Source organism: Metaplanococcus flavidus (assembly GCF_042675885.1).
In the GTDB taxonomy this organism is placed as follows: domain Bacteria; phylum Bacillota; class Bacilli; order Bacillales_A; family Planococcaceae; genus Planococcus; species Planococcus flavidus.
Window position 1 is genome coordinate 1 of the sequence record NZ_JBHTKI010000006.1, and the last position, 115,343, is coordinate 115,343.

A 115,343-nucleotide genomic window follows, 5' to 3' on the forward strand; every position below is an offset into this window, starting at 1 on the left:
ACCCTAAGCCGGGGTGGCGGAACTGGCAGACGCACAGGACTTAAAATCCTGCGGTAGGTGACTACCGTACCGGTTCGATTCCGGTCCTCGGCACCATTTGTTTGATAAAAGCGAAACATCATCTTAACGATGCGCCCGTAGCTCAATTGGATAGAGTACTTGACTACGAATCAAGCGGTTAGAGGTTCGAGTCCTCTCGGGCGCGCCATATTTTTACATCCAGCATTGAAAGTCCGGGAAGTAGCTCAGCTTGGTAGAGCACTTGGTTTGGGACCAAGGGGTCGCAGGTTCGAATCCTGTCTTCCCGACCATTTTACGGGGCCTTAGCTCAGCTGGGAGAGCGCCTGCCTTGCACGCAGGAGGTCAGCGGTTCGATCCCGCTAGGCTCCACCAATTATATTTTTAAAGATCCAGGCGGCGTAGCTCAGCTGGCTAGAGCGTACGGTTCATACCCGTGAGGTCGGGGGTTCGATCCCCTCTGCCGCCACTTTTTAAGGACCTTTAGCTCAGTTGGTTAGAGCAGACGGCTCATAACCGTCCGGTCGCAGGTTCGAGTCCTGCAAGGTCCACCATCATATATTATCTCGGAGGAATACCCAAGTTTGGCTGAAGGGATCGGTCTTGAAAACCGACAGGGGAGTCAAATCCCGCGGGGGTTCGAATCCCTCTTCCTCCTCCATATTCTTAAAGATGTGCGTGGACAATTAATAAATATTATTATCGCAGGGTAGAGCAACGAGCCGTACGAAGACGGCGAAGTAACACCGAAGCAGCCAAAGGCGATGCAGGTGTCATCAGCGATAAGCAATGAGTATAAAAAATCTTCGTATATATTATTATCGCGGGGTAGAGCAGTTCGGTAGCTCGTCGGGCTCATAACCCGGAGGTCGCAGGTTCAAATCCTGCCCCCGCAACCAAATGGTCCCGTGGTGTAGCGGTTAACATGCCTGCCTGTCACGCAGGAGATCGCCGGTTCGATCCCGGTCGGGACCGCCATTTTTATAAAAATATTGTGGGTCAGTAGCTCAGTCGGTAGAGCATTAGATTGAAGCTCTAAGTGTCGGCGGTTCGATTCCGTCCTGACCCACCATTTTTTGCGGGTGTAGTTTAGTGGTAAAACCTCAGCCTTCCAAGCTGATGATGGGGGTTCGATTCCCCCCACCCGCTCCATTAAATTCTATTACTTAATGGGCCTATAGCTCAGCTGGTTAGAGCGCACGCCTGATAAGCGTGAGGTCGATGGTTCGAGTCCATTTAGGCCCACCATTCCGAAGTAGCTCAGTGGTAGAGCACCGCACTGTTAATGCGATGGTCGTAGGTTCGAGTCCTACCTTCGGAGCCATACTGGGGAAGTACTCAAGTGGCTGAAGAGGCGCCCCTGCTAAGGGTGTAGGTCGGGCAACCGGCGCGAGGGTTCAAATCCCTCCTTCTCCGCCAGTAAATGGCCCCTTGGTCAAGCGGTTAAGACACCGCCCTTTCACGGCGGTAACACGGGTTCGAATCCCGTAGGGGTCATCAGAAAATAAAGAAATGCCATGCATAAAAATGCATGGTGTTTTTTTATTTGTTCAATCATGTTTATATATAAGATCATCAAAACTTCAAAATGTTTTTTAAGTTTTGATTAGCTTAAGATAAATAGAAACAAAAATGAAAGTTCATAAACAGAATAGTAGGATAAATTTTGAGAAAAAAAGCACCTCTTAAAAAGAGATGCTGGTGTGATTTTAAATGATGTGGCCGATTAATAGGCCAATCGCCAATAAGAATGCAAATAGTGTATTTGTTATACCCGTATCTTTCATAGCAGGCATGACTTTTAATGGTTCGGTATGAGTCTTGAAGATCCGAATAATTTTAATTGGTTTGATGACACTGATGAAAACCAGCAGGGACCAGGGTGTAATCATTCCGGACACCACTAGAGCCATTACCCAAGCATAGGATAAAACAAAGAAGCTGAGAAGAATATTTACTGCTGCGGATCGACCGGCAAGGATTGCCAGAGTCTTTCTTCCGCTTGCAGCGTCGCCAACAATATCCCTGATATTGTTAGCCATCATGATAGCAGCTACTAAAAGAGTGCTTGGGACAGCAAGTAAAATTGAGTCTATTGTAATTGTTGCTGTTTGAATATAAAAAGCGATAATTACAATTAAGAAGCCCATGAACAGTCCGGAGAAAAGTTCACCAAATGGTGTGTAGGCAATGGGGAAAGGACCGCCAGTGTACAGATAGCCTATAATCATCGCTACACCACCAACCAAAAGGAGCCACCAACTGGTTTGCATACATATATATATTCCAAGGATTCCTGCGATTATATAAAGAAGGAAAGCAAGTCCGAGAACGGTTTTTGGTTTGACTCCATTGCGTACTATGGCGCCGCCAATTCCAACGGACTTTTCGTTATCAAGACCTCTGGCGAAGTCATAATACTCATTAAACATATTTGTCGCAGCTTGGATTAGAAGACTGGCGATGAGCATAGCAGTAAATAACAGCCAATCAATCTGGTTGTCCCTTATTGCAATCATCGTCCCCAGAAAAACGGGAGCGAAAGAGGCTGTTAAAGTATGGGGGCGGGTTAATTGCCACCAGACACGCCAACCGCTGTCTGCTTGTAAAGTTGTTGCCATGAATTATCTCTCCTCTATTTATTCCATATTATATTGTACTTCAAAATTGCACGAATTACAGCAAATGTTGTGCTGATTTTAGCAGAAAAGAGTATGATAGAGGATAGATGCTAAAAAGATTGATAACATGTTCCGAATTTAAGGAGCAACAATGTAAACGGAGGTAATTTGATGAATGAATCACAGTATTCATCTGCCGAAAAACAAGATAACTCGCGGTATATCGCATACCGTTTTTATACAGAAACCATTGAAGTTTCAAAAATGTCAGCGTTAGCGTTTTTTGAGGCTGGAGAAAAGGCATATCAAGGGAAGCGGTTTTATTGGCAAAATCCGGAAAAAACTTTCACGCTGGTAGGACTCGGGCATGCACATGTATTAACTATTTCTAATCATCAGGGCCGATTTGAAGAGGTCAAGAGGAATTGGCAGAGTCTTTGCAAGCAGATAGTGAATGAAGAACCCTCAGTTGAACCCATTCTATTTGGTGGTTTTTCTTTTGATCCGTTAAATAAAGCGAATACTTTATGGAACAAATTTCCGGAATCCTACTTTGCAGTGCCGACATTCCAGTTGGTAATTAAAAGTGACCGAGCATATGTCAGTATTCATCTGATTACTAAAGAGGAAGATACTTTCCAAGCATTTGAATCCCTGAGAAAAGAAAGAGATAAGCTGATCCACGCCGCACAAGTATCTGAACCTATAGCGTATAAGAAACCCGTAGTTACCGGCAGAGAAGAGTTAAAGAAAACTTCTTATCTCTCTTCTATAGAAAAAGTGACGAGCATAATTAAAGCAAAACAGGCTGATAAAGTGGTGATAGCCCGCGTATTGAGACTGGATTTTGATAAACCGCTATCTCATTCATCTGCTCTATATCAGGTTTCGAAAGAACAGCCCGAGAGCTTTTTATTCGGACTCGAAGCTGATGAGCAATTCTTTTTTGGTGCCACGCCGGAGCGTCTTGTGAAAGTTGAAGATCGACAGGCTTTATCCACATGCCTGGCCGGATCCATTCCACGGGGCAAGACCGTGGAGAAAGACACTGAACTTGGCAATGAACTTTTGAATGACCCAAAAAACCGATCGGAACACCAATATGTAGTGAATATGATCAGCAAGGTATTCGCTGCTCATTGCAGCGGACAATTTGTTCCTAAAAAGCCTATACTTATGAAGGTAAGGGATATACAACATCTTTATACACCTGTAGAAGGGGAATTAAAGCAAGGATCGAATTTAATCGATCTTGTTCGTGATCTTCATCCTACACCAGCGCTTGGAGGGGAGCCGAAACAATCGGCACTCAGTCTGATCAGACAGTACGAGCCTATGAACAGGGGCTTTTACGCCGCTCCCATCGGATGGATAGATGCAAAAGGCAATGGGGAATTTGCAGTTGCTATCCGTTCGGCTTTAATGGATGGAAAAAAAGCATATTTATATGCAGGGGGCGGAATAGTCGAAGATTCCACACCAGAGTCAGAGTACGCAGAAACTTGGGTGAAGTTCCGTCCGATGCTTCGTGCGTTGGGAGGTCAATTGAGTGACGAATCGTAAATATTTAACCGAATATGTTTCTGCGTTCACACATAGCCTCGTGAACCAGGGAGTAAAAAATGTGGTGATCAGTCCGGGTTCGAGATCGACACCATTGGCTTATGCATGTATGAGAGAAGAAGGATTAACCGTCTATCGACAGATTGATGAACGGTCAGCGGCTTATTTTGCGCTCGGCATGGCAAAGGCTTCTGGTGAACCGGTGATGCTCCTATGTACATCGGGGACTGCGGCGGCGAATTATTTCCCCGCTATTGTCGAGGCTTTTTATGCAAGAATTCCATTGATTGTCGTTACAGCAGACCGTCCGCATGAGCTTCGTGAAGTCGGTGCACCGCAGGCAATCAATCAAATTAACCTTTTTGGTTCGCATGTGAAATGGTCTGTGGATTTACCCATGCCCGAAGAAGAAAACAGGCTGGATTTTTTGGTGCGCCATCTGCACCGGTCAGTTAAGAATGCTATGTCCGAGCCAAGAGGTCCGGTACATTTGAATGTGCCGTTTCGAGAACCGTTGCTGCTTGATTTCGAGCAGCAGTATAAAAGTTCAGCTGACATAGAGCATTTGCAAGGTGAATCCAAACTGCCATCTCCAGTTGAAGAATTTTTAGTAGAAACCATTCAAACGGAAAAAGGGCTTCTCGTAATTGGAGAGATGACCGAGAAGATGCCAGCTGAGTTCTGGTCATTTATCCGGAAATTGAATTGGCCGGTGCTTGCAGATCCATTGTCAAATGTTCGTTCGAATATTGATGAAAGTTGCAAAGATCTTATCATCGACAGCTATGACGCCATTCTGAAAAGTAGCGGTTTTAAGAGTTCTATGGTCCCGGATGCAGTAATCCGTTTAGGGCCACAGCCGGTTTCCAAGCCTCTAACTCTTTTCCTGGCTTCGGTAAAACCCAAAATCTATGCTGTTTTTGACGAATCCCCGATGATGCGCGACGCACAATCAGTAGTAACCCACCATATTCAGGCATCAACTGAAGGATTGTGGGAACTGCCAATTCAAACAAAAGCGGATAATCTATATACGAAAAAATGGACAGCCGCTTCCGAATTATTCTGGCAGCTTGCAGAAGTTCATTGCAATGAAAAATTGGATGAAGGTGTGTTGGCGAAGGTTCTATTTGAGGAACTTGACCAATGTGACCTGATTGTCAGCAGCAGCATGCCGATCCGTGATACGGATACTTATTTCAAGTCGACAGCGTGCGACATCATGATTTATGCAAACCGCGGAGCAAATGGTATAGACGGTGTTGTGTCCACAGCATTCGGCGTGCAGTCTGTAAAAAAACGGCCAGCGTTCCTGTTTATCGGGGATCTGTCATTTCTCCATGATATGAACGGTTTGATCGCTTCAAAAATGCAGGAGACGGATTTGACGATCGTGGTAATGAATAATGATGGCGGCGGAATCTTTTCGTATTTGCCGCAGTCAAATGAAGAACGCTATTTCGAGGATTTATTTGGTACACCGACAGGTTTGAAGTTTGAGGACGCTGCCAGAATGTATGATGCAGATTATGCAGCTGTCGAGACGAAAGGGCAATTTCTTGAGGCGTTGCGCAAGGACAAACAAAAGCCTGTGAAAATTATCGAAGTGTTTACCGATCGGGAAACGAATGTGCGGGTTCACAGAGAATTGTGGAATCGGCTGGTTGAGGAGTTGGATGGACAATGAAGCTGGAAATCGAGGGCGTCGATTATCACATTGAAATTTTAAATGAAGATAAGGAACAGACGCTGGTTTTTCTTCACGGCTTCACCGGCAGCACCGCCACCTGGCACAATTTAGTTCCTCATTTTGCAGGTTATAAAATCGTTCTGATTGATTTGCTCGGACATGGATTAACTGACAGTCCAAAAGATCAGGAGCGATATGCTGTGGAATTGCAATTAAGAGATCTGGAGATGCTGTTTGAGCGAATGGGTCTGCAAAACTTTTCTCTTGCCGGTTATTCGATGGGAGGTCGCGTGGCACTCGCTTATGCCTGTGCATTTCCCGATAAGCTTTCGGCGTTAGTGCTGGAAAGTGCTTCGCCGGGATTGGAGACCGAACCGCAGCAGAATGACCGGAAAAAGAGTGATGGGGAACTCGCCAAAGACATAGTTTCTGAAGGAATCGCCGCGTTTGTTGATAGATGGGAAGAGGTACCGTTGTTTAAAACACAGGAAACCTTGCCGACATCGGTAAAAATGGCTGTCAGGGAAGAACGGCTCGCGCAGAACCCGATAGGTCTGGCAAACAGCCTGATCGGTATGGGAACAGGGGCGCAGGATTCTTATTGGCAAGCCATTCGTCAACTGGACCTGCCGGTTTTATTGCTTACCGGAAGTTTGGATGAAAAATTCACGGCGATTGCGGAAGAGATGGTTGGTATTATGCCAAAAGCTGTGCACAGGGAAGTTTTGGCGGGACATGCGTTACATGTGGAAAAACCTGCTGAATTTGCTACAATAGTAGTGGAGTATTTGAATATAAATTATTTAGGAGGAAAATCATGACACGTGAATGGGTAAGTGAACGTACATATGAAGATATTAAATATGAAACTTTTAAGGGGATCGCGAAGATTACAATCAACCGTCCGGAAGTGCGCAATGCGTTCCGTCCGAAAACGGTCCACGAATTGATCGATGCGTTTTCACGCGCACGCGATAATTCGGATGTAGGCGTTATTGTCCTGACTGGTGAAGGCGAAAAAGCTTTCTGCTCAGGCGGCGACCAATCAGTACGCGGCCATGGCGGTTATGTGGGAGAAGACGAAATACCGCGTTTGAACGTACTTGATCTTCAGCGTTTGATCCGCGTGATTCCGAAACCGGTTGTAGCGATGGTAGCAGGTTACGCAATTGGTGGCGGACATGTACTGCACGTCGTATGCGATTTGACAATTGCTGCAGATAATGCACGTTTCGGCCAGACAGGACCGCGCGTCGGTTCGTTTGATGCCGGTTATGGTTCCGGTTATTTGGCGCGTATCATCGGCCATAAGAAAGCACGTGAAATCTGGTACTTGTGCCGTCAATATGACGCACAGGAAGCGCTTGATATGGGCTTAGTCAACACAGTTGTCCCATTGGACCAGCTTGAAGACGAAACCGTTCAATGGTGCGAAGAAATGCTCGAAATGAGCCCGACTGCATTGCGTTTTGTTAAAGCGGCTATGAATGCTGATACGGACGGCCTTGCAGGACTTCAACAAATGGCCGGGGATGCAACTTTGCTTTACTATACAACTGATGAAGCGAAAGAGGGCCGCGACGCGTTCAAAGAAAAACGCAAGCCTGATTTCGGTCAATTCCCTCGTTTCCCTTGATCATTAATAATTGAAAGCTGTCCTTTCGGGGGCAGCTTTTTTGGCAATTAAATCTAAAAGATATTAAGATGATCAGCTGGAATTAGATTACGGACTTTGTGGAAAGGAATTTTGTGAAATGAGTTATCCGAACTGGCTAAGCCAACGTGCCCATTTGAGCGGCAGCCGCATGGCTTTAGCGTATGGCAGGGAAGAGTGGACATTCGAAGAAATCAATAAGATTGCCATTGAATATGCGGAGCGACTGGTTTCTATTGGCATCACTGATGAAACGAGAGTCGCAATTCTGGCGAAATCACATCCGGAATCCGTATTTATCATGTACGCATGTCTCCATACGGGTTGCGAGATGGTCATGTTGAATGAGCGGCTTTCAGCAGCTGAGTTGAAATATCAGTTGGCCGATTCAGGGGCAGATTTTTTATTGGTGGACGAAGATTTGCAGGAGAAGGTCGATTTCGACAATAAAATCCTTTTCGGTGAAATCAAAAATCGGAATCGGACTGAATTTATTCCAATAGCAGAATGGCGGGAAGACCGGACAATTTCAATCATGTATACGTCCGGCACGACTGGCTATCCGAAAGGGGTACGGCAAACAGCGCAAAACCATTTCTCGAGTGCGGTGTCGTCGGCATTGAATATCGGTATCTCGCCTGATGATGTATGGCTTTGTGTGATGCCGCTATTCCATATCAGCGGCTTTTCGATTTTGATGCGGTCGCTTATCTACGGCATGGGCGTGCAGCTTCATCCGAAATTCGATGCAGAATCGTGTGCCAGGGAATTGTGTGCCGGAACAGTGACCCATATGTCGGTCGTTGGAGTGACGCTTGAGCGGGTATTGAATCAGCTGGAAACAGAAAATCTGGAGGTTTCTCCGAATTTCAAATCAATGCTGGCAGGCGGCGGGCCGGTTCCGGTTTCGTATATTGAACGGGCGGAAAAATTCGGTATTTCTGTTTTGCAGACTTATGGCATGACAGAAACATCATCACAAACGACTACCTTGCAGCCGGCAGATGCGAAACGGAAAATTGGATCATCCGGAAAACCATTATTCTTGTATCAGATCAAAATCGGAACTGATGCAGCGGCTGGGGAAAAAGCAGAAATCCTGATTCGCGGGCCTCAGGTGACACCAGGATATATCGGCAAGTATGCGGAGCGTGAGGTTCAGAATGATGGCTGGTTCTCTACGGGGGATATTGGTTATTTGGATGAAGAAGGATTCCTGTTTGTCGTCGACCGGCGATCGGATCTGATTGTCTCCGGTGGCGAAAACATCTATCCGGCGGAAATCGAAAAAGTGCTGCTCGGGCATCCGGCAGTCCGTGAGGCGGGTGTGTGCGGCATGCCTGATGAAACTTGGGGCGAAGTGCCGGTGGCTTTTGTTGTATTGAATGAAGAAATTTCGACTGAAAGCTTGAAAGATTTTCTGACGGGCCGAATTGCGGGCTATAAAATTCCGAAAGCGATTAGGGAAGTGGAGGCTTTGCCGCGCAACGCTTCCAATAAAGTGCTGAGAAGAGAGTTGAAAACATGGGTTTGATAATAGAAGAAATCCAGTTTCACCGAATTCAAAAAGAATTGAATAAACCTTTTGTGACTTCATTGCAGACGGTAGCTGACCGTGAATCGATTATTGTGACGGTGAGGTCAGCTGGTGGCCTGGAAGGTTTTGGTGAATGTGTGGCATTCTCAACCCCCTGGTACTCGGAAGAGACTGTAGAAAGCTGCAGGTTTGTCATGGAGCAGGTATTGAAGCCGTTATTGGTGAAGAAAGTATTGAACGCACCGGGAGAAGTGGCGGAATTATTCGCGGGTGTTAAAGGCAATAATATGGCAAAAGCAGCGATTGAAATGGCTGTTTGGGATCTTTTTGCAAAATTCGAAGGAGTTTCCTTATGGCAGTATATTGGTGGAATTCAAAAGCAGATTTCGGCTGGTGTCGTTGTTGCTGCAGATTCTAGAAATCTGTTGAATGAAATCGAACAGGTCGCTGCAAAAGGATACAGCCGCATCAAAGTTAAAATATCATCCCAAACCGATGCGGAAGCTTTGAAAAGAGTAGTAGAGCGTTATCCTGAAATACTGTTTTTTGCGGATGCCAATGGAGGCTTCAGCGAAGAGACGTTTGAAAGGCTTCAAACATTCGATGATGTGGGTTTTGCGCTGATTGAGCAGCCGTTTGGTGAACGGCAGTGGAAGCTGCATGCAAGGGCAAATCGTGAGATGAAAACACCGATTTGCCTGGATGAAAGCATCACCGGCATCCATGATGTGGAGCGCATGATTGAGATGCAGGCCGGAAAAATAATCGTACTTAAAATGGGGAGGCTCGGCGGCTGGAATGAAACATTGAAGATTGTCGAGTTATGCCGTCGCCACAATGTTGGAATGTGGGTCGGAGGCATGATGGAGTTTGGTGTTTCCAAGGCGCATAATCTTGCGCTGGCTTCGCTGCCGGATATTGTATTGCCTGGTGACTTTTCGGATTCCCGCTATTTTTGGAAAGAAGATATTATTTTGCCGGAGATTGAAGTGATCAATGGGAAGATTACTTTGCAGGATAAAGCAGGAATTGGCTATGACGTTAATATCGATGAAGCCGGACTTTAAAAGTCCGGCTTTATTTTGTGTCTGAATTCAGGGAAATTTATGATAAAATAAAATTGGAACTTTCTGTATAGTATGTTATAAAAATTTATTTAGTACTTAACACCAAAAAAAGAGAAGGGGTGCTGCATGAGTCCGCGTATATTTTTTGGCATATTGCTGGTAATTATTTTAGGATGGGTTGCGGCGGGCACCTATGCCAGTTCACAGCAATTGGAACAGCCCGTTTTTCTGGATCATTATATTGATGAGTATGCACAGGATTCACTGCATATGCAGTTTTCTTATTTAATGAACACAGGTGATAAGAATACGATCAACATGGTCGAACTGGGGGATATAGCGGGAACGGCAGATGGCTTTCATGGCTTCTTTATGGAAGAAACTCCTTACGTGCAGCGTTTTGGCCCTCATGAATTAAGGACACTCAGTGTTACTTTTGATATCTATGAGATCAGAAGTTTAAAAGAAAAACTGATCTTCAATGAAATGACCATTCATATGTCTGACGGTCAGCATTTCGTGGTTGATATCGGGGAGGTAATCATTCATCCCCAGGTACAGAGCGATTTTAGATTGTCCCAGATGTCCACTGGAGATGACGAAATGGACGTTTCCTATCTTGAGGCTGAAGAACAAATGACTATTCTTGGTCTCAGCCCACACTTGCCGGATGAAGGATTATCGGCTTTGAAAATTCATATTCCTCAAAAGGATGAGCATTTTAATGAAACTAATTTCATTGAAAGGATTGGAGTAAGGCTCGATGAAAACGGTGGAGAAGATTTTCGGGATCTGGAATACCCAATTCATTTGGCGAAAGGGGAAGGTTTTGCCCTTTCACTTCAGAATAAAGACAATGTGAAATTCGTTTTGAAGTCCTGGATGATGATTGAAGGGCAAGATGAAAACGGCAGATTGCTGGAGGGACAGGTCTCTTTGTATCACAATCCCGAGTTAACCGGGAAAAAGGTGAAAGCCATTATTGAAGACAAAGGAGCGGGAGAGTAAATGAAAGGATCATTAAGCCAGATTTTATACGGGTATGTTTTCATTTTTCTCGCTATCCGGGTCGGAGTGGACATTTTAGCTGACCCCATAGGCTATTTTCTGATTGCTGCGGGATGTTACAAAATTGGAGAGTTCTTTTATGATGGCAGAACGGCTGCATATATCTCGATGGCTCTTATTTTTTTCTCGATTCCTTCTGTATTCATCGATTTTAATCTTGTTGAAAGTGGCCCCTGGTATTATTATTCCAATTTTTTATTCACAGGTGAACTTGTACTGACTTTCTATCTGTTCAGAATGCTGAAAAAGATAGCAGAGCGGAATGGCGAGCAAGGATTAGCGCAACGTACTCAGCGTTTATTCATGATTTATATTCCCGCAAACCTCGTTATGCTTGCACTAAGTGCTCTTCTGACAGTTATTGTATTTGAAAGTCTGCAGGGAGTGGCGATTGTGCTGGTAGTCCTGCTGTTGATCTTGAATATCGCTTTTCTTATTTTGCTTGGTGCATTCCGGAAAGCCGTAAGGGATGAAGAACCGCCGCTCATTTTAAATGAAGAAGAGAGGAGTAAATACATTTGAAGAAATTCTATATCGCTTCAAGTTTTGCGAATAAAGAGGCTGTCAGGACGGCTGCGAATTCGTTAATCGAAAAGGGATTTACCCAAACATTCGATTGGACAGCCAATTTAAGGGCTTCTACAATCGATGAGTTACAAATCTACGGTGAGCTGGAGCGGAATGCAGTGCTGGAAGCAGATTTTTTGGTGGTCATACTGCCAGCCGGCAAAGGCAGCCACATCGAAATGGGAATTGCCATTGGCCAACGGAAAACTGTTTATCTCGTTTCGGAAAGTCCTGAATTTTCCGAGTTTGATGTGACAAGCACGTTTTATCATTTGCCGGAAGTGAGTATCCATATTGGAACAATGGGAGAAAGTATTTCCAGGATATTTGAAAATGAAAGCACAGAAAAAAGCGTCCAATGATTTTCCATTGGGCGCTTTTATTTTTGGAAAATAGACCTTCAATTGCTGATAGGGATTATTTAAGAATCGTTTTCAGTACTTCCAGATTCTTCTCCATCAATGTGAAATAGGTTTCTCCATTGTCGATATCTTCCTGCGTCAACACACCGAGATTATGCATTTGGACTGCTTCCGCTCCAACTTCTTTCTGTACAACTTCTGTCAGGTTGGATGAAACGTTCTGCTCGAAAACGATATACTCAATGTTTTTCTCGCGGGCAAGATCGACGATTTCGGTCAACTCTTTTTGTGATGGTTCGTCCTGGCTGTTCAGCCCTGCAACTGCGACTTGTTCAAAACCGTACGGCTCGGACAAATAAGTGAAAGCGGCATGCGAGACAAAAAATGTATCCTTCGTAACGTGTTCGTGGAGCTGGCTGAATGAGTCGTCCAAACCTTCAAGTTCTTCAATCAGTTCGGCATGATTTGCTTCATACAGCTCTGTATTATCCGGATCTTTTGCAATCAGCGAATCCTTGATGGAATCCGCTAAATTCTGGCTGAGTTTCGGTGACATCCAGACATGCGGATCAGTTGAACCGTGGTCATGGCCTTCGTGACCACTTTCTTCAGCGTGTTCTTCATCTTCATCATGCGCATCGTCTTCCGCATGATCATCGTGATCGTCTTCACTTTCCTTCACACCGTCATGGGCCAGTGCCGCATCCAATTGCTCATCGGTGATGGAGTCAGCCAAAGCTGAGAATTCCACCGCTTCACCGTCGAGTGTATTTTTTGCACTTTCCATGAAGCCTTCCAGGCCAAGACCTACGTAAAGCATAAGGTCTGCTTCAGCTATCGCAATCATATCCTGCTGCGTCGGTTCGAAGGTATGCTCATTGGCACCAGCAGGATAAACGGAAGTTACATCCACTTGATCGCCGCCGATTCTTTCAGTGAAATAAGTCAGTGGATAAACAGTGGTAAAGATCTCTAATTTCTCATTGCCTGCAGCAGAATTTTCAGTGTCTGTTTCGTTTGTTTCTTCTGCTCCGCATGCTGCCAGGGCAAGCAGAACAAATAATATAATGAATAAAGCTGATTTTTTCATATTATTCCTCCAAAATGTAACGATTACGTTTTAATTCCATAATGTATCTTACCGTAAAAAAATTTTAAACACAAGAAAAACCTCCAAATTATTTCTTTGGAGGCCATTTTTCGGGTACAAAATCCACTCCGCCTTTATTGAAGGGGTGGCAGCTGAGAATCCGTTTGATTGCCAGATATCCGCCTTTCAGCGCTCCGTGCTTTTCGACAGCTTCGATCCCGTAATGGGAGCAGGTGGGATAAAACCGGCAGCTGGGCGGAGACAGGGGAGAGATGAATCGCTGGTAGAAACGGAATATTTTAAGCAGGACAGTTTTTATAGTAATCGCCTTCTTCTTTCCATAAGATTGGAAACTCTTATGTTTATTGTAGGGACTTTAAAGGTATTAATAAAGTAGAAGAACTTATTAATTTGAATGGAGAGTGGTTTTGGATGTCGAAAGAATTAAATCAGGAATTGAATGTACAGGTAGCATCATGGTCGGTGGTTTATACGAAGTTGCATAATTTCCACTGGTATGTTAAAGGTCATCAATTTTTCACCTTGCATGTGAAGTTTGAGGAATTATACAATGAAGCGACTTTGCATATGGATGAAATTGCGGAACGGTTGCTGGCACTTGGCGGCAAGCCCGTCGCTACAATGAAAGAGCAGTTGGAGCTGTCGGTTGTTCAGGAAGCGACAAGCAAAGAGGATTCGGATCACATGGTCGAGGCGGTTATTTCAGATTACGATAAGATCATGAAATCATTGAAAAAAGGAATGGAACTTGCGGCTGAAGACGGTGATGATATGACGGAAGATATGCTGAACGCTATTCATCAGTCTCTTGAGAAGCATTCATGGATGCTTTCTGCATTCCTTGGGGAAAAGAAGTAAAATAGAAGTACACAAGCGCACACGATTACATTTGTGTGCGCTTTTTTTATTTGTTCAGGAGTGATGGGGAATGGAATATACGGATTTGAATGGTTACCCGTGCAAACTGTCTTTTGAAAGAGGTGTGTTTCCTGTTGAAAGCCGGCACGTCTTAATCATAGCGAAGTTTGAAGATAAATGGCTTTTGACAGAGCATAGCGAACGGGGATTGGAGTTTCCGGGCGGTAAAGTCGAGACAGGCGAAAGTCTGATTGATGCGGCAAAGCGGGAAGTCTACGAGGAAACAGGCGGAAGGGTCGAGGGGCTGGAATGGTTTGCGGAATATCTTGTGCTTGGCAATCCGCCATTCTGCAAAACTGTATTCACAGGACATGTTTCTGCGATTGACCACATTACACGAATGGAAACGAATGGAGCGGTTTTGGTGGAACGATTGGAGCCGGACAATGCTTATAGTTTTCTGATGAAAGATGAAGGAATGAAAGAAATTATGGAACGGGTGATTAAGGATGGAAAATGGAAAGATTAGTTCAAAGCGGGCATATCCTTCACCGAATCCTCATGTGAAACTGACTGAAATTATCTATTGGTCGGAAGGATTGCGGGTAAAAGGGCTGCTTGCTGAACCGAAAAAACCGGGGAATTACAGCGGTATGCTATATTTGCGTGGTGGTATCCAGTCGATTGGCATGGTCCGGCCTGCACGCGCTGCGCAATATGCTTCCCAGGGCTTTGTCGTTTTTGCGCCTTATTACAGAGGCAACCGTGGTGGTGAAGGCAAGGATGAATTTGCGGGTGCTGATCGCTGGGACGCAGTGCATGCGGTGGATGTGCTGAAACAGTTCTGCAATGGCAATGTTCATCTGCTGGCATTTTCAAGAGGCGGCATTATGGCGCTTTGGACCGCCGTGCTGCGGGATGATATCACATCACTTGTCACATGGTCCGGCGTCACGGATACGGTACTGACTTATAAAGAACGTCCGGATATGCGGCGGATGATGAAGCGGATTTACGGCGGCACCCCTAATACAGCATTGACTGCTTATGAGGAAAGAAATCCGCTCATGCGATTGGATGAAGCAACCGCACCCATGCTTATAATACACGGGCTGCGAGACGAAAATGTGTTGCCGGCACAGGCGTATTTACTCGAAGAGGCTTTGAAGTTGAATGGCCAGCCGCACGAAACCTGGTATTTTCCGGACTATGATCATTTTTTCCCACCAGCGGAAAACCGGAAAACGGTTGCTGCTTTGGCACATTGGATGAAAGAAACAGAAAAACAGTAAAAAATAGCATCAAAAAAGCACATCCGGCGAAACTGCCGAATGTGCTTTTGCTCATTATTTTGTTAACGGGCCGCCCTGAGCGCTGATGTCAGCTGAAACGGAGCCGAATTTCTTGAAATTATCCTGGAATTTTTTAGCCAGCTCATTTGCTTTTGTATCGTAAGCTTCTTTATCGGCCCAGGCATCACGAGGATTTAGAACTTCCGTCGGCACTCCTTGAATTTCCTGTGGAATGCTGAGGCCGAATACGGCTTCCTGTTCTGTCTTGACGTTTTGCAACTCGCCTTTGATCGCTGCGCGAACCATTGTGCGGGTGTAAGATAGTTTCATGCGGCTTCCTGTTCCATACACTCCGCCGGTCCAACCTGTGTTGACAAGGAAGACTTCGACTTCGTGCTCGTCGATTTTATTGCCGAGCATTTCAGCATAGACCGTTGCATGCAGCGGCAGGAAAGGTGAGCCGAAGCAAGTCGAGAAAGTTGCTTCCGGAGAGGTGATGCCGCGTTCCGTGCCGGCTAATTTTGAAGTATAGCCGCTAAGGAAGTGGTACATTGCCTGCTCTTTTGTCAGTTTGCTGATTGGCGGCAATACGCCGAATGCATCAGCAGTCAGGAAGACGATCGTTTTTGGATGTCCAGCCATTGATGGATGGATGCTGTTGTCGATCGCATCAATCGGGTAAGCTGCGCGTGTATTTTCCGTCAGAGACCCATCATCGTAATCCGGAATGCGTGTTTCCGGATCTACGACAACATTTTCAAGAACCGAACCGAAACGGATTGCATCAAAAATCTGCGGTTCGTTTTCACGGGAAAGGTTGATCGTTTTTGCATAGCAGCCGCCTTCGATATTGAAAACACCGTTATCAGACCAGCCATGCTCGTCATCACCGATCAATTTACGGTCCTGGTCAGCAGACAATGTTGTTTTGCCTGTTCCCGACAGACCGAAGAACAATGCGACGTCTCCGTCCTGGCCAACGTTTGCCGAGCAGTGCATCGGGAGGATGCCTTTTTCAGGCAGGATATAGTTCATGATCGAGAAGATTGATTTTTTCATTTCGCCTGCGTATTCAGTGCCGCCGATCAAAATTACTTTCTTTTCCATGGAAACGATGATGAAAGTTTCGGAATCTGTGCCGTCAATAACTGGATTTGCCTGGAAAGTAGGAGCATAGACCACTGTGAATTCAGCATCATGGATTTTCAGTTCTTCAGCAGACGGACGGATGAATAATTGATGGGCAAACAGATTGTGCCACGCGTATTCATTGATCGTCTGGATGTGCAGACGCGACTCCGGGTCTGCACCGGCGAAGCCTTTGAAAACGAAAAGTTCATCTTTTTGCTTGAGGTGCGCAAGGACTTTAGCATACAGGTTCTCGAAAACTTCAGAAGAAATCGGACGATTTACAGTACCCCAGTCAATTTTGTCTTTCGAAATATCTTCTACTACCATATACTTGTCTTTAGGTGAACGACCCGTGTATTTTCCAGTTTCGGCTTTTACTGCACCTTCGCGGGTCAAAACTGCCTCGCCGCGTGAAGTTGCCGCCTCTACTAATTGTGGGACCGACCATTGTGTATTGACATTAGGGCCATTTAATAGGTCTTTTAAATCGCTGACGAAGTTAACTGAGTTCATATATGTACCTTCCTTTTCGGTTATTCCCAAGGCATTGGGGAAGAGTTATATTCGAACATTAGTATAACACATTAACCCGATTAGTCTATACTAATAAGCGGGTTGAATTGAAAATTCGTCGTTTGTGCATATTTAATACCCTTAATGTAATGATTTCATGCATTTATTGAGAATAAATATTAAAAACCGTTGACATCATATAATGGTTTCCGTATGATGAAAAATTGAACGGATACTCTTATTCCGAGCTGGTGGAGGGGGCAGGCCCTATGAAACCCGGCAACCTGCTGCATCGTGCAGCGCTGGTGCCAAACCTGAAGCAAGGCTCTTAGGCCTTGGACGATAAGAGTGAAAGGTGCTTATGATGATTTCTCCTTTCCTCATTTATATATGAGTGAGGGATTTTTTTATGCCATGCCCTTAATCCTCGTGTACAAAGGCCACAACGGCTTGAAGTTCAATCCAACTTGTTTGGAACGGGCTTGACATGGGAAAACGAGTACCGTATCAATTTCGAGAGCAATCTCGCAGGATATAAGGAGGAACATTTTTTGACAAACCGTCGATTATTCACATCAGAATCAGTAACAGAAGGACATCCGGATAAAATCTGTGATCAAATCTCAGATGCAATCCTGGACGCGATCCTCGCAGAAGACCCGAACGCACGGGTAGCGTGCGAAACAACCGTGACCACAGGCCTTGTTCTCGTGGCGGGCGAAATTACAACATCAACTTATGTAGACATACCGAAAGTCGTGCGCCAGACCGTTAAGGAAATTGGTTATACCCGCGCGAAATATGGCTTTGACTCTGAAACGAGTGCTGTCCTGACGGCGATCGATGAGCAATCACCGGATATTGCCGCCGGAGTGAACGTTGCTCTTGAGTCGCGTGAAGGCCAGATGACAGATAAAGAATTGGATGATATCGGAGCAGGAGACCAGGGTCTGATGTTCGGATACGCAACCAATGAAACAGAAGAATTGATGCCGTTGCCGATCAGCCTTGCCCATAAATTGGCAAGACGCCTTGCGGAAGTGAGAAAAGAGGAAATTCTTCCATATCTGCGTCCGGATGGCAAAACCCAGGTAACAGTTGAATACGATGAAAATGAAAAACCGGTTCGTGTGGATACAATTGTTATTTCCACTCAGCATCACCCGGAAGTAACACTTGAGCAAATCCAGCGCAATATTAAGGAATATGTAATCGATGAAGTTGTTCCTGCAAATTTGCTGGATGATGAAACAAAATACTTCATCAACCCGACCGGCCGCTTCGTAATTGGCGGACCTCAGGGAGATGCCGGTTTGACTGGCCGCAAAATCATCGTAGATACTTACGGTGGCTATGCACGTCATGGCGGCGGCGCATTCTCCGGTAAAGACGCGACGAAAGTTGACCGTTCCGGTGCTTATGCAGCCCGTTATGTAGCGAAGAACATTGTCGCTTCCGGCCTGGCGGAAAAATGTGAAGTGCAATTGGCTTATGCCATCGGTGTTGCACATCCGGTATCCATTTCAATCGATACGTTCGGAACAGGCAAAATCAGTGAATATCAATTCATCGATCTTGTCCGCGGCAATTTTGACCTGCGTCCGGCAGGCATCATCAAAATGCTTGACCTTCGCCGCCCGATTTACAAGCAAACGGCAGCTTATGGCCATTTCGGCCGTACAGATGTGGATCTGCCTTGGGAACGCACAGAAAAAGCAGATGCGTTGAAAGAACAATCCGGAATTTAATCGAAACAAAAAGCGCACGAGCCCTTAGGCTTGTGCGCTTTGTTATTATTGCAACGATTTATAATAAGCGGCTTTTTCTGCGTATTCACGGACGATGCGCTCCATGTCCGCGATGTCATCTTCATTGAGATTGCGGACCACTTTGGCAGGGCGGCCGAATGCCAGTTTTCCTGGCGGTATGACTTTCCCTTGTGGTACGAGGCTGCCGGCGCCGATAAATGCGCCTTCACCGATTTCAGCTCCGTCCAGGATGACCGATCCCATGCCGATCAACGCATTTTTGCGGATGATGCAACTGTGGAGGGTGACCTGGTGGCCGACGGTGACATTGTCTTCAAGGATCAATGGGTTGTTGGGGCTTTGGTGGAGCATGCACAGATCCTGGATATTGGTTTTATTGCCGATGACGGTCGGAGCAACATCACCACGCACGACTGTATTGAACCAGACAGAGGATTCTGCTCCTATTGTCACATCACCCGTAATGGTAGTGAAGTCGGCGATAAAAGCCGATGGGTCTATTTGCGGGTGTTTGCCTTTGTATGGGTAAATCATGGTAAAACTCCTTTAATAAAGATAAGATATCTTTAATGGTAGCAAAACCTTACGAAAGGTCAACTTTTAGCTGAAGTATGAGAAGCAGATAACCGGAAGGGGGACGCGGAATATGTGGAAATGGCAGGCTGAAGGACAGGCGAAAGCCGTGATCGTGCTTGTCCATAGTGCATATGAACATCATCTTCGATACGGCTGGCAAATCGAGCAATGGCGTTCAGCCGGATTTCATGTCGTTATGGGGGATTTGGCAGGGCATGGTAAAAGCCGGTCTTCCGACAAACCCCATATGGCCAGTTTCGCAACTTATGAAAAGGATATTGACGAAATGCTGGAAGCCGCGCTATTGGATGAATTGCCTGTCTTTATAATTGCCCATGGCTTTGGTGCCACGCTGGTGATGAGCTATTTGAGCAGCGTACAGCAGAACATTGCGGGAGTCGTATTCACCTCGCCTTGGCTGCATCTCATCAAGACCCCTTCGAAAATTTCCAGCGCCTTGTCAGGCTTGCATAAACTGGCGCCGAATTTAAAAATAAATCATGATTTGTCGATTGAAGATTTGACCCGCAATCCTGACATCATAGAAGTCGAACGTGATGATGAACTTTACCGGCCCATCGTGACGGTGAAATGGTATCGGGAATTGCAAGATTATATGAAGTCGATAGCTGGTGGTAAAGTGAAGTTCCCTGACATTCCAGTATTTATCCATACAGGGGAAAAAGATTTGGTGACGAATATAGAAGTTTCGAAAAATTGGCTGAAGCAGCAGGATTTGAAAGAATTCAGTTATAAAGAATGGAACGGCGCATTCCATGATCTTTTTCAGGAACCCGAGCGGGAAGATGTATTTATTACAACGCATTTATTTCTGAAAAATATTCTTCGGTCGTTGGGTTATGTAGTGAAGTAAGATGAAAGGAATGGATGGCTATGGAGTTGCGTTACAGCATCCTTGATCAATCGCCAGTTTCGGAAAACAGCAATCCCGCCGAAGCTTTACAGCAAACCGCCACATTGGCCCAATCTGCAGAGCAATGGGGCTATACCCGCTTTTGGGTGTCTGAACATCATGACGCCCAGACCTTGGCGGGTTCCTCCCCGGAAATTTTGATTTCCCACCTCGGTGCGGTGACCAAGACGATTCGCCTCGGCTCGGGTGGGGTGATGCTTCCACATTATTCATCTTTTAAAGTTGCGGAGAATTTCAAGCTGCTGGAAGCCCTTTACCCGGGAAGAATTGATGCGGGTGTCGGTCGAGCACCGGGTGGAATGCCGAGAGCTTCATTGGCGCTCAATGAAGGCCGGGCACGGAATATCGACCGCTTTCCGGATCAGATCGACGAATTGTCGATGTACCTGAACGATGCCATTCCTGAGGACCATCTGTATCATGGTATGAAGGCGACGCCGTTGACCCCCTACGCACCTCCGATATGGATCCTCGGCTCCAGCATGTCTTCGGCTTTATTGGCAGCTGACAAGGGCTTGCCTTATATGTTTGCGCATTTCATCAACGGGGAAGGGGGCCAGGATTATACCCGGACTTACAGGGAACGGTTTGTAAGTGCTGAAGGAAATGGCTCTTGGGTCGGATTTGCGATTTTTGTGGTCTGCCAGGAAACAGAGGAGCAGGCGGAGCGGATCGCTTCATCACTCGATCTTGCGCTGTCGATGGGCGGCCAAGGGATGCCTTCGAAAGGGACGCCATCACCTGAAAAGGCACAGGCGTATGAATATTCCAAGTTTGAAAAACTATTAGTGGAAGAGAACCGCAGGCGGATGGTCGTCGGAAATCCAAAGCAGGTTGCTGATCGGCTGGAAGACCTGGCGGAAGAGTATGGGGCGGACGAAGTAATGCTGGTATCGATCGCCTATGATTTTGAATCAAAACTGAAAACCTTCAGATTGGTTGCGGAACAATTAAAGAAGAGCAATCAGAAAAAATAAAGCATTGAATACAATAAAAATAACCCTGGAGGAATAGCAATTATTCCTCCAGGGTTATTTTTATTTGGAAGCATTATTCTTCAATTGCTTTTTCTCAATGGCAACCAGAAACGGCGGTGAATGCTGCTGGTTGATGAATTGATATTTCAGGACATCAAATTTTGTTTGCGGCAAGTGCTGCACGTAATCCAGCACCGCATCCCGTTCTTCGCTGCCGCCTTCGTGCCCTGAATAGATGACAATCACGACGAGACCGTTGTCCTTAAGCAACTGGATGCATTGGCGAATAGCTGACAATGTCGTCTCAGACTTGGTGATGATGCTGTGGTCACCTTTCGGCAAATAGCCCAGATTAAAGACGGCTGCGCCAATTTCTTCTTTGACGTATTGTTCGATTTTGGCATGGCTGTCGAGTATGACTTCGACATTGCTGAACTCTTTGACCCGGTTACGAGTAGCCTGGACAGCGTTTTCCTGGATGTCGAATGCATAGACCTTTCCGGCGTCGCCCACCATTTGCGCAAGAAATAATGTATCATGCCCATTGCCGGCAGTGGCGTCGATGACATTATCGCCTTCAGTGACAGTCTGCTCCAGCAGAAACTTGGTGAAAGGAAGAACTCGCATCAAGGTCATGCTTTTACCTTCCCTTCAAAAAATTTCCCCTGCCAGCTGCCCCGCAGTTCAAGTTCCGCGTCGATGCCGTTGAGCACGTCCCATTTATTGACGCTCCACATCGGGCCGATCATCAATTCGATCGGACCATCACCGGTAATGCGCTGGACGATCATTTCGGCAGGAATCACTTCCAGTTGATCAGCGACAAGTTTGATGTATTCCTCTTTTTCAAGGAATTCCACCATCCCTTTTTCATATTGCTTGACCATTGGCGTGCCTTTTAAGAGATGCAGCAAATGGATTTTAATTCCCTGGACATCGAGTTTTGCCACCTCACGGGCCGTTTCCATCATCATATCCCGGTTTTCGAGAGGCAAGCCATTGATGATATGGGTACAGACACGGATGCCGCGACTGCGCAACTTCTCGACTCCTTCTATATAAAGGTTAAAATCATGGGCACGGTTTACGAGGCGCGCCGTTTCTTCGTGAATGGTCTGCAGACCAAGCTCAATCCACAGGTACGTCCGTTCATTCAGCTCCGCCAAATAGTCAACTATATCATCAGGCAGACAATCGGGACGGGTGGCGATGCTCAAGCCGATGACATTTTCTTCCGCCAGAGCGGCTTCGAATTTTTCCTTGATGACCGGAAGCGGGGCGTGAGTATTGGTGTAAGCCTGAAAATAGGCGATGTATTTGCCTTCTTTCCACTTTTTGTGCATTTTCTCTTTGATCCCTTCGAACTGGACGGAAATCGGATCGACACGGTCACCGGCAAAGTCACCGGATCCTGCCACTGAGCAGAATGTACAGCCGCCGTAAGCCACAGTTCCATCGCGGTTTGGACAATCAAAACCGGCATCCAATGCAATTTTCATTACTTTATGGCCAAAATGGTCCCGCAAATGGCGGTTCCAAGTATAATAGCGTTTGCCGTCTGACGAAAAAGGCAGGTTCAATTCCATAACAACAACTCCTCTTTCGTGTATTGTAGCATGGCGCTATTTTGCGCCACAACGGCAGAAAATACTTGTTTCGGCGAAGTTGAAAAATTTTCTTGTCCGGTGGCAGAAAAAGGAATACAATGACTCTTGGAATTGAGATAAAAGGAGACAGAACAATGCCGAAACAAGTGTGGCTTTTAATCATCGGAATGCTCGTCAACGTAACGGGGAATTCCTTTCTGTGGCCATTGACGACGATTTATATGCATGATCATTTAGGCAAATCATTATCTCTCGCCGGCCTGGTGCTGATGGCGAATGCGGGAGCGGCAGTCATCGGGAATCTGCTCGGCGGCATACTCTTCGACCGGATCGGCGGATACAAGTCAATCATGGGCGGCATCATCATCACCATTTTCGCCCTGATTGGTTTGAACATCTGGCATGAGTTTGTACCATTTGTCGTTTTTTATACGATTATTGGTTTCAGCGGCGGAATCGTTTTTCCGAGTATGTATGCGATGGTGGGGACTGTCTGGCCGGAAGGCGGACGTAAAGCCTTCAATGCCATATATTTGGCGCAAAATGTTGGGGTTGCTGCGGGGCCGGCAATGGCAGGCGTACTGGCGGTCTATAGCTTTGACTATATTTTCATGGCTAACCTTGGCATGTATCTTGTGTTTTTCTTCATTGCCTTAATCGGTTTCCGGTCGATGTCCATTTCTGCAGTTTCACATACCAGTGTGTTCAATGAAGGGAAAAAAATCCGCAACCGGGCACCTTTTTATGCACTGCTTATTGTGTCGGCTGGTTACCTTCTGTGCTGGGTGGGATACGTTCAATGGCAGTCGACGATATCAGCATATACACAGGTAATCGGCATCACTTTGCCTCAATACAGCCTGTTGTGGACGTTGAACGGCACCTTGATCGTGCTCGGACAACCCTTTATCCGTCCGATCATCAAACGCATTGAAAATAATATCAAACAGCAATTGATCATCGGCATCATTATTATGATGGTATCGTATCTGGTGGTCGCTTTTGCACAGCAATTCAGTATGTTTGTCATTGCGATGGCCATTTTGACGATTGGTGAAATGTTCGTATGGCCGGCTGTGCCGACATTGGCCAGTCAATTGGCACCAAAAGGCCGTGAAGGATTCTATCAGGGAATCGTCAACAGCGTCGCAACGGGCGGCCGCATGATCGGCCCATTGATGGGTGGTTTGATGGTCGATTTCTACGGCATGCAGGCTTTGTTCATTCTCGTGACTTTGCTGCTAGTAGCCGCAATCGGGGCATCGCTGTTGTATGATATTCCGCTAAAACGGAAAGAAGCGGCAAAAGTGGAAGAAGTGATTGGTGAAAATGTGATATGAGCAGATCGTGTTCAGTGATAATAAGTTTAAAGAAGGAAGCCTGATTCATTCGGGCTTCCTTCTTCTGTTTGTTGCGTTTCAATAGAGAGTTTGTTTAAATTGAATATGAAAGCGTTTCAAAATAATCTAAATTCTATATACATATTGCAGAGGGGGCATAAAGAATGAAACCGATTTTTGGTTCTGCGAAAGAAGCAGTTGAACAGATACAGGACGGCGCAACGATCATGGTTGGCGGTTTCGGATTGGTCGGAATTCCGGAACAGCTGATACTGGCACTAGTGGATAAAGGGGTTACGGACTTGACAATTATTTCCAATAATTGTGGAGTTGACGAATGGGGCCTCGGCTTGCTGCTGAAGAACAAGCAAATCAAAAAAATGATCGGCTCTTATGTGGGGGAAAACAAAGAATTCGAACGCCAGGTGCTGTCAGGCGAAATTGAAGTGGAACTGACGCCTCAAGGCACCCTTGCCGAAAAGATGCGTGCAGGCGGAGCCGGCATTCCAGCATTCTTCACTCCTGCCGGCGTCGGCACGACCGTAGCTGAAGGCAAGGAAATCCGCGAATTCGATGGCAAGGAACATGTCCTCGAACATGCATTGAAAGCTGATTTTGCACTCGTCCGTGCTGCAAAAGCAGATAAGATGGGCAATCTTGTCTACAATAAAACCGCCCAAAACTTCAATCCGCTGGCAGCAGCTGCCGGGAAAGTCACCATAGCGGAAGTGGAAGAAATCGTTGAGACCGGCGATATCGACCCGAACCATGTACAGACACCGAGCATCTATGTTCAGGGATTATTACAGGCGAAACAGGAAAAACGCATCGAGCGTTTAACTACGAAACAGGCTTAGGAAGGAGTGGAAACCGATGGATAAACAAATGGTGAGAGAACGAATTGCAAGACGCGCGGAAAAAGAAATTCACGACGGCGACTACGTCAATCTGGGAATCGGCATGCCGACCCTGGTGGCAAACTTCATTTCGGACAATAAACAGGTTGTCCTGCAATCCGAAAACGGCTTGCTGGGCATCGGACCGTATCCGACGGAAGATGACGTGGATCCTGATCTGATCAATGCCGGCAAAGAAACGGTAACGACAATTCCGGGTTCCGCTTTCTTCACGAGTGCCGAATCGTTTGCCATGATTCGCGGAGGCCATATTGATGTGGCGATTCTCGGCGGCATGGAAGTTGCTGAAAACGGCGATCTTGCCAACTGGATGATACCTGGAAAAATGATTAAAGGCATGGGCGGCGCGATGGACCTGGTCCACGGTGCAAAAAAAGTCATCGTCATCATGGATCATGTATCAAAAGACGGGTCTGCGAAGATCAAGAAACAATGCGATCTTCCGCTGACTGGCAAAGCCGTTGTCAATAAAATCATCACCGAACGTGCAGTCATCGAAGTGACGGACAAAGGCCTTGTATTATCTGAAGTGTTCGAAGGCTTCTCTGTGCAGGACGTCGTTGACTCAACTGACGCACCGCTGAATACCGATAACGTCAAAGTATCCTGAGCTATTGCCAAAAAACGGCGGCTCAGCTAGAATAAGATGTAATAGCAAATGACTTTGATGAGGATCAGTAAACCGTATTTTATTCCCCCAGAGAGCCGGCGTTTGGTGCAAGCCGGTGGATAAAACGGTCGAACTCGCCTTTGAGTCCGTGTATGTGAATCGAGTAATGTGCACCGTTTTCCGCGTTAAGGAATCAAGTTGGGCGAGTAACTCGCTAATTTGGGTGGTACCGCGGGTGATTCCCGTCCCTTATTTTTATAAGGGGCGGGAATTTTTTATTTTGAGGAGGAAAAGACAATGACATTCAAACACAAGACGATTGAAAAGAAATGGCAGAAACATTGGGAACAGAATAATACGTTCAAGCTGGAGACGGATTTCAGCAAGCCGAAATTTTATGCGCTGGATATGTTCCCGTATCCATCGGGCGCCGGGCTTCACGTCGGCCATCCCGAAGGCTATACAGCGACAGATATTCTAAGCCGTGTGAAACGCATGCAGGGCTTTGACGTACTGCATCCGATGGGCTGGGACGCATTCGGTTTGCCTGCGGAGCAATATGCGCTTGATACAGGAAACGATCCGGCGGAATTCACGGCTAAAAATATCGCGACGTTCAAACGCCAGATCCAGGAACTAGGATTTTCCTATGACTGGGACCGCGAAATCAATACGACAGATCCGAAATATTATAAATGGACGCAGTGGATTTTCATCCAGCTGTACAATAAAGGCCTTGCATATGTGGATGAAGTCGCAGTCAACTGGTGTCCGGCTCTTGGCACAGTTTTGGCCAACGAAGAAGTGATTGACGGCTTGTCCGAACGTGGTGGCCACCCGGTTGAGCGCCGCCCGATGCGCCAATGGGTGTTGCGGATTACGGAATACGCGGACCGTTTGTTGGAAGATTTGAACGATCTTGATTGGCCGGATAGCCTGAAAGACATGCAGCGCAACTGGATCGGCAAGTCCGAAGGGGCAGAGCTTGAATTTCAGGTGGATGGCAATGGCCATTCCTTCCGCGCATTCACGACGCGTCCGGATACAATTTTCGGTGCTACATATGCAGTATTGGCACCGGAACATAAATTGGTGGCGGACGTAACAACTCCTGAACAAACGGAAGCAGTGGAGAAATACATTGATGAAGTGAAAACGAAAAGCGATTTGGAACGGACGGATTTGGCGAAATCAAAATCCGGTGTCTTCACAGGCGCTTATGCCATCAACCCGGCAAGCGGCGAAAAGATGCCGATCTGGATTGCGGATTACGTCTTGGCGACTTATGGAACAGGCGCCATCATGGCGGTTCCGGCACACGATGAACGCGATTATGAATTCGCGAAGCAATTCGACTTGCCGATTGTGGAAGTTGTGTCCGGCGGCAATATCGAAGAAGAAGCTTATGCAGGCGACGGGGAATTGATCAACTCCGACTTCTTGAATGGCATGAATAAAACCGAAGCCATTGCGACAGCAATCGACTGGCTTGTTGCAAAAGGCGTCGGCGAGAAGAAAATCACCTATCGCCTTCGCGACTGGCTGTTCAGCCGTCAGCGTTATTGGGGAGAGCCGATTCCAATCATACACTGGGAAGACGGCACAATGACACCGGTCGAAGACAAAGATCTGCCTGTCGTACTGCCCGTGACAACTGATATCAAACCAAGCGGCACGGGTGAATCACCGCTTGCCAACATTGAAGAGTGGCTGAATGTCGTGCATCCGGAAACGGGCATGAAGGGACGCCGCGAAACGAATACCATGCCGCAATGGGCGGGAAGCTGCTGGTATTACCTGCGTTATATCGATACAGAAAATGACGAAGCGATCGCCGACCCGGAATTGCTGAAACATTGGCTGCCGGTTGATGTCTACATCGGCGGGGCCGAGCACGCCGTGCTGCATTTATTGTATGCGCGCTTCTGGCATAAAGTTTTGTATGATATCGGTGTCGTTCCGACAAAAGAGCCATTCCAGAAATTGTTCAACCAGGGCATGATCCTGGGGGAAGGCAATGAAAAAATGTCGAAATCCAAAGGCAATGTCGTCAACCCGGACCAGATCATTGAAAGCCACGGAGCCGATACGCTGCGTCTTTACGAAATGTTCATGGGGCCGCTTGATGCTTCGATCGCCTGGTCGACAAACGGATTGGAAGGAGCGCGCCGCTTCCTAGACCGTGTGTGGCGTCTGTTCATCGAAGACGAGAAATTGAGCACGAAAATTGTCGGCAAAAACGATGGCAAACTGGAAAAAATCTATCACCAGACCGTCAAAAAAGTGACAGACGATTTCGAAGGGTTGCGTTTCAACACCGCGATTTCACAGATGATGGTATTTATCAATGAAGGTTATAAAGTTGACGCGATTCCAAAAGAATACGTCGAAGGTTTTGTGAAAATGCTTTCTCCGATTGCACCGCATGTTGCCGAAGAGCTGTGGGAGAAAATGGGCCACACGGAAACGATCACGTATGCACAATGGCCGACCTATGATGAATCGAAAATGATCGACGATGAAGTGGAAATCGTTGTCCAGGTCAACGGCAAAGTAAGAACGAAAATGGTAGTGGCGAAAGACATTACGAAAGAAGACCTGGAAGCGGCAGCGTTGGCGGATGAAAACATCCAAAAAGCAGCTGAAGGCAAACAGGTCCGCAAAGTGATCGCGATTCCGGGTAAATTGGTTAACGTGGTAATAGCTTAATAGGATGAAACCGGAGTTCCAGCTTGAGGGCTGGCCCTCCGGTTTTTTTATGGATAAAATTATTGGGTGAATTTGGAAGTTCAGGAGCGGGTTTGTCTCCGGATAGTAAATGGCTCCTTCCGGACAGTTTTTTTATTTTGCGGATAGTATACGATCTGTTCCGGACAGTATTTTAATTCTGAGGACAGTAAATCCTTAATTTGGAAATTAAATTTTTAGAAAATCATTTAACAAGCCATAAAAATAACCCTTCGCATACCAATGCGAAGGGTTTCTTCATTATTAAACTTGTTTAGCAAAATCAGCCGCGCTTCTTCCGGCAACATTGCCGGTAACAAGCGCAGATGTAATATTGTAGCCACCGGTATAGCCGTGGATATCGAGGATTTCACCGCAGAAATAAAGGCCGGGCTTTTTACGGGATGCCATTGTTTTCGGCTCGATTTCTTTAATGGAGACGCCGCCTCCGGTAACGAAAGCCTTTTCGATGGGCTGCGTGCCGGTGACGTCCATGGTAAATGCAGTAAGTTCCGTTGCCATGGCACGTACTCTATCATTGGCAAGTTCGGCGCCGGTGAGTGCTGGATCAATTCCCGCACGATTCAGCAGGAACAGCAGCCAGCGTTCCTGGCCCAGGCTTTTCCAAACATTTTTAACCGCTTTTTTCGGTTCCTCTTTCATCATTTTCATGAGAAGCTGGAATGCAGATTCCGTATTTTCTCCCGGCATCGAGTTGATACGCATTTCGACCGGTGCACCGCCGTTTTTTTTCATCTCTTTTACAACGTATTGACTGCAGCGCAAAATAGCGGGCCCGCTTAGACCGAAATGAGTGAAAAGCATGTCCATCTGGTGAGTCACCAGAACTTTTCCTTTTTTATTCAACACCGAAACAGCAACATCGCGAAGGGCCAGCCCCTGAAGGTCGCGGCTGACGATGAATGGTTCTTTGGACAGCAGAGGCACTTCGGTCGGATACAAATCGGTTACTAAATGGCCGGCTTTTTCTGCCCACGGGTAACCGTCGCCGGTGGATCCGGTTTGCGGAACGGCTTTGCCGCCGACTGCGACAACGATTGACTTGGCTGTATACTCTTCGCCGGTATGAAGGCGGACACCCGTCACTTTGTCATCAGTCATCAATAACTTCTTAACCGGAGAATCCAGCAGAATTTCGACGCCAAGACGGTCCATTTCGCGGAACATGGCATCAGCCACATCCTGTGCGCGATTGGATACCGGGAACATGCGGCCATGGTCTTCTTCTTTCAACGCCACGCCGAGTCCTTCAAAAAAAGAAATGATGTCTTCATTATTGAACACTGAAAACGGACTGTGAAGGAACCGTCCGTTGCCGGGTATATGTTTCACAATTTCGTCAAGAGACAAGCGGTTGGTGACATTGCAGCGTCCGCCGCCTGAGATGATTAACTTTTTGCCGAGCTTTTTGCCTTTTTCAATCAATAAAACTTTCTGGTTTCGTGAAGCAGCGGCGATGGAGGCCATCAGACCTGAGGGACCCCCGCCGATAATAATAACGTCATACATAATAGGAAGAACTCGCTTTCGTTTTTAGTTTGTTTATAAATAAGCGCTTTGGCTTTTATCTTGTCCAGACTCCAGTGCTTGTCGGGGCTAAACAGGCGATTCCGCTTTTATTTAGTATACACGATGCTTCAAAATCCGTTGAGTAATTCTGTTTATAAGTGTAAACTATCGTGTAGATTGTTTTTTTATCAAGACTTAGTCAGGAAGTGCAAAATGTCAACGTTAATCAAAGGAACCGCCATTTTGACCCTGGGCCTGTTTTTATCCAAAGTGCTTGGTGTCATTTATATTATCCCGTTTTACAGTTTGGTTGGATCAGATAATATCGGACTTTACCAATACGCCTATATTCCTTATAATTTGATGCTCGCAGTTGCTATATCCGGGGCGCCGATTGCTTTTTCAAAATTTGTTGCCAAATACAATAGTCTCGGTGATTACGAAACCGGCAGGAGGCTGCTTCGTTCAGGACTCCTGACAATGATGGTCACCGGTTTCGTGTCATTTTTAGCGCTATATCTGCTGGCTGATGTCATCGCTCAGATTACGATTGACCCGGAAGACAAATTTTTTACTGTCACGGATGTGGCGGATGTAATCCGCTGGGTCAGTTTTGCTTTGATCGTCGTGCCATTCATGAGCCTTTGGCGCGGGTTTTTTCAGGGCTATAATTACATGATGCCCACTGCTGTTTCACAATTGATCGAGCAGATTGTGCGGATTATCTTCCTGTTGGCTGGTGCGTTCGTCGTTATCAATCTTTTGGGCGGCACACCAAAAACAGCTGTCCAATTCGCTGTGTTGTCAGCGGCCGTTGGTGCTCTGGGCGGAGTACTCGTCCTTTTCTATTATTGGAAAAAGCGGAAGCCGGAATATGATGAACTCCGGGCCACTTCGGTTGAATCATACGATGTCGGACTTCGGGATATGTACAAGGAAATCATAGCCTATGCAATTCCGGTTGTGTTCCTTGGGGTGGCGAATCCATTGTTCCAATTTATCGATATGCTGACATTCAATATGGGGATGAGCAGCACGGATAATGTGGAAAACACCAGTCTTTATCTGGGAATCCTGAATTTGACAGCACATAAGCTGGTTATGATTCCAGTGATGCTCGCTACAGGTTTTTCAATGGCGCTGATTCCATTGATTACCAAATACTTTACTTTGAACGAACACAAAGCTTTGACCCGGACGCTTGACCAATCGTTCCAAATGATTGTCTTTCTTACCTTACCGGCAGTAGTCGGAATGACGTTATTATCTGACGAGCTCTACCATATATTCTATCAAAACAGTGAAATTGGCTCCGAGATTCTGTCGCATTATTTGCCGGTGGCCATCCTCTTTTCTTTATTCCCTGTAACAGCATCCATCCTGCAGGGAATCAATCAACAGAAATGGATTATCCTGAATTTATTGACAGGGCTGTTGCTGAAATTATCATTGAATATTCCATTGATCAGCATGTTTGAAACGGATGGTGCGATCGCTGCGACAATCATCGGCTATTCCGTTGCGATTGCGATGAATATTGGTGTCATTATAGTGACCATGCAATATCGATCATCACTGGTTATCCGCCGACTGTTCTTCATTATATTAATGAATGCGGTTATGGCAATAGTTGTATTGCTGACTTTGGCTGGCCTTGAGCTCTTTATTGGGATGGACAGCAAATTCCAGTCGATTGTTCGGATACTGATCGTAGGGGGAATTGGCGGTGCTGTTTACGGATTTATCGCTCTCCGCACAGGCATTGCGCAGAAATTATTCGGCGAACGCCTGACAAAATACACACGGAAATTCGGCTTTTAGGAGGCGCTATGCGGATAGATAAATATTTATCAAATATGGGTTTCGGTTCACGCAAAGATGTAAAAGTTCTTTTGAAATCGAAGGCAGTGGAAGTGAACGGCGAAATCGTGCGCGACGCAAAACAGCACGTGGACGAAGTGGCCGATCTGGTGACTGTGGCTGGTGAAGAAGTGGAATATGCGGAATTCATCTACTTGATGATGAATAAACCCCCGGGCGTTATTTCCGCCACTGAAGATAAATACGACGAGACTGTCATCGATCTTCTAGGTGACGGGGAACGTCATTTCGAGCCGTTTCCAGTCGGCCGTCTGGACAAGGACACTGAAGGTTTATTGCTTCTGACGAACGACGGCAAATTGGCACATGAATTGCTGTCCCCGAAAAAGCATGTGGCGAAGACATATTATGCACGGATTGACGGACGGGTGACAGAAGAAGACGGCGAGGCATTCCGGAAAGGTGTCATTTTGGATGATGGCTATCAAACAAAAGAGGCTTTCCTGAAAATTATCCAAAGCGGTGAAGAGTCGGAGATAGAATTGACGATTACCGAAGGGAAATTCCATCAGGTCAAGCGCATGTTTGAAAGTGTCGGCAAAACAGTCGTATACCTGAAACGCCTGTCGATGGGATCGCTTCAGTTGGATCCCGATCTCGAGCTGGGCGAATACCGTTATTTAACGGAAGATGAATTAACTGGATTGAAAGAGAAAAAATGACCGCGGGTGCGGTCATTTTTTTCAGCTTGTTGAGAAAGTAAAAATGAAAACCGATATTCCGCAAAACAGCTACGCTTGCCAAAACCCGTGCTCCTGCATCGCTGCGCTAGCTTCGTCGCAAAGACTCGGCCGAACTCCCTTCGGCCAACTCTTGGCTTGCGCTGAGCTAACTCGGTCTCGTTTCACTTCGCCCGAGTGGATCTCAGCACTTCGCTTGGTCCCCTGGGCGTCTTCGCTGTTTTGCTCCATATCTCAGATTGCTTTCTCTAAAAGCATATACTTTTAAGTCAATTTCAAGAAACATGCATTCCGATTTTACCTTGAACACGAGTGAAGCGTCCGTCTAAAACGAAATGATTTGAGAAGCGGACAGTTTCTCAACAGCCTCGAAAAAATGACCGCGGATGCGGTCATTTTTTTTGTTGTAGGACTATTTTTTTTGGCGTCCAGACTCCAGTGGCCCAGCTTTTCTGTCTTAAGATGTCATCTTCACTTTTTTCTGCGTCGTTGTCCATTTGCCCCGACTTGGACTTGTCACCAAATCGTTAAAGGCCAATACATTCAAATCTCTTTGAATTGTGCGAGGAGTGATGCCGAATTCATCGACTAAATCTTGCGTAGTTACAGTCCCGTTTTCGAGGATGTACTTATACATATCTTTAATTCGAATTAGCATGCGATCCGTAGTAGGTTTCATAAAAGAGAACCACTCCTTCATCTTTTTTCCCATTGGCAAAGACTAGCGGACGAGATGCCGGGGTTTACCCAGCCGGTTTTTGTGAGTGTTTAGACATCCCCCTAAAAATTATCTGCCAGTTCAATTTATCTGACAATTTAATTATATCGAAAATATGTTTTAATATCCATGTTTATAATTTAATTTACTTAAATTTACATATATTTTACAAAGTATGTGGCTGATAATTTATCAGAAAATAGCCGGTATTTCTTTAAAAAATTCTTAAAAGGTGTACAATAGTTGTAATATAAGAGGGGTGTATATATGGACTGGCAGCTGGAAGCGGAAAAAAGACAGGAAAATATGCTGAAGGAATTACAGGAACTTATTGCGATTCCAAGTGTGTTGAATACAGACGCAACACCGGATGCCCCTTTTGGCAAGGAAGTAAAAAGGGCATTGGACTGGTTTTTGGAGAAAGGCCGTGAAAGTGGCTACCAGGTAAAAAATGTGGATAATATCGCCGGACATCTGGAAATCGGTGAAGGCGATGAACTTCTTGGCATATTGGGCCATGTCGATGTGGTGCCGACCGGAGACGGTTGGACAAAAAACCCTTTTGGCGGTGTCATTGAAGACGGAAAATTATTCGGCCGAGGTGCAATTGATGATAAAGGGCCGACAATCGCTGCCTGGACGGCTTTGAACATGGTGAAAGATGCAGGCTTCAAATTCAATAAACGCGTAAGACTGATCATCGGCACCGATGAAGAAAGTGGTTTCCGTTGTGTCGAGAATTATTTTCAAAAAGAAGAAATGCCGACGATCGCTTTTGCGCCGGATGCAGATTTTCCGATCATTAATGCGGAAAAAGGCATAGCTGCTCTGGTATTTTCACAGTCATATACCGGCAGGGAAGATCAATTGCTCACTTTCAAATCAGGTGAGCGCACCAATATGGTCCCTGATTTCGCAGAAGCGGAACTTGAAGGACGTTTGGCAGACTGGAAAAATGAATTTGAAAAGTTCACCTCTAAATATAATGTAGGATTTTCTGCTGTCGAGGAAGATGGCCGGGTTAAATTAACCGTTCAGGGAAAAGCGGCTCATGCAATGGAACCGGATGACGGCATCAATGCAGGAGTGATGCTCTCTTTATTCCTCAAAGACCATCTGACGGGTGACGGACAGGTTTTCACGGAGTTTATTGCAGAGAAATTTTACGGAGATACGCGTGGCAAGTCGTTGAATCTGGCGTTTACGGACGAAGCTTCAGGGGACACGACTTTCAATGCCGGAATTATGCGTTTTGAAAAAGCTAAGGGCGGAACGGTCGAGGTCAGTATGCGCTATTCGATTTCGTGCCCTTTTGATGAAGTGATGGAAGAGATACAAGCGGAAGGCTTTTCCGTGAACGTACATTCCAATTCCAAACCTCATTATGTGGATGAAAACGATCCATTCATAAAGACGCTGCAGAATGCCTATGAAAAGCAGACCGGCGAAAAAGCGGAATTGCTGGCCATCGGCGGCGGCACGTATGCCAGGGTGATGGACAAAGGAGTTGCATTCGGCATGCTGTTCCCGGGCGAAAAGGATGTCGCCCACCAGCTTGATGAATTTGTGGACATTAAGAATCTGGTGAAGGCGACGGCGATTTATGCTGAAGCAATCAGTCAGTTGGCTTGCGATTAAAAAAATAAATAATTTATTTCATACAATGATGACTGAAAAACTATCAACTGGAGAGAAAGAAGGAATGGACATGGAATGGATTTTGCACAACGATGAGTTTATTCAGGAAGATAAGCTGACGATATCAAAAGAGGACCGTGGCTATCAATTCGGTGACGGGATTTACGAAGTGATCCGTGTTTATGGAGGAGATCTCTATACGGCGAAAGAGCATATCGACCGATTCTATGACAGTGCCGAAAAAGTGAAAATTGTCGTCCCTTATACCAAAGACGTGTTTCACAAATTGATGTACGACCTGGTAGAGAAAAATGAAATCAATAACGGCCAGGTATATGTCCAGATTACCCGCGGATCATATGTGCGTCAGCATCAATTTCCGGCAGACAGCACACCGGTCGTTGTCGGGTACACCAAAACGGTTGAGCGACCTCTGGAATTGATGCGTAACGGGGTGCGCGCGAAATTTATCGAAGATATGCGCTGGCTCAGGTGTGATATCAAAAGCCTCAACTTGTTGGGCAATGTAATGGCAAAACAGGAAGCGCATGAAAGTGGCTGTTTTGAGGCTGTGCTGCACCGCAGCGAAATGATAACGGAAGGTTCATCTTCCAATATGTATGGTATCAAAGAAAATGTGCTTTACACACATCCTGCCACAAACCTGATTTTGGATGGCATCACGAGAAGAACTATTTTGGAACTTTGTGCGGAACTGGGGATTAATGTCCAGCAAACACCGATGACCAAAGACCAGGCGCTCCAAATGGATGAGTTCTTCATGTCCTCGACGACAGCAGAAATTATTCCTCTTATTGATATTGATGGTTCCAAAATTGGGGATGGCACACGTGGTGCTCTGACTGAAAAACTTCAGAAAGCTTTCGAGGCAAGATTGAATTTGGGTGTACAAATTTAGTCTGCAAAGAATGAAAACAGTATTCGGCAAACGCTGAATGCTGTTTTTTTGCAAGATTAAAAATGGTAAACTGATTAAAGGTGATGACAATGGAGAATCATTATTTTATTGGAATAAAAGTCCCTTTGCAGACTTCGCGATCCCTGGCCGAACAGAGGAATTCCTGGGGTCTGTTGAGCCATAAACGCATTCCGGTTGCAGAAGATCTGCATATTACTTTGGTGTTCATCGGCGGGGACCCACAGGGAGAGATTGATGCTGCTGCAGATGCATTGGAGCAAGTGGAGCAAGCTCCCTTTGATGTGACAATAACCGGCACAGGTTATTTCGGTAAACCGGAGCGGCCGCGAGTGGTATATGCAGCAATCGAAGAAAATGTTTTATTGAATGAATTGCAAAAGAAGATCAAACAAGCGCTCAGCGGATTTCGTTGGAGCCCGGATAACAAACCTTTTGTGCCCCACATCACGCTCGCCAATAAATGGACAGCAAAAGAAGCATGGACCGAAATTCCGGCACTTGAACCTGAACGATTCGGGGTGACGGAATTCTGTTTGTTCCGGATTGAGCCTGGCAGTACCCCCCGTTATGTTGCAATAAAAACTTATAAGTTGAAGGATGGCGTATAATTGCGCCAATGGGCGAGGTCAGATGAGAACAATTTTTGTAATAAATCCGGTGGCCGGAAACGGCAATTCGATGAAGAAGTGGCAGAAGTTCAAAGAAACAATCCACTTTCCTTATGAACTGGCGGTCAGCCGTTATAGCGGACATGCCACTGAACTGGTGAGGGAATTGCATAATTCTCCCGATCCGGTGTTGGTAGTCGGCTTTGGTGGTGACGGCACGCTGCGGGAAGTGATTGACGGCGCTGCCGGTGCGCCGCAGTTAATTGTGGGCTCCATTGCGGCGGGATCCGGCAATGATTTTGGGCGGGGCTTCCATTCTTTTGCGGATGCCGGGGAAATTGCTACCTTTTTGGCAAACCCGGAAAGCACCAGAAAAGATTTGGGTGAATTTGTTGACGATAAGACCCATCATTTTGTCAGCAGCTCAGGCATCGGATTTGACGCAGAAATTTCGGTAATGGTCAATCGATCCAGGATCAAGCGATGGCTCAATAGGATCGGCATGGGCAAACTTGTGTATTTCTTATACGTGGTCATCACTTTGCTGAGGTTCCGTCTGTTTTGCCTTACTGTCGAGCTTGAGGGGGAAACGGTCCATTATGATAAAGTCTGGTTCGCCACTGTCAACAATCAACCGTATTTTGGCGGCGGCATGAAAATTTCGCCGCATTCAGTAGCGGACGACGGCATCCTTGAGCTGACGGTCGTCAACCGACTTTCCCGATTGAAACTGCTGCTTGTTTTTGGTACGGTATTCAGCGGGAAGCATTTGAGATTCAAAGAAGTCCACCAGCTCCAAGGCAAAAAGTTTTCATTGGCGGCAGACCGGGCTGTTTACCGCCATGTGGACGGTGACAGCGCCGGAAGAACTCCCGGAAATCGCAGTATCCCGTATTATGTCAGCAAGAACGAATGGTATTCTGTAAATAAATGATGGAAAGAGGAACAAGAAATGAGAGCAAGATATAAACCATGGGCAGCGGAACTGATCGAAGCCCATCCGGGAATTGTGATTCCCGAACCCGAGAAATTGAAAGGCAGATGGCAGGAGGAGTTCGGCAATGCCAATCCTCTGCACATCGAAGCGGGTTCCGGCAAAGGCCGGTTCATTACGGGAATGGCACAGGCCAATCCCGATATTAATTATATTGGCATTGAATTATTCGACAGTGTGATCATCACGGCACTTCAAACGGTACTGGAAACAGAAGGCGGCATTCCGAATCTCCGGCTCTTGCGCGTGAATGCACAGGAAATGGAAAGCTTTTTTGAAAAGAATGAAGTTGACCGCATGTACCTGAACTTTTCCGATCCGTGGCCGAAAACGCGTCACGCAAAACGCCGGCTGACGCACGAATCATTTTTAAGTTTGTATGAAACGGTGCTGCCGAAAAATGGGGAAATCCATTTCAAGACGGACAACCGCGGACTGTTCGAGTATTCACTGACGAGCATTTCCGATTACGGCATGCTGTTGAAAGACGTGTCCTTAGATCTGCATGCCAATGAACCGGAATGGAACATTATGACCGAGTACGAAGAGAAATTCATGAAAAAAGGACAGCCGATTTACCGGATGGAAGCGCAATATAATTCTTAAGCTACAGTAGAAGGGGATGGGATGATGGAGAAATTTGATTTTCACGAAATGACTTTGACCTGGCTCGACGGCGGCACAACGAATCTGGACGGGGGCACAATGTTTGGCGTTGTTCCAAAAGTGGTGTGGTCGAAAAAGTACGCGGTGGATGAAAAGAATAATATCGAATTGCCGACTCATCCGATCCTCATTCAATTTGACGGCCATAATATTTTAGTTGACAGCGGACTTGGCGACGGAAAATTATCCGAGCGGCAAATTCGCAATCTTGGAGTAACTTCTCAATCTTCATTGGATAATGAACTTGCGGAGCTTGGGCTTTCTGCGGGGGACATCGACACGGTGCTGATGACGCATCTGCATGGAGACCACGCGGCAGGATTGACTTCAAAACAGGGTGAGGAATACGTTTCCGCTTTTCCGAATGCGAAAATTTATGTGTCGTCTATAGAGTGGGATGAAATGCAGCATCCGAATATCCGCTCCCGCAACACTTACTGGAAAGAGAATTGGGAGCCAATCCGGAACCAGGTGGAAACATTTGAAAATGAGCTGACACTGTTTGGTGCCATTACGATGATTCACACGGGCGGCCATTCAAATGGCCACGCAGTCATCAAACTGGAAAGTGGAGGGGAAACGATTCTCCATATGGGCGACATCATGCCGACCCATGCCCACCAGAACCCGTTATGGGTGTTGGCTTATGACGATTACCCGATGGATTCGATCTATGCGAAAGAACGGCTGATGAAAGAAGCTCTGGAGAAGGGCTATTATTTCTCGTTCTATCACGACGCCTATTACCGTTTGCTGAAATGGAGCAAGGACGGCAAAGAGATTGTGGAATCGCTGAAGTATAAAGAGAAGAATAGCTGATTTTGAAGGAGGCACCGCTTTAGCGGTGTCTTTTTTTATGCATGGATAATACTAACCGCAACTAAATGGTAGATAACCGCAACTAATTGGTCCATAACCGCAACTAAATGACCCATAACCGCAACTAAATCGGGAATAACCGCAACTAAAGATAAAAAAATAGAAAATAATGGAAATCATCATGGCTGACAAATTCTAGCCGCACCCCATATGAGTTAAACCGCACCCCAGATCTCTCAAGCCGCACCTCAGAAGGTTTAACCCGCACCCGGGACCAATCAAGCCGCACCCCAAGAGCGACCATCTCGAAACCCATAATATTTCCATGCAAAACGCACAAAAAAAACAGGCAAGCGAAATAATTTACGCTTGTCTGCAGGTTAGATGTATTGATTTTGCTACTAGATTTTTGAAACTTCCACAACCGCACCAGTAAAAGCGTCTGCCATGAATTCAAATTGCTCTAGTTCATCGTCGCGGTGGCGTGTGATGCCGCCTTTGTAGACGTCGGTCGTAATTGCGTGCTGTGTATAAGGTTCTGTTTTCATATAGATCCATGAGCCGTCAATCGGACCTTCTTCTTTAAATGAATTCTTCACTTGCTTCAGTACTTCATCTGCCGGGTAAAGCTTCTGGCTGCGGTCCACCATTTCTTTGACGACAAACGTTGCAGCCACACCTGTGGCAAAGCCGATTAGTAAATCACGATTTTTCAATGAAATCCCTCCTATACTTGCTGGCTAAATTGTACCATAATTTATAAATAAACGAGAAATGATAACAGCCCCTGTAATTCCTGTCTTTCGGTTATCGAAATAAAAAAGTGGAAATAAACTGAAAAAAGAACTAAACTGAATGAAGGCATTTTATTTTAGGAGGAAGTTGAATTATGAATAGTGAAACAAGAGAATTATTCAAGACCTTAACAGAGTTGCCTGGAGCCCCTGCCAACGAGCATGCTGTCCGCAAATTCATGAAAAAAGAATTAGGCAAGGTTTCAGATGAACTGATTCAGGACAATCTGGGCAGTATTTTCGGCGTTAAGCACGGCGAAGGGGACGGACCCCGCATCATGGTCGCCGGCCATATGGACGAAGTCGGATTTATGGTGACACAAATTACGGACAATGGCATGATCCGCTTTCAACCGCTTGGCGGCTGGTGGAACCAGGTAATGCTGGCGACACGGGTGGAAATCATGGTCGGTGACAAAGCGATTCCAGGGGTGATCGGTTCAATCCCTCCACATCTGTTAAGTGAAGAAATGCGCAGCAAACCGATGGAAATTAAAAATATGCTCATCGATATCGGCGCGGATGACCGTGACGATGCATTGTCGTTCGGCGTTCGGCCGGGGCAGCAAATCATTCCTTACAGCCCATTTACACCAATGGCCAATGACAAAAAAATTATGGCGAAAGCATGGGATAACCGATACGGCTGCGGTTTGGCAGTTGAATTACTGCGGGAATTGAAAGATGAAAAATTGCCGAACGAGCTGTTTTCCGGCGCGACGGTGATGGAAGAAATCGGACTGCGTGGTGCATCGACGGCTGCCACGATGATCAACCCCGATATTTTCTTTGCGCTTGACGCAAGTCCTGCGAATGACGCTGATGGCAATAAAAACGAATTTGGCCAATTGGGCAAGGGAACGCTTCTGCGCATCCTGGATAAGAGCATGGTCACTCACCGTGGCATGCGTGAATTCGTTCTTGATACAGCGGAATCGAACAATATTCCTTACCAGTATTTCATTTCACAAGGCGGTACGGACGCCGGACGCGTGCATCAGGCAAACGAAGGTGTGCCAAGTTCCGTAATCGGAATCTGTTCCCGCTATATCCATACTTCTTCATCGATTATCCATACGGATGATTATGCAGCTGCGAAGGAGCTATTGGTGAAGCTGGTCAAATCGGCTGACCGCACAACCGTGGAAACAATTAAAAATAATGTATAAAATGTAAAAAGGTGCCCTCGGGCACTTTTTTTTATCGGGGGGAAAAATGATGAACAGTTTAAAAATTGCCGTAGCATCCCAAAACCCTGCGAAAATCAGGGCGGTCACGGAATGCTTCAGTGAGCTCGGGATAGAAGCTGAAATAATCTCAACAGAAACAGAATCAGGCGTCGCCTCACAACCTTTTTCAATAGAAGAGACCAGACAGGGGGCTGTTAACAGAGCTTCAGCTGCACTCTCAAAAGGATTTGATCTGGCTATTGGCCTGGAAGGCGGTGTCTTCGAACTCGAAGGCTCGATGTATTTGTGCAATTGGGGGGCGATGGCCGGTTCCGGCGGAAAACTCTATACAGCGGGCGGCGCACAAATTCCATTGCCGGAAGAAATCGCGCGCGAGTTGAAAAACGGCTTTGAACTCGGACCGGTCATGGATCATTATGCAAATGAAACCGGCATCCGGCACCATAAAGGGGCCATCGGAATTTTGACAGGCGGTTTGGTGAACCGCGGAGATATGTTCGGCCATATTGTGAAGCTTCTCGTCGGACAATACCAGCTGGACAGCGGTTGAGTTGCATGTGAATGGAAACATCTTTAAAATAGGAATCAGCAAAGCAGGGGAGGAAGACACGTGAGACGGTCAGCTTTTATTACAGGAACTGTGTTGTCCGCATTGTTATTGGCCGGATGCATGGGAACTCCTGAAGAACGATTGGCGGAAGGGCTTTCTGAAACCCGCCTGGCTTTTGAAGAAGAGCCGCCGGAAACCAATGAAACCGCCGGAGAGACAGAACTTTATCTGCCTGGGGGGTACGATATCGAAGAACCTTCTGATGAAAACAATATTATTTTGACTAAGGGCAGCGATTCCTATGTGCTGTTCATCAATCCCAATGAAGCTCCAGACAGTAAATTCTTCTACGATCTTCAAAAAGCGAATGAAGAACAGGAATGGACTGCAGATGAGACCTTCGAACAAAATGGCCGTTTCGGTTTCGCGACGCTAAGATCCATAGCGGAAGACCGTTTTGAAGTGGTCGTCAGTGCAGGCGGCGTTAAAATGACCACCATTTCCGAAGAGTCGGATGTTCCAGGGAATATGGCATGGATGATGAATACCGTGCGTTCCATCGAAGAAAATTGAGGTGAATAATTTATGAAGAAACTTGAATCCATCGAACAATTCAATGAACACAAAGAAGGACAGGGCACAATTTTCATGTTTACAGCCGGCTGGTGCCCGGATTGCCGAGTCATTGACCCGATCATGCCGGATGTAGAACAAACTTTTTCAAATTACAATTTCCTGTCAGTGGACCGGGATGAATTCATCGACCTTTGCATCGAGCTTGATGTATATGGCATTCCGAGCTTCCTAGCTTTCAGCAAAGGACAGGAATTGGGCCGGTTCGTCAGCCGCGACAGGAAAACCCAGGAAGAAATTGAAGGTTTTATTGCCGGATTGCAATCATAATATACCGACGGTTCGCCTGAGAAGGTCGAACCGTTTATTTTTGACAGAGAGGAAGATCAATATGAACTCCACACAATTGGTGAATCTTTTAAGAGAACGATTGCCGAGCCGGGATTTGGAATGGCGCTACGATCGCGAAAAAAATACAGCGAATATCCATCATTTAAAAATCGGGAAGGGCCTGACGCTCGATTTGCCGAAAATCACAAGCCGTTATGAAACAAAAGGCGAAGAAGCTGTGAACGAAATAATCTACACGATCAATGAGACGTTCAAAGCGATGGAGCGCGAGGCCGAAGGGGACCTCCCGGGAGGAGAACATATTTATCCGGTCATCCGCTCGACTTCTTTTCCAGTGGTATCCAATGAGGGGAACCGTTTTATCACATCGGACCATACAGCGGAAACCCGGATTTTTTATGCGCTCGATACTGGGGCAGCCTATCGCTTAATTGATGAAAATGTGTTAAATTCATTAAGTCTGACAGAAGACCAGCTCAAGGAACTCGCAAGATTCCAGGTCAAGAAGCTGAAAACTGCAGTCAAGGAAGACCACGTTGCTGGAAACGTGTTTTATTTCCTCAATGAAAATGATGGTTATGACGCATCGCGAATTTTAAATGAGACGTTTCTGAAAGATATGAAAAAGAAAATTACCGGAGACATGACGGTGTCCGTCCCGCATCAGGATGTAATGATCATCGGCGATATCCGCAATGAGTCAGGCTATGATGTGCTCGCGCAGATGGCGATGCATTTCTTCACAAATGGCAAGGTGCCGATCACGTCACTGTCATTTGTATACGAAAACGACGAATTGGAGCCGATCTTCATCCTGGCAAAAAATAGACCCGAAGAGGAGAACGATAAGAAATGAATGCATTTTATAATAAACAAGGAATCGGCGACGTATTGCTCGTTCAGCTGCAAACAGAAACGCCTGAGAAAATCCAGACGGAGATCAGCGGAGACATTACGCTGATCAAAGACGGTAAAGAGGCAATCGCTGGCTTCAACCTTTTCAATGCTTCACAATACATCAGCTTCCCTGAGACTGGAACGATTGATGTGTCAGAACAACTGGTTACCGAATTGCAGAATGCGCTGGAAAAGAACAGTGTTGAATTTTTACTTGAAGTCGACTTGTCTCCTAAGTTTGTAGTCGGTTATGTAGAAACGATGGAAAAACATCCGAATGCCGATAAATTGAATGTTTGCCAAGTAGCAGTCGGAACTGAAAAACTGCAGATAGTTTGTGGAGCACCCAATGTGGCAGCGGGACAAAAAGTGGTTGTCGCTAAAGCGGGCGCCGTAATGCCTTCAGGAATGCTTATCAAAGATGCAGAACTTAGAGGCGTAGCGTCAAGCGGCATGATTTGTTCTGCCAAAGAATTGGCCCTGCCGGATGCACCACAGGAAAAAGGAATATTGGTTTTGGAAGATGACAATGAAATCGGATCCCCATTTGAAGTAAAGGCGTGACTTGTTATGAGCTGGGTTAAAAAAATATGGAACCGTATGTTTGCCGATGAAGTCGAGGAAGAAGTTGAACAGCAATACACAGCTCCTGTCGAGCAGAAGAGCGCGCATGTGCCTTTTCGTTTTCCATTGATCACCGATGAGGAAAGGGAAGTCTTTCTGAAAAAAGAGCAAAGTGGCGAAAAAATTACGATGGCTGAAGTCAGGGAAGAATTAATGCGCCGGCCATCACAAACGGCGCCGCAACCTGCCCGAAGGGAAATTCGGCCGGAACCGGTAAGTGCCCCGCGCCAACCTGCGCAATGGCAGCCCCAATCTCCTGAACCAAAACAGGAAATCAACAAAGCTGAACCCATTCGGCGGCGCTTTGAACCGACCAGGATTCCATCGCCAATCCACGGGTTCAACGAAAGAAAACCGGAACCGATTGAAATTCTTCTTGAACAAAAAGAATTGAAAGAGGACTTTCAACAGGCGATTCTGCCGCAAACAATGGTGGAAAAAGAGGTTTTGGAACCGGATAATGAAGAAACGGGAAATGCTGCGGCACCCGGACAATTGATGTCAGAGCCAGAAAAAGAAGCCATGGAAGAAAAGGCCGTACCTCCAGCAGATTCAGAACAACCGGAGGAGCTTCCTGCACAAGAGACAGCCGCTGAACCTGCAGAAGAACCGACTGCGGATATTTCATTGGATGAACAGGTGGTACATAGCGAAAAAACTTCAGAACCTGCTGCCTTACAGCAGGCTGTCAGTGTCGATGCAGTAAAGAAAAAAGAAAAAACTGTGCCTTTTAATGTGCTGATGCTGAAATCGGATAAAGAGAAATTCAAAAAGCTTAACGCTATGGCACCAAAGGAACAAACGAAGGTTCCCCCAATTGAAAAGCCGGAAATTAAACCGGAACCGAAAGTTTTTGCAGAAACAGAATCGGCAGGAGAATCTCCTGTTATAGAAGCAATGGACGAATCAGGTTGTTCGGAATCCGTTGAAACAGCCCCTGTGGCAGCGTATGAATATCCGCACAGTAGTTTTCTGCAAGCGCCGGAAAATGACCGGAAAGATGAGGCGTGGATGGAAGAGCAGGGGGAGCGGCTGATAGAAGCACTTTCCCATTTCCAGATAAAGGCTACAATTCATAGCATCGTCCAGGGACCGGCTGTCACACAATTCGAGTTGACTGTGGCACAAGGCGTCAAAGTCAGCAAAATTCGTAATTTAGCGGATGACCTGAAATTGGCGCTGGCAGCAAAGGATATTCGAATCCAGGCCCCGATTCCGGGTAAAAGTTCAATCGGCATCGAAATTCCGAATAGGGCTTCAAGGGCTGTGCGCATTTCTGAAGTAATTGGCAGTGCCCAATTCCAGGATTCGGATTCTCCTTTGGAAGCAGCACTGGGACTTGATTTGACCGGAAAACCGGTAACACTTGATTTGCGGAATATGCCTCACGGTCTGATTGCCGGAGCGACTGGTTCCGGTAAATCCGTGTGCATCAATTCACTGCTCGTCAGTCTTCTGTACAAATCATCCCCTCAAGATCTTAAGTTATTGTTAATCGATCCGAAAATGGTGGAATTGGCACCTTATAATCACATTCCGCATTTGGTCAGTCCGGTAATTACAGATGTGAAGGCAGCCACTGCTTCACTGAAATGGGCGGTTTCCGAAATGGAACGGCGATATCAGCTGTTTGCCCATACGGGAGTGCGCGATATCAGCCGTTATAATAAGATGGTCAAAGAAAAAGCTGACCATGCACAGCATCTGCCTTATATTCTGATCGTCATTGATGAGCTGGCCGATCTGATGATGATGTCGCCTTCCGATGTCGAAGATGCAATTTGCCGGATCGCGCAAAAAGCACGCGCCTGCGGGATCCATCTGGTTATTGCTACGCAGCGGCCATCTGTGGATGTCATCACCGGTTTGATCAAATCAAATATTCCGACACGCATCGCTTTTTCTGTTTCTTCTCAAGTGGACAGCCGTACAATCCTGGATTCGCAGGGAGCGGAGCGTTTACTGGGAAGAGGGGATATGCTGTATCTGGGCAATGGCATGTCTGCACCAAGCCGGATACAGGGAACTTTCGTGACGGATGAAGAAATTGAGAAAATTATTTCACATGTCCGCAGCCAGGGAGAACCTGAATATTTCTTCAAAGAAGAAGAATTGATCAAAATGAATGGCTCCGGAGCAGAACAGGATGACCTTTTTGAAGAAGCCTGCCGTTTTATTATGCAGCAGGGCAGCGCCTCGACCTCCCTTCTGCAGCGTAAGTTTCATATCGGCTATAACCGTGCAGCGCGGCTAATGGACCTCATTGAAGAACACGGGTTTATTTCAGAGCAGAATGGCAGCAAAGCCCGCTCTGTGCTGATTACTGAAGAAGATATTTCCGAAGTCTTCCAATAATAAGTTTTATTATTTTAAAATATTGATAATATTGCATTTTAATAAAAATATGATATAATCGAATGATTGTTTGAACTAATCGGCTATCCACTTCAAATGGGATGGAATAGACTACTTTCAACTTCCACAGGAGGTTCACTTATGACAGTTTTACATTTTACCGGCATAAAAGGCTCAGGAATGAGCCCGCTTGCTCAGATTATGCATGATATGGGCAACGAAGTGCAGGGCTCGGATATCGCCAAATATTTCTTTACAGAGGAACGTCTGCGGGATAGAGGTATTTCCATTCTTCCTTTCAATCCGGAAAATATCAATGCCAATATGACAATTGTTGCCGGAAATGCTTTTAATGATGACCATCCGGAACTTGTGCGTGCACGGGAAGTTGGCGCGACCATCATCCGTTATCACGAATTTCTTGGTGATCTGATGAAACAATATGTGTCTGTGGCGATAACCGGCGCTCACGGGAAAACTTCAACAACCGGTCTGATGGCACATGTACTGAACGGTTATAAGCCAGTTTCTTATCTCATTGGGGATGGCACGGGCTATGGCGCTGAAGATTCACATTTCTTCGTTGTTGAAGCCTGTGAATACCGCCGCCATTTCCTTGCCTATCATCCGGATTATGCAATCATGACCAACATCGATTTTGACCATCCGGATTATTTTGCCGGCATAGACGATGTGTTCAAGGCGTTTGAAGAAATGGCACAGCAAGTGAAAAAATGCATTATCGCATGCGGGGATGATGAACATCTGCAGCAACTGCAGTCACCCGTGCCAATGGTTTATTATGGATTCGGTGAAGAAAATGATTTCCAGGCACGCAATGTCATCAAAACCACAGAAGGAACTACTTTTGATGTGGTGATCCGCAATGAATTTTTCCATACGTTCACGATTCCAATGTTCGGTGACCATACGATTTTAAATGCGCTTGCTGTTATTTCGCTCTGCCATTATGAAAATATTCCGGCTGCCACCATCCAACAGCAATTCAGCGGATACCAGGGTGTCAAGCGGAGATTTTCACAAACCGACATAGGCGACCGCATTCTGATCGACGATTATGCACACCATCCGACAGAAATTCGCGCAACATTGCAATCTGCACGGCAAAAATTTCCTGACCGTGAAGTGATTGCGATTTTCCAGCCGCATACATTTACACGGACGCAGACATTCCTGCAGGAATTTGCGGATTGCCTGAGTGAAGCTGACCAGGTGTATCTTTGTGATATTTTCGGTTCTGCACGCGAAGAGGCCGGAACATTGACCATCAGTGATCTGGAAGAGAAAATTCCGGATTGCCGCTTGATTCAAGTGGAAGACGTGGCAAATCTTACTGATCATAAAAATGGTGTATTTCTGTTCATGGGAGCGGGAGACGTCACCAAGTTTAAAGAAGCATTTGAAAATCTGCTTGCAACAGAGGAAACAGTCTGACCTTCGGGTTGGACTGTTTTTATTTTTTTTGCAGGTTATTCGTAAACTTTTATAGAATTAATGTAGAGGGACTGTGTTTAGCTGCAGTTCGACGAGGGTAGAAATCTATATAACAGAATGTAAAAGGAGGAATTATGATGGATTGGCAAATACTGCTTTATATTGCCGCAATCGTGGCTGCAGTCGGATTTTTAATTCTATGCATAGCTTTGGCAATGACATTGAATTCATTGAAAAACACATTAAAAGAAGTTTCAGGCACTGTTGCCGGACTTGAAAACCAATTGCAGGGGGTGACGTTGGAAACAACCAATCTGCTGCATAAAACAAACGAGCTTGCTGAAGACATTCAGGTGAAGACCGAAAAACTTAATGGTGTTGTAGATGCTGTTAAAGGTGTCGGCAATTCGGTAACTGACTTGAATGCTTCTGTAAGACGCATTACAATGTCCATCGCTTCACAGGCTGAACAAAATGAAGAAAAAATTGCACAGGTTGTGCAGTGGAGCAATGTGGCTATGGGAGTCCGCGATAAATGGAAAGCGAGAAAAGCTTATAGCAGCCAGCAGTCTGAAACCTATCAGCCTGTACCGGGACAGAAACAGCTTCCGCATAACGATCAATACTGATAAAAAAACCAATAATTAACTGGAGGAATGTAAAATGACTGGAAACAATGATTTCAATAACCAAAAACCGAATTATAACGACACGCAATATAATAAAGACTTCTATTCGACTTCAGGGCAAAGCTATCAACAAAGTGACTATGTACCGCAGTCTTACGGCATGTCCAGCCGCTATGACGACTTGTACGATTATGAGGAAGAGTCGGGCTCAGGCAGCTTTCTTGCCGGCGCACTTGTAGGCGTGGTCATTGGAGCTGCAGCAGCTTTATTCCTTGCGCCAAAATCAGGAAAAGAATTCCGCGGCGATCTGAATACACAAGTTTCTTCTTTGAAGGAAAAGAGCCAAAGCTCCAAATCAGAATCTGACAGCGAAGGCGGCTTTAAGCAACAGCTTAAAGATCAATCCTCAAAAGTTGTTGATAAAGTAAAAGGCGTCAAAGGCGGTTCTTCACCAATGGATGACGGCACAGCTTCATCTGAAGGGGAAGAGTCGATTGATATGCATGCGACAATCGAAAACACTGTCCATGAATCCAATAAAGAAACGGAAACAGCGGGCAATGAAGCATATACGTCCACAGCCAATGCTTTAAAAGAAGCTGTTGAAGAAGTGAATGATGAAAGTAAATCGGGATCGGGTTATTCAACTGGTTCAACAACAAAAGATGACGTGAAACATAACACCGGTTCGAATAAAAACTCGAATGCCGGTGATAGTTTCAACAAAAAAAAGTCTGGAAATCCGAGCAACAAAAACACATCCGGAAGCAATAACCCGAATAAAAACAATTCCAATTCCAACAGCAATAAAAACAACTCTACAAAATAATTGGGAGCGGATAAAATGAAAAATCTAGTAAGAGTACAGAATTTGGACAGCCTTAAAAAAGCTGTCGAAGGTACACAAAGCTACTGGCTTTTCAAACACAGCAGTACGTGCCCGGTTTCTGCAGCTGCCTGGAACGAATACAATGAGTATTGTTCCCTGCACCCCAACCAGCTTTTCCTGTTCCTGGTGGTTCAGGAAGATAAGGAATTATCACAGGAAATTGCAGAAATCACACAAATTAAACATGAGTCGCCCCAATTAATGCATTTTTCGAATATGCAAGTGGATTGGCATGCGTCTCACAATAAAATTAAGAGCAAGTCCATGCAAGAATTTATTGCTTAATCAAGAGGCCGGAGCCCAGTGCTCCGGCCTTTTTAGGTGAAAAACACTTTAGCGCGTTGAAGCGCTAAAACTTTTCTCGTGACATTAATGGATACTTTGCATATAATGGTCCTATCATGTTAAGATGAATCACCGATAAAAGGTGATTTGCGAAAGGGGAAATTAGGATGAGCCAAACTGATTTAGAACAGCTGAGAGAAAAAGTCGATGCAGTTAACCTGCAAATTCTGTCCCTTATAAACGACAGAGCTTCCGTGATTCAAGAGATCGGAAAAATTAAAGAAAAACAAGGAATGAACAGATATGATCCGCTTCGTGAGCGTCATATGCTGAATTTGTTGAAAGATAATAATAACGGTCCATTAGACCAAAAAACGGTTGACCATATATTCAAGGAAATATTCAAATCTGCTTTGGATATGCAGGAAGAAGATACGCGCAAAACATTGCTCGTATCCCGCAAGAAAAAAGCCGAAGACACAATTATCAATATCAATGGAGAAATGGTCGGGCAGGGCGAACCTTCCTTCATCTTCGGCCCATGCGCGGTGGAATCCCAAGAACAAGTGACTACAGTAGCAGAAGCTATCGGAGGCAAAGGGCTGAAGATGATCCGCGGCGGGGCTTACAAACCTCGTACTTCTCCATATGATTTTCAGGGATTGGGTCTCGAAGGCCTAAAAATGTTGAAAAAAGCTGCAGATCAATATAACCTGGCAGTGGTTTCTGAAATCGTTACACCGCATCATTTGGAAGAAGCACTTGATTATGTTGATGTCGTGCAGGTCGGCGCACGAAATATGCAGAACTTCGAATTATTGAAAGCGGTTGGCAGCATCAATAAACCGGTTCTGCTGAAACGCGGGATGTCTGCAACGATTGAAGAATTCATCAATGCAGCCGAATACATCATCGCTTCAGGTAACAGCCAAATCATTCTTTGTGAACGCGGAATCCGCACGTATGAAAAAGCGACCCGCAACACACTGGATATTTCAGCTGTTCCGATTCTCAAACAGGAAACGCATTTGCCTGTATTTGTGGATGTAACGCATTCTACAGGACGCCGCGATCTATTGCTGCCGGCTGCAAAAGCAGCAATCGCCATCGGAGCAGACGGCGTTATGGCAGAAGTCCACCCGGACCCTGCAGTAGCCCTGTCAGATGCACAGCAACAGATGAACCTTCCACAATTCGACGAGTACTACGATTCGTTGATGAAGTTCATGAAGCAATACGAAATGAAAATTTAACACCAAAAAGCCGGGCAGAACCCCGGCTTTTGTTTTATTTTCAATGAATAATTTAAATATCATTTAGTTACCGCTTCGGCGTAAAGGGTTAAATAAGCATGCTCCTGTCTCTGCATCGCTACGCTAGCTTCGAGACATGAAAAACCGTTGCATCGCTTCGCTGCTTCGTCGCAAAGACTTGACCTCGCAAGCTTCGGCCAAGGTCTTAGCAAGCTGTTTTGCGGAATATCGTCTGCTAATCTATATTATTTCTGCATATTTAGTTGATATACATAAACTCACTGTCGTATGATTGTATAAAAGGGAAAGAGGGCGCTTACATGACCGTAACGATTTATGATGTGGCAAGGGAAGCGAACGTTTCCATGGCAACCGTTTCACGAGTAGTGAACGGCAACCAGAACGTCAAACCGGCCACAAGAAAAAAAGTATTGAAAGTGATTGAAGAGCTCGGCTATCGTCCGAATGCAGTGGCGCGCGGGCTCGCCAGCAAAAAGACCACTACGGTCGGTGTCATCATCCCGGATATTTCAAACAGCACCTATTCTGAGCTTGCAAGAGGAATAGAAGATATCGCAACCATGTACCGTTACAATATCATCCTGTCCAACTCGGACCAGAACGAGAACAAGGAATTACAGCTTCTTGAAACGATGCTTGGCAAACAGGTGGATGGCATAGTTTTCATGAGTGATATGATTACTCCTGTACTGCTTCATGAATTGGAACGGTCACCAACTCCGATTGTACTCGCGGGCTCGATAGAGGAAACCGGCAAAATTGCCTCCGTAAATATTGATTACTTTGAGGCGGCTTATGAAGCGGTTAAAAAATTAATTGAAAACGGGCATTTGAACATCGCATTCATCTCAGGGCCAATGACTTCTAAAATTAACAGGGATTACAAAATGAAGGGTTATAGAGAGGCGTTGGAAGATGCCGACATCACCTTTAAGCCGGAACTGGTAGTCGAATGCAATAATTCTTATGATGAAGGAATGCAGGCAGTGCTGGACTTGAAACCACATAAACCCACTGCTTATTTCGTCAATAATGATGAGATGGCAATCGGCGTGATCCATGCGGTGGAGGAAGGCGGGCAAAGTATTCCGGAAGAAGTTGAAATCATCAGCTATGAAAATTCAAAACTTGCCCGCATGGCTCGTCCAATGTTATCGTCTGTGGCATTGCCACTATACGATATCGGTGCCGTATCTATGCGTTTGCTGACAAAATATATGAATAAAGAAGAGATTGATGAGAATCAGGTTATTCTTCCTTATCGTATCGAAGAACGCCAATCCACTAAAAATGATGAATCTTAATAGTTTCCCACAAAAAAGCTGCCCAAGAGTCAATCTCGGGCAGCTTTTTTGCGTCTCAATTTCAAGACAGTTTTTTTTGCGTATGACGAATGATGTAGAGTGCTTTCTCCATCATTTGATGATTCTTATCGGTGATTTCCTCTTTTCTTGGAATAGCTTCATACATATTCTCAGGATCTTCCCAGGTTTCTATCAGTTTTACCGGAGACTCGGGTTGCCATTTATCGAGCCAGTTTTGAGGCAGTTTTCCGGATGGTTGCGGAATATCGTTCATCTCCAACCATAGATACGACCAGGCGCGGGGGACAACCCGCCAGATATCATAGCCGCCTCCTCCAACCGCAATCCATTTACCGCCACAATATTCGTGCGCCAGCTCATGTGCGATTTTGGGGATTTCCTTATAAATATCCATCGTTCCATAAAGATGTGTCAAAGGATCAAGATAATGGGCGTCGGCACCATTTTGTGAAAGGATTACATCGGGCTTAAAATGCTCCACAATTTCTTTCATGGCAGTACGATAGATTTCCAGAAAAGATTCGTCTTCTGTAAAGGCATCAATGGGAAAGTTGAAAGAAGTTCCATAGCCCTGTCCATTTCCGCGCTCATTGATATTGCCGGTCCCAGGAAAGAGATAGCGTCCGGTTTCGTGAATCGACACCGTACAGACGTCAGGATCATCATAAAAACACCATTGGACGCCATCGCCATGATGGGCATCTGTATCAATGTATAGAACCCGTGCACCATATTTTTCTTTCAGATAATTGATGGCGACAGAGCTGTCGTTATAAATACAGAAGCCGGATGCTTTTCCGCGGAAACCGTGATGCAGACCACCGCCAAGATTTAAAGCGTGCTGCGCTTTTCCTTCCATGACGTAATCGACAGCTGTCAGTGTGCCCCCAACAAGTCTGGCGCTCGCTTCGTGCATGTTTTCGAATATGGGGGTATCTTCTGTACCGATGCCATAGCCTTCTCCTGCTTGAGGGGTGATTTCACCTTTGCTCGCCTTTTTGACGATATCGATATAACGCTCATCATGTGCCAGCATCAGTTCTTCATCAGTTGCAATGCGGGCAGGGACAATCAAATCATCTGGAAGCGCATTCATTTCCCGCAACAGGTCAACTGTCAGTACAAGCCGCTTTTGATTGAACGGATGGGTTTCGGAAAACTTATAGCCCAGCTGATCGTCGGAGTAGACAAAAACTGCATGCTTTATTCGTTGATTTGCGGCATTTTTGGCCATAGGACATCAAAACCTTCTTTGCGTAAGTCATTAATTAGAGCAAGGGGATTCATGGTTTGGACACGGAAGACAAGAATTTTATTTTCCTTATTCTCTCTGTCCGGATAGACCAGAACACTGAGTACATTGATATTATGGCGAAAGAAAACCTCGGACACTTCCCGAAGCACACCTGATCGGTCATGGACACGGATTTCGATTTGTGAACCCGGCTGATGGGTTCCCGTTAACTCGATGAAGGTGTACAAAAGATCCGTTTCCGTGATAAAACCGACAAGCTTGCCGCTGCTGATGATCGGCAGGCAGCCAACCTTCTGTTCGTAGAAAACCATGGCAATTTCTTCGACAGAATCCATTGGATGGGCGGTGATAGGATTTTTGGTCATGATTTCTTCAACCAATTTTTGATAAGGTTCACCCTTCGGCGAAACGGTAAAACGGGAGGGAAGAGCATCTTTCAAATCGCGATCAGTCACAACGCCGACTACTTTTCCTTCATCCACCACGGGGGCATGCCGGATTCTTGCACGTTCAAACAGATCAATGACATCTTGCACTTTCTGCTGTGGGCTTAACGAATGGACCTCGGTTTTCATGATTTCTTCCAATAGCAATACAAACACCCCTTTTGGTTAGTACATATATCTGTGTTTAAAACGCAGTTGATCAAACTTCTGCACTGATTCACGGTCTACGCGACTGCCAATTTTCGCCATCAGGCAATTTGCAGGATGCGAGCTGATTTCCGGTTCGTCTGTAGCGTAATATTCCAGACCGCCAGCCTGCATCATTTTTTCCATGATTTTGCGGTATTCCCAAACATTGAGTCCGGTTCCCTTCAAATCCCAATGCCAATAATATTCAGTGGTAATAACGATGAAATCTTCCAGGGCATCATCCATCATTGACGTTTTCAATAAAGCTTTGCCGACGCCGCTTCCCCTGAATTTCGGAATCACTTCAATCGCTCCAAGCTCAATCAGGTTTTCCATATTTCCTTCGGACCAGCGTTCGAGCGGATCTGGATAGAGAAATGTGGCATATCCGACAATGGTATTATTGGACCTCGCGATAATAATGCGGCCTTCAGGCAACTCAGCTATCCCCACAACAGCTTTATGTTGTTGATTGGCTGGACGAAATGCTACCAGCTCTTCATGGAAATCCAGCGTTTGAAGCTCATGGGGAGGCACTGGACCTTCAATGATGATCCTGCCGTGTTTCGTTTTCAATTCCATAGCATTATAGGTTTTTTTATGTTCCATCATTTCACCGCCTGTATGTTTGCAATTAGCTTCATTATACATGATATACCAACATGATGGCTAATCACTTTGAAAGCGCTCTCCATTTTCTAAAAAGTGAAAATAATTAGCCATTCGTACATTGGCTGTTGTAGAATAATAACTAGATATGAATAGAAAGGATGGTTAGGATGAAAGTGGAATCATTGCCGGCATTGCCTGGAAACTACAATTTACATAATTACGATGAGGTCTCATCCCAATTTGACTGGAATGATGTTGAGAAGGAATTCAGCTGGTACGAAACAGGAAAAGTCAATATGGCGCATGAAGCAATTGACCGCCATGCGGAGTCTGACCGGAAAAACAAAGTGGCTCTTTATTATATGGATCAATTCCGAAAAGAGTCCTACACTTTTTATGAGATGAAACGAATGACAAACCGTGCGGCGAATATGCTGAAATCGCATTCAAACCTGGAGAAGGGAGATCGTATATTCATTTTCATGCCACGATCACCGGAATTATATTTCACGATGTTTGGTGCCTTGAAAATGGGTCTGATTGTCGGTCCATTGTTTGAAGCGTTTATGGAAGGGGCAATTTATGACCGGTTGGACGATAGTGATGCCAAAGCAATCATTACAACTCCGGAGCTGCTGTCGCGGGTGCCATTCGATAAGCTGCCGAATTTGAAAACAGTATTTCTGGTAGGAGATGATATTGAGGAAGACGATCATACGGTTGATGTTCTGAAGCACATTCCTAACTGTCCCGACAGTTTTGAAGTAGAATGGCTCGATAAAGAAGACGGTCTGGTTCTGCATTATACTTCAGGTTCCACGGGTAAGCCCAAAGGTGTCCTGCATGCGCAATACGCAATGGTACAGCATCTTCAGACAGCGAAATGGGTACTGGATTTCAACGAACAGGATATCTATTGGTGCACAGCTGACCCGGGTTGGGTCACGGGAACCTCATACGGTGTATTCGCTCCATGGCTGAACGGCACGACCACAGTAATTATCGGTGGACGCTTTTCACCGGAAGGGTGGTACAAAGCCATCGAAGACTACGGCGTGACTGTCTGGTACAGTGCACCAACTGCGTTCCGTATGTTGATGGGCGCTGGGGATGCTTTGGTGAAAGAATATGATCTGTCAACATTGCGACATGTGCTGTCTGTTGGAGAACCGTTGAATCCTGAAGTGATCCGCTGGGGGGCGGAGGTATTCAAACGGCGTATCCATGACACATGGTGGATGACAGAAACCGGTGCGCAGGTCATTTGTAATTATCCTTCCCTGGATATCAAACCTGGTTCGATGGGCAAGCCTGTGCCAGGAATTAAAGTCGCCATCGTTGACGATCAAGGCAATGAGCTTCCTGCCAACCAGATGGGGAATTTGGCCATTGAAAAAGGGTGGCCGTCCATGATGCGCCAAATCTGGAACAATCCAGAGAAATTCGAATCCTATTTCCTGAAGGATAAATGGTATGTTTCAGGGGATTCTGCCTATAAGGATGAAGAAGGATACTATTGGTTCCAGGGACGTGTGGATGATGTGATCATGACTTCCGGTGAACGGGTAGGGCCTTTCGAAGTCGAAAGCAAACTGCTGGAACATCCGGCCGTAGCGGAAGCGGGAGTCATTGGCAAACCCGATCCGGTGCGCGGTGAAATCATCAAAGCGTTCGTGGCATTGGTTGAAGGCTATGAGCCGTCTGAAGAATTGATACAGGACATTCAGCAATTTGTCAAAAAAGGCCTGGCTGCCCATGCAGCCCCAAGAGAAATAGAATTTAAAGATAAGCTTCCGAAAACAAGAAGCGGTAAAATTATGCGTCGTGTATTGAAAGCATGGGAACTGGATCTTCCGGCGGGCGATTTGTCGACTATGGAGGATTGATGGGAAAATAAAAAGGACAGCGGAATTTCTCCGCTGTCCTTTTTTATGCCGAAAAAGATCCGGCCCAGTTTAATTCGGGCCAGATCTTTTTGATTATTATGCTGCATCATCGGTATCTTCAGGATCTTCCGGTTCTTCAGGAGGATCAACCGGCTCTTCCGGTTCCTCAGGTTCTTCAGGAGGATCTTCCGGATCCGATGGTGGATTTTCCGGTTCTGCAGGCTCATCAGGCTCCGCCGGTTCCGCCGGCTCTTCAGGTTCTGTGGCCGGAGGTGATGGCATCGATGAAGCAGGAGAATCATTATCATTTTCGTTGTTTGGTTGTGTCTCTGGTTCAGGTGCTGCGATTGCTGCTGTATTGGAATTGGATGATTCTCTTCCAGTTATATCAACAGCGCGAACAGTATAACTTCCCGGTCCTGAAACTGTATAGGAGTTTCCTGCAGATTCAGAAATCGAACCAACTCGGGAATTATTGCGATAGACCCTGTAGCCCACGACGTCATTGGAAGCTGAATCGCTCCAAGTAAGTTGGCTTCCGTTTAGTGCTGCTTGAACGGCACCAGGTGCTGCATTGTCCGCATCAAAGGTCGTTGATGAAACAACATTAGAGAATCGTGAATCCGACGGGAACAGCTTGCTGGCATCTCCGCCATATGGGGCAAGAACTCTGTCGATAAAGTCTTCTGAAACGCCAACTCCTCCACCGGAAACAAATTCTGCAGGTGTGGAAGAAAGGGCGGCATAACGACTTCCATCAATCGTCGTATATCTGCCGGTCGTTAAGCTGTCATCAGGTTTTGTCGGGACCATGACGTCAGCTATGAATAAATCGGATCTGACAAGGCCATCTCCTGAACAGCTATCACTTGGAGCGAGACCGGAAATGCCGCAGAACGAACGGCTGACAATGCCAGCAGGTTCTTCAAACGTTTCCTGAGTACCGAAAAGTTCAGGGTCAACGTCATAAGAGGCATTCATCAAAGTTGCCCAAACCTGGTTAACGCGTGTAGACGGCTGAAGGGTGCTATTGCGCATAATGTCCAGAGAACTCGTCTCCTGGTCATAACCCAGCCAAACGCTCATTGTCACATTTGGATTATATCCAACAAGCCATACATCCCGTGTTTCTTGGGTTGTACCACTCTTGCCGGCGAAATCAGCATTAAATTTCAATAGATCATTTGCACGATTTGCAGTTCCGCGTGGCCCACTGAACACATCACGGAGCATATCGGTAATTACATAAGATGTTTGAGGAGTATAAACTTCCTCAGTTTCAATTTCATGTTCAAAAATAATATTTCCTTCAGGATCTTCAATCCGGTCGATCATGGAAGATGCTGCAAATGTGCCTCCATTGGCAAATGTTGCATAAGCATTGGCAACTTCTTCTGCCGTGCCTTCGATTCCCCCACCAAGTGCGGAGGTTGGATTGGCGTTTTCTGATTCCTCAACTGAAGAAAATCCGTTTTTCATCAGATAAGTGATTGGCATCTGATTTTGGATCTGAGCGAACAGGCGGATTGCCGGCAAGTTCTGTGACTGTGCCAAAGCGTCACGTGCAGACATAATGCCTTGTTCACTGGTAGCTGTAAAGTTGCTTGGTGTCCAAGGTCTTCCGTTACTTTGCATAACTTCAAATTTCACATCTACTACAGGGCTTCCGGCACCGATTTTTCCATACTCGAGAGCTGGACCATAAACCAATAACGGTTTTGCGGTGGAGCCGATGGAGCGGGATGCCTGAGTGGCGTAATTAAAATTGGAGACTTCATGGTCGCGTCCTCCGACAAAACTCAACATGCGACCCGTATCATTTTCGGTCGTAACGGAAGCGACCTGCACAGGCATCGGAACTTCTTCTTCCTCGCCTTCCTGGTTGATGATTGTTTTAGTCAGGGTCGGCCCATATGACTCGTAGGCATTCTTTGCAGCCTGTTGGGCGTCATATAATTCCTTGTCAATACTGGAATGGATCCGGTATCCTCTTGAACGGACCGCCCGGTCAGCCAAAATTTGATATTCTTCATATAGCTTGTCGTTTTCCAACAAGCTGGCAGGGTCGATTCCGGCTTCTTCAGCGAGCACATCCATGATGATGCGTGTCGCGCGTTTTTCAACTTCGGTTGTAATATGCGGGTATCTTTCATAAGAGCGGGTTTCATCTTCTCTGAAATCCTGGATGATATCGTAGGCGATTGCCGCATCGTATTCTTCCTGGGTAATGAATTCAGTTTCCAGCATGCGGTAAAGGACTGTTCTCATGCGGTCGATTCCAAATTCCAAGTACTCAGGTTCTTTCAGTCCGCCGCCTGATGAGTACGGTGTATAGCGGAAAGGCGCTTTTGGAATTCCAGCGATAAAAGCAGCCTGTGGAAGATTCAATTCGCTTGCCGGTACGTTAAAAATCCCATTTGCTGCAGTTTCAATGCCGGCGATATTCGTTCCGGCTGAATTTCTGCCGTAAGGTATGATGTTCAGGTAAGCTTCCAGAATCTCTTCTTTTTTCATGAATTTCTCCAGGCGCATTGCAAGTAAAATTTCTTTTGCTTTACGTTCGTAGGAAACTTCATTCGTCAGAATCTGGTTCTTGATGAGCTGCTGAGTCAGCGTAGAGCCGCCGGTTTGGCTGTCAGCATTTGAAACATCCTGGAAAAGTCCGCGGAATATCGCTTTCGGAACTATGCCTTCATGTTCATTGAAATATTCATCTTCGGTTGCCAGCACAGCGTCGATCGCATAATCAGACACCATATCAAGGTTCGTTTCTTCACGTTCGAGGTCGGTCTTCAATTTCCCTAAATATTCATCGTTTCCAAAGAATATTTCAGACGTTTCCTCATAGGCATAGATTTCACCGCGCATATCGCTTTCGGTGCGCAGTTCTTCTTCGTCCACTAAAGATGCGAAGTATCCTGCACCAACCGATGCGGCGAAAACTCCACCGATCATCAGCAGGATGGCCAACAGGATTGCAAGGTTCCAAAATACGCCAGTGGTAATATTCAGTCCTTTTGACCATTTTGTCGAGTGCCATTTATGATATATGTCTTCAGATTTCTTTTGCCAAGATCTTATTCGTTCACGCACAATATCTACCCCCTAAAATCTTTTTATATTATAACATATTCTTATATTGTCGACTAAGTTATTGACAATCTGCGATAATAAAGTACACTACTATTATCTTTTAATATTAAAACTGTGAAGAATCCGAAGTAGGAACTGTGATTTTTTAAAGAGAGCCGATGGTTGGTGTGAATCGGTAAAAACACAGAAGCTGAATTACAGGTTTGGAGTTTTCGGCTGTGCCCCGTTCGGCACATTTGAGGTGGAGGGAATGATTGAATTCCTTCAAGCTGGGTGGTACCGCGCAATTGCGTCCCTGCATGTCTGACATGCAGGGGCGCTTTTTTATTGTTTAAGAACTTCTGCATTGTCCGTTTAAGTAATTGTACTCGAGGAGGAATTGGAATGTCGAATGAATTATTGGAAGATCTGAAGTGGAGAGGATTATTATACCAGCAGACTGATGAAGAAGGGTTGGCTGAGGTTTTGGAGAAAGATAAGATCTCGCTGTATTGCGGTGTCGATCCAACTGCAGACAGCATGCATATCGGCCACATCGTACCACTTCTGACATTGCGCCGCTTTCAGATGCATGGCCACAGGCCGATCCTGTTGGTGGGCGGAGCCACAGGGATGATCGGCGATCCATCAGGCCGCAACGAGGAGCGCCAATTGCAGACTGCTGAACAGATCGACCGCAACGTGGACGGTATTAAAGTACAAATGCAGCAGATTTTTGATTTCCAGACTGAAAATGGGGCGCAAATGGTCAATAACCGGGATTGGATAGGCGCAATGAGCGTTATTGAATTTCTCCGTGATTTTGGTAAACTGATTTCCGTCAATTATATGCTTGCGAAAGATTCCGTGGCGTCCCGCCTCGAAACGGGCATTTCATTTACCGAGTTTTCATACACGCTGATCCAGGCAATCGATTTTAACCATTTATATGATAATTACAATTGCCGGGTGCAAATCGGCGGATCGGATCAATGGGGCAATATCACATCCGGTCTCGAAGTGATCCGCAAGACACACGGCGAAGAAACAAAAGCTTTTGGCATCACGATTCCGCTGGTGACAAAAGCGGATGGCACGAAGTTCGGAAAATCTGCCGGAGGCTCTGTGTGGCTGGATGCAAAGAAAACTTCTCCTTACGAGTTTTACCAATTCTGGATCAACACTTCAGATGCCGACGTCATCAAATACTTGAAAATTTTCACCTTCATCAGCCGTGAAGAAGTTGAGGCTCTGGAGAAAACGGTGGAAACAGAAGCGCATCTCCGGAAAGCGCAAAAAGTGCTTGCAGAAGAAATGACGAAATTGATCCACGGTGAATCCGCTTTGGATGATGCCCAGCGCATCACAAAGGCATTATTCAGTGGCGATCTCAAAGCGTTATCCGCAAGTGAAATGAAAGCAGCTTTCAAAGACGTTCCTTCTATTGAAATGGAGCGGACGGCTAAACCCATTGTCGATTTGATTGTTGAAGCCGGGATTTCTTCATCCAAACGGCAGGCGAGGGAAGATGTCACGAATGGAGCCATTTCTGTAAACGGTGAAAAAGTGACGGATCTTGATTACATCATTGATGGCAAGGACCGCCTTGAAGATACTTTTGCAATCATACGCCGTGGCAAAAAGAAATACCATATGGTGCAGTTTTTAGCGTAATATTCATAAAAAAGAGCGGGCCACTTCGTTTAGAATCCTCTTTTGTAATGGGTTTTATTGGTGTGAATGTTTAAACTGTTTTTCTGCGGGTAAATTTGAACCGTGAGACCCTTTATACTGACTTACAAATCTAAGGAGGCGTAATAATGTCAAGAGTAGTAGGTTCATATCGGACAGAAGAACAGGCAATTGAAGCGATTGAAGATTTAAAAAAAAGAGGACATCGTTCTGAGGACATTTCCGTTCTCGGAAAAAATGAAGAAAAAACAAAACATGTGACCGAAGAAACAGACACGCATGCCGGTGAAGGTGCAGCAACCGGAGCATTGGCTGGCGGGGCACTAGGTGGACTCGGCGGCGTTCTTGCCGGGATTGGTGCACTGGCGATACCTGGTATCGGGCCAATTGTTGCTGCCGGCCCGATTGTAGCCGGTTTAACCGGGGCTGCAGCAGGTGCGGGCGTTGGTGGTCTGGCTGGCGCATTAATCGGTATGGGTATTCCCGAAGATGAAGCGAAGGATTATGAAAACCGGTTCAATGAAGGTGAAATTCTCGTATTGGTTGAAGACGATACGCTGGATATTCCTGATCGCAAAGACCGCGAGAGCTTTTCAGAAACCGATCCATTGATCGGGAATACAGATAGAACCGGCGGTATCAGAGGGTCCAGAAGTCTATAATAATTATTTCGAATAAATTTCACAGACAAAAGCAACGCCTCCAATTTGGATGGCGTTGCTTTTTAATTGTAATAAAATGAAAAATTCTCCACAATCTTTTAATGCTTTAAAAAAGCCGGCATCTCCATTGAATTGAACTGTTCGGGATGCAGAAGCATGCCGAGTTTAATGGCTCCTTCAATCAGCCGGGGAGATGGGCGGCAATAGAGTTCTTCTTCCATTATGTGGATGTTGTCCGCAGCTTTCATTGACTCATAACCAGGCCTTTTTCGGACGAGTGCAGGTTTCACTTTATCAGTCATGATGCCGACCCATGCCAACAGGATATAATCCGGATCCCGGTGCAGAACATCTTCCCAATCGGTTTGGATGTTAGCCGAATCGATGTCATCGAATACATTGTGAGCACCTGTGATTTGACTGATTTCTGTTAGCCAATTGATCCGTCCGGGAGTGAAAATCGGTTTCGGCCACCACTCCCAGTAGAGTGAAGGGCGTCTTTCGGCATTGGCGGAACGCTCTTTTATCTCATCAATTGCTGAAACGTATGCAGAATATGCAACGAGCGCGTCGACACCACAAGCCTCACCGACTGCCAAAAGATCCTGGCCGATGTCATCCAGACTTTGAGGATTCAGGATCATATGGGGGATATTTCTTTTTTTCAATTCTTCCACATTTTTTTCCATACCTGGTACACTCAGCGACGCCAGTACCAAATCGGGCTTCAGACCTTCCAGTTCATCCATCCGTATGGAAAGGTCAGGACCGAGTCTCGGCAAGTGGGTGATTTGTTCAGGCCAATCGGAATAATCGTCTATGCCGACCAGCATGCTTTCTGCGCCTAAAAACGCCAGCAATTCAGTGTTGCTTGGACAAATTGAAATGATTCTCATTGCTGCACCTCCATTTTCCCCAGTTTATCATAAAGCAGGGGAGTCTTACCGGTGACATGGCGCTGAGAAACAGAAAAACCCCAAACCGGAGAATCCGGTTCGGGGTTTGAAATCGTAAGATTAACGTGAGTAGTACTCAACGATCAATTGCTCGTTGATTTCAGCAGACAATTCGCTGCGCTCTGGGTAACGTACAAATGTACCTTCTTTTTTGTCAGCGTCGATTGAAACATATTCAGGAACAAAGCTGTTCACTTCAATTGATTCATTGACGATGTCAAGGTTGTTTGATTTTTCACGGAAAGTAATCGTTTGTCCTGGTTTTACGCTGTATGACGGGATGTCAAGGCGTTTACCATCAACAAGGATGTGACCGTGGTTTACCAATTGGCGAGCCTGGCGGCGAGTGCGCGCAAGTCCTAAACGATAAACAACGTTATCAAGGCGGGCTTCAAGCAAGATCATGAAGTTTTCACCGTGTTTACCTGGCATTTTACCAGATTTGTTGAATAGTGTTTTAAATTGGCGTTCAGTTACTCCGAACATGAAACGAAGTTTTTGTTTTTCTTGAAGTTGCAAACCATACTCAGAAACTTTTCTGCGTTGGTTAGCTCCGTGTTGACCTGGTGCGTAAGGGCGTTTTTCTAATTCTTTACCTGTACCTGAAAGGGAAATTCCCAAACGGCGGGACAGTTTCCATGCTGGACCTGTATAACGAGACATAATAGTCTCCTCCTCTATTTTTGGTTTTTAGAGTAAAATAAAAACCAGATGCATTCATGCTGCAAGCCATTTTATAATCTTGTACCTTCGCTCAGCAGCCAAGAGTTACGCGATACACCTCTATAGTCCGGACCCAGACATTGGGTTAGTCATATAAGGAATAAAATGGGCGGGCAGGCACATACAACTGCTGCGATTATTTTACACAAAGCATAGTATAACCGGTTTCAACGCCAAAAGTCAATCTTTATTATCAACTATAGGAAGCCGGCTTTTCTTTTATGCGGTTTCGCGGTAGAATGAAGAGGATAGATGTAAGCGCTTTCTAAGTATGTATAAGGGGTGTAAAAATGGAAAAATCTAAAATGAGTATGGAAACTGCGGTCATTCACAGGGGCTATGACAGTGCGAAGCATCACGACAGCCTAGCAACTCCGCTTTATCAAACATCGACGTTTTCATTTGCCACTGCAGAAGAAGGGGAGGACCGTTTTGCCGGCAATACGGAAGGGAATATCTATTCCAGGCTCGGCAACCCGACAGTCCGTGTGCTTGAAGAACGAATGGCCGATATCGAATACGGCGAAGGGGCGCTCGCATTCGGGTCCGGTATGGCATCGGTAAGTGCTATTCTGATCTATTTGACGAAAGCCAATGACCATGTTCTGTGTTCGCGGGGGATTTATGGCTGCACTTTTGGTCTCCTTGAAATAATGGAAGAAAAATATGGCATTACCCACGACTTGGTTTCCATGGTTACTGAAGAAGAAATCGAAGCGGCGATAAAACCTGAAACAGTCTGCATTTACGTCGAAACACCAATCAACCCGACAATGGAACTCGTCAATTTGGAAGCGGTCATCAAAGTTGCCAACAGGCACGGAATCCGTGTAGTAGTCGACAATACATTCTGTTCACCTTATCTGCAGAATCCCCTGAAAATGGGAGCTGATTTTGTCCTTCACAGTGCAACGAAATACCTCAATGGGCATGGCGATGTCATTGGAGGTATTCTGGTTGGGAAAGACGGGCAGGAAATGCAGCATCTGCGTATGACAGTGCAAAAAGATGTGGGAGGCATCATGTCTCCGTTTGATGCCTGGCTCCTGCTTAGAGGACTGAAAACCTTGCATGTCAGAATGGACCGTCACATTGCCAATGCCGGCAAAGTTCTGCAGTTTTTACAGCAGCAGCCTGAGGTAAAGAAAATTTTCTATCCGATGGATGCAAGCCACCCGCAATACGATCTGGCGCAAAAGCAAATGGCAAAAGGCGGCGGACTGATTTCATTCGAGCTCGAAGGCGGTAAGCAGGAAGCGCAAAAATTCATGAATGCTTTATCCCTTATCAAAATTGCCGTGAGCCTGGGGGATGCCGAAACGCTTATTCAGCACCCGGCTTCGATGACCCATGCGGTTGTTCCGGAAGCATCCAGAAATGCAATGGGAATTTCCGATTCCTTGCTCCGGCTTTCCATTGGTTTGGAAGCGTCTGATGATATTATCGCCGACTTGACTGCGGCTTTTGAAAAAACGGCAACCAAAGCCAAGCTGCAGGAAATTTAAAATCGCGAGTGGAAAGATGGCGTAAAAGGAACCAATACAATTTATTAGGCAAGGCCAGTGGAGAATGCTGTATCCCTCCATTGGCCTTTTTATTGGAAATTCAGATGTTATAAATGCTAATAGTAAAAAATTGCAGGACCGACTTTTAAAATTCATCATTGCGCGTTTAATGATGAATAATTTATACTAGATAAACTATAATAAATTAATTCATATGAAGTATGTAAATGGAAAAATATTTGAAACTGTTAAGTATTTCTGAAATATGCCGATATTACACATAAATCGTCTGCGCAAATGCAGAATCCACTGGATGAGGTAGTTTACATGACAAATCACAGGATAAATAATAATTACATACTTGAGACTGAACAATTAAAAATGAAAGTGGCCAAGCGTCTGGGAGATGTGATGGGCTGGGGAAATCTCGTCGGAGGTATTATCTTCGGCCTCTATATGCTGATGGACCAGCGGAACGTTTCATTTTTGCAATATCCTGTTCCAATCGGAATGATCATCCTCGGTTTATTGTCTCTTTGGCTCAGTAAAAAGCGCGAAGGGGATGCGGTACGGCCTCATGTTTACTTACTGAATTACATGCTTTTTCCATTGATCCTGCTCTATTTTATAGAAGACGCCGCAACGACCATCTGGTCTTTGACTTTCTTGTATCTTCTGATGGCGATGACTTTGCAAAGCTGGAAAATGCTGATTTACTCATTTATCTCTTCAATGCTGGGACTTGGCATTCTAATGATGACAGCTCCAGCCCAAATGACTGTTCTGCTCGGAATCGATGATTACATCATCCGGATGGTGCTTTTTACAATCGCAGCGGCCATTTGCCTGCATGCCCTGTACTCAATTAACGATAAAGAGAAGTTATTATACCATTACATATACAAGGCGGAAGAAACAGCCTTTTTGGACCCGTTTTTAAAAATACCGAACCGCTATGATTTTAATTTGTATGTGGATCACAAACTGGAATCAACTGATATTTTTCTATGGAAACTGGAGTTGAATCAATTTCAATCCGTATATGATGTATTGGGTTATCAACGCACGGACGAATTGCTGTTGATGGTCAAAGAGAGACTGGAAGAGAAAATGCCCGGAGACATTTATTTGGCGAAAGGGGAAGGGAACACTTTCTTAGGGGCCACCGCTAATTTTAATAAGGAAGATGTGGAAACAAACCTGAAAAAAATGCTCGCATATCTGACAGCTCCGTATGATTTAGCCGGCTATGATTATCAATTGACCTTTAATATCGGGGCAGCATTTTCCGGAGCGGATGGCGAAACCAGTGATGAGTTGCTGCGCCACGCACAATTTGCATTGGACCAGGCAAAAGAAGAGGGCATCAATAGAGTCGCTTTTTCTTCCGACAAATTAAGAAGCAGCACAATGAACCAGGTACAAATTTCAGAAGCCTTGTACCAGGCGAATCTTGATTCGGAATTTCACGTGGTTTATCAGCCTCAAATTGAATTGGAAACCAATCAGATTATCGGAGTCGAGGCGCTGATCCGTTGGAACCATCCTCAGATGGGAATGATTTCGCCAGGTTTGTTTATTGGTATTGCAGAGAAAAATGGATTTATCATACAACTTGGCAAATGGATTCTGGAAAAAGCGTGCTGGGAAGTTCAGATGCTGTCAGATTCCATCGGGCGTCCTTTAAAACTTGCGGTCAATGTATCTTTCATACAAATCAGGCAGGAAGGATTCGTCGAAGATGTTCTTCAGATTTTAAAGAGGATCGGATTCGCACCTGACCGGCTGGAAATTGAATTGACCGAACGTTCATTATTTGAGAACCGGCCTGAAGATTTGGCTAAAATCAATGCTCTGCGGGCGAAAGGAATCCGGATTGCCATCGATGATTTCGGCACCGGCTATTCTTCCTTTGGAATCCTGGCAAAAGTGCAGGTCGATAAAATAAAAGTTCCCCGTGATTTTATTGAAAATGTAGACAGTAATCCCAACAGCCAGCGAATCGTTACGACCATTGCTTCAATGGCAGATCGTTTCCAGCTGACGTGTCTGGCTGAAGGAATTGAACGGCTGGAGGAAAGTAATTTTCTACATCAGCTCGTCTGTCAGGAAGTGCAAGGGTATTATTACGCTAAACCGGCGGTTATCGATCAGGTTGAAAAATGGCTGTCGATGCCGCGTGAAAAATTGATCAAAGTGGTTTCAGCAGACAAAATGGACATTGCACCAGAATAAAGAAAAACCGGAAACTCTTCGACAGAGTTTCCGGTTTTTTGAGCTTGTTGAGAAAGTAAAAATGAAAGCCGATATTCCGCAAAACAGCTTCGCTTGCCAAAACCCGTGCTCCTGCATCGCTGCGCTAGCTTCGTCGCAAAGCGTCGGCCGAACTGCCTTCGGCCAACACTTGGCTTGCGCTGAGCTAACTCGGTCTCGTTGCACATCGCCCGAGTGGATCTTGCACTTCGTCGGCATTCGCCTGCTCCCCTGGGCGTCTTCGCTGTTTTGCTCCATATCTCAGCTCTTTTTCTATAAAGGAATAGACGTTTAAGTGTGTGGTATGTGAGAAGGTGAACACTTGCATTATCAGCACAGAACAGAATGAAGCGGCAGGCGGCGACTCCATCGGGAACCAGAGCGAGTCCTGAGACCTCGCAGGGAAGGTTTGGCAGAACAGCATTCGGTCGAACCTTTGCGACGAAGCGTTGAACGCTGCAACGGTTTTCTTGTCTCGAAGCTAACGCAGCGATGCAACGCTCTTCCATGTCCCGAAGCTAGCGCAGCGATGCAGGGACAGGGACAGAGACAGGAGCATCGGTTTTCAACGCGAAGCGAGCGAGGAGACTCAGGCAGCTCCCCGAGGAAAGCGGCCGCCTAGAGCAAAATGATTGGAGAAGTGGTCGGTTTTTCGACAGCCAAGAAAAACCGGAAACTCTTCGACAGAGTTTCCGGTTTTTTAGATGTGGCGCATTAAAATTTCAGTGAATGCCTCGAGGCCCAGTTGATCTTCTTCGGTAAAGCGACTGAGTTCCGGGCTGTCGATGTCGAGCACGCCGATGACTTCGCCGTCTTTGATCAATGGTACAACAATCTCCGAACGCGAAGCTGCGTCACAGGCGATATGTCCGGGAAACTGGTGAACATCTTCCACCAGCATGGTTTTCTTTTCAGAAACGGCGGTTCCGCAAACGCCGCGTCCAACCTGGATGCGCACACAAGCCGGGAGCCCCTGGAAAGGTCCCAGGACCAATTCGCCTTCTTCCATCAAATAAAAACCGGCCCAATTGATGCGTTCAAGAAATTGATTGAGCAAGGCTGCCGCATTGCTTAAATTTGCAACTCTGTTTGTTTCACCCGTCAAAAGCGCATCAAGCTGTTTGCCAAGCATTGAATATTGATCGGCGCGTGTGCCACTGTAATCTGTTTGTGTAAACATGGAGAACCTCTTTTCTAATTCATAGTGGATTCATTATAAAATTTTTCCTGATGCTTATGCAAGCCTGCGACATTGTGGGCATCGGATCCGAATATGAGCGGAATGCCAAGAGAAATTGCATAAGGAAGATAGACTTCCGGCGGATAGGATTCGCGGCATCCGGGTTTGGACAAGCCGGCACTGTTCAAGTCGATTTCGCAGCTGTTATCTGCAATGTTCCGCAACAGCCCTTTGATCCGCGCCTGATCGTCGATCTTTTCCCCATGGTCAAGCTGGAATTTGTGTACCAGCGTCGGATGGCCGATGCGTTTTGGTTTATAGGAACCAAGGTCAGCCAATACTGATGCTTCGACAGCATCGTAGTAGCGGTCATAGAGGTTTTGGGTGGATCCCGCAATTTTTGCTGCATCGAAAAAGACTTCTTTACTGAAATCGATGCACATGTAACGGCCTTCAAGTTTAAGGAAATGTACAGACAGGATCGAATCGTCGAGTCGTGGACCCCATTGATCCAGAAAATTCTTGATTTCATGCTCATATCCTTCGATAAAATCAATTTCAAGACCTGTCCGTATTCGGATATCTTTCTTATATATGTCTTTAACTCTTTCGACAGCATCGAGATATTCCGATAAGGCAGCTAAATCCATCCCGCTGTCCTTGTCAGGCGTCGTATCTGTAAAGGAAGGGGGAAGGGGGGCGTGCTCTGTGAAGCTGATATCCTTAAAACCGGATTTTATCGCTTTTTCCACATATGCTGCCAACGAGTCTTTCGTGCCGTGAGGGCAATAAGGAGAATGGATGTGCGCATCTCTTTTCATTGTAAAACCTGCTTTCGAATGGAATGAAAATATTTATATGATTTATTTTATTTTCGCGAACACAAAAGGCCATTACATGTTAAAATAGGAGAATCTAGAATTTTATTTACATAGTGCTGGAAATGTGATTTTGAACAGGGGGCTATATGACTTATGGTGAAGTATATCATCATTGCGGTCATCATTCTATTAGCGTTAATTATCGTCGGCTTTATGTTTCGGAAGAAACATCATGCGGAAATTGAACGCTTGGAACAATTAAAACTGCAAATACAAAACAAACCGATATTAGAAGAATTGACAAAAGTGAAACAATTGAACATGAACGGCCAGACAGAAGAAATGTTTGAACGCTGGCGCGCAACTTGGACCGAAGTCATGGATGTACATATTCCGCAAATTGACGGCCTGCTTTTCGATGCAGAAGATGCAATCGACCGTTTCAAATTCGGGAAAGCATCGGCTTCTGAAAAAGAAGCGGAAGAGAAAATTGGTCAGGTCGATCAACAGATGAACGAGATTCTTGTTGAACTCGAAGAACTGATCGGCAGTGATGAAAAAAACCGCAGTGAGATGGATCTTCTCAGAGACCAATACAGACAAGCCCGCAAAAGCCTATTGGCCCACCAACATTCTTATGGTGCCGCCGCCGGCCAGCTCGAAAGGGAGCTGGAAACTTTCACTCCGCTTTTTGATGAATATGATCAGCTGACGGCGGAAGGGAATTACTTAAAGGCCCGCGAAATTGTCATCAGCCTTTCAGGCGAAGCCAAGCATATCTTCCGACTGATAGAAGTCATTCCGCCATTGCTTGCGGACATCCAGTCAAAAATTCCTTCCTATATAAATGAACTGCGGAATGGCATACGCGAAATGGAATCTCAAGGCTATTATCTGGAACATCTGGAAATTTCGGTTCAGCTGGATGCGATGGAAAAAGAACTCGCTGCAGCAAAAGAACAAGTGATCAGCCTCAATATTGAAGAGCCGCAAGCTTCTGTCGAGGAAATGAAGGAAAAAGTGGATTCATTCTATGAACTGCTTGAAAAAGAGGTCGAATCAAAACATTACGTGGATCAGCATAAAAATACAACGGCTGACTTGCTGGAAAAAGTTACTGCAGAAACAAGGGAAATGTCGGATGAGTGTGCTGTGGTCCAACAAAGCTATAAAATTCAAGAGCAGGATGTGAAAATTCCCAAAACCTGCCTGGAATCTCTCGAAGAACTTCAGAAGCGATTTGATTTGTTGCATTCCCGCACACTGGAAGACCAATCCGCCTATTCAAGCCTTCACCAAGAGTTGAGTGAAATACGTGCCGAACTGGAAACGATTAATGCCACTCAAAGCAGTTTCTCAGAATCGCTGAAAAGCTTGCGGACAGATGAGCATCAAGCGCGCGCAAGACTAGAAGTTCTGAAAAGGAAATTGCAGGAAACAGACAGAATGCTGCATAAAGCCAACACTCCAGGAATTCCCGAAGAAATGGATGTCCGGCTGGAAGAAGCGGAAGAAAACTTATTTGTAGCGATGCAAGGCTTACAGGAAGTGCCATTGAATATGAAGTTGGTGGATAATTACCTGGTAAAAGCCGAACGTTCCATTGATGAAGTGGAAGAAAAATCGGTTGAGATGGTTGAAAATGTCCAATTGATCGAACGCATTATCCAGTATGGCAATCGTTACCGGAAAACAAATCCGCAAATGAACCATAAACTGATGGAAGCTGAGGAATCTTTCCGTCAGCTCCGTTATTCGAAAGCACTGGAAGAAGCTGCGACAGCAGTCGAAAGCTTTGAACCGGGTTCGATGAAACGGATTGAAGTTTTAGTTAAAGAGAATGCTTGGAGAATGTAAAACTTGAAACCACCAGCTCCCGTGCTGGTGGTTTTCTTTTCGGAGGTTATAGGATGATCTATTTCGATAATAGTGCAACAACAAAACCCAAAAAAGAAGTATTGGAAACGTTTATGAAAGCAAGTGAGGAATATTACGGCAATCCGGCATCCCTTCATAAAATTGGCAATGATGCGGAAAATTTATTAGAGTCTGCACGTAAGCAAATTGCGCAATTGTTGAATATGAAACGGATTGTCTTCACTTCAGGCGGCACTGAATCGAATAACCTGGCGTTAATTGGCACGGCGACCGCCTATCGGCACCGGGGCAGCCATGTCATATCCGCAGTGACCGAGCACGCATCAGTGTTGAAGACATTGGACGAACTTGAATCCAGAGGATTTGAAATCACAAGACTGTCAGTTGATAAGGCTGGTCAAATCGATTTAGATGAGTTGAAGGCGAGCCTGAGAAACGATACGATCCTTGTGTCATTGATGCATGTCAACAATGAAACCGGCGTCATCAATCCACTTTCGGAAATTAAAAAGATTATAAGCTCAACACGGGCTTTTCTTCATACGGACGCTGTCCAAAGCATCGGCAAAATTGGACTGGATCCGCAAAATACGCCAGATCTGTTGACGCTGTCTGCCCACAAAATTCATGGCCTTAAAGGCGGTGGCATTCTCGCATTTAATAATTTTCAACCGGAGCCGATCATTTATGGCGGAGGACAGGAAGCAGGGATTCGCAGCGGAACGGTTGCAGTTCCCCATGCCGCTGCTTTGGCAAAAGCATTGAGGCTTGCGCAGCCGAATCCGCTGTTCCCGGAATGGAATCGGAGCCTGCGGGAATTTTTCAGTACTTTTGACGATATCATGATCATCAGTCCCGACAGTGCGGCACCCCATATTCTATCTCTGGCATTAAGTGGTGTTACAGGGGAAGTGCTGGTCTCCGGACTTCAGGATGAAGCGGTGATCGTATCCACCTCGAGTGCCTGTTCCTCGAAAAACACGGAAACCAGCCATGTCATCGACGCGATGAATGTGCCGCCCGTTTTCAGGGACGGTGTTATTCGAATCAGTTTCGGAGCATTTACGACACAACAGGATATAATGGACTTTCAACATGCATTCAAAAAGGTCCATCGGATTATCAAAGGAGTTCGAAAAAATGAAAACTAATCAGATACTCATCAGATACGGAGAACTATCTACAAAAGGAAAAAACAGAAGCTCTTTTGTCGGCCGTCTCCGTGATAATATTCATCATACATTCAGTGACCTTGGAAAACTGAAGATCAAAGCGGAACGCGACCGGATGTTCATCTATTCAGATAGCGAAGAAGATATGGAACAGGTCATAGCTCGCCTTCCAAAAGTTTTTGGCATCCAGTCTTTCAGTCCGGTTACCGAAACGGAATTATCGTTGGAAGCGATGCAGGAAGCCGCCAGGATTTTGGTGGGGAAAATGGATAAAGAAGGAAAAAGTTTTAAAGTTACTGTCCGGCGGGCCAATAAGGATTTTGAGCTGCAGAAACCGGAAATCCTCCATGGCATCGGCTCACATGTACTTCGGGCATTTCCGGAATTGTCGGTCCAGATGAAAAATCCGGATATCGATTTAAAAGTCGAAATCCGCGAAAAATCTGCCTATATGACGGCTGAAGTCATCAGCGGTGCCGGTGGTTTACCAATCGGAGCGGGAGGGAAAGCGTTGTTGATGCTGTCGGGAGGTCTCGACAGTCCGGTCGCGGGTTATCATATGTTGAAGAGGGGCGTCAGATTGGAATTGATTCATTTCTTCAGTCCTCCATTTACAAATGAACGCGCAAAAGAGAAAGTTTTTGATTTGGCCCAAAAATTGAGTGAATTCGGTTCATCCGTTAATCTTCACATCATACCTTTTACAAAACTTCAGCAGGAAGTCCATAAACAGGTGCCCGATAATATCACGATGACGTCTACACGCCGTATGATGATGCGCGTCGCGGATGGCGTCCTTCAAGCCACTGACTGCAAAGCGATCATCACCGGTGAGAGTCTGGGGCAGGTGGCGAGCCAGACACTTGAGAGTCTGTACGCCATCAATGCGGTAACCACTACACCTGTGTTGCGGCCATTGATTGCAACAGATAAATTGGAAATCATTGATACAGCGATGAAAATCGGAACGCATGATATTTCGATCAGGCCCTACGAAGATTGCTGCACGATTTTCACACCGGCAAATCCGAAAACAAAACCTAAGCTGGAAAAAGTGGAGTATTACGAGGAATTTGTGTCATTTGAAGAACTGATCCAGGAAGCTGTTGATGAGCGCGAAATCATTAAGTTTCCAAGACCTAAAGAGACTGAGTTCGATGATTTATTGTAAAGGCCGCCAATGGGCGGTCTTTATTTATATTAAATTATTTTGAATACTAAAATTATTGCGTTACAATAATAAGGGTATAAACAGCAAATAATTTTAGGGGGTTTCAACATGGACCGTGAAGCATTATTGGCACCGAAAGATTATAATCTTGTAGATGAGATCGAAAAATTTGCAAACGGAACCGGTAAACTGGCAATTGTCTGGGAGAATGATGGTGGGGATTCCAAAAAAGTTACATATGATGAACTGATGGCACTGGCCAATAAAGCCGCCAACAGTTTTGAAAAGGCAGGTCTTCAAAAAGGCGATGTTGTGCTTGTCATGGTCCCGAGGCTGATTGAAGCTTATGTAGCTTATATCGGGGCATTGAAAGCGGGTCTCACTGTAATTCCCAGTTCAGAGATGCTCCGAGCAAAAGATATTTCCTATAGATTGAATCATAGCGGTGCAAAAGCGGTTCTCGCATATGAACCATTCATGGATCAATTCAACGAGGTTCCGGAAATGGATCGTGTGGTGAAATTCGTCATCGGTAACTCCGACAGTTCATGGGTTTCCCTGACGATGGAAATGGAATCGGCATCCGATCAGTTTAACAAAGCGGAAACGGTCAGCGATGATATGGCGTTTCTGTCCTATACATCGGGCACTACTGGAAATCCAAAAGGAGCCGTGCATAGCCACGGATGGGCATATGCGCATCTGCGGACCTCTGCAGAGCATTGGCTGGGTGTAAACGAAGGCGACCTGGTCTGGGCAACAGCAAGCCCCGGATGGCAAAAATGGATCTGGAGTCCTTTCCTGGCAACTTTAGGCAGTGGTGCGACCGGATACGTCTATAACGGGAAATTTGATCCGGAAACATATTTACAGATTCTTGAACGCCAAAAAATTAATGTCCTGTGCTGCACGCCGACAGAATATCGGCTGATGGCAAAACAGCAAAACCTGTCCACCTTCAATCTGTCTTCACTTCACAGTGCGGTGTCAGCCGGTGAGCCGCTCAATGCCGAAGTCATCAATGTCTTCAAAAAACATTTCGGGCTGGAAGTCAGAGATGGCTACGGCCAGACAGAAAATACGCTGCTGGTTGGCGTTATGAAAGGGATGGATATCCGTATCGGCTCTATGGGCAAACCCACTCCGGGCAATAAAGTGGAAATCGTCGATGAGTTCGGTCAGCCCTGCAAACCTGGCGAAGTCGGAGACATAGCCGTCCACGCTGAAACACCTGCTTTGTTTAAGGGCTATCACAACGATGATGAACGCACGAAAATGCAATTCCGCGGCGATTACTATATTACCGGAGACAAAGCGTCAAAAGATGACGACGGCTATTTCTGGTTTGAGGGACGAGGTGATGACATCATCATTTCTTCCGGTTATACGATTGGGCCCTTCGAAGTGGAAGACGCCTTGGTAAAACACCCCGCTGTGCAGGAATGTGCCGTTGTCGGTTCACCGGATGAAATCCGTGGAACCGTCGTAAAAGCGTTTGTGGTGTTGGTTGAAGGAGTTAACCAGACCGATGAGCTGGTGAAAGAGTTGCAGAATCACGTCAAGGAATTGACGGCTCCTTATAAGTATCCGCGGTCGATCGAGTTTTTGGACCAATTGCCGAAGACCGCATCCGGTAAAATCCGCCGGGTCGAACTTCGCCAGAAGGAAATGAATAAATAAGAACTAGCAGCCGGAAAATTCCGGCTGCTTTTTAAGGCTATCGAGAAACCGACAACTTTACCAATTATTTCGCTCTAGGCGGATGCTTTCCGCGGGGAGCGTGTCCTGAGCCTCCTCAGTCGCGTTGAAAACCGATGCTCCTGCAGCGCAGCGATGCAGAGACAGGAGCACATCTTTGCACTTCACCGCCTGCCGCATCATTCTGTTCTGTGCAGAAAATGGAAGTGTCCTCTTCTTCACTTGTAATAAACTTAAAAGTTTATTCCTTTATAGAAAACGATCTGAGATATGGAGCAAAACAGCGAAGACGCCCAGGGGACCAAGCGAAGTGCTGAGATCCACTCGGGCGAAGTGAAACGAGACCGAGTTAGCTCAGCGCGAGCCCCCAGGCAAGCAAGCTGTTTTGCGGAATATCGGCTACCATGTCATATCTTACTTATTTATCATACTGCAGAGCAGCCGGAAAATTCCGGCTGCTCTTTTAATTGCCTTAGCTAAGCTTGGAGCCTATAATTGAATAATGTTTCGTTTTGCAAAATAACAATAGAATGGTGAGTATTGAATATGGCAGATGAGAAAAAAGGGATAATCTATACAATACTTACTTACGCGATGTGGGGAGTCCTTCCAATCTATTGGAAGCAGCTTGGACATGTTCCAAGCGACGAAATCCTGGCAGCACGAATTTTTTGGGCATTCTGGGTTACAGTGGCATTCATATTTGCAATTGGCGGCCATAAAAAACTGCTGGCAGACCTGAAAAGCCTCTGGAAATCGAAGAAAGCTTTTTTTACATTGATGCTGGCATCCTATCTGATCACGCTGAACTGGTTTCTCTACATATTTGCGGTGACCAGTGACCGGATAGTCGAAACGAGTCTGGCCTACTACATCAATCCGCTGGTTTCGATGCTGCTGGGTGTGTTCTTTCTGAAAGAGAAGTTGACACCTGCCATCAAATTCGCATTCGTGCTGGCAGCAATCGGTGTTGCGATCCTGACGATTTCCTATGGCTCATTCCCGTGGATGGCCGCCGGAATGGCATTCAGTTTCGCTTTTTATGGACTGATCAAAAAAACGATTAAATTGAATGCACTTCGCGGACTGGCGCTCGAAACTCTGTTTGTCCTGCCGGTCGCCACTGTTTTTTATATTTACCTGTTTGCAATCGACAGGGCTTCATTTACAACAGTCAACGCAGAAACCGATTGGCTGATGATCCTCAGTGGTGCCGTCACGGCCCTGCCATTATTTTTATTTGCAAGCGGTGCTCCGCTCATACCCATGTATATGATAGGATTCCTGCAATATATCGCGCCTACTATGATGCTCGTAATCGGGGTGATGATTTACGGGGAGGAATTTAACCGGATCAGCCTGATATCATTTTCATTTATTTGGGTCGCATTGATCCTTTTTACAGCATCCAAAATGTCTGAGGCACATAAGATCCGGAGAGATAGGGTTCAAAAACCGATCGCCTATAATACAAAACAATGAAACATTTTATGAAGTAAGGCGTATATTAAATAGAATAAAAGAAGGAGGCAAATTTTTATGAATACAAAAAGGTGGATCGCTCTGGTAATAGCAGCAGCGGTGCTTGTAGTCTCATTGCTGGTGAATTCGGTGTTCACAATTTTTCAGAATGATTTTACCCAAAACTTAGATGAGATGATGATAGAACAGAGCTCCGGATTAGATGAAACCGTTCTTGAAGACGGCAGTGCCAATTCACGTATTGCTGTTCTGGAAGTGAATGGTGCCATCCAGGATACCGGAGAAGCATCTCCTTTACTGGGTACGGTTGGCTATAACCATGAATTTTTCCTGCAACAGCTGGAACAGATAAAGATGGACGATACGGTCAAAGCGGTAATGTTGAAAGTCGACTCGCCTGGAGGCGGAGTGGTTGAATCCGCAAAAATTTATGATCAAATAACTGAAATCCAGGAAGAGACAGGAAAGCCGTTTTACGTTTCGATGGGGGCAATGGCAGCGTCAGGCGGTTATTACATCGCTGCACCGGCTGAGAAAATTTTTGTGAACCAGGAAACGTTGACGGGTTCTATCGGGGTTATTATGCAAAGTATCAATTATGGTGAACTTGCAGAACGCTACGGAGTTGATTTTGTAACGATCAAGTCCGGCCCATACAAAGACATTATGAGTCCGACCCGTGAGATGACTGATGAAGAGCGTGCTTTGTTGCAGGAAATGCTCGACGATTCATATCAGAACTTTGTTGATATAATCGTTGAAGGCCGCGATATGTCCGAAGAAGAAGTCCGGGCAGTGGCTGATGGACGCATTATGAATGGCCGTCAGGCAGTGGAAGCGAACCTGGCAGATGACATCGGTTATGCAGAAGATGTCTTAGCGCATCTTCGAAATGATTTTGATCTTGAAAACGCTGAAGTTTTCGAATATGGCACTTCCCAAAGCTGGGCTTCATTATTTTCCGTGAAAGTTCAATCGCTATTCGGAGCCGATTTGGAAACACAAATGCTCACGAAATTGATGACCGAATACAGCGCGCCGCGCATGATGTATTTATACGGTGACAAATAAGGAGGGCTGGACATGGCCGAGAATAATATTCCAGAGGAAATGACAGTGGATGATTCCAGAACCAAACGCCCTGATGAATTGCAATACGAGGAAGTGATGTTCTACGAACGCAAACCAGCCGGTTTCTGGATCCGCTTTTGGGCATACCTGATCGATTTGCTGGTGATTTCAGCCGCAACATCGATATTGGTGAAACCTGTTTTTACGCTGCTGGGAATCGATACTGGCAATGTTCCATGGTATGCACCGTTTGCGATTCTATCGGCAATATTGTTCTATGCATATTTTGTATTGATGACAAAGTTTCTGGGACAGACGCTTGGCAAAATGATATTCGCCATCAGAGTTGTTTCACTTCAAAAAGATACGCTTGACTGGGGCACTTTGCTATTCAGAGAATGGATTGGCAGATTTATATCAGTGACAGTTCTCCCTCTCTATTTTATCGTAGGCTTTACACCGTTAAAGCAGGGTGTACATGATTATTTTGCAGATACGACGGTTGTCCATGAGCAATCTTTCCGAAAACGCCGGATGATGCAAAAAATACGTCGTGAAGGTTCCGGGTTGCAAGAGAAGAGTGTCTTTTAGTATGATGAAGACAATATGAAAGGGAGGCGTTTGAATGGTACAAGTTACATTTCATGATAATCGTGTTACCTTACCAAACAAAGAAGTCAAAGTTGGAGACCAAATCCCGAATTTCACAGTACTTGACAATGACTTGAACCCTGTAACTGCCCAGGATACAGCAGGTAAAGTCAGATTGTTCACAGTGTCACCATCCTTGGATACAAGTGTTTGTTCTGATCAGGCGAAACGTTTCAGCAAAGAAGCTTCTACGCTGGGAGACGATGTTGCAGTCTACTATGTAACCTGTGATTTGCCTTTCGCACAAAAACGATGGGTTGAAGTCAATGAAGCCAAAAATCTCACTACACTTTCCGATCACCGCGATCTTTCTTTCGGTGAAGCGTTCGGAGTAACGATGCAGGAACTGCGGTTGCTGGCCCGTTCCATATTTGTAGTGGATGAAAACGATAAAGTGACATATGTGGAATATGTTCCTGAGGGAACGAATCATCCGAATTATGATAAAGCGATCGAAGCAGTAAAAGAATTGACAAAATAAAACTTGAAACCCACTCATCTGAGTGGGTTTCCTTATTGAGGACGGCGAAGTGATGAATTCATCCATGGAAAATGTTTTTAATTTTATTGATAAGCATACTGAAGAAATACAAAAGGAGAAGGATAATTCCTATCTTGAAAGTTTATTGACGACTACTGAGAATTGGCTGGACGGACATATTCAGCCCGACGGTGATGCCGGCAAGGAAGATATCCGCAAAGCAATCCAGCTCGCAGTTTTAAAAGGCATGAAAGAGCATATTCAGCCGCATCATCAGATGACTCCGGATGCTTTAGGGTTGTTGATGGGCTATCTGGTGGAGTTGTTTGTGAAAAAAGAGCAGGCGACGATCCTTGATCCGGCGGTCGGAACAGGGAATTTGCTGCTGACCATCATGAATTATCTGGATGGCAAATTACTGGGAGCCGGCGTGGAAATAGATGATCTGCTGATCAGATTGGCTTCAAATATCGGCAATCTGGTGCAGCAGCCGATTAAACTCTATTTGCAGGATGCCCTGCAGCCTTTATTGATCGATCCGGTGGATGCGGTTGTATCCGATTTGCCGGTTGGCTATTATCCTTCAGAGGAAAATGCAGCATCCTTCGAATTGAAAGCGGACGAAGGCATGTCCTATGCACACCATCTATTCATTGAACAATCAATGAAACATACTGCGGATGGGGGCTATCTTTTCTTTATCGTTCCCAAAGCGCTCTTTGAATCACCGATGGCCGATCAGCTTCACAAATATTTGAAAAAAACTGCCTATATTCAGGCAGTGATGGAACTGCCTGACACTCTTTTTAAAAATTCTTCCCACGCCAAAGGTATCCTCGTTTTGCAAAAGAAAAAAGAAGGCGTAAAAGCACCAAGAGAAGTGCTGCTGGCGAAAGTTCCGAATATGTCAAAACCGGAATCAATGGCAAAGTTTTTCACACAGGTCAATAATTGGTTCAAAGAAAATAAAGGCTGAATTGACAGAAATATGCTATACTGGAGTCAGCAGAAATGTGACACCAGACCAATTGAAAAGAGGGACGACACGTGAGTGAATCCAGTGAAACACCAAAAAAAGTAAGTTTGCAGGAAGCTGTAAAACGTCAGCTCGAAGCCAAGAAAAATCAGGCTTCAGGCAATAAAGGAAACGGCAACGCATCTTCGGAAACGAAAAAGATGAAAAGCCAGCAAACCAAGAAAGTCAATAATACCCGCCGAAAAATGGGTGTGTGACCAATAAGAAAAGGCAGACCTTCGCGGGTCTGTCTTTTTTTCTGATTCCCGCAGGAAAGACATTGGCCGAAGCCTATGAACACATCTTTGCTTTTCGCCACCTGACGCTTCATTTTGGTTCTATATAAAATTGGAGTGTTTGCTTCATAAAATAGACTTAAAAGAATATTCTTTTAATAGAAAGCCATTTGAGATATGGAGCAAAACAGCGAAGACGCCCAGGGGACCAAGCGAAGTGCTGAGATCCACTCGGGCGAAGTGAAACGAGAACGAGTTAGCTCAGCGCAAGCCCCCAGGCAAGCGAAGCTGGTTTGCGTAATATCGGTTTACAACTTTCTTCTATAATTTTACGTTTTCGGCTCCGAAAAAAAGGGTTGCAGCCAGCTTTCTAGAAGTATGTTAAAGAGACCGGCAACATAATCCCCATTCGAGGAGTGGAATTTATGTATAAAAAAATCTTAATGGCTGCAGATGGTTCAGATAATTCATTGCGTGCTGCAAAGGAAGCTGTCAAACTTGCCTCCTTGTCAAAAGGGTCTGAAGTGACGATTGTGTATGTCATCGATCACAACGAAGCTCAGAGCGAAGAGATTCACCGCGGAACTTCAATGGAAGTTGAAATAGCCCGCCAGAAAAAAATAGAGCCTATTATCGATATGTTTGAAAGCGAAGAAATATTTTATAAGAAGGAAATGATCTATGGCATTCCATCCCATGTGATATCAGAATATGCAAATGACCGGAATTTCGATATTTTGATAATGGGAAAAAGGGGCTTGAATCCGATGCAGGAAATGGTGCTTGGCAGTGTCAGCCGTTCAGTTTTAAATAAAGTCGATATTCCTGTGCTGATTGTGAAATGACATAAGAAGCAGTTGGTTGCGGTTATGAGCTCAATAATTTATCCATAGAAAAAAACCTTTTCCTAAGACGGAAAAGGTTTTTAATGCTATATACTAGGTAGTCGGTTTTTGCTCTTCATCAGCCATTGCTTTCAGATCGGCAGGAGCATCGTCAGTCCGGACAACGAGAACGTCGCATCTAGCTGAGCGCACGATATGCTCGGAGACACTTCCGATGAGAAAACGTTCGACTGCATTCAAACCGGTGGCACCACAGATTATAAGGTCGGCTTCAACCTTTGCAGCCAGATCCCGGGAAATCATTGTTTTCGGTGAACCGTAATCAACTACGATATTAACTTTTTCAACACCTGCTGCCATGGCTTCTTTTTTGTAGTCCGCCAAAAGATCTTCAGCAAACTTTTGCGCTCTGTCCGCGATGGAGCGGTCATACGCTTCGATTGCTGCGAATGATCTCGTGTCGATGATATTGACCAGGTTCAAAGTTGCGTTATTACGGGTTGCGATTCCCACCGATTTTTTGAATGCCCACTCAGCTTCTTTCGACCCATCAACTGCTACCAGGATTTGCTGATATTTTAATGTCATAATTACATTCCTCCTTATCTAATTATGAAATTCGCTATCGGTAGGGGCAGGTCCTTCTTTTTACATAAAATTTACCTGAAAGATGTGACAGAAAAATTGGGAATGAAAAATTCAGCTTCATAAAATCGCTTCCATTGAAGGCCCAAGTGTATCAGATTAGTTGATATATTAGCTGAATTCGAAAAAAATAATATTTTAATATTTAATTAAATAGCCTATCACAATATATCTGCCTTTTCGTTAACTGAGTCCAATGGGGAGGTTTGAATGAATTAATGAAAATAGGAATAAAATTGGGCAAAGTTTAATAATATCTGATAGAATGGATTTGCTTTGAAGTATAAATGTTCTAATCTATATTTCCTATTAATTATTATTGGAGGGTATCACCATGCGTATTGGAGTTCCAACAGAAGTGAAGAATAATGAAAACAGAGTAGCAATGACACCATCTGGCGTAGTCAATTTATCATTGGCTGGCCACGAGGTATTTATTCAACAAGGTGCCGGCCTTGGATCTAATTTTACGGATGAAGATTATGTCTCTGCAGGGGCGAGCATTGTTGCAACGGCCGAAGAAGCATGGAACCAGGAAATGATCATGAAGGTAAAAGAACCGACTGCTTCTGAGTATGGTTACTTCCGAGAAGGTATGATCCTGTTCACTTATTTGCATTTAGCTCCTGAAGCTGAATTGACACAAGCGATGCTGGATTCGAAAGTTATCGGAATTGCCTACGAAACTGTCCAGCTGCCGAATAACTCATTGCCCTTATTAACTCCTATGAGCGAAGTTGCCGGTAAAATGGCGACTCAGATTGGTGCTCAATTCCTGGAAAAAATCCATGGCGGGGGAGGAATCCTTCTGGGGGGAATTCCTGGCGTTTCACGCGGCAAAGTTACAGTGATCGGCGGAGGCGTCGCAGGGACAAATGCCGCTAAGGTAGCTGTCGGAATGGGAGCAAATGTAACCATCCTTGACTTAAATCCCGATCGTCTGCGCCAACTAGATGATTTGTTCAGCCAGGATGTTCAAACAATGATCTCAAATCCATTGAATATTGCGGATGCTGTCGAGAAAGCGGACCTCGTGATTGGAGCGGTATTGATTCCGGGTGCCAAAGCTCCGAAACTAGTGACTGAAGACATGATCAAATCGATGAAACCGGGCTCGGTCGTCGTTGACATTGCGATCGACCAGGGTGGAATTTTCGAAACAAGTGACCGCATCACGACGCATGATAAACCAACATATATCAGACATGATGTTGTCCATTACGCTGTAGCGAACATGCCCGGAGCAGTTCCACGTACTTCCACAATCGGATTGACGAATGTAACGGTTCCATATGCCGTGCAAATTGCGAACAAAGGCTATAAAAAAGCCATTCTTGAAAATGAAGCACTGAAAAAAGGCGTAAATACGCTTGGCGGCTATGTCACTTATAAAGCGGTTGCCGACGACCAGGGACTCGAATACAAATCTGTAGACGAACTGTTGGCTTAACGTAATCCACTTGAATCTCAGGTGAATTAGCGTTAACAATAGAAATAAAAAAGCTGCACCGGGATTTTTTCCGGTGCAGCTTTTCAGGCTGTCGAAAAACCGACAACTTCTCCAATCATTGCGCTCTAGGCGGACGCTTCATTCTGTTTTGTGCAGAATGGAAGTGTCCACTTTCTAGCTTGCAACACACTTAAACGTGTATTCCTTTATAGAAAACGATCTGAGATATGGAGCAAAACAGCGAAGACGCCCAGGGGACCAAGCGAAGTGCTGAGATCCACTCGGGCGAAGTGAAACGAGACCGAGTTAGCTCAGCGCGAGCCAAGTGTTGGCCGAAGGTAGTTCGGCCGACTCTTTGCGACGAAGCTAGCGAAGCGATGCAGGAGCAGCCTTAAAATCGTGCTCCTGCAGTGCTACGCACTTCGTCGCAAAGGCAATATCCTCGCAGGCGTCGGATACTGCCTTCGAAGCTGTTTTGCGGAATATCGGCTTTCATTTTTACTTTCTCAACATGCTTTTGGTTTTTCAATTATTTATAATCTGGAGTTCTTTCGGGTAGTTGGTTAAAACTTCGACACCGTCTGCTGTGACAGCAAGGTCGTCTTCAATCCTTACGCCTACGGAACCGGGAACATAAATGCCGGGCTCAATGGTAAACACCATGCCCTGTTCCATTTTCATGTCGTTAGAGCCGTGAAGGGAGGGGAACTCGTGCACCGAAATGCCAAGACCGTGGCCCAACCGATGAGTGAAGTATTCACCATATCCGGCACGTTCGATGACCTCCCGGGAAATTCTGTCAAGTTCAGCTGCGGTAACACCAGGCTTTACAGCATGCAATGCCGCAAGTTCGGACTCAAGGACGATGCCATAGACTTTTTTCTGTTCTTCACCGGGTTCGCCGAGTGCAAGTGTGCGTGTAATGTCTGAACAATAGCCTTTGTGGACAACGCCCAGGTCAAACAGGACCAGGTCCCCTTTTTTCAATTTGCGGTCTCCGGTTTTGCCGTGAGGAGAAGCGGCATGGTCGCCGGTCAGTACTGTCGTGTCGAAGGACATATGTGTAACACCGCGTTTTTTCAGTGCCAGTTCCACTTCTGTCATGACTTCGATTTCCGTAATGCCTTCTTTGATTGTTTTTGCGGCGACTTCGATTGCATAATCTGCAAGCGCTGCAGCCTCGCGAAGGATTTCCATCTCTGCGGCATCTTTGATGACACGCATGGCATTTATTTTTTCATCAATGCCGACTGTAGTTGGTGAACTGAAAAATTCGTTGATCGCGTCAAAACGTTCCACAATCATATGCGATTTCTCGATTGCCATTGTTGTAATGGAAGAAACTTTTTTCTGCGCGGTGTGCTGAAGAATCTCCATCGCATTTTCTGTATCGGTATGGCCGACGATGTCGCCGTTCCATCCGGCAGCTTTCGCATCCGGAATTTCCATTTGAGGACAAATAAGAAACGGTTCAGCCTCACTGAAAATCATGACACCGAGCAGACGTTCATGGGGGTTGCTCTTGAAACCGGTAAAGTAAAAGACGTTATCAGGATTGGTTATAAACGCTGCATCAATCCGGTTTTCCTTTAAATAAATTTGCAAATTACTGATTCTATTCATATTAGAATTCCTCCTCTATATGTGTAGCATAACAAAGATAAGGGTATAAGACAGCTAGAAACTGAACGTATAAACCAATGGAGGGATAACATGAAAATTTCTTATCACGGACATTCCGTCGTTAAAATCACGACAGAGGGAAAGACGATTTTGATCGATCCGTTCATCAACGGCAACAGCTTGACTGACCTGAATGTGGAAGATGAAAAGCCGGACGTGATCTTGCTGACACATGCACATAATGACCATGTCGGCGACACGGTGGAACTGGCACAGAAAAATGAGGCCACAGTTGTTGCACCGGTGGAACTGGCGAACTATTTGGGAACGTTCGGACTGGATACGGTCGGCATGAATTTGGGAGGAGCCAAAAAATTTGATTTCGGCACCGTCAAATACACCAAAGCGTTCCACAGTTCTTCCTATACGTCAGATGACGGTGAAGTCATTTACGGGGGGATGCCTGCCGGAATTCTGTTCATGGGGGAAGGCAAGACCGTCTATCATGCCGGGGATACGGAATTGTTCGGAGACATGGAACTGATTGGTAAACGCAATCAAATCGATGTGGCGTTCCTGCCAATCGGAGACTTTTTTACGATGGGGCCGGAAGATGCTGCTTACGCAGCCCAATTACTGAATGCGAAAACGGTTGTGCCGATCCATTACAATACATTCCCGCCAATTAAACAGGATCCACAGGAATTTAAGAAAATGGTGACTGGTTCGGATGTAAGGATTATGGAAGCCGGAAATTCATTCGAATTATAATATGAACCCCCGAAGAGCAATTCTTCGGGGGTTTCTATTTTGGTAAATATGGTACACTAAAAGCATCAGAAAGCAGAAAGAACAGGTGAAATGATGGCGACGAAACATGAACAGATTCTTGACTATATCGAGACCTTGGATGTCGGGGAAAAAATATCCGTCCGCCGCATCGCAAAAGAACTTCAAGTCAGCGAAGGAACAGCCTACCGTGCCATTAAAGAAGCGGAAAACAAACGGCTTGTGTCGACGATTGAACGTGTCGGCACCATTCGCATCGAAAGAAAAAAGAAGGAAAATATCGAAAAGCTGACCTATGCGGAAATTGTCAATATCGTGGATGGCCAGGTGCTCGGTGGCAGAGCGGGCTTGCACAAATCATTGACCAAATTTGTTATAGGGGCGATGCAACTGGAGGATATGATGCGCTATACGGAAGCAGGCAATCTGCTGATCGTCGGCAACCGCTTCAAAGCACATGAATATGCATTGCAGGCAGGAGCTGCTGTTCTGGTCACAGGCGGTTTTGATGCATCGGACACCGTCAAGAAACTGGCTGATGAATATGAACTTCCGGTTATTTCCACCAGCTATGATACGTTCACAGTTGCCACGATGATCAACCGGGCCATTTATGATCAATTGATCAAAAAAGAAATCTTATTAATCGAGGATATCTTAACCCCACTGGAAAACACTCATTTTCTCCATCATCTCGATCCGATCAGCCGTTACCGCGAATTGAACAAAGAAACAACGCATGGCGGATTCCCGGTTGTTGATGATACCGGTAAAATTATCGGAATTTTGACCTCCAGGGATATCATCGGTTTCGAAGACGCAGACGCAGTTGAAAAAGCGATGACTAAAGATCCAATCACCGTGACACTTCAGACCAGCGTGGCATCAGCCGGCCACCGGATGATTTGGGAAGGCATAGACCTACTGCCGGTAATTGATGATTATGGCAAATTGTTTGGCATCATCAGCAGACAGGATGTGCTGAAAGCGATACAGACTGCACAACGCCAGCCGCAGCAGGGAGAAACGATTGACGACATCATCAAAAGCCAGCTGCAGATGAAGCCTCTTGAAAAGCTGTCGTTGGATTTTAAAGTAACGCCGCAAATGACCAATTCCTATGGAGCGATATCTTATGGCGCCTATACAACAATCCTGGCAGAAGCTGCCACAGCGGCCTTAAAGACCAAAAACCGGAAAGACAGCGTACTTGAAAACATGTCTGTTTATTTCCTGAAGCCCGTTCAACTCGATTCGCTTATTTCAATCAGGCCGATGATATTGGATATGAGCCGAAAATCGGCAAAAGTGGATGTTGAAGTGTCGTTCGAAGGTGTGATTGTAGGCAAAGCTTTATTGACATTCCAGCTGTTGGATCGATAAACAAGAAAAGCGACAGCGCCCGTTAAGCTCTGAAATGCATAAGACGATTTGGCGAAGCGGCGTCTTTTCAGCCGTATAGTCCCGAAAAGCGGAAACGGCCGTTCAGCTCCGAAAGGCTTAAGATGAACTTCCGAAGTGGCGCTCTTTGCCGCACAGGAAGGACAGCTTAAGTCCGAGGAGTTGGCCGTTGGAGTCTGGACACAAAGTGGCTTATGACCCGAAGAGCTGGGCCGCTGGAGTCCAGACAATGAAGAAAAGCGAGGGCGCACATTCGGCTGATCTCATCCATAATAAAACCCCCCCTCACAAGGAGGGGGGAGAAATTATTGGTTCAGGCGCGTTTCTTCTGCGACAAACTTATGGTAATGCCTTGCCGCTTTGTAATTGAAAACAATCAATGCAATCCCAAGAGCGATGAAGATGCCGGCGATGATATAAGTCACAGCGCCCTGAAAACTCACCAGCTGGTTTATGCCGAAAAACAGGATGAAACTGCCAAGGAAAATTGAGGCGTTGGAAGCGTACCATTTTTTGCGTATCGGCAATGTTGCACGGAACTGTTTTGTCTTATAATAAAAATAAAACACGGCGGACAGTATTATTAGAAATACGAAAATTAACATAAGGACCTCCTGTATTCAAAAACTCTCCTTCTATTGTACTGAGAAATGAATGTGAATGCGAATGGATTTCCTTGAAAACTGGAGGAACAGACTATGAACAGTCAAATCATCGACACAATTAAACAATACGAAACGATTATCATCCACCGCCACGTAAGGCCGGATCCGGATGCCTACGGTTCCCAGTTGGGGCTGAAATACATATTGGAGCATAATTATCCCGAAAAGCGGATTCTGGCAGCAGGGGAACATGATTCCACAATGGATTTTCTCGGTATGCCGGATAGAGTGTCGGATTCCGATTTTAACGGGTCTCTTGTCATTGTTACAGATACTGCCAATACGGAACGGGTCGACGACCAGCGCTATATTGATGGTGAAAAAATCATAAAAATCGATCATCATCCGAATGATGATGCATACGGTGACCTTCTTTTAGTGGATACAAATGCGAGCTCTTCTTCCGAAATGGTCTATGAATTGTATGCAGTTGGAAAAGAGTTGGAAGGCTGGGAGCTTCCGGAGGCCGCTGCACGCCAGCTTTATGCCGGAATCATCGGCGATACAGGAAGATTCATGTTTCCAAGCACCACCCAAAAGACGTTCGCGATTGCGGGGGAATTGATCAAGACCGGTTTTGACCGCAACGCACTGCATAACGGCATGTATGAAATGGAGAGAAAACTTCTTCACCTTCAGGGCTATATCTACCAAAATTTCAAAATGGATGAAAACGGCGCCGCTTTTGTGAAAATCACTCTTGACGTTCTTAAGGAATTTGAAGTGACTGCCACCGAAACTTCGCTGCTTGTCAGCTCACTGGGCAACGTCAAAGGAATGAAAGCCTGGGTCATTTTTATCGAAGAAGAGGATGAAATTCGTGTGCGTTTACGATCCAAAGGTCCAGTGATTAATGAGCTGGCGAAGGAATTCAATGGCGGCGGCCATCCAATGGCTTCAGGTGCCACAGCGTATTCATGGGATGAAGTGGAAAAAGTGATTGCCCGCCTGAAAGAAATCTGCGCTGCAGCAGTATAAAAAGGAGGGATTCTTTTGTCAATGGTCTATCCATACATAAGTACGTCGGCAGATTTGCTGAAGAGCACAGTGCGCCTTGATGAACTTTTCCCTTTTCTGAAAGAACAGGGGACGGCCGCCGTCGCTATCGTCAATACTGCCTTATACGGCGTGCTTCCATTTTGGGAGGCATGCTACAAAGCCGGCATCCATGGGGTGCTCGGCTTTTCGACGTCCATCGAATTCGAAGAGCAGCATTATCCGGTCGTGCTTTATGCGCAGAGCAATACAGGGTACGCAAATTTGCTTAAAATTTCGAGTGCCCTTGCTACACGCAAACGGGAGTCGATTCCGGAACAATGGCTGAACGCATATCAGGAAGGACTCATTTGTGTGATTCCAGACGGGCTCGAATGGACCTTGACAGACCGCAGTGAAATCTTCGACTACATTTCCGCTATTTTTGGAGAGCGTTGTTATGGCAGCATCCAACGGCCGGGAGGCGAAATATCAGAAAGTGAAGAAGATTTTATTGCAGTATGCAAAAGTAAATCTCTCCCGATCATTGCCACGCAGGAAGTCCGTTACCTGAAAAAAGAAGGCGCCTTTGCTCATGAAGTGGCAGCGGCTATTGGACAGGGACTGAAGTTGTCAGATGATCAGCGGATTTCACCACAACACACAAATGCTTACGCACCAACTGCAGATGAGATGAAAAATTGGTTTTCGGACCGGCCGGAATGGCTGTCTGCTGCAGAGAAAATGCTCGAGAGCTGCATAGTAACCATTCAAACAAATCGGCAGCTGCTCCCGGTTTTTCCATTAGCCAAAGAAATAAATAAAGCAGATTACATAAAAGAATTATGTCAACAAGGTGTTAAGGAAAGGCTGGGTAGAGCCTCAATAGACAGCGAGTATTTGTCGAGGCTGGAATACGAGCTTGATGTCATTGGGACAATGGGCTATATCGATTATTTTCTGATTGTAGCTGATTTTATGAAATTCGCACGTAATGAGGGAATCATGACCGGCCCGGGGCGGGGTTCATCCGCCAGTTCACTGGTCGCATTTTCCCTGCAAATAACCGATGTTGATCCACTCGAACACGGTTTGCTGTTCGAGCGATTCCTCAATCCGGAGCGTGTGACGCTGCCGGATATCGATATTGATTTTGCCGATCACCGAAGGCATGAAGTGGTGGAATATGTCGCCAGGAAATATGGACAGGCAAGAACGGCTCAGATCATCACATTCGGCACTCTATCCGCCAAAGCGGTTGCCCGCGATACAGCAAGGGTTTTCGGTTTTGACAATGAAGACCTCGAAGCTATTTCAAAAATGATTCCCAACAGGCCGGGCACAACTTTGCGCTCTGCTTTAAAAGAGAATAAGGCTCTTAATGACTGGATTATTGCGCAGGAAGAGCGGAAAACCTGGTTCAAGACCGCGATTCAGCTGGAAGGCCTGCCGCGCCATGCTTCGACACACGCAGCAGGAGTCATCCTGAGCCCCACTGCACTGGTGGATTATGTACCAATTGAAGAAGGCAATGAAGGAATCTACCTGACACAATGGCCGATGGGTGACCTAGAAGCCATTGGCTTATTGAAAATGGATTTTCTCGGATTGCGGAATCTGACGATACTTGAACAAATCCAAAGATTGGTGAAATGGGACACCGGAAAATTGATTGACTACCGAAAGATCTCACTGGATGATCAAAAAACTTATGGTTTATTGGCTGAAGGAGACAGTTCGGGCGTGTTCCAGTTGGAATCAGACGGAATGCGCAAGGCGCTGCGGCAGATCCAGCCGACCGCTTTTGGAGACATCGTCGCAGTAAACGCACTTTTCCGGCCGGGCCCGATGGAATTCATTCCGTTATATGCCCGCAGAAAACATAAACTGGAAGCTGTAACTTATGTTCATCCAATATTGGAGCCGATCCTGAAAGAAACGTACGGAGTTATCGTCTACCAGGAGCAGATCATGAAAATTGCTGCCCAGATGGCAGGATTCTCTCTGGGTGAAGCTGATATTCTAAGACGCGCTGTCAGCAAAAAGAAACGAGAAATCCTGGATCAGGAACGGGTCAATTTTGTAAATGGTGCGTTGAAAAAAGGATTTAAGGAAAGTGAAGCTACGGAAGTTTATGATTTGATTGTTCGTTTCGCGGATTACGGCTTTCCGAAAAGCCACGCGGTCGCCTACAGCATGATTTCATACCAGCTGGCATACATGAAAGCGAATTTTCCGGTGCACTTCTATACGGCAATGCTTGGCAATTCCACCGGCAATGCTGAAAAGACAAAGCAGCTGCTTCAGGAAGTGAAAGAAAAAAACATTCCTTTATTGCCGCCTTCGGTCCAAAAGAGCTTTTCTTCCTATTCTATAGAAGAAGGTAAAATAAGAATCGGTCTGAACAGCGTTAAAGGTGTACCGGGAACGGCAGTAAAAGCTTTGCTTGCTTCACGGATGGAAGGGGAGTTCACCAGTCTTTTTAATATCGCGGAGCGGGTATCGGCCATTCATTTTACCCGCAAAGCTTTTGAGCCTTTGATCAAAGCCGGTGCGCTTGATGATTTCGGGCTGGACCGTGGAGTGCTTCTTGCTTCTCTTGACAGTGCCGTGAAACATGCAGAACTCGTCAGGCCCGATCTGGAACCGGGATTATTTGACGACACGGGCATCAGTTTCATGAAACCGAAATATACAAAGGCTTCTCCGATTCCGGAAAATCTTAAATTGGATCTGGAAATGGAAGTGCTGGGCTTTTATCTTTCAACCCACCCGCTCCAACGTGAAAAAGAGCAGAGGCAGAAGAACTATGACGATTTGAAATCATTGAAGCATAAGCGGGATAAAGACCGCGTTATTGTGCTCGGCATGGTAGAAGAAGTCAAAAGGATCCGCACGAAAAAAGGTGATGCTATGGCGTTCGTCAACTTGCAGGACGACACGGGTCCGGCGTCAGTCACATTATTCCCTGAAGAATACGCGAAATTCAATGCTTTGCTTTTAGAAGATGCGATTCTTGAAGTGCAGGGCATTATCGAAAATCGTAATAACCGTACATCGATCATATGCAAAAATATCGGCAATTGACTGCTTTTCTGAAAAGAAAAGCAGTTTTTTCTTTACGTCAGACATTTTTTTTTGTATTATAGGGGAATATGAGTGGTCAGACCACTTTCAAAAAAATGGAAACAGGGGTCGGTTATGAATCAGCCAAAACGATATTTGGACATTGTCCTGGATATACGAAAAATGATCAGTCAGGAAAGGATCAGGCCCGGTGACAGAATTCCATCTGAAAGGGAATTGGCCGAAACATTGAAAGTTGGCCGTTCAACCATTCGGGAAGCGTTAAGAAGTCTTGAATTATTAGGTTTGATTGAAACGCGCAGAGGAGAGGGAACTTTTCTCGCTGACCATCGCAATCATCAGCTGGTTGAGGTGCTGTCGACCTTTATACTGCAGGATAATCAGTCTCAAAGGGATGTTTGGGAGACCCGGAAAATTCATGAGATTGCCGCAGTGCAAACAATTTGCAGCGATAAAGCAGTGAGTGAATTGCCTGTTTGGAAAGGTTTCTTACAGCGCATCGATGACGGGGATGGATTCCTGAGGGAAGATCTGATACGTGAAATGATCGTTTTATCCGGAAACCGCCTGTCTTTGAAAATTTGGCTCCTATTAGCTCAATATAGTGGGAATCCTTATAAAGACCGGATAACTCCGGCTGAATCGGAAATGGTCAAAGGGATATTGAATTCAATCAGCCAGCAGAATGTTGAAAAAGCCGTTTCCGAATTAAGAAATTGGGTTGACTGGCTGCAAAAGGAGAGTAAAAAAGATGACAATGATACGTGATATATTCAAGCGCAATAGAGAGCGGAACGGTCCCACTATACCTTCTAAAGCAGCAAAGGACGTCCCGGAAGGGCTTATGTTCAAATGCCCGGAATGCAAACACATCGTATTGACGAAAGAGCTGGCGAAACTTCAGAAGGTTTGCCCGAAATGTGATCATCATTGCAAGATGACGGCATACGAACGAGTGGAAAGCCTGATGGATAAAGATTCCTTTACATCGATTGACGACCATTTGAAAAGCGCAAACCCACTTGGTTTTCCGGGATACAGTGAAAAAATTGAAGCAGACAGCAAAAAAACCGGACTGAATGAAGCGGTTCTTACCGGAACCGGCAAAATTGACGGTCAGCCGGTTGTCGCTGCAATTATGGATTCGCACTTCCGTATGGGATCAATGGGCTCCGTTGTTGGAGAAAAAATAACTCGCGCCGTTGAAATGGCTACGGATAAAGGGCACCCATTTGTAATTTTCACAGCAAGTGGCGGAGCGCGCATGCAGGAAGGCGTTTTATCTTTGATGCAGATGGCGAAGACCAGTGTGGCGTTGAAACGGCACAGCAATGAAGGTTTATTGTTCATCTCGATTTTGACCCACCCCACAACTGGTGGCGTTTCAGCCAGTTTTGCGTCTGTCGGAGACATCAATATCGCAGAACCAAAAGCATTGATCGGGTTTGCAGGGCGACGGGTAATCGAACAGACAGTAAGAGAAAAATTGCCTGAGGATTTCCAGACATCCGAATTTTTACTGGCACATGGCCAGCTTGATGCGGTGGTTCACCGCCATCAAATGCGTGAAACATTATCTTTGCTGATCAAATTGCATACGAAAGGGGCTGTGGCAAATGGCTAAAAAAGTTCAAAAGTCGCTGCCGTTTGAAGAACCATTAATCCAGCTCCGTAAAAAAATTATCGAGTTGAAGGAATATACCGAAAATGCAGAAGTGGATTTAAGTTCAGAGATAGCCAGTCTGGAAGCACGACTGGAAAAGCTGGAGACTGAAATATACGTGGATATGAAACCGTGGGACCGCGTCCAGGTGGCACGCCATCCGAACCGACCGACCACGCTGGATTATATGCCATACATTTTTGACGATTTCATCGAACTCCATGGAGATCGGTTGTATGGAGACGACGAAGCGATCGTCGGGGGCATTGCTTCTTTTGGAGGCCAGCCGGTTACAGTCATCGGCCATCAGCGGGGCAAGGAAACAAAAGAGAACGTCCGCAGGAATTTCGGCATGCCGCATCCCGAAGGCTATCGTAAAGCTTTGCGTCTGATGAAACAAGCCGAAAAATTCAAGCGGCCAATCATCTGCCTGATCGATACAAAGGGCGCGTACCCCGGAAAAGCGGCAGAAGAGCGTGGACAAAGTGAAGCCATCGCCCGGAATCTTGTTGAAATGGCCGGTCTGGAAGTTCCGGTCGTATCCATCGTTATCGGTGAAGGCGGAAGTGGTGGAGCGCTCGCCCTGGGTGTTGGAAACCACATTTTGATGCTTGAAAACTCCACTTTCTCTGTGATTTCGCCGGAAGGTGCCGCTTCGATTCTTTGGAAAGATTCAGCGCTCGCCCAAACAGCGGCTGAAGCAATGAAGATCACTGCCCCGGATCTTCTTGAGATGGGTATCATTGAACGGATGATCCCGGAAATACGCGGCGGCGCTCATCACGATCCCGAAAGACAGGCAGAATTGCTGTCAGCTGCCATCAAACAATCTTTAGATGAACTGAATGTGCTTGACGGAGCAGCATTAATCGACCAGCGCTACAATAAATTTAAAGCTATCGGTGTATTTACAGAATAATGACCGCTTCGGCGGTTATTTTTGTGTTCTGGCGTCTGTTTGGGAAACTGGATATATAATGAAAAAAACAGGGTAAGTGAACTGACAGCAAAGCATATATCGTGGTAAGGTGAATGAAGCATTAGGAAGATCAGGAGGCATGAATGATGAAGCGAATCGGAGTATTGACAAGTGGCGGTGACTCGCCTGGAATGAACGCAGCGGTGAGGGCCGTGGTCCGGAAAGCGATTTTTCACGAAGTGGAAGTTTTTGGTGTTTATTATGGTTACCAGGGCCTTTTAAATGGTAATATCCAAAGATTGGAAGCAGGCGATGTTGGAGATATCATTCAACGCGGCGGCACGAAATTGTATTCTGCAAGGTGCGAAGAATTCAAGTCGGATGAAGGACAGATGCGTGCAATCGAGCAACTGAAAAAACATGGCATTGAAGGTCTGGTGGTCATTGGCGGAGATGGTTCCTACCGCGGCGCCATGGCTTTGACAGAAAAAGGTTTTCCATGTGTTGGCGTCCCTGGAACAATTGATAATGATATTCCGGGTACAGATTATACGATCGGATTCGATACGGCACTTAATACTATTATAGAAGCTATCGATAAAATCCGGGATACAGCGACAAGTCATGAGCGCACATTCATAATTGAAGTAATGGGCCGTGATGCTGGAGACCTGGCGCTTTGGGCAGGTCTTGCCGGCGGTGCAGAAACGATTTTAATTCCTGAAGTCGATTTTGATATGGATGACATGATCGACCGTTTGCAAAAAGGAAAGAAACGCGGTAAAAAACACAGTATCATTATCGTCGCTGAAGGTGTGATGAGCGGCAATAAGCTGGCAGAAATGATGCACGGGAAAATGGAACTGGAAACTAGGGTTTCTGTTCTTGGCCATATTCAAAGAGGCGGTTCCCCAACCGGGCGAGATCGTGTGTTGGGCAGTCTTTTTGGTGCCCGAGCTCTGGAAGTTCTGATTGAAGGCACTGGTGGGCGGGCTATTGGCATGAAAAATCATCAAGTGGTAGACTATGATATGACAAAAGCGTTTCTTGGTGAACATGACACCGATATGAGTTTGTATAAATTATCCAAAGAATTATCAATTTAAATGCTAATTGGAGTGAGTCAATTGAGAAAAACGAAAATCGTCTGTACCATTGGACCAGCAAGTGAAACACCGGAAATCCTGGAATCCCTTATTGAAGCCGGGATGAACGTTGCCCGACTTAATTTTTCACACGGCAATCACGAGGAGCATGCCGAACGCATCAAGCGTATCCGCGCAGCTTCTGAAAAAACAGGGAAAATTGTTGGGATCCTTCTTGATACGAAAGGCCCGGAAATTCGTACCCATCAAATGGAGAACGACGGCATCGATCTGGTGACAAATCAGAAAATCGCCATTTCGATGACAGAAGTGCTTGGTACAGCTGACAAGTTTTCCATCAGCTACGACCAATTGATCGATGATGTCGATACAGGATCCATTATCCTTTTGGACGATGGATTAATCGAATTGCGTGTCGCGAGCATCGATAAGGAAAATGGCCTGCTTCACACGATCGTTGAAAATGCCGGTACTTTAAAAAGTAAAAAAGGCGTCAACGTACCAGGAGTTTCTGTCCAGCTTCCGGGAATTACCGAGAAAGATGCTCAGGATATTCTTTTTGGCATCGAACAGGGCGTCGATTTTGTAGCGGCATCTTTCGTCAGAAGATCTTCTGATGTAATGGACATTCGCGAGCTTCTTGAAAAAAATGGCGGTTCACATATCCAGATCATCCCGAAAATCGAAAACCAGGAAGGCGTAGACAATATCGACAAAATTATCGTGGTATCTGACGGCCTTATGGTAGCGAGGGGCGATCTTGGTGTGGAAATTCCTGCTGAAGAAGTGCCACTGGTCCAAAAATCCTTGATCGAAAAATGCAACAGCGCCGGCAAACCTGTCATCACTGCCACGCAAATGCTCGATTCCATGCAGCGCAACCCACGTCCGACGAGAGCTGAAGCAAGTGATGTGGCCAATGCGATCTTTGATGGCACCGATGCAATTATGCTGTCAGGCGAAACAGCAGCCGGTATCTATCCAATCGAATCAGTTGAAACGATGCACCGCATTGCAATGACAACTGAATCAGCTCTGAATTATAAACAGCTTGTTTCCAATAGAAGAAAAGATAAAGAGTCGAATATGACTGAAGCAATCGGACAGGCGGTCGTCTATACGGCATTGAACTTGAAAGTGAAAGCCATCATAGCGCCGACTGAAAGCGGCACAACTGCCAAGATGATTTCAAAATACCGTCCGGAATCACCGATTATTGCCGTGACATCGTCTGAAATAGCAGCCAAAAAACTTACGCTTGTGTGGGGTGTTCGGCCGATTGTCGGCACACCGGTATCTTCAACTGATGAATTATTCGCGATTGCCGTTGATGAAAGCCTGAAACACGGCTATGTTGACCACGGAGATCTGGTAGTTATAACTGCAGGCGTCCCTGTCGGCAAAGCGGGAACTACCAATCTGATGAAAGTTCATGTCATCGGAGATATTGCTGCAAAAGGGCAGGGAATCGGCAAGCTGGTCGGCTACGGCGAATCGCTTGTGGTCAGATCAGCTGAAGAAGCGAAGGCGGCGGATGCCGAAGGGAAAATCATCGTCACCATCGGCACTGACCGTGAAATGATGCCGGCCATTGAAAAATGTGCGGGGATCATTACAGAAGAAGGCGGCTTGACGAGTCATGCGGCAGTAGTTGGATTGAGCCTTGGAATCCCTGTAATCGTCGGCGTTAAAAATGCCACTAGCATTATTAAAGACAAAAAAGACATTACAATTGATGCAGATAGTGGAGTCGTTTACCACGGACATGCAAGTGTTCTGTAAGATTTATACAGGAGGTGTCGGGTCATTATGAAGTGGCTGGTCGCAATATTGATCGTTGTTCCCGCACTCGAATTGGCGCTGCTGATATGGGCAGCAAATAATATCGGATTTTTCTTTACTGTGGCAATGATTATCACCACCGGCCTGGTAGGTGCTTTCCTTGCCAAAAAACAAGGTATAAGAGCAATTGGCGACATTCAAAAAGGCATGTCGAATTTCCAGCCGCCGGGTGAAAACCTGATGAATGCAGCTTTTATCCTGGTTGGCGGGGTCATGCTGCTGACTCCCGGCTTCATCTCGGATGCGGTAGGGTTCAGCTTGTTATTCGCACCAACACAGAAATTGTACAAGCCAATGGTTCATCGATTTATCCATAAAAAAATGAAAAATACTCGGGTTATCGTTGGCTGACCCGAGTTTTTTTATCGACTTTCTCTTCCAAATTACAGAAAAACAAGCGTTTTCATTCACAAAGTAAGGTTAATTGATTATAATGGACAAGGTAGGGAACTTATCAGAGTTTCATAAACGCAGATGAATCATCATTCTGCCTTTTTTTGTGGAATGGTGAATTATACTGAAGAAGGAGCGAATTTTATGACATCGTCAAAAGGTTTAGAAGGTGTAGTAGCTACACAATCCGCCATCAGTTCAATTATTGATGACACGCTTACATACGTTGGCTACAATATCGATGATCTGGCTAACAATGCCAGCTTCGAAGAAGTGATTTATCTTTTATGGCATCAGCGGTTGCCGAAAGCAAACGAACTTGCTGAACTGAAACAGCAATTGGCTGAAAATATGGCAGTTCCACAGGCTGTATTGGATCATTTCAAAACATACGAAATCAAAAACGTTCATCCAATGGCTGCACTACGTACAGCTGTATCGATGCTTGGTCTTTTCGATGACGAAGCTGAAGAGATGAATCCGGAAGCGAATTACCGCAAAGCAATCCGCATCCAGGCGAAAATCGCTACATTGGTGACTGCATTCGGACGCGTCCGTGCCGGCCAGGAACCTGTTGAACCGAAAAAAGATTTAAGCTTTGCTGCCAACTTCCTTTATATGTTGTCCGGTGAAGTTCCGGCTGACATCGAAGAAGAAGCATTCAATAAAGCATTGGTGCTCCATGCAGACCACGAGTTGAATGCTTCAACATTCACTGCTCGTGTTGCTGTTGCAACTCTTTCTGATGTTTATTCCGGTGTTACTGCAGCTATTGGCGCTCTTAAAGGCCCACTTCACGGTGGAGCAAATGAGCAGGTCATGAAAATGCTGACAGAAATCGATTCGGTTGAAAACGTTGAAAAAGTTATCACTGAAAAGCTTGATAACAAAGAAAAAATCATGGGCTTCGGCCACCGCGTCTACCGTAAAGGTGACCCGCGTGCGAAACATCTTCGTGATATGTCTCAGAAATTGACAAAAATTCGCGGAGAAGAAAAATGGTATGAAATGTCGATCAAAATCGATGAAATCGTTACGGGCCAGAAGGATCTTCCGCCAAACGTGGATTTCTATTCTGCTTCTGTCTACCATTCATTGAACATCGAACATGACCTTTTCACACCGATCTTTGCGGTTTCACGTACTTCCGGCTGGTTGGCTCATATCCTTGAGCAGTATTCAAACAACCGTCTGATCCGTCCGCGCGCAGAGTACATCGGACCAGGAATGCAGACTTATGTTCCTGTTGAAAAGAGATAATCTCATCATTTTAAAATTAATGACAGTCTTTGATAATCGCTTCGGCGCTATGGACAAGCCTCCCGCAACAAGCCGAGAAGACCACTCGTCTTATTGCTCCGGTCGGCATTCACCTGCTCCTGAGCCGCGCCGGCACTTAGATATGGAGCAAAACAGCGCAGACGCCCAGGGGAGCAGAAATGGCGTTGGCTTTCCAACGTCGTTTCGACGAAGTGCTGAGATCCACTCGGGCGAAGAGCCCGAGTTAGCTCAGCGCAAGCCCCCAGGCAAGCGAAGCTGTTTTGCGGAATGTCGATTATTTAAACAGTTGTTATAATTGAAGAAAATAACTAAAGACAATAGGGCTGACACCTAGTGCAGCCCTATGACTTTGACTACAGGAGGAATTTTATAATGGCAAACGGCGAAAAAATCACAACAGATAACGGTGTATTGAACGTACCTAACAATGCGGTAATTCCATACATCATCGGTGACGGAACTGGACCGGATATCTGGCATGCAGCTTCACGCGTTCTTGAAGAATCAGTAACTAAAGCTTACAACGGCGAAAAATCGATTGTCTGGAAAGAAGTTCTTGCCGGACAAAAAGCATTCGACGAAACTGGTGAATGGCTTCCTGAAGAAACTCTTGAAGTGATCCGTGAGTATTTGATCGCGATCAAAGGACCTCTTACAACGCCAATCGGCGGCGGTATCCGTTCATTGAACGTGGCACTTCGCCAGGAGCTTGACCTTTATACATGCTTACGCCCTGTGCGTTATTTCGAAGGCGTACCTTCACCGGTTAAACGCCCTGAAGACACTGATATGGTCATCTTCCGTGAAAACACTGAAGATATCTATGCGGGTATCGAATATGCAAACGGCAGTGACGAAGTTAAAAAATTGATCTCTTTCTTAACTGACGAAATGGGCGTTAAAAACATCCGTTTCCCAGAATCATCAGGTATCGGCATCAAGCCAATTTCTGAAGAAGGAACAAAACGCCTTGTGCGCGCAGCAATCAACTATGCATTGACTGAAGGCCGCGAGTCTGTAACTCTTGTACACAAAGGAAACATCATGAAGTTCACTGAAGGAGCTTTCAAAAACTGGGGCTATGAAGTGGCTGAACAGGAATTCGGCGATAAAGTCTTCACTTGGAACGAATACGATAAAGTGAAAGACGAGCAAGGAACTGATGCTGCAAACAAAGCGCAGGAAGAAGCTCTTGCTTCAGGCAAAATCCTTGTTAAAGATTCGATTGCTGATATTTTCCTACAGCAGATCCTTACACGTCCAAGTGAGTTCGATGTAGTTGCAACAATGAACTTGAATGGCGATTACATCTCTGATGCACTTGCTGCGCAAGTAGGCGGAATTGGTATCGCTCCTGGAGCGAACATCAACTACGATACTGGACATGCTATTTTCGAAGCGACTCACGGTACTGCACCTAAATATGCTGGACAAGATAAAGTGAACCCTTCATCAGTCATCCTTTCAGGCGTCTTGATGCTTGAACACCTTGGCTGGAGCGAAGCGGCGAAATTGATCACAAACTCTATGGAAAAAACAATTGCTTCCAAAGTTGTAACTTATGACTTTGCACGTCTAATGGACGGTGCAACTGAAGTAAAAACTTCAGCGTTCGCTGATGAGCTAATTAAAAATATGTAATTTTAAGAGAGAGGGGACTTCCTCTCTCTTTTTTATGTGGTGGAAATTGAGTTCCAATTGTTTCAAAATGCCATACTAAGGAAATTGTAATGGAGTAGAAGCTTTCAATCATTCTTTGGTATTTAAAAATATGATACAAAGGGGAATAGCCATGACATTCAAACGTAAAAAAGTATCAGTGATCGGTTCAGGATTTACTGGAGCAACAGCCGCCTTTCTTTTGGCGCAAAAAGAACTGGGAGATGTCGTATTGGTCGACATTCCGGAAATGGAAGATCCGGCAAAAGGCAAGGCGCTTGATATGGCTGAAGCCGGTCCGGTTATCGGTTTTGACGCAAATGTGACCGGCACTGCAGATTATAAGGACACGAAGGATTCGGATCTCATCATCATAACAGCTGGCATTGCCCGTAAACCCGGAATGAGCAGAGATGACCTGGTTCAGACCAACCAAAAAATCATGAAGTCCGTTACGGCAGAAATCGTCAAATATTCACCGCATTCCACAATTCTGGTGCTGACTAATCCGGTGGATGCCATGACCTATACTGTGTTTAAGGAATCGGGATTTCCGAAAGAGCGAGTTATCGGCCAATCGGGCGTGTTGGATTCGGCACGATTCCGTACGTTTATCGCGCAGGAATTAAATCTTTCCGTTAAAGACATCAGTGGATTTGTATTAGGCGGCCACGGCGATGATATGGTGCCGCTCGTCCGTTATTCTTATGCAGGAGGAATTCCACTTGAAACCTTGATAGCTAAAGAGAAACTGGATGCCATCGTGGAGCGGACCCGTAAAGGCGGCGCGGAGATCGTCAACCTTCTTGGAAACGGTTCAGCCTATTATGCCCCTGCGGCATCGCTCGTTGAAATGGCGGAAGCGATCATCAAGGATCAGCGACGCATCATGCCTTCCATTGCTTATCTGGAAGGTGAATATGGCATGGATGGAATCTATCTCGGAGTCCCGACCATCCTTGGCGCGGGCGGAATAGAGAAAATCATTGAGATAACTTTAAACGAGGAAGAAAAAGCATTATTGAATCACTCGGCTGAATCTGTCAGAGCAGTTATGAAAGTCCTGACATAACGCAGAACAAACAGGCAGAAAGCCGCAGCCGGCTGCTTCACCTGTATCTACTGCATTTGCATTTCATTTCTTAATTGATATTATTAAGATATAAGACCACAGGAGGGATTTTAATGTTGCTCGGAAAAAAACGGAAGTTAGGCCGTAAAATCGAGGATATGGCGATTGGCGAAAAACTGAAGCTTACAGAAAATATTGAGGATAAAGATCTTCTTCTCTATCTTGGACTTACAAACGATGGAAATCCTCTGTATATCCAACATGATTTCGCATCGCAGACGAAATTTGAAAAACCGGTTGTTCCGACAGCGATGCTGACAGGCATCATCACTTCGGCCGTGTCGAAATATCTGCCGGGACCTGGATCTTATATCAAGGAACAGCATCTGAAATTCAGCAAGCCCGTCTATCATTATGCTTCCATCGATTTTCTTTTGGAAGTTACCGAAGTGAATGTTGCAGCAAATGAAGTTACGGTCCGCGTGGAAGCTGCCGATGAAAATGGAGATTTGGTGCTCGAAGGCAACATTATTGCGAATCCACCTCAAGTGCTTAGTCAGCTGACCACACAAGCAATGGATAATTTCTGATTGGTTTGAAATGGGGGTTTCAAACTGAATGTGGAGGCTGTTAAATGCAGAAGAAAATACTAATTATAGAAGACGAACAATCCATCGCAACATTATTATCTTATAATCTTCAACAGGCCGGTTATGAAACGATCATCGCAAACGATGGGAAAGAGGGCTTCGATCTCGCCATCAGCGAGTCGCCATCATTAATCGTACTCGACCTGATGCTGCCTTCAATGGATGGGGTGGAAGTCTGCAAAGAATTGCGACTCCAGAAAATAAGTATTCCGATCATTATGCTTACGGCAAAAGATGATGAATTCGATAAGGTGCTTGGACTGGAACTTGGAGCGGATGATTATATGACTAAGCCTTTCAGTCCAAGGGAAGTCGTTGCAAGAATCAAAGCAGTCCTTCGCAGATCCGAAGGCATGAAGGTCACACGAGACGATTGGTCTTCATCCGAAATGAGTTTTGGCAAGCTGAAGGTCTACCCTGAACGATACGAAGCTTTTCTGAACGATGAACAATTGGAGTTCACACCAAAAGAATTCGAGCTTCTGGTCTATCTGATGGAGAATAAGAACCGGGTTTTGACGCGTGACCAATTATTGAGTTCGGTATGGAAATATGATTTTGCAGGAGACACCCGTATTGTCGATGTCCACATCAGCCACTTAAGGGATAAGATAGAAGAAAACAGCAGAAAGCCTGTGTTCATCAAAACAATCCGGGGACTTGGTTATAAATTTGAGGAGCCCAAGCTGATATGAAGCCATTTCGGCGCCGCATTTTAGGCAACCTGCTGCTATGGCTCGGGGCTTTGTTAGTGAGTCTCTACGTCGTAGTGATACAATTATTACCTTTATACGATGATGCAGTCAGCCGGCTGGAATTTTGGCTCCTGCTCGGTTTGGTATTCCTTCTGGCATTTATAGTTTCTGCAGCTGTAGGCTACCGGGTCATCAAAGTTCTTATCGCACCTATCGAAAATATTACGGAAACAGCCATGGAACTGGTCAAAGGCAATTATCAGGCCAGAGCTTATGAAGAACCATTGGCTGGTTCTTCCTCGCTGAGTTCCACTATCAACGTGCTGGCTCGCAATCTGCAGGAAATCACCGCTGTGCGTGAAATGGAACAGGAACGTTTGAAAACGCTCATTGAAACGATGGGCAGTGGTTTGATCATGGTTGATCGGCAAGGCAAAATTTCACTGTTCAATAAATACTTCCAAAACGAATTTGAATTGCGTGCTGAAAAGCTGATCGGCAAATTTTATGGCGAGCTCCCTATTCCGGACAAGCTGGCAAGTTTTATCGAAAAGGTGTTCATGACTGAAACCCCAGCCCGTGAGCAGATGGAGTATCAGGCAGGCATCAATAAACGGGCATTGGAAGTTTACGGTGCACCTGTTATCGGAAATCATGAACAGTGGCTTGGTATTGTCATTGTGCTCCATGACATTACCGAGCTGAAACGGCTCGAGCAGATCCGAAAAGATTTCGTGGCGAATGTTTCACACGAATTGAGGACGCCGGTAACTTCCATAAAAGGTTTTTCAGAAACACTGATTGATGGCGCTTATAAAGATGAATCGAGCTTACTCTCTTTTATGGAGATCATTCAGACAGAGGCAAATCGGCTGGAAACTTTGATCGAGGAACTTCTCGAATTATCTCGGGTGGAGAAAAGCGGTTTTCAGGTCGATGCCCAGCCGACAGATATGAAAGCAGTCATCGAATATGCGATTGAGCTGATGCAGCCAGGGCTGACTGAAAAGAACATGACGCTGAAAACGCATCTAACACCAGTGAATGTCGCAGGAGATGCCAATCGGCTTGTGCAAATTCTCATGAATTTATTGGCTAATGCCATAAACTATTCCGCGCCCGAAAAGACGATTGAAATCAGCCTGTATGAAAACCGGAATCAGGCAGTCATTAAAGTGAAAGACGAGGGGATTGGTATCGCTTCGGCTGAAATTCCCCGACTTTTTGAACGTTTTTACCGGGTAGATAAAGCAAGGAGCCGTAATTCAGGCGGCACTGGACTCGGATTGTCAATTGTTAAACATTTAATCGAGGCACATCATGGGAAAGTGGAAGTCGACAGCACAGTTGGTGTCGGCACTACATTCACCATTTATTTGCCTTTGGCTAGTTAATTTAGGAGGAAATTATGGTTACTAAACACCCTTTTTTGCCGATTATTATCGGTACCGATATGAACGCTTATAATATGGCCATTTCTTTTCATGAAGCATATGGCATAAAACCGATTTTAGTCGGCAAAGAACCCCTGTCATTCACTTCATTAAGTACAATCACTGAAAACATCGAATTGCGTTCAGGCATTGCGGATGATTCCCGGTTTGCTGATATCCTGATCGATGTTGCCGATAAGTACAGAACGCCCGGCAAAACCCTGCTGCTTATTGGGACGAACGACCTTTATGTGCGGCTGATCATTGAAAATGCGAAAATACTGCGGGAGCATTATGTCTTTAATTATATTAATGAGGATTTGATGAACCAACTGCAGGTTAAAGCGAATTTTTACGAGCTTTGCAAAGTGCATGGCATCGATACGCCAACAACGGTCTTTTATGATTGCAATTCAAAAGAGCCATTCAACGATGAAATGATATACCCTGCTATCATCAAGCCGAGCAATGGCATCGAGTACAATAAACTCCATTTTGAAAACCAGCAGAAAGTCTATAAAGTCGAAAGTCCGAAAGAATTGCACGAGGTGATCCAGCAAATTAAAGCAGGCGGCTATCGCGGTGAACTGATTATCCAGGATTATATTCCCGGAGATGATACATTCATGTGGGATTCGGTCATCTATTCGAATTCCAAAGGAAAAACACAACTGGTCAGTTTTGCGCAGGTCGTATTGCAGGAACATACAGTTTCGGCTATCGGAAATTATACAGCGCTGATCACCCGTTTTGACAAAGAGATAATGGTCAAGCTGCAGAACTTTCTGGAGGCGGTCGGTTATCAGGGCTTTGCGAATTTCGATTTGAAATACGATGCTCGGGATAAAAAGTTCAAAGTGTTTGAAGTGAATATTCGCCAGGGCCGTTCAAGTTATTACGTAACTGCCCTCGGACATAATATGGCTGAGTATTTTGTTGATGATCTTATTTATCAGAAGGACAAACCGGTGACTTATTTGAATGAAGATTTTCTCTTCACGGTTGTGCCGAAAATCGTTTTACGTAATTTTGTCAAAAACAAAGCGGTCCTTAAAGACATAAAACGCCTGATTAAAGGAGGCCAATATGGAAACCCGCTTTTCTATAAGAAAGACAAACATCTGAAACGCAAATTGTACCTGTTTGCGCGCCAGGTGAATTACTATAAAAAATATAAGAATAATCAATGGTAAATTTACACAGACTTAACACTGTCTTCATATTGGGGTGTTATATTCTAATAGAACCCCCTTTCAACTCATAAAAAAGGAGAAGGACCTTCCACGAGGTCCTTCTTCTTTTTTTTTTTTTTTTGAAACCATTCGACAGTTTTTCCGTATATTACCTATACATAGAATTCAATTGGAGGGAAAGAATATGACAACCAGAAAAATACTGTCCATCATCGGGTTATCCATCGCAGGGATCCTGCTTCTCGTAGCTGTTCTCACATCTTGGTATACAGTGGATGAATCCGAACAGGCCGTCATCATCACATTCGGTGTAGTCAACGAAACCATTGTCGAACCCGGCCTGCATTTCAAAATGCCCTGGCCGATCCAGCGGGCTGAAACTTTATCCAAGGAAACATTCAGTCTTCAATTCGGTTACAGTCAGGATGAAGACGGTGAAATCGTCTCATTCGACAAAGAAACAAAAATGATAACCGGCGATGAATATATTGTGCTGACCGACCTGGTTGTACAGTGGAAAATCACAGAACCAAAGAAATATCTTTTCAATGCAGAAAATCCGGAAGATATTTTGCATGATGCCACGTCTGCATCAATCCGTTCGATTATCGGCAGTTCGCTGATCGATGATGCCCTGACTTCCGGGAAAGCGGAAATAGAAGCGGATACACGGGACCTGCTGGCATCATTAATCGAGAAATATGATATCGGTATTTCAGTGTTGGCGGTTAAATTGCAGGATGTCGAATTGCCCAACGAAGAAGTACGCGCGGCATTCACGAATGTTACGGATGCACGTGAAACGATGAACACGAAAATCAACGAAGCCAGAAAGTATGAAAATCAGAAACGCAATGAAGCGCTTGGTGAAAAGGCGGCGATCAATTCCCGTGCCGAAGGCCAGAAAGTGGCGCGTGTGGAACAAGCAATTGGGGACGTTGCAGTATTTGATAAATTATTCACTGAATATGAAGCTAACCCCGAAGTTACAAGACAGCGCCTGATTCTGGAAACGCTGGAATCGGTCCTGCCCAACGCGAAACTGTACATCATGAACGACGAAGGCGGAACGATGAAATATCTGCCACTCGGAGACAACCAGGCAGTAGTGCCGCCGGTGGCTGAAGCTGAAACGGGAGGGGACAATTAATGGAAACGAATAAACCGCAAAACGAAACCAGCAAATTTGATGCCTACAGCCCTTCCAAGAAGCAAAAGCCGCCGAAAGATCCCATCAACTTCAAAAAATATTGGAAAATGATTGTGGCCCTGACACTGGCTTTTATTGTATTGCTGATCGTATTGACCAATGTCTATGTCGTCAAGGAAAGCGAGTACCGGGTCGTCCGCCAATTCGGAGAAGTTGTGGATATTAAAGAAGACCCGGGGCTGCATATGAAAATTCCGTTTATCCAAAGCCTGACAACGCTGCCGAAACACCAGATGATCTACGATGTGTCGGAAGCTGAAATCAATACACGCGATAAAAAACGGATTATTATCGATAACTATGCAGTTTGGCAAGTCACGGACCCGCGCAATCTGATCACCAATGCGGTGACGATCGTCAATGCGGAATCACGCATGGAAGAGTTTATCTACTCGGTGATCCGTTCAGAGCTTGGCCAATTGAATTACGATGAAATCATCAACGATGAGAATTCATCAAGAGGCAGTTTGAACGACAACGTCACAGCAAAAGTCAACGAGCTCCTCGAGAAAGACAAATACGGCATACGGGTGGCGGATGTCCGGATGAAGCGGACGGACCTTCCGGAAGAAAACGAGCAATCGGTTTATACACGGATGATTTCAGAGCGTGACTCCACTGCACAGGATTATTTATCGCAGGGAGATGCGAAAAAACAGGAAATCGAAGCACAGGCTGACCGGGAAGCCCAGGAAGTCATCGCGACTGCCCGCAAAGAAGCTGCATTGATCCAGGCAGAAGGGGAATCCGAAGCGGCAAGGATTTATAATGAGTCCTTCTCGAAAGACCCGGAGTTTTACCAGTTGTACCGGTCACTCCAGTCCTATACGAAAACAATCGGTGATGATACCGTCATCATCCTGCCGTCAGACTCACCTTACGCCAGTGTCCTGTCAGGGATAATGGAATAAACCGAGCCGTCATTTCTCTTCTTTTTGCCCGCGTGGTAAAATAAAGGGAATGACGGTTTTTTATTGAAAGGGGTAATTTTGTGGCTAAGAAAATACTTTTACTGGACGGTAATAGTTTGGCGTATCGCGCATTTTTCGCGCTTCCGCTGCTGACAAATGAAAGTGGCATCCACACGAATGCAGTCTATGGTTTTACGATGATGCTGCAGCGAATTCTTGAAGAGGAACAACCCACCCATATGATGGTTGCGTTTGATGCCGGGAAGACGACGTTTCGAAATGAAACGTTCAGTGAATACAAAGGCGGACGCCAGAAAACGCCGCCCGAATTATCCGAGCAATTTCCTTATTTGCGGAAGCTGATCGATGCCTATCGCATTAAACAATATGAATTGCCAAATTACGAGGCAGACGACATTATCGGAACGCTCAGCCTGGAAGCTGAGCAGCAGGGAGACGAAGTCGTTGTCATTTCGGGAGATAAAGATTTGACGCAATTGGCTTCTCCTACCACGACGGTTTACATCACGCGCAAAGGGATTACCGATATCGAAAAATATACGGTTGACCATATCAAAGAGAAATACGGTTTAACACCTCTGCAGATCATCGATATGAAAGGCCTGATGGGCGATGCTTCCGATAATATTCCGGGCGTTCCGGGTGTGGGTGAAAAAACCGCACTCAAATTGCTGGCAGCCCATGGTTCGGTGGAAGGCGTTTACGAGGCAATCGACCAGCAAAAAGGGAAGATGAAAGAAAAATTGGTCGCCAATGAAGACCTGGCCTACATCAGCAAGAAGCTGGCGACAATTGAGCGCAAGGCTCCTGTCGAAGTGAAACTTGAGGAATTGGGCTATGCCGGTCCGGACCAGGATGAGTTGGTGCGGATTTGGAATGAGCTGGCTTTCAAATCGTTATTGGAAAAAATGGATTACACGGCTGAAGAAACAGTCAAAGAAGAATTAAAATTTACCGTTGTGACGGAAGTGGACCCATCCATCCTGAAAGATGAAATGGCAGTGCATCTCGAATTGTATGATGAACATTACCACACATGCGATCTGCTCGGCGTGGCTTTGTCTGACAACAATGAGGTCTATGTCATTTCTATGGATGTTGCAAAAGAATCAGAAACTTTCAAAGCCTGGCTGGCAGATCCGGCTAAGCGTAAGTATATGTCGGATTCCAAAGCCTCGACTGCCGCTTTCCTGCGCTGTGAAATCGAGTTGGATGGAGTCGACTTCGATTTGATGCTCGGCGCCTATATCGTCAATCCGTCCCTGACATATACCGATATGGCGAACATTGTGCTGGAATACGGCTATACAGATGTTTCGACGAATGAACAAGTTTATGGCAAAGGTGCGAAAAAGAAAGTGCCAGAAGATGCTGTCCTGCATGAACATATCGCCAGAAAAGCGCGGGCCATCTGGAAAGTGCGCGACGTCATCATCAAAAAGCTGGAGGACAATCAGCAATTTGATCTGTACGATAAATTGGAATTGCCACTGGCCACTGTGCTTGGAGAAATGGAATCGCTTGGCGTCATGGTGGATCGCAACCAATTGTCGGATATGGGCAAGGAATTGTCCGAAAAACTTGAGAAGATCGAAGTGGAAATCTACAGCCTGGCAGGCCAGGAATTCAATATCAACTCACCGAAACAATTGGGCGTCATTCTTTTTGAAAAACTGGGATTGCCGCCGTTGAAGAAAACCAAGACCGGCTATTCGACAGCAGCCGATGTGCTGGAAAAATTGGAAGGGCAGCACGAAATCATTTCGCATATTCTGCTTTACCGCCAGCTGGGCAAGCTGCTGTCCACTTATATAGAAGGTTTATTGAAGGAAATTCATGAGGATGGCAAGATCCATACACGTTTTCAGCAGGCATTGACGACAACTGGCCGATTGAGTTCGACCAACCCGAACCTGCAGAATATTCCGGTCCGCCTTGAAGAAGGGCGGAAAATCAGAAAAGCGTTTGTTCCTTCGCATCCTGATTGGGTGATGGTGGCTGCCGATTATTCCCAGATTGAATTGCGGGTTCTAGCTCATATGTCTGAAGACGAACGACTCGTCCAAGCGTTCAAAGATGACCGGGATATCCATACTGCCACAGCGGCAGATGTTTTCCATGTGTCCCTGGAAGAAGTGACAGGTGCACAGCGCAGTGCGGCCAAAGCGGTAAACTTCGGGATTGTTTACGGCATCAGTGATTACGGTCTTTCACAAAGTCTCAATATTCCACGCAAGGAAGCAGCGGAATTCATCGAGCGCTATTTGAAGAGCTTCCCTGGAGTTCAGCAATACATGACAAATATCGTCGCATCTGCTAAGAAAGAAGGATTTGTAACTACTTTGATGAACCGCCGCCGTTACTTGCCGGACATCACAAGTTCAAATTTCAATCTTCGCAGCTTTGCAGAACGGACAGCGATGAACACACCGATTCAGGGAAGTGCGGCCGATATCATCAAGAAGGCGATGATTGACATGGACGAAGCACTCGAACGTGAAGGATTGAAAGCGAACATGCTTCTGCAGGTGCACGATGAGTTGATCTTCGAAGCACCAAAGGACGAATTAACCCGTTTGATGGAGCTGGTTCCGTCAGTCATGGAATCGGCTGTGGCACTGAATGTTCCATTGAAAGTCGATATCGCACATGGCGACACCTGGTATGAAACAAAATGATTGGAGGCCGATAAGATGCCTGAACTTCCTGAAGTCGAAGGAGTGGTGCGGCAGATACGGCCTGTTGCCATCGGCAAAAGGATCGAGGATGTATTCGTTTCCGATACCATCCGGCTGTCCAAGACCGGCGGCCGTGAAGCGATCCTGAAAAAGATTGAAGCTGACAGTTTTATTGACCGGGTCAAAGGCTCTCAGATTGTCAGCGTGGAACGCCGCAGCAAATATATTTATTTTGGATTAAGAAAAGATGTTGAATTTCTGCTCGTCAACCACCTGGGAATGTCAGGTGCATGGTTTTACGTCGACAGCCTGCTGTCGATTCCGGAAGAGAAGTTCCGCAGGCATGTCCATGTGGTTCTGACTTTGAGTGATGGCAATCTTCTCGCTTATTCAGATATACGGCGTTTCGGTGAAATGCGCGTGCTGCTCCATGAAGGCGATTATCCACCGCTCCTGCTGATGGCTCCGGAACCGTTTGCAGAAGGGGCAATGCAGCATTTTCTGGACATGGCCGATTCCGCCAAATACCGCAATAAACCGATTAAAGAAGTGATAATGGACGGTCAGGTGATTTCCGGAGCAGGCAATATTTATGCGACGGAAGCCCTTTTCCGGATGAAAATCCACCCGAACAGATCTGTGCGGCGTATCAGCAGAAAACGCAGAATTGAATTATTTGAAGCAATCGTCGAAATTTTACTCGAAAGCATCGAAGCAGGAGGCAGCACCATTTCTGATTACCGGAACGTCAACGGCGAATCAGGGGGCATGCAAAACCGCTTCGCCATATATGGAAAAAAACAATGCATGGCTTGCGGCACTGTGACCAAAACCCTGAAAATCGGGGGGCGCACATCTGTATACTGCCCGGCATGCCAAAAATGAGGGCTGATGATGATTATTGGATTGACAGGAAGTATAGCCAGCGGGAAAAGCACAGTTTCAAAAATGCTGGAAGCATTGGGTTATCCGATAATTGATGCGGACATGGTCGCGCGGCAAGTGGTCGAACCCGGATCGGAAACACTGAAAAAAATTGAAGCTTTATTCGGTCCGGAAGTGATCAGAACGGATGGCTCGATGGATCGTGAAAAAGTTGGAGCACTCATCTTTTCAGATCCTGCAAGGAGAAAGCAATTGAACGATATCATCCATCCGGCAATCCGTGAAGAAATGCTGAGAAAACGGAACGAATATCTTACTGAAGGATTCCGGACAATCGTTATGGATATACCGTTGCTGTTCGAAAGCAAATTACAGCATTTTGTCGATAGGATCCTTGTCGTCAGTGTAACCGAAGAAAACCAGCTTGCCCGCCTGATGGAGCGGAACGGGTTGAGTGAAAAGGACGCCAGAGCCCGGATCAGCTCGCAGCTGCCCATGTCCGTCAAAGAAGAAGGAGCTGACGCGGTAATTTATAATAATGGCACGGTTGAAGAAACCGCTCTTCAATTGGACAGAATCCTGGAACAGTGGCAGTGAAAGTTCACAAAAATGAAATATTCATCCGCTTTTGAGGTTCTGTAATCGACATAATGTGTTATACTATATAACGGATTAAAAAATAAGTATAACTTAATTAATGGAGGACTTTTAAATGACAGTGTCTATTGCAATTAATGGATTTGGCCGTATTGGCCGCATGGTGTTCAGACAGGCCATCCTGATGGATGACGTAACGATTTCAGCGGTAAATGCCAGCTATCCTGCTGAAACCTTGGCTCATTTGATAAAGTATGACTCAAATCACGGCATCTTTGACGCCGAAGTAAGAGCTGAAGAAGGAGCTTTAATTGTTAATGGGAAACGTGTTCAACTGGTCAGCGAACGCGACCCACTGAAACTCCCATGGAAAAAGATGGGCATTGATATTGTCATCGAAGCTACGGGTAAATTCAATTCGCGCGATAAAGCTGCTCTTCATCTTGAAGCCGGTGCAAAAAAGGTTATTTTGACTGCTCCTGGTAAAAATGAAGACATCATGATTGTAATGGGTGTTAACGAAGATCAACTGGATATTGCAAAACACGATGTCATTTCGAACGCCAGCTGCACGACAAATTGTCTCGCGCCTGTTGCAAAAGTCCTCAACGATTCGTTTGGAATCGACAACGGTTTGATGACGACTGTTCACGCTTACACAAACGACCAAAAAAATCTGGATAACCCGCACAAGGATCTGCGACGTGCCCGTTCGTGTGCCCAGTCGATCATTCCAACTTCGACGGGTGCTGCGAAAGCGCTGTCACAGGTTTTGCCTGATCTGGAAGGAAAAATGCATGGGATGGCGTTGCGTGTTCCAACTCCGAACGTCTCGTTGGTAGACCTGGTGGTCGATCTGAATAGAGATGTGACGGTTGAAGAAGTCAATGAAGCATTCATTAATGCTTCAAACGGGCCGTTGAAAGGAATCTTGAGCTTAACGATGGAACCTTTGGTTTCAATAGATTTTAATACGACAACGGACTCTGCCATTGTCGACGGTCTGACTACCATGGTAATTGCAAACCGGAAAGTCAAAGTGCTGGCATGGTATGACAATGAGTGGGGCTATTCAGCCCGCGTTATCGACCTGACAAAAAAGGTCGCTTCAGCAATGAGTGCAAATTAAGAACGAAAACCACTTTTCCTATTATTATGGAGAAGTGGTTTTTTTCTGTTTAAGAGTGTATAGGGGTATTTAATATATGAAAGCGGGCGCTGTCGCTTTTCTCTGTCCAGACTCCAGCGGCCCAGCTCTTCAGGTCATAAGCCACTTTGTGTCCAGACTCCAACGGCCAACTCCTCGGACTTAAGCTGTCCTTCCTCTGCGGCAAAGAGCGCCACTTCGGAAGTTCATCTTAAGCCTTTCGGAGCTGAACGGCCGTTTCCGCTTTTCGGGACTGTGCGGCTGAAAAGACGCCGCTTCGCCAAATCGTAAAAACCTTATTGCTCCTGCATCGCTTCGCTAGCTTCGTCGCAAAGAGGTGGACCAAATGTAATTTGGTCCACCTCTTTCCTTACAGAGCTTAACGGGCGCTGTCGATTTTCTTAATTGTAAGAAAAATCCATGAAATAAAAGATATTTATATCAGATTTATTTGTTGCTTTTCCACGGAATACATCATATACTATGATTCGTAGCTGAAAACGGGCTACTTTTTTCATAACGATTCCAAAGCTCAATGAGGGATCGGAACGAAGAATTTTTATTCACATGACTGCTTAAAGGGTTAGGACCTCTTTGGACTAACTTTCCCCCGTGGTAGTCAACTTTGAATATTTTGAGCGCGAAACCAAAATGATATCAAAGGGGGAAACGAACCATGGAAACAATGGGACGTCACGTAATTGCAGAACTTTGGCAGTGTGATTTTGACAAATTAAACGATATGGATTTTATCGAAAAAACTTTTGTTGATGCAGCACTCAAATCAGGGGCAGAAGTCCGCGAGGTCGCTTTTCACAAATTTGCGCCACAAGGCGTAAGCGGCGTAGTAATTATTTCTGAATCACACCTGACAATCCACAGCTTTCCTGAACACGGTTATGCGAGTGTAGATGTATACACTTGCGGTGACATGGATCCGACAATTGCAGCGGATTACATCGCTCTGGCACTTGGCTCACAATCGAGCGAAGTTAAAGAATTGCAACGTGGAATGGGTCCAGTCGGTGCTGGAAAAACCAAAGTTACAGTAACTGCATAATCCATGAAACCATAACATTAAAGCAGGGGAGCTGATCCTCTGCTTTTTCTATTTGTGTACATAGTAAAGTAGAAAGAAAATCTTTAGCAATCGATATTCCGCAAAACAGCTTCGCTTGCCAAAACCCGTGCTCCTGTCTCTGCATCGCTGCGCTAGCTTCGTCGCAAAGACTCGGCCGAACTCCCTTCGGCCAACTCTTGGCTCGCGCTGAGCTAACTCGGTCTCGTTTCACTTCGCCCAAGTGGATCTCAGCACTTCGTCGGCATTCGCCTGCTCCCCTGGGCGTCTTCGCTGTTTTGCTCCATATCTCTAGAGAACCCATTATAATGTAACAGCGGAAGGCAACGCAGAGTAAAGATATATCCTGCATCGATGCTTCGATTAAACGCAAAGCTAACTCGGGCCTATGCCCGAGTGTGGTTCAGTACTCCACTAGATCCCAAAGGATTCTTTATTGCTTCTTTATATCTAGAAGTGGCCCCCAGCGAAGGAGCGCCGCCGGAGCAGGCGAATGCCGACGGAGCAAAAGACGAGTGTTCTTCTCGGCTTATTGCGGGAGCTTAGTCCAAAGCGACGAAGCGTCATATATAAGCTAGTTCTTCTGTACTTTTATTCAGTTTCAAAAATGAAATATTATAAACGCTGAAATTTTGTTATACTTATAGCAACAGAAAGAGAATTTGGGGAGATGTCAAAATGAAATGTCCGGCTTGTCAGCATAATGGTACCCGCGTTGTGGATTCGCGGCCAGTAGATGAATTGAAATCGATCAGGAGAAGACGGGAATGTGAAGAATGCGGCTATCGTTTCACCACTTTCGAGAAAGTGGAAGAGATGCCGCTGATTGTCGTGAAAAAAGATGGTTCACGCGAAGAGTTCAGCCGTGAAAAAGTATTGCGCGGCTTGATCCGTGCCTGTGAAAAGCGTCCGGTACCACTTGAAAAACTTGAAGAACTGGTCTTCAATATCGAAAAAGATCTGCGCAGAATCGGCAACGCCGAAGTAAAATCCGAACAGGTCGGCGAAATGGTGATGGACAGGCTGGCGGCAATTGATGAAGTGGCATATGTCCGTTTTGCTTCCGTCTATCGCCAGTTCAAAGACATCAACGTATTTATAGATGAGCTGAAGGATTTATTGAATAAGAATCCGGATGACAAGATATCC

Annotated in this window: 103 protein-coding genes, 15 tRNA genes, 1 riboswitch and 2 other annotated features (1 of these 121 running past the window's edge); of the genes, 97 read left to right on the forward strand and 21 right to left on the reverse strand. The window is 45.6% G+C overall.

Annotated elements, in window-relative coordinates; genetic code table 11:
* The first annotated feature begins 7 nt into the window (after nucleotides 1-7).
* The 15 genes from ACFQ1X_RS02570 (at nucleotide 8) to ACFQ1X_RS02640 (ending at nucleotide 1,515) form a co-directional block, all read left to right on the forward strand.
* Nucleotides 8-96, forward strand: a tRNA-Leu gene (locus ACFQ1X_RS02570).
* A gap of 35 nt (nucleotides 97-131) precedes the next feature.
* Nucleotides 132-208, forward strand: a tRNA-Arg gene (locus tag ACFQ1X_RS02575).
* A gap of 26 nt (nucleotides 209-234) precedes the next feature.
* A tRNA-Pro gene (locus ACFQ1X_RS02580) sits at nucleotides 235-311 on the forward strand.
* 6 nt (nucleotides 312-317) lie between these two features.
* Nucleotides 318-393: transfer RNA gene (locus tag ACFQ1X_RS02585), tRNA-Ala, on the forward strand.
* 20 nt (nucleotides 394-413) lie between these two features.
* Nucleotides 414-487 (forward strand) — tRNA-Met (locus ACFQ1X_RS02590).
* 8 nt (nucleotides 488-495) lie between these two features.
* A tRNA-Ile gene (locus ACFQ1X_RS02595) sits at nucleotides 496-572 on the forward strand.
* 14 nt (nucleotides 573-586) lie between these two features.
* A tRNA-Ser gene (locus ACFQ1X_RS02600) sits at nucleotides 587-679 on the forward strand.
* A 161-nt stretch (nucleotides 680-840) separates the two neighbouring features.
* Nucleotides 841-917, forward strand: a tRNA-Met gene (locus ACFQ1X_RS02605).
* A 3-nt stretch (nucleotides 918-920) separates the two neighbouring features.
* Nucleotides 921-996: transfer RNA gene (locus ACFQ1X_RS02610), tRNA-Asp, on the forward strand.
* An 18-nt stretch (nucleotides 997-1,014) separates the two neighbouring features.
* Nucleotides 1,015-1,090 (forward strand) — tRNA-Phe (locus ACFQ1X_RS02615).
* Nucleotides 1,091-1,096: 6 nt separating this feature from the next.
* Nucleotides 1,097-1,170: transfer RNA gene (locus ACFQ1X_RS02620), tRNA-Gly, on the forward strand.
* A 19-nt stretch (nucleotides 1,171-1,189) separates the two neighbouring features.
* Nucleotides 1,190-1,266 (forward strand) — tRNA-Ile (locus ACFQ1X_RS02625).
* 1 nt (nucleotide 1,267) lies between these two features.
* A tRNA-Asn gene (locus tag ACFQ1X_RS02630) sits at nucleotides 1,268-1,342 on the forward strand.
* A 4-nt stretch (nucleotides 1,343-1,346) separates the two neighbouring features.
* Nucleotides 1,347-1,437: transfer RNA gene (locus tag ACFQ1X_RS02635), tRNA-Ser, on the forward strand.
* Nucleotides 1,438-1,443: 6 nt separating this feature from the next.
* A tRNA-Glu gene (locus tag ACFQ1X_RS02640) sits at nucleotides 1,444-1,515 on the forward strand.
* Nucleotides 1,516-1,727: 212 nt separating this feature from the next.
* On the opposite strand, the gene ACFQ1X_RS02645 is transcribed toward ACFQ1X_RS02640, so the two are convergent.
* A complete protein-coding gene (locus ACFQ1X_RS02645) occupies nucleotides 1,728-2,639 on the reverse strand; it encodes a 1,4-dihydroxy-2-naphthoate polyprenyltransferase (protein ID WP_144838672.1) in 912 nt (303 codons plus the stop codon).
* 171 nt (nucleotides 2,640-2,810) lie between these two features.
* Between ACFQ1X_RS02645 and ACFQ1X_RS02650 the strand changes: the two genes are divergently transcribed.
* The 9 genes from ACFQ1X_RS02650 (at nucleotide 2,811) to ACFQ1X_RS02690 (ending at nucleotide 12,147) form a co-directional block, all read left to right on the forward strand.
* Nucleotides 2,811-4,202 carry an isochorismate synthase gene (locus ACFQ1X_RS02650; RefSeq protein WP_144838674.1) on the forward strand — a complete coding sequence of 464 codons (1,392 nt, stop codon included), beginning with the start codon at nucleotides 2,811-2,813 and terminating at the stop codon, nucleotides 4,200-4,202.
* A complete protein-coding gene (menD, locus tag ACFQ1X_RS02655; RefSeq protein WP_144838676.1) occupies nucleotides 4,189-5,889 on the forward strand; it encodes a 2-succinyl-5-enolpyruvyl-6-hydroxy-3-cyclohexene-1-carboxylic-acid synthase in 1,701 nt (566 codons plus the stop codon). Before ACFQ1X_RS02650 ends, menD begins: the two co-directional genes overlap by 14 nt.
* The gene (menH, locus tag ACFQ1X_RS02660; RefSeq protein WP_144838678.1) at nucleotides 5,886-6,713 is read left to right on the forward strand and encodes a 2-succinyl-6-hydroxy-2,4-cyclohexadiene-1-carboxylate synthase; all 828 of its coding nucleotides are present in this window, start codon (nucleotides 5,886-5,888) and stop codon (nucleotides 6,711-6,713) included. The genes menD and menH overlap by 4 nt, the downstream gene beginning before the upstream one ends.
* Nucleotides 6,710-7,528, forward strand: a complete 819-nt coding sequence (gene menB / locus ACFQ1X_RS02665; protein ID WP_144838680.1) for a 1,4-dihydroxy-2-naphthoyl-CoA synthase — start codon at nucleotides 6,710-6,712, stop codon at nucleotides 7,526-7,528. Before menH ends, menB begins: the two co-directional genes overlap by 4 nt.
* 118 nt (nucleotides 7,529-7,646) lie before the next feature.
* Nucleotides 7,647-9,080: an o-succinylbenzoate--CoA ligase gene (locus ACFQ1X_RS02670; protein ID WP_144838682.1), complete on the forward strand. Its 1,434-nt coding sequence runs from the start codon at nucleotides 7,647-7,649 to the stop codon at nucleotides 9,078-9,080.
* Nucleotides 9,071-10,150, forward strand: coding sequence for an o-succinylbenzoate synthase (menC, locus tag ACFQ1X_RS02675; RefSeq protein WP_144838684.1), 1,080 nt, complete (start codon nucleotides 9,071-9,073; stop codon nucleotides 10,148-10,150). Before ACFQ1X_RS02670 ends, menC begins: the two co-directional genes overlap by 10 nt.
* A 126-nt stretch (nucleotides 10,151-10,276) precedes the next feature.
* Nucleotides 10,277-11,158: a hypothetical protein gene (locus ACFQ1X_RS02680; protein ID WP_144838686.1), complete on the forward strand. Its 882-nt coding sequence runs from the start codon at nucleotides 10,277-10,279 to the stop codon at nucleotides 11,156-11,158.
* Nucleotides 11,159-11,740, forward strand: a complete 582-nt coding sequence (locus ACFQ1X_RS02685) for a hypothetical protein (protein WP_144838688.1) — start codon at nucleotides 11,159-11,161, stop codon at nucleotides 11,738-11,740. It begins immediately after the preceding gene.
* Nucleotides 11,737-12,147, forward strand: coding sequence for a group-specific protein (locus tag ACFQ1X_RS02690; RefSeq protein WP_144838690.1), 411 nt, complete (start codon nucleotides 11,737-11,739; stop codon nucleotides 12,145-12,147). Before ACFQ1X_RS02685 ends, ACFQ1X_RS02690 begins: the two co-directional genes overlap by 4 nt.
* 55 nt (nucleotides 12,148-12,202) lie before the next feature.
* Here ACFQ1X_RS02690 and ACFQ1X_RS02695 read toward each other — a convergent pair whose 3' ends face one another.
* Together ACFQ1X_RS02695 and yidD are read right to left on the reverse strand one after the other, a co-directional pair.
* A complete protein-coding gene (locus ACFQ1X_RS02695; protein WP_144838692.1) occupies nucleotides 12,203-13,237 on the reverse strand; it encodes a metal ABC transporter solute-binding protein, Zn/Mn family in 1,035 nt (344 codons plus the stop codon).
* Between the two features lie 88 nt (nucleotides 13,238-13,325).
* Entirely contained in the window at nucleotides 13,326-13,556 is a 231-nt protein-coding gene (yidD, locus tag ACFQ1X_RS02700; protein ID WP_379081425.1) for a membrane protein insertion efficiency factor YidD, read from the reverse strand.
* Between the two features lie 113 nt (nucleotides 13,557-13,669).
* Between yidD and ACFQ1X_RS02705 the strand changes: the two genes are divergently transcribed.
* The 3 genes from ACFQ1X_RS02705 to ACFQ1X_RS02715 all read left to right on the forward strand — a co-directional run bounded on the left by ACFQ1X_RS02705 (nucleotide 13,670) and on the right by ACFQ1X_RS02715 (nucleotide 15,408).
* Nucleotides 13,670-14,116: a Dps family protein gene (locus tag ACFQ1X_RS02705; RefSeq protein ID WP_144838694.1), complete on the forward strand. Its 447-nt coding sequence runs from the start codon at nucleotides 13,670-13,672 to the stop codon at nucleotides 14,114-14,116.
* Between the two features lie 70 nt (nucleotides 14,117-14,186).
* Nucleotides 14,187-14,645, forward strand: coding sequence for an NUDIX domain-containing protein (locus tag ACFQ1X_RS02710; RefSeq protein ID WP_144838696.1), 459 nt, complete (start codon nucleotides 14,187-14,189; stop codon nucleotides 14,643-14,645).
* A complete protein-coding gene (locus ACFQ1X_RS02715; RefSeq protein ID WP_144838698.1) occupies nucleotides 14,626-15,408 on the forward strand; it encodes an alpha/beta hydrolase family protein in 783 nt (260 codons plus the stop codon). The genes ACFQ1X_RS02710 and ACFQ1X_RS02715 overlap by 20 nt, the downstream gene beginning before the upstream one ends.
* A 54-nt stretch (nucleotides 15,409-15,462) precedes the next feature.
* Here the strand turns inward: ACFQ1X_RS02715 and pckA are convergent, their stop codons facing one another.
* Nucleotides 15,463-17,052 carry a phosphoenolpyruvate carboxykinase (ATP) gene (gene pckA / locus ACFQ1X_RS02720; RefSeq protein ID WP_144838700.1) on the reverse strand — a complete coding sequence of 530 codons (1,590 nt, stop codon included), beginning with the start codon at nucleotides 17,050-17,052 and terminating at the stop codon, nucleotides 15,463-15,465.
* 235 nt (nucleotides 17,053-17,287) lie between these two features.
* A riboswitch (SAM riboswitch) is annotated at nucleotides 17,288-17,401 on the forward strand.
* Nucleotides 17,402-17,603: 202 nt separating this feature from the next.
* Between pckA and metK the strand changes: the two genes are divergently transcribed.
* Complete coding sequence (gene metK, locus ACFQ1X_RS02725) at nucleotides 17,604-18,800, forward strand: methionine adenosyltransferase (RefSeq protein ID WP_144838702.1); 1,197 nt, start codon at nucleotides 17,604-17,606, stop codon at nucleotides 18,798-18,800.
* 45 nt (nucleotides 18,801-18,845) lie between these two features.
* On the opposite strand, the gene ACFQ1X_RS02730 is transcribed toward metK, so the two are convergent.
* On the reverse strand, nucleotides 18,846-19,355 hold the full coding sequence (locus ACFQ1X_RS02730; RefSeq protein ID WP_144838704.1) for a gamma carbonic anhydrase: 510 nt from the start codon (nucleotides 19,353-19,355) through the stop codon (nucleotides 18,846-18,848).
* 112 nt (nucleotides 19,356-19,467) lie between these two features.
* On the opposite strand from ACFQ1X_RS02730, the gene ACFQ1X_RS02735 reads away from it, so the two are divergent.
* Together ACFQ1X_RS02735 and ACFQ1X_RS02740 are read left to right on the forward strand one after the other, a co-directional pair.
* Complete coding sequence (locus ACFQ1X_RS02735; RefSeq protein WP_144838706.1) at nucleotides 19,468-20,271, forward strand: alpha/beta fold hydrolase; 804 nt, start codon at nucleotides 19,468-19,470, stop codon at nucleotides 20,269-20,271.
* A 20-nt stretch (nucleotides 20,272-20,291) separates the two neighbouring features.
* Nucleotides 20,292-21,308 carry an LLM class flavin-dependent oxidoreductase gene (locus ACFQ1X_RS02740; protein ID WP_144838975.1) on the forward strand — a complete coding sequence of 339 codons (1,017 nt, stop codon included), beginning with the start codon at nucleotides 20,292-20,294 and terminating at the stop codon, nucleotides 21,306-21,308.
* Nucleotides 21,309-21,368: 60 nt separating this feature from the next.
* Here the strand turns inward: ACFQ1X_RS02740 and ACFQ1X_RS02745 are convergent, their stop codons facing one another.
* Together ACFQ1X_RS02745 and ACFQ1X_RS02750 are read right to left on the reverse strand one after the other, a co-directional pair.
* Nucleotides 21,369-21,944 (reverse strand): class I SAM-dependent methyltransferase, encoded by a 576-nt coding sequence (locus ACFQ1X_RS02745; RefSeq protein ID WP_144838708.1) that lies wholly within the window; start codon nucleotides 21,942-21,944, stop codon nucleotides 21,369-21,371.
* On the reverse strand, nucleotides 21,941-22,894 hold the full coding sequence (locus ACFQ1X_RS02750) for a TIGR01212 family radical SAM protein (RefSeq protein ID WP_144838710.1): 954 nt from the start codon (nucleotides 22,892-22,894) through the stop codon (nucleotides 21,941-21,943). Before ACFQ1X_RS02750 ends, ACFQ1X_RS02745 begins: the two co-directional genes overlap by 4 nt.
* Nucleotides 22,895-23,049: 155 nt before the next feature.
* On the opposite strand from ACFQ1X_RS02750, the gene ACFQ1X_RS02755 reads away from it, so the two are divergent.
* The 4 genes from ACFQ1X_RS02755 (at nucleotide 23,050) to leuS (ending at nucleotide 28,491) form a co-directional block, all read left to right on the forward strand.
* Complete coding sequence (locus ACFQ1X_RS02755) at nucleotides 23,050-24,255, forward strand: MDR family MFS transporter (protein WP_144838712.1); 1,206 nt, start codon at nucleotides 23,050-23,052, stop codon at nucleotides 24,253-24,255.
* Nucleotides 24,256-24,419: 164 nt separating this feature from the next.
* Nucleotides 24,420-25,112: a CoA transferase subunit A gene (locus tag ACFQ1X_RS02760; protein WP_144838714.1), complete on the forward strand. Its 693-nt coding sequence runs from the start codon at nucleotides 24,420-24,422 to the stop codon at nucleotides 25,110-25,112.
* A gap of 16 nt (nucleotides 25,113-25,128) precedes the next feature.
* A complete protein-coding gene (locus ACFQ1X_RS02765) occupies nucleotides 25,129-25,782 on the forward strand; it encodes a 3-oxoacid CoA-transferase subunit B (RefSeq protein WP_144838715.1) in 654 nt (217 codons plus the stop codon).
* Nucleotides 25,783-25,827: 45 nt separating this feature from the next.
* Nucleotides 25,828-26,035, forward strand: a binding site (T-box leader).
* Between the two features lie 44 nt (nucleotides 26,036-26,079).
* Nucleotides 26,080-28,491, forward strand: a complete 2,412-nt coding sequence (gene leuS, locus ACFQ1X_RS02770) for a leucine--tRNA ligase (protein WP_144838717.1) — start codon at nucleotides 26,080-26,082, stop codon at nucleotides 28,489-28,491.
* Between the two features lie 282 nt (nucleotides 28,492-28,773).
* Here leuS and ACFQ1X_RS02775 read toward each other — a convergent pair whose 3' ends face one another.
* A complete protein-coding gene (locus ACFQ1X_RS02775) occupies nucleotides 28,774-30,039 on the reverse strand; it encodes a BaiN/RdsA family NAD(P)/FAD-dependent oxidoreductase (protein ID WP_144838719.1) in 1,266 nt (421 codons plus the stop codon).
* 213 nt (nucleotides 30,040-30,252) lie between these two features.
* Here ACFQ1X_RS02775 and ACFQ1X_RS02780 point away from each other — a divergent pair, with 213 nt between their 5' ends.
* Together ACFQ1X_RS02780 and ACFQ1X_RS02785 are read left to right on the forward strand one after the other, a co-directional pair.
* Entirely contained in the window at nucleotides 30,253-31,860 is a 1,608-nt protein-coding gene (locus tag ACFQ1X_RS02780; protein ID WP_144838721.1) for a putative polysaccharide biosynthesis protein, read from the forward strand.
* A gap of 8 nt (nucleotides 31,861-31,868) precedes the next feature.
* Entirely contained in the window at nucleotides 31,869-32,582 is a 714-nt protein-coding gene (locus tag ACFQ1X_RS02785) for a pseudouridine synthase (protein ID WP_144838723.1), read from the forward strand.
* Nucleotides 32,583-33,057: 475 nt separating this feature from the next.
* Here ACFQ1X_RS02785 and ACFQ1X_RS02790 read toward each other — a convergent pair whose 3' ends face one another.
* On the reverse strand, nucleotides 33,058-33,279 hold the full coding sequence (locus ACFQ1X_RS02790; protein ID WP_084246586.1) for a DeoR family transcriptional regulator: 222 nt from the start codon (nucleotides 33,277-33,279) through the stop codon (nucleotides 33,058-33,060).
* A 306-nt stretch (nucleotides 33,280-33,585) separates the two neighbouring features.
* Here ACFQ1X_RS02790 and pepV point away from each other — a divergent pair, with 306 nt between their 5' ends.
* The 6 genes from pepV to ACFQ1X_RS02820 all read left to right on the forward strand — a co-directional run bounded on the left by pepV (nucleotide 33,586) and on the right by ACFQ1X_RS02820 (nucleotide 38,983).
* Entirely contained in the window at nucleotides 33,586-34,956 is a 1,371-nt protein-coding gene (gene pepV / locus ACFQ1X_RS02795; RefSeq protein WP_144838725.1) for a dipeptidase PepV, read from the forward strand.
* A gap of 70 nt (nucleotides 34,957-35,026) precedes the next feature.
* On the forward strand, nucleotides 35,027-35,875 hold the full coding sequence (gene dat, locus ACFQ1X_RS02800) for a D-amino-acid transaminase (RefSeq protein WP_144838978.1): 849 nt from the start codon (nucleotides 35,027-35,029) through the stop codon (nucleotides 35,873-35,875).
* An 89-nt stretch (nucleotides 35,876-35,964) separates the two neighbouring features.
* On the forward strand, nucleotides 35,965-36,504 hold the full coding sequence (gene thpR / locus ACFQ1X_RS02805) for an RNA 2',3'-cyclic phosphodiesterase (RefSeq protein WP_379081270.1): 540 nt from the start codon (nucleotides 35,965-35,967) through the stop codon (nucleotides 36,502-36,504).
* Between the two features lie 22 nt (nucleotides 36,505-36,526).
* Nucleotides 36,527-37,438 carry a diacylglycerol/lipid kinase family protein gene (locus tag ACFQ1X_RS02810; RefSeq protein ID WP_144838729.1) on the forward strand — a complete coding sequence of 304 codons (912 nt, stop codon included), beginning with the start codon at nucleotides 36,527-36,529 and terminating at the stop codon, nucleotides 37,436-37,438.
* Between the two features lie 18 nt (nucleotides 37,439-37,456).
* The gene (gene trmB, locus ACFQ1X_RS02815; RefSeq protein WP_144838731.1) at nucleotides 37,457-38,104 is read left to right on the forward strand and encodes a tRNA (guanosine(46)-N7)-methyltransferase TrmB; all 648 of its coding nucleotides are present in this window, start codon (nucleotides 37,457-37,459) and stop codon (nucleotides 38,102-38,104) included.
* A gap of 24 nt (nucleotides 38,105-38,128) precedes the next feature.
* Entirely contained in the window at nucleotides 38,129-38,983 is an 855-nt protein-coding gene (locus tag ACFQ1X_RS02820) for a YtnP family quorum-quenching lactonase (protein ID WP_144838980.1), read from the forward strand.
* A 401-nt stretch (nucleotides 38,984-39,384) separates the two neighbouring features.
* On the opposite strand, the gene ACFQ1X_RS02825 is transcribed toward ACFQ1X_RS02820, so the two are convergent.
* The gene (locus ACFQ1X_RS02825; RefSeq protein ID WP_144838733.1) at nucleotides 39,385-39,699 is read right to left on the reverse strand and encodes a hypothetical protein; all 315 of its coding nucleotides are present in this window, start codon (nucleotides 39,697-39,699) and stop codon (nucleotides 39,385-39,387) included.
* A gap of 173 nt (nucleotides 39,700-39,872) precedes the next feature.
* Between ACFQ1X_RS02825 and ACFQ1X_RS02830 the strand changes: the two genes are divergently transcribed.
* The 13 genes from ACFQ1X_RS02830 (at nucleotide 39,873) to ccpA (ending at nucleotide 52,153) form a co-directional block, all read left to right on the forward strand.
* Nucleotides 39,873-40,946: a M42 family metallopeptidase gene (locus tag ACFQ1X_RS02830; RefSeq protein ID WP_144838735.1), complete on the forward strand. Its 1,074-nt coding sequence runs from the start codon at nucleotides 39,873-39,875 to the stop codon at nucleotides 40,944-40,946.
* A gap of 49 nt (nucleotides 40,947-40,995) precedes the next feature.
* Nucleotides 40,996-41,517, forward strand: a complete 522-nt coding sequence (locus ACFQ1X_RS02835; protein ID WP_144838737.1) for a DUF84 family protein — start codon at nucleotides 40,996-40,998, stop codon at nucleotides 41,515-41,517.
* A gap of 60 nt (nucleotides 41,518-41,577) precedes the next feature.
* Nucleotides 41,578-42,090, forward strand: a complete 513-nt coding sequence (locus ACFQ1X_RS02840) for a hypothetical protein (RefSeq protein ID WP_379081275.1) — start codon at nucleotides 41,578-41,580, stop codon at nucleotides 42,088-42,090.
* Between the two features lie 12 nt (nucleotides 42,091-42,102).
* Entirely contained in the window at nucleotides 42,103-42,420 is a 318-nt protein-coding gene (locus ACFQ1X_RS02845) for a thioredoxin family protein (protein WP_144838739.1), read from the forward strand.
* A gap of 61 nt (nucleotides 42,421-42,481) precedes the next feature.
* Nucleotides 42,482-43,297, forward strand: coding sequence for a DUF1444 family protein (locus ACFQ1X_RS02850; protein ID WP_144838741.1), 816 nt, complete (start codon nucleotides 42,482-42,484; stop codon nucleotides 43,295-43,297).
* Entirely contained in the window at nucleotides 43,294-43,902 is a 609-nt protein-coding gene (ytpR, locus tag ACFQ1X_RS02855; RefSeq protein WP_144838743.1) for a YtpR family tRNA-binding protein, read from the forward strand. Before ACFQ1X_RS02850 ends, ytpR begins: the two co-directional genes overlap by 4 nt.
* Nucleotides 43,903-43,908: 6 nt before the next feature.
* Nucleotides 43,909-46,317, forward strand: a complete 2,409-nt coding sequence (locus ACFQ1X_RS02860) for a DNA translocase FtsK (RefSeq protein ID WP_144838746.1) — start codon at nucleotides 43,909-43,911, stop codon at nucleotides 46,315-46,317.
* Between the two features lie 141 nt (nucleotides 46,318-46,458).
* The gene (gene murC, locus ACFQ1X_RS02865) at nucleotides 46,459-47,772 is read left to right on the forward strand and encodes a UDP-N-acetylmuramate--L-alanine ligase (protein WP_144838748.1); all 1,314 of its coding nucleotides are present in this window, start codon (nucleotides 46,459-46,461) and stop codon (nucleotides 47,770-47,772) included.
* Between the two features lie 137 nt (nucleotides 47,773-47,909).
* The gene (locus ACFQ1X_RS02870; RefSeq protein ID WP_144838750.1) at nucleotides 47,910-48,401 is read left to right on the forward strand and encodes a DUF948 domain-containing protein; all 492 of its coding nucleotides are present in this window, start codon (nucleotides 47,910-47,912) and stop codon (nucleotides 48,399-48,401) included.
* 34 nt (nucleotides 48,402-48,435) lie between these two features.
* A complete protein-coding gene (locus ACFQ1X_RS02875) occupies nucleotides 48,436-49,230 on the forward strand; it encodes a YtxH domain-containing protein (protein ID WP_144838752.1) in 795 nt (264 codons plus the stop codon).
* Nucleotides 49,231-49,245: 15 nt separating this feature from the next.
* The gene (ytxJ, locus tag ACFQ1X_RS02880; RefSeq protein ID WP_144838754.1) at nucleotides 49,246-49,575 is read left to right on the forward strand and encodes a bacillithiol system redox-active protein YtxJ; all 330 of its coding nucleotides are present in this window, start codon (nucleotides 49,246-49,248) and stop codon (nucleotides 49,573-49,575) included.
* A 167-nt stretch (nucleotides 49,576-49,742) separates the two neighbouring features.
* Nucleotides 49,743-50,828 carry a bifunctional 3-deoxy-7-phosphoheptulonate synthase/chorismate mutase gene (locus ACFQ1X_RS02885; protein WP_144838757.1) on the forward strand — a complete coding sequence of 362 codons (1,086 nt, stop codon included), beginning with the start codon at nucleotides 49,743-49,745 and terminating at the stop codon, nucleotides 50,826-50,828.
* A gap of 320 nt (nucleotides 50,829-51,148) precedes the next feature.
* Entirely contained in the window at nucleotides 51,149-52,153 is a 1,005-nt protein-coding gene (ccpA, locus tag ACFQ1X_RS02890; protein WP_144838759.1) for a catabolite control protein A, read from the forward strand.
* A gap of 61 nt (nucleotides 52,154-52,214) precedes the next feature.
* On the opposite strand, the gene ACFQ1X_RS02895 is transcribed toward ccpA, so the two are convergent.
* From ACFQ1X_RS02895 to ACFQ1X_RS02905, 3 genes are read right to left on the reverse strand one after another with little or no spacing between them, the layout of a single operon-like run.
* The gene (locus ACFQ1X_RS02895; RefSeq protein ID WP_379081283.1) at nucleotides 52,215-53,408 is read right to left on the reverse strand and encodes an acetoin utilization protein AcuC; all 1,194 of its coding nucleotides are present in this window, start codon (nucleotides 53,406-53,408) and stop codon (nucleotides 52,215-52,217) included.
* Entirely contained in the window at nucleotides 53,378-54,022 is a 645-nt protein-coding gene (locus ACFQ1X_RS02900; protein ID WP_144838761.1) for an acetoin utilization AcuB family protein, read from the reverse strand. The genes ACFQ1X_RS02895 and ACFQ1X_RS02900 overlap by 31 nt, the downstream gene beginning before the upstream one ends.
* Before the next feature lie 18 nt (nucleotides 54,023-54,040).
* On the reverse strand, nucleotides 54,041-54,673 hold the full coding sequence (locus ACFQ1X_RS02905; RefSeq protein WP_144838763.1) for a GNAT family N-acetyltransferase: 633 nt from the start codon (nucleotides 54,671-54,673) through the stop codon (nucleotides 54,041-54,043).
* A gap of 170 nt (nucleotides 54,674-54,843) precedes the next feature.
* Here ACFQ1X_RS02905 and acsA point away from each other — a divergent pair, with 170 nt between their 5' ends.
* Nucleotides 54,844-56,562: an acetate--CoA ligase gene (acsA, locus tag ACFQ1X_RS02910; RefSeq protein WP_144838765.1), complete on the forward strand. Its 1,719-nt coding sequence runs from the start codon at nucleotides 54,844-54,846 to the stop codon at nucleotides 56,560-56,562.
* 96 nt (nucleotides 56,563-56,658) lie between these two features.
* Here the strand turns inward: acsA and ACFQ1X_RS02915 are convergent, their stop codons facing one another.
* Nucleotides 56,659-59,655 carry a transglycosylase domain-containing protein gene (locus ACFQ1X_RS02915; protein WP_144838767.1) on the reverse strand — a complete coding sequence of 999 codons (2,997 nt, stop codon included), beginning with the start codon at nucleotides 59,653-59,655 and terminating at the stop codon, nucleotides 56,659-56,661.
* Nucleotides 59,656-59,760: 105 nt separating this feature from the next.
* Nucleotides 59,761-59,955 (forward strand) — a binding site (T-box leader).
* Between the two features lie 84 nt (nucleotides 59,956-60,039).
* Here ACFQ1X_RS02915 and tyrS point away from each other — a divergent pair.
* Complete coding sequence (tyrS, locus tag ACFQ1X_RS02920; protein WP_144838769.1) at nucleotides 60,040-61,308, forward strand: tyrosine--tRNA ligase; 1,269 nt, start codon at nucleotides 60,040-60,042, stop codon at nucleotides 61,306-61,308.
* 146 nt (nucleotides 61,309-61,454) lie between these two features.
* Complete coding sequence (locus tag ACFQ1X_RS02925) at nucleotides 61,455-61,988, forward strand: general stress protein (protein ID WP_144838771.1); 534 nt, start codon at nucleotides 61,455-61,457, stop codon at nucleotides 61,986-61,988.
* 98 nt (nucleotides 61,989-62,086) lie between these two features.
* Here the strand turns inward: ACFQ1X_RS02925 and ACFQ1X_RS02930 are convergent, their stop codons facing one another.
* Together ACFQ1X_RS02930 and rpsD are read right to left on the reverse strand one after the other, a co-directional pair.
* Nucleotides 62,087-62,884 carry a cobalamin-binding protein gene (locus ACFQ1X_RS02930; RefSeq protein ID WP_144838773.1) on the reverse strand — a complete coding sequence of 266 codons (798 nt, stop codon included), beginning with the start codon at nucleotides 62,882-62,884 and terminating at the stop codon, nucleotides 62,087-62,089.
* A gap of 120 nt (nucleotides 62,885-63,004) precedes the next feature.
* Nucleotides 63,005-63,607, reverse strand: a complete 603-nt coding sequence (rpsD, locus tag ACFQ1X_RS02935) for a 30S ribosomal protein S4 (protein WP_144838775.1) — start codon at nucleotides 63,605-63,607, stop codon at nucleotides 63,005-63,007.
* Nucleotides 63,608-63,957: 350 nt separating this feature from the next.
* Here rpsD and megL point away from each other — a divergent pair, with 350 nt between their 5' ends.
* Together megL and ACFQ1X_RS02945 are read left to right on the forward strand one after the other, a co-directional pair.
* On the forward strand, nucleotides 63,958-65,172 hold the full coding sequence (megL, locus tag ACFQ1X_RS02940; RefSeq protein WP_144838777.1) for a methionine gamma-lyase: 1,215 nt from the start codon (nucleotides 63,958-63,960) through the stop codon (nucleotides 65,170-65,172).
* 327 nt (nucleotides 65,173-65,499) lie between these two features.
* On the forward strand, nucleotides 65,500-67,407 hold the full coding sequence (locus ACFQ1X_RS02945; RefSeq protein WP_379081291.1) for a putative bifunctional diguanylate cyclase/phosphodiesterase: 1,908 nt from the start codon (nucleotides 65,500-65,502) through the stop codon (nucleotides 67,405-67,407).
* A gap of 718 nt (nucleotides 67,408-68,125) precedes the next feature.
* Here the strand turns inward: ACFQ1X_RS02945 and ACFQ1X_RS02950 are convergent.
* On the reverse strand, nucleotides 68,126-68,605 hold the full coding sequence (locus tag ACFQ1X_RS02950) for a GAF domain-containing protein (protein ID WP_144838780.1): 480 nt from the start codon (nucleotides 68,603-68,605) through the stop codon (nucleotides 68,126-68,128).
* 14 nt (nucleotides 68,606-68,619) lie between these two features.
* A complete protein-coding gene (hisJ, locus tag ACFQ1X_RS02955; protein WP_144838782.1) occupies nucleotides 68,620-69,426 on the reverse strand; it encodes a histidinol-phosphatase HisJ in 807 nt (268 codons plus the stop codon).
* 153 nt (nucleotides 69,427-69,579) lie between these two features.
* On the opposite strand from hisJ, the gene ezrA reads away from it, so the two are divergent.
* The 11 genes from ezrA (at nucleotide 69,580) to ACFQ1X_RS03010 (ending at nucleotide 81,126) form a co-directional block, all read left to right on the forward strand.
* Nucleotides 69,580-71,283 carry a septation ring formation regulator EzrA gene (ezrA, locus tag ACFQ1X_RS02960; protein ID WP_144838784.1) on the forward strand — a complete coding sequence of 568 codons (1,704 nt, stop codon included), beginning with the start codon at nucleotides 69,580-69,582 and terminating at the stop codon, nucleotides 71,281-71,283.
* Between the two features lie 53 nt (nucleotides 71,284-71,336).
* Entirely contained in the window at nucleotides 71,337-72,455 is a 1,119-nt protein-coding gene (locus tag ACFQ1X_RS02965; protein ID WP_144838786.1) for a cysteine desulfurase family protein, read from the forward strand.
* A complete protein-coding gene (gene thiI / locus ACFQ1X_RS02970) occupies nucleotides 72,445-73,647 on the forward strand; it encodes a tRNA uracil 4-sulfurtransferase ThiI (protein ID WP_144838788.1) in 1,203 nt (400 codons plus the stop codon). Before ACFQ1X_RS02965 ends, thiI begins: the two co-directional genes overlap by 11 nt.
* Nucleotides 73,648-73,755: 108 nt before the next feature.
* Nucleotides 73,756-75,327 carry an acyl-CoA synthetase MbcS gene (gene mbcS / locus ACFQ1X_RS02975; protein WP_144838790.1) on the forward strand — a complete coding sequence of 524 codons (1,572 nt, stop codon included), beginning with the start codon at nucleotides 73,756-73,758 and terminating at the stop codon, nucleotides 75,325-75,327.
* A 564-nt stretch (nucleotides 75,328-75,891) separates the two neighbouring features.
* Nucleotides 75,892-76,827 carry an EamA family transporter RarD gene (gene rarD / locus ACFQ1X_RS02980; RefSeq protein WP_144838792.1) on the forward strand — a complete coding sequence of 312 codons (936 nt, stop codon included), beginning with the start codon at nucleotides 75,892-75,894 and terminating at the stop codon, nucleotides 76,825-76,827.
* 57 nt (nucleotides 76,828-76,884) lie between these two features.
* A complete protein-coding gene (gene sppA / locus ACFQ1X_RS02985; protein WP_144838794.1) occupies nucleotides 76,885-77,898 on the forward strand; it encodes a signal peptide peptidase SppA in 1,014 nt (337 codons plus the stop codon).
* 12 nt (nucleotides 77,899-77,910) lie between these two features.
* Nucleotides 77,911-78,489, forward strand: a complete 579-nt coding sequence (locus ACFQ1X_RS02990) for an RDD family protein (RefSeq protein ID WP_379081300.1) — start codon at nucleotides 77,911-77,913, stop codon at nucleotides 78,487-78,489.
* 34 nt (nucleotides 78,490-78,523) lie between these two features.
* On the forward strand, nucleotides 78,524-79,030 hold the full coding sequence (gene tpx / locus ACFQ1X_RS02995) for a thiol peroxidase (protein ID WP_144838796.1): 507 nt from the start codon (nucleotides 78,524-78,526) through the stop codon (nucleotides 79,028-79,030).
* Nucleotides 79,031-79,082: 52 nt separating this feature from the next.
* Nucleotides 79,083-80,006: a class I SAM-dependent methyltransferase gene (locus ACFQ1X_RS03000; RefSeq protein WP_144838798.1), complete on the forward strand. Its 924-nt coding sequence runs from the start codon at nucleotides 79,083-79,085 to the stop codon at nucleotides 80,004-80,006.
* A gap of 71 nt (nucleotides 80,007-80,077) precedes the next feature.
* A complete protein-coding gene (locus ACFQ1X_RS03005; RefSeq protein ID WP_144838800.1) occupies nucleotides 80,078-80,263 on the forward strand; it encodes a hypothetical protein in 186 nt (61 codons plus the stop codon).
* A gap of 443 nt (nucleotides 80,264-80,706) precedes the next feature.
* Entirely contained in the window at nucleotides 80,707-81,126 is a 420-nt protein-coding gene (locus ACFQ1X_RS03010; protein ID WP_144838802.1) for a universal stress protein, read from the forward strand.
* A 93-nt stretch (nucleotides 81,127-81,219) separates the two neighbouring features.
* Here ACFQ1X_RS03010 and ACFQ1X_RS03015 read toward each other — a convergent pair whose 3' ends face one another.
* Nucleotides 81,220-81,714 carry a universal stress protein gene (locus ACFQ1X_RS03015; RefSeq protein WP_144838804.1) on the reverse strand — a complete coding sequence of 165 codons (495 nt, stop codon included), beginning with the start codon at nucleotides 81,712-81,714 and terminating at the stop codon, nucleotides 81,220-81,222.
* A 391-nt stretch (nucleotides 81,715-82,105) separates the two neighbouring features.
* On the opposite strand from ACFQ1X_RS03015, the gene ald reads away from it, so the two are divergent.
* Nucleotides 82,106-83,221 (forward strand): alanine dehydrogenase, encoded by a 1,116-nt coding sequence (ald, locus tag ACFQ1X_RS03020; protein WP_144838806.1) that lies wholly within the window; start codon nucleotides 82,106-82,108, stop codon nucleotides 83,219-83,221.
* A gap of 525 nt (nucleotides 83,222-83,746) precedes the next feature.
* Here the strand turns inward: ald and ACFQ1X_RS03025 are convergent.
* Complete coding sequence (locus ACFQ1X_RS03025; RefSeq protein ID WP_144838808.1) at nucleotides 83,747-84,844, reverse strand: M24 family metallopeptidase; 1,098 nt, start codon at nucleotides 84,842-84,844, stop codon at nucleotides 83,747-83,749.
* A 90-nt stretch (nucleotides 84,845-84,934) separates the two neighbouring features.
* Here ACFQ1X_RS03025 and ACFQ1X_RS03030 point away from each other — a divergent pair, with 90 nt between their 5' ends.
* Together ACFQ1X_RS03030 and ACFQ1X_RS03035 are read left to right on the forward strand one after the other, a co-directional pair.
* On the forward strand, nucleotides 84,935-85,615 hold the full coding sequence (locus ACFQ1X_RS03030) for a metal-dependent hydrolase (RefSeq protein WP_144838810.1): 681 nt from the start codon (nucleotides 84,935-84,937) through the stop codon (nucleotides 85,613-85,615).
* A 93-nt stretch (nucleotides 85,616-85,708) separates the two neighbouring features.
* A complete protein-coding gene (locus ACFQ1X_RS03035; protein ID WP_144838812.1) occupies nucleotides 85,709-87,016 on the forward strand; it encodes a DRTGG domain-containing protein in 1,308 nt (435 codons plus the stop codon).
* A 323-nt stretch (nucleotides 87,017-87,339) separates the two neighbouring features.
* On the opposite strand, the gene ACFQ1X_RS03040 is transcribed toward ACFQ1X_RS03035, so the two are convergent.
* Nucleotides 87,340-87,639, reverse strand: a complete 300-nt coding sequence (locus ACFQ1X_RS03040; protein ID WP_144838814.1) for a YtpI family protein — start codon at nucleotides 87,637-87,639, stop codon at nucleotides 87,340-87,342.
* Between the two features lie 93 nt (nucleotides 87,640-87,732).
* On the opposite strand from ACFQ1X_RS03040, the gene ACFQ1X_RS03045 reads away from it, so the two are divergent.
* The 23 genes from ACFQ1X_RS03045 to nrdR all read left to right on the forward strand — a co-directional run.
* Complete coding sequence (locus ACFQ1X_RS03045; RefSeq protein WP_144838816.1) at nucleotides 87,733-88,677, forward strand: DHH family phosphoesterase; 945 nt, start codon at nucleotides 87,733-87,735, stop codon at nucleotides 88,675-88,677.
* 21 nt (nucleotides 88,678-88,698) lie between these two features.
* Complete coding sequence (dnaE, locus tag ACFQ1X_RS03050; protein ID WP_379081429.1) at nucleotides 88,699-91,761, forward strand: DNA polymerase III subunit alpha; 3,063 nt, start codon at nucleotides 88,699-88,701, stop codon at nucleotides 91,759-91,761.
* Between the two features lie 114 nt (nucleotides 91,762-91,875).
* Entirely contained in the window at nucleotides 91,876-92,529 is a 654-nt protein-coding gene (locus tag ACFQ1X_RS03055; RefSeq protein WP_144838820.1) for a FadR/GntR family transcriptional regulator, read from the forward strand.
* Complete coding sequence (accD, locus tag ACFQ1X_RS03060; RefSeq protein ID WP_144838822.1) at nucleotides 92,513-93,385, forward strand: acetyl-CoA carboxylase, carboxyltransferase subunit beta; 873 nt, start codon at nucleotides 92,513-92,515, stop codon at nucleotides 93,383-93,385. The genes ACFQ1X_RS03055 and accD overlap by 17 nt, the downstream gene beginning before the upstream one ends.
* Complete coding sequence (gene accA / locus ACFQ1X_RS03065) at nucleotides 93,378-94,343, forward strand: acetyl-CoA carboxylase carboxyl transferase subunit alpha (RefSeq protein WP_144838824.1); 966 nt, start codon at nucleotides 93,378-93,380, stop codon at nucleotides 94,341-94,343. Before accD ends, accA begins: the two co-directional genes overlap by 8 nt.
* 146 nt (nucleotides 94,344-94,489) lie before the next feature.
* Nucleotides 94,490-95,449 carry a 6-phosphofructokinase gene (gene pfkA / locus ACFQ1X_RS03070; protein WP_144838988.1) on the forward strand — a complete coding sequence of 320 codons (960 nt, stop codon included), beginning with the start codon at nucleotides 94,490-94,492 and terminating at the stop codon, nucleotides 95,447-95,449.
* A 21-nt stretch (nucleotides 95,450-95,470) separates the two neighbouring features.
* Nucleotides 95,471-97,231, forward strand: a complete 1,761-nt coding sequence (pyk, locus tag ACFQ1X_RS03075; protein ID WP_144838826.1) for a pyruvate kinase — start codon at nucleotides 95,471-95,473, stop codon at nucleotides 97,229-97,231.
* Between the two features lie 27 nt (nucleotides 97,232-97,258).
* On the forward strand, nucleotides 97,259-97,642 hold the full coding sequence (locus tag ACFQ1X_RS03080; protein ID WP_379081310.1) for an FxsA family protein: 384 nt from the start codon (nucleotides 97,259-97,261) through the stop codon (nucleotides 97,640-97,642).
* 186 nt (nucleotides 97,643-97,828) lie between these two features.
* Entirely contained in the window at nucleotides 97,829-98,944 is a 1,116-nt protein-coding gene (gene citZ, locus ACFQ1X_RS03085; protein WP_144838830.1) for a citrate synthase, read from the forward strand.
* A 393-nt stretch (nucleotides 98,945-99,337) separates the two neighbouring features.
* On the forward strand, nucleotides 99,338-100,606 hold the full coding sequence (gene icd, locus ACFQ1X_RS03090) for an NADP-dependent isocitrate dehydrogenase (RefSeq protein WP_144838832.1): 1,269 nt from the start codon (nucleotides 99,338-99,340) through the stop codon (nucleotides 100,604-100,606).
* Between the two features lie 151 nt (nucleotides 100,607-100,757).
* The gene (gene mdh, locus ACFQ1X_RS03095) at nucleotides 100,758-101,696 is read left to right on the forward strand and encodes a malate dehydrogenase (RefSeq protein WP_144838834.1); all 939 of its coding nucleotides are present in this window, start codon (nucleotides 100,758-100,760) and stop codon (nucleotides 101,694-101,696) included.
* 113 nt (nucleotides 101,697-101,809) lie between these two features.
* Nucleotides 101,810-102,286: a MaoC/PaaZ C-terminal domain-containing protein gene (locus ACFQ1X_RS03100; RefSeq protein ID WP_144838836.1), complete on the forward strand. Its 477-nt coding sequence runs from the start codon at nucleotides 101,810-101,812 to the stop codon at nucleotides 102,284-102,286.
* Nucleotides 102,287-102,330: 44 nt separating this feature from the next.
* A complete protein-coding gene (locus ACFQ1X_RS03105) occupies nucleotides 102,331-103,041 on the forward strand; it encodes a response regulator transcription factor (RefSeq protein WP_144838838.1) in 711 nt (236 codons plus the stop codon).
* Nucleotides 103,038-104,435, forward strand: a complete 1,398-nt coding sequence (gene pnpS, locus ACFQ1X_RS03110) for a two-component system histidine kinase PnpS (RefSeq protein ID WP_144838840.1) — start codon at nucleotides 103,038-103,040, stop codon at nucleotides 104,433-104,435. The genes ACFQ1X_RS03105 and pnpS overlap by 4 nt, the downstream gene beginning before the upstream one ends.
* Nucleotides 104,436-104,449: 14 nt before the next feature.
* Nucleotides 104,450-105,667 (forward strand): carboxylate--amine ligase, encoded by a 1,218-nt coding sequence (locus tag ACFQ1X_RS03115; protein WP_144838843.1) that lies wholly within the window; start codon nucleotides 104,450-104,452, stop codon nucleotides 105,665-105,667.
* A gap of 184 nt (nucleotides 105,668-105,851) precedes the next feature.
* Nucleotides 105,852-106,817 carry an FtsH protease activity modulator HflK gene (gene hflK, locus ACFQ1X_RS03120; RefSeq protein ID WP_144838845.1) on the forward strand — a complete coding sequence of 322 codons (966 nt, stop codon included), beginning with the start codon at nucleotides 105,852-105,854 and terminating at the stop codon, nucleotides 106,815-106,817.
* Complete coding sequence (gene hflC / locus ACFQ1X_RS03125; protein ID WP_144838847.1) at nucleotides 106,817-107,788, forward strand: protease modulator HflC; 972 nt, start codon at nucleotides 106,817-106,819, stop codon at nucleotides 107,786-107,788. Before hflK ends, hflC begins: the two co-directional genes overlap by 1 nt.
* An 80-nt stretch (nucleotides 107,789-107,868) precedes the next feature.
* Nucleotides 107,869-110,487: a DNA polymerase I gene (gene polA / locus ACFQ1X_RS03130; protein WP_144838849.1), complete on the forward strand. Its 2,619-nt coding sequence runs from the start codon at nucleotides 107,869-107,871 to the stop codon at nucleotides 110,485-110,487.
* A 15-nt stretch (nucleotides 110,488-110,502) separates the two neighbouring features.
* Nucleotides 110,503-111,372 (forward strand): bifunctional DNA-formamidopyrimidine glycosylase/DNA-(apurinic or apyrimidinic site) lyase, encoded by an 870-nt coding sequence (gene mutM, locus ACFQ1X_RS03135; RefSeq protein ID WP_144838851.1) that lies wholly within the window; start codon nucleotides 110,503-110,505, stop codon nucleotides 111,370-111,372.
* A 9-nt stretch (nucleotides 111,373-111,381) separates the two neighbouring features.
* The gene (gene coaE, locus ACFQ1X_RS03140) at nucleotides 111,382-111,969 is read left to right on the forward strand and encodes a dephospho-CoA kinase (protein ID WP_144838853.1); all 588 of its coding nucleotides are present in this window, start codon (nucleotides 111,382-111,384) and stop codon (nucleotides 111,967-111,969) included.
* Between the two features lie 115 nt (nucleotides 111,970-112,084).
* Nucleotides 112,085-113,098, forward strand: coding sequence for a glyceraldehyde-3-phosphate dehydrogenase (locus tag ACFQ1X_RS03145; protein WP_144838855.1), 1,014 nt, complete (start codon nucleotides 112,085-112,087; stop codon nucleotides 113,096-113,098).
* Between the two features lie 694 nt (nucleotides 113,099-113,792).
* Nucleotides 113,793-114,176 carry an adenosylmethionine decarboxylase gene (speD, locus tag ACFQ1X_RS03150; RefSeq protein ID WP_144838857.1) on the forward strand — a complete coding sequence of 128 codons (384 nt, stop codon included), beginning with the start codon at nucleotides 113,793-113,795 and terminating at the stop codon, nucleotides 114,174-114,176.
* 696 nt (nucleotides 114,177-114,872) lie between these two features.
* On the forward strand, nucleotides 114,873-115,343 hold the 5' portion of the coding sequence (gene nrdR, locus ACFQ1X_RS03155) for a transcriptional regulator NrdR (protein ID WP_144838859.1). The gene runs 6 nt beyond the window's last position; only the first 471 of its 477 coding nucleotides appear in the window; the start codon lies at nucleotides 114,873-114,875; its stop codon lies off the right edge, out of view.

Excerpts from the sequence above, each read along its gene's own strand:
- ACFQ1X_RS02645 (WP_144838672.1), bottom strand. The coding sequence starts at position 2,639 with ATGGCAACAACTTTACAAGCAGACAGCGGTTGGCGTGTCTGGTGGCAA.
- ACFQ1X_RS02650 (WP_144838674.1), top strand. The coding sequence starts at position 2,811 with ATGAATGAATCACAGTATTCATCTGCCGAAAAACAAGATAACTCGCGG.
- menH (WP_144838678.1), top strand. The coding sequence starts at position 5,886 with ATGAAGCTGGAAATCGAGGGCGTCGATTATCACATTGAAATTTTAAAT.
- menB (WP_144838680.1), top strand. The coding sequence starts at position 6,710 with ATGACACGTGAATGGGTAAGTGAACGTACATATGAAGATATTAAATAT.
- ACFQ1X_RS02670 (WP_144838682.1), top strand. The coding sequence starts at position 7,647 with ATGAGTTATCCGAACTGGCTAAGCCAACGTGCCCATTTGAGCGGCAGC.
- menC (WP_144838684.1), top strand. The coding sequence starts at position 9,071 with ATGGGTTTGATAATAGAAGAAATCCAGTTTCACCGAATTCAAAAAGAA.
- ACFQ1X_RS02680 (WP_144838686.1), top strand. The coding sequence starts at position 10,277 with ATGAGTCCGCGTATATTTTTTGGCATATTGCTGGTAATTATTTTAGGA.
- ACFQ1X_RS02685 (WP_144838688.1), top strand. The coding sequence starts at position 11,159 with ATGAAAGGATCATTAAGCCAGATTTTATACGGGTATGTTTTCATTTTT.
- ACFQ1X_RS02695 (WP_144838692.1), bottom strand. The coding sequence starts at position 13,237 with ATGAAAAAATCAGCTTTATTCATTATATTATTTGTTCTGCTTGCCCTG.
- ACFQ1X_RS02705 (WP_144838694.1), top strand. The coding sequence starts at position 13,670 with ATGTCGAAAGAATTAAATCAGGAATTGAATGTACAGGTAGCATCATGG.
- ACFQ1X_RS02710 (WP_144838696.1), top strand. The coding sequence starts at position 14,187 with ATGGAATATACGGATTTGAATGGTTACCCGTGCAAACTGTCTTTTGAA.
- ACFQ1X_RS02715 (WP_144838698.1), top strand. The coding sequence starts at position 14,626 with ATGGAAAATGGAAAGATTAGTTCAAAGCGGGCATATCCTTCACCGAAT.
- pckA (WP_144838700.1), bottom strand. The coding sequence starts at position 17,052 with ATGAACTCAGTTAACTTCGTCAGCGATTTAAAAGACCTATTAAATGGC.
- ACFQ1X_RS02730 (WP_144838704.1), bottom strand. The coding sequence starts at position 19,355 with ATGATTTACCCATACAAAGGCAAACACCCGCAAATAGACCCATCGGCT.
- ACFQ1X_RS02735 (WP_144838706.1), top strand. The coding sequence starts at position 19,468 with ATGTGGAAATGGCAGGCTGAAGGACAGGCGAAAGCCGTGATCGTGCTT.
- ACFQ1X_RS02740 (WP_144838975.1), top strand. The coding sequence starts at position 20,292 with ATGGAGTTGCGTTACAGCATCCTTGATCAATCGCCAGTTTCGGAAAAC.
- ACFQ1X_RS02745 (WP_144838708.1), bottom strand. The coding sequence starts at position 21,944 with ATGACCTTGATGCGAGTTCTTCCTTTCACCAAGTTTCTGCTGGAGCAG.
- ACFQ1X_RS02750 (WP_144838710.1), bottom strand. The coding sequence starts at position 22,894 with ATGGAATTGAACCTGCCTTTTTCGTCAGACGGCAAACGCTATTATACT.
- ACFQ1X_RS02755 (WP_144838712.1), top strand. The coding sequence starts at position 23,050 with ATGCCGAAACAAGTGTGGCTTTTAATCATCGGAATGCTCGTCAACGTA.
- ACFQ1X_RS02760 (WP_144838714.1), top strand. The coding sequence starts at position 24,420 with ATGAAACCGATTTTTGGTTCTGCGAAAGAAGCAGTTGAACAGATACAG.
- ACFQ1X_RS02765 (WP_144838715.1), top strand. The coding sequence starts at position 25,129 with ATGGATAAACAAATGGTGAGAGAACGAATTGCAAGACGCGCGGAAAAA.
- leuS (WP_144838717.1), top strand. The coding sequence starts at position 26,080 with ATGACATTCAAACACAAGACGATTGAAAAGAAATGGCAGAAACATTGG.
- ACFQ1X_RS02775 (WP_144838719.1), bottom strand. The coding sequence starts at position 30,039 with ATGTATGACGTTATTATTATCGGCGGGGGTCCCTCAGGTCTGATGGCC.
- ACFQ1X_RS02780 (WP_144838721.1), top strand. The coding sequence starts at position 30,253 with ATGTCAACGTTAATCAAAGGAACCGCCATTTTGACCCTGGGCCTGTTT.
- ACFQ1X_RS02785 (WP_144838723.1), top strand. The coding sequence starts at position 31,869 with ATGCGGATAGATAAATATTTATCAAATATGGGTTTCGGTTCACGCAAA.
- ACFQ1X_RS02790 (WP_084246586.1), bottom strand. The coding sequence starts at position 33,279 with ATGAAACCTACTACGGATCGCATGCTAATTCGAATTAAAGATATGTAT.
- pepV (WP_144838725.1), top strand. The coding sequence starts at position 33,586 with ATGGACTGGCAGCTGGAAGCGGAAAAAAGACAGGAAAATATGCTGAAG.
- dat (WP_144838978.1), top strand. The coding sequence starts at position 35,027 with ATGGAATGGATTTTGCACAACGATGAGTTTATTCAGGAAGATAAGCTG.
- thpR (WP_379081270.1), top strand. The coding sequence starts at position 35,965 with ATGGAGAATCATTATTTTATTGGAATAAAAGTCCCTTTGCAGACTTCG.
- ACFQ1X_RS02810 (WP_144838729.1), top strand. The coding sequence starts at position 36,527 with ATGAGAACAATTTTTGTAATAAATCCGGTGGCCGGAAACGGCAATTCG.
- trmB (WP_144838731.1), top strand. The coding sequence starts at position 37,457 with ATGAGAGCAAGATATAAACCATGGGCAGCGGAACTGATCGAAGCCCAT.
- ACFQ1X_RS02820 (WP_144838980.1), top strand. The coding sequence starts at position 38,129 with ATGGAGAAATTTGATTTTCACGAAATGACTTTGACCTGGCTCGACGGC.
- ACFQ1X_RS02830 (WP_144838735.1), top strand. The coding sequence starts at position 39,873 with ATGAATAGTGAAACAAGAGAATTATTCAAGACCTTAACAGAGTTGCCT.
- ACFQ1X_RS02835 (WP_144838737.1), top strand. The coding sequence starts at position 40,996 with ATGAACAGTTTAAAAATTGCCGTAGCATCCCAAAACCCTGCGAAAATC.
- ACFQ1X_RS02845 (WP_144838739.1), top strand. The coding sequence starts at position 42,103 with ATGAAGAAACTTGAATCCATCGAACAATTCAATGAACACAAAGAAGGA.
- ACFQ1X_RS02850 (WP_144838741.1), top strand. The coding sequence starts at position 42,482 with ATGAACTCCACACAATTGGTGAATCTTTTAAGAGAACGATTGCCGAGC.
- ytpR (WP_144838743.1), top strand. The coding sequence starts at position 43,294 with ATGAATGCATTTTATAATAAACAAGGAATCGGCGACGTATTGCTCGTT.
- ACFQ1X_RS02860 (WP_144838746.1), top strand. The coding sequence starts at position 43,909 with ATGAGCTGGGTTAAAAAAATATGGAACCGTATGTTTGCCGATGAAGTC.
- murC (WP_144838748.1), top strand. The coding sequence starts at position 46,459 with ATGACAGTTTTACATTTTACCGGCATAAAAGGCTCAGGAATGAGCCCG.
- ACFQ1X_RS02870 (WP_144838750.1), top strand. The coding sequence starts at position 47,910 with ATGGATTGGCAAATACTGCTTTATATTGCCGCAATCGTGGCTGCAGTC.
- ACFQ1X_RS02875 (WP_144838752.1), top strand. The coding sequence starts at position 48,436 with ATGACTGGAAACAATGATTTCAATAACCAAAAACCGAATTATAACGAC.
- ytxJ (WP_144838754.1), top strand. The coding sequence starts at position 49,246 with ATGAAAAATCTAGTAAGAGTACAGAATTTGGACAGCCTTAAAAAAGCT.
- ACFQ1X_RS02885 (WP_144838757.1), top strand. The coding sequence starts at position 49,743 with ATGAGCCAAACTGATTTAGAACAGCTGAGAGAAAAAGTCGATGCAGTT.
- ccpA (WP_144838759.1), top strand. The coding sequence starts at position 51,149 with ATGACCGTAACGATTTATGATGTGGCAAGGGAAGCGAACGTTTCCATG.
- ACFQ1X_RS02895 (WP_379081283.1), bottom strand. The coding sequence starts at position 53,408 with ATGGCCAAAAATGCCGCAAATCAACGAATAAAGCATGCAGTTTTTGTC.
- ACFQ1X_RS02905 (WP_144838763.1), bottom strand. The coding sequence starts at position 54,673 with ATGGAACATAAAAAAACCTATAATGCTATGGAATTGAAAACGAAACAC.
- acsA (WP_144838765.1), top strand. The coding sequence starts at position 54,844 with ATGAAAGTGGAATCATTGCCGGCATTGCCTGGAAACTACAATTTACAT.
- tyrS (WP_144838769.1), top strand. The coding sequence starts at position 60,040 with ATGTCGAATGAATTATTGGAAGATCTGAAGTGGAGAGGATTATTATAC.
- ACFQ1X_RS02925 (WP_144838771.1), top strand. The coding sequence starts at position 61,455 with ATGTCAAGAGTAGTAGGTTCATATCGGACAGAAGAACAGGCAATTGAA.
- ACFQ1X_RS02930 (WP_144838773.1), bottom strand. The coding sequence starts at position 62,884 with ATGAGAATCATTTCAATTTGTCCAAGCAACACTGAATTGCTGGCGTTT.
- rpsD (WP_144838775.1), bottom strand. The coding sequence starts at position 63,607 with ATGTCTCGTTATACAGGTCCAGCATGGAAACTGTCCCGCCGTTTGGGA.
- megL (WP_144838777.1), top strand. The coding sequence starts at position 63,958 with ATGGAAAAATCTAAAATGAGTATGGAAACTGCGGTCATTCACAGGGGC.
- ACFQ1X_RS02945 (WP_379081291.1), top strand. The coding sequence starts at position 65,500 with ATGACAAATCACAGGATAAATAATAATTACATACTTGAGACTGAACAA.
- ACFQ1X_RS02950 (WP_144838780.1), bottom strand. The coding sequence starts at position 68,605 with ATGTTTACACAAACAGATTACAGTGGCACACGCGCCGATCAATATTCA.
- hisJ (WP_144838782.1), bottom strand. The coding sequence starts at position 69,426 with ATGAAAAGAGATGCGCACATCCATTCTCCTTATTGCCCTCACGGCACG.
- ezrA (WP_144838784.1), top strand. The coding sequence starts at position 69,580 with ATGGTGAAGTATATCATCATTGCGGTCATCATTCTATTAGCGTTAATT.
- ACFQ1X_RS02965 (WP_144838786.1), top strand. The coding sequence starts at position 71,337 with ATGATCTATTTCGATAATAGTGCAACAACAAAACCCAAAAAAGAAGTA.
- thiI (WP_144838788.1), top strand. The coding sequence starts at position 72,445 with ATGAAAACTAATCAGATACTCATCAGATACGGAGAACTATCTACAAAA.
- mbcS (WP_144838790.1), top strand. The coding sequence starts at position 73,756 with ATGGACCGTGAAGCATTATTGGCACCGAAAGATTATAATCTTGTAGAT.
- rarD (WP_144838792.1), top strand. The coding sequence starts at position 75,892 with ATGGCAGATGAGAAAAAAGGGATAATCTATACAATACTTACTTACGCG.
- sppA (WP_144838794.1), top strand. The coding sequence starts at position 76,885 with ATGAATACAAAAAGGTGGATCGCTCTGGTAATAGCAGCAGCGGTGCTT.
- ACFQ1X_RS02990 (WP_379081300.1), top strand. The coding sequence starts at position 77,911 with ATGGCCGAGAATAATATTCCAGAGGAAATGACAGTGGATGATTCCAGA.
- tpx (WP_144838796.1), top strand. The coding sequence starts at position 78,524 with ATGGTACAAGTTACATTTCATGATAATCGTGTTACCTTACCAAACAAA.
- ACFQ1X_RS03000 (WP_144838798.1), top strand. The coding sequence starts at position 79,083 with ATGAATTCATCCATGGAAAATGTTTTTAATTTTATTGATAAGCATACT.
- ACFQ1X_RS03010 (WP_144838802.1), top strand. The coding sequence starts at position 80,707 with ATGTATAAAAAAATCTTAATGGCTGCAGATGGTTCAGATAATTCATTG.
- ACFQ1X_RS03015 (WP_144838804.1), bottom strand. The coding sequence starts at position 81,714 with ATGACATTAAAATATCAGCAAATCCTGGTAGCAGTTGATGGGTCGAAA.
- ald (WP_144838806.1), top strand. The coding sequence starts at position 82,106 with ATGCGTATTGGAGTTCCAACAGAAGTGAAGAATAATGAAAACAGAGTA.
- ACFQ1X_RS03025 (WP_144838808.1), bottom strand. The coding sequence starts at position 84,844 with ATGAATAGAATCAGTAATTTGCAAATTTATTTAAAGGAAAACCGGATT.
- ACFQ1X_RS03030 (WP_144838810.1), top strand. The coding sequence starts at position 84,935 with ATGAAAATTTCTTATCACGGACATTCCGTCGTTAAAATCACGACAGAG.
- ACFQ1X_RS03035 (WP_144838812.1), top strand. The coding sequence starts at position 85,709 with ATGGCGACGAAACATGAACAGATTCTTGACTATATCGAGACCTTGGAT.
- ACFQ1X_RS03040 (WP_144838814.1), bottom strand. The coding sequence starts at position 87,639 with ATGTTAATTTTCGTATTTCTAATAATACTGTCCGCCGTGTTTTATTTT.
- ACFQ1X_RS03045 (WP_144838816.1), top strand. The coding sequence starts at position 87,733 with ATGAACAGTCAAATCATCGACACAATTAAACAATACGAAACGATTATC.
- dnaE (WP_379081429.1), top strand. The coding sequence starts at position 88,699 with ATGGTCTATCCATACATAAGTACGTCGGCAGATTTGCTGAAGAGCACA.
- ACFQ1X_RS03055 (WP_144838820.1), top strand. The coding sequence starts at position 91,876 with ATGAATCAGCCAAAACGATATTTGGACATTGTCCTGGATATACGAAAA.
- accD (WP_144838822.1), top strand. The coding sequence starts at position 92,513 with ATGACAATGATACGTGATATATTCAAGCGCAATAGAGAGCGGAACGGT.
- accA (WP_144838824.1), top strand. The coding sequence starts at position 93,378 with ATGGCTAAAAAAGTTCAAAAGTCGCTGCCGTTTGAAGAACCATTAATC.
- pfkA (WP_144838988.1), top strand. The coding sequence starts at position 94,490 with ATGAAGCGAATCGGAGTATTGACAAGTGGCGGTGACTCGCCTGGAATG.
- ACFQ1X_RS03080 (WP_379081310.1), top strand. The coding sequence starts at position 97,259 with ATGAAGTGGCTGGTCGCAATATTGATCGTTGTTCCCGCACTCGAATTG.
- citZ (WP_144838830.1), top strand. The coding sequence starts at position 97,829 with ATGACATCGTCAAAAGGTTTAGAAGGTGTAGTAGCTACACAATCCGCC.
- icd (WP_144838832.1), top strand. The coding sequence starts at position 99,338 with ATGGCAAACGGCGAAAAAATCACAACAGATAACGGTGTATTGAACGTA.
- mdh (WP_144838834.1), top strand. The coding sequence starts at position 100,758 with ATGACATTCAAACGTAAAAAAGTATCAGTGATCGGTTCAGGATTTACT.
- ACFQ1X_RS03100 (WP_144838836.1), top strand. The coding sequence starts at position 101,810 with ATGTTGCTCGGAAAAAAACGGAAGTTAGGCCGTAAAATCGAGGATATG.
- ACFQ1X_RS03105 (WP_144838838.1), top strand. The coding sequence starts at position 102,331 with ATGCAGAAGAAAATACTAATTATAGAAGACGAACAATCCATCGCAACA.
- pnpS (WP_144838840.1), top strand. The coding sequence starts at position 103,038 with ATGAAGCCATTTCGGCGCCGCATTTTAGGCAACCTGCTGCTATGGCTC.
- ACFQ1X_RS03115 (WP_144838843.1), top strand. The coding sequence starts at position 104,450 with ATGGTTACTAAACACCCTTTTTTGCCGATTATTATCGGTACCGATATG.
- hflK (WP_144838845.1), top strand. The coding sequence starts at position 105,852 with ATGACAACCAGAAAAATACTGTCCATCATCGGGTTATCCATCGCAGGG.
- hflC (WP_144838847.1), top strand. The coding sequence starts at position 106,817 with ATGGAAACGAATAAACCGCAAAACGAAACCAGCAAATTTGATGCCTAC.
- mutM (WP_144838851.1), top strand. The coding sequence starts at position 110,503 with ATGCCTGAACTTCCTGAAGTCGAAGGAGTGGTGCGGCAGATACGGCCT.
- coaE (WP_144838853.1), top strand. The coding sequence starts at position 111,382 with ATGATTATTGGATTGACAGGAAGTATAGCCAGCGGGAAAAGCACAGTT.
- ACFQ1X_RS03145 (WP_144838855.1), top strand. The coding sequence starts at position 112,085 with ATGACAGTGTCTATTGCAATTAATGGATTTGGCCGTATTGGCCGCATG.
- speD (WP_144838857.1), top strand. The coding sequence starts at position 113,793 with ATGGAAACAATGGGACGTCACGTAATTGCAGAACTTTGGCAGTGTGAT.